Annotated in this window: 80 protein-coding genes and 3 tRNA genes; 51 read left to right on the top strand and 32 right to left on the bottom strand. The window is 56.4% G+C overall.

The window, feature by feature from the left end; all coding sequences use genetic code 11:
- Positions 1 to 183: 183 nt before the first annotated feature.
- The 8 genes from KO499_RS14940 to KO499_RS14975 all read right to left on the bottom strand — a co-directional run bounded on the left by KO499_RS14940 (position 184) and on the right by KO499_RS14975 (position 11,548).
- Positions 184 to 864, bottom strand: a complete 681-nt coding sequence (locus tag KO499_RS14940; protein ID WP_215984571.1) for a sensor histidine kinase — start codon at positions 862 to 864, stop codon at positions 184 to 186.
- Positions 861 to 2,498 (bottom strand): tetratricopeptide repeat-containing response regulator, encoded by a 1,638-nt coding sequence (locus KO499_RS14945; RefSeq protein WP_215984572.1) that lies wholly within the window; start codon positions 2,496 to 2,498, stop codon positions 861 to 863. Before KO499_RS14945 ends, KO499_RS14940 begins: the two co-directional genes overlap by 4 nt.
- Positions 2,498 to 6,013: a PAS domain-containing hybrid sensor histidine kinase/response regulator gene (locus KO499_RS14950; protein WP_215984573.1), complete on the bottom strand. Its 3,516-nt coding sequence runs from the start codon at positions 6,011 to 6,013 to the stop codon at positions 2,498 to 2,500. The genes KO499_RS14945 and KO499_RS14950 overlap by 1 nt, the downstream gene beginning before the upstream one ends.
- 39 nt (positions 6,014 to 6,052) lie before the next feature.
- The gene (locus tag KO499_RS14955; RefSeq protein ID WP_215984574.1) at positions 6,053 to 6,562 is read right to left on the bottom strand and encodes a hypothetical protein; all 510 of its coding nucleotides are present in this window, start codon (positions 6,560 to 6,562) and stop codon (positions 6,053 to 6,055) included.
- A gap of 91 nt (positions 6,563 to 6,653) precedes the next feature.
- The gene (locus KO499_RS14960) at positions 6,654 to 8,420 is read right to left on the bottom strand and encodes a sodium:solute symporter family protein (protein ID WP_215984575.1); all 1,767 of its coding nucleotides are present in this window, start codon (positions 8,418 to 8,420) and stop codon (positions 6,654 to 6,656) included.
- A gap of 6 nt (positions 8,421 to 8,426) precedes the next feature.
- Positions 8,427 to 8,693: a DUF4212 domain-containing protein gene (locus tag KO499_RS14965; protein ID WP_215984576.1), complete on the bottom strand. Its 267-nt coding sequence runs from the start codon at positions 8,691 to 8,693 to the stop codon at positions 8,427 to 8,429.
- A gap of 213 nt (positions 8,694 to 8,906) precedes the next feature.
- The gene (locus KO499_RS14970; protein ID WP_215984577.1) at positions 8,907 to 9,614 is read right to left on the bottom strand and encodes a PolC-type DNA polymerase III; all 708 of its coding nucleotides are present in this window, start codon (positions 9,612 to 9,614) and stop codon (positions 8,907 to 8,909) included.
- Positions 9,615 to 9,631: 17 nt separating this feature from the next.
- Positions 9,632 to 11,548, bottom strand: a complete 1,917-nt coding sequence (locus KO499_RS14975; protein WP_215984578.1) for a putative nucleotidyltransferase substrate binding domain-containing protein — start codon at positions 11,546 to 11,548, stop codon at positions 9,632 to 9,634.
- Between the two features lie 170 nt (positions 11,549 to 11,718).
- Here KO499_RS14975 and smrA point away from each other — a divergent pair, with 170 nt between their 5' ends.
- From smrA to KO499_RS15020, 9 genes are all read left to right on the top strand, one after another.
- Positions 11,719 to 12,300: a DNA endonuclease SmrA gene (gene smrA / locus KO499_RS14980; protein WP_215984579.1), complete on the top strand. Its 582-nt coding sequence runs from the start codon at positions 11,719 to 11,721 to the stop codon at positions 12,298 to 12,300.
- A 53-nt stretch (positions 12,301 to 12,353) separates the two neighbouring features.
- Positions 12,354 to 12,554, top strand: a complete 201-nt coding sequence (locus KO499_RS14985; RefSeq protein ID WP_228340006.1) for a hypothetical protein — start codon at positions 12,354 to 12,356, stop codon at positions 12,552 to 12,554.
- A gap of 76 nt (positions 12,555 to 12,630) precedes the next feature.
- Positions 12,631 to 13,119: a (2Fe-2S)-binding protein gene (locus KO499_RS14990; RefSeq protein ID WP_215984581.1), complete on the top strand. Its 489-nt coding sequence runs from the start codon at positions 12,631 to 12,633 to the stop codon at positions 13,117 to 13,119.
- 1 nt (position 13,120) lies between these two features.
- Positions 13,121 to 15,325, top strand: a complete 2,205-nt coding sequence (locus KO499_RS14995; protein WP_215984582.1) for a xanthine dehydrogenase family protein molybdopterin-binding subunit — start codon at positions 13,121 to 13,123, stop codon at positions 15,323 to 15,325.
- The gene (locus tag KO499_RS15000) at positions 15,318 to 16,313 is read left to right on the top strand and encodes an XdhC family protein (protein ID WP_228340004.1); all 996 of its coding nucleotides are present in this window, start codon (positions 15,318 to 15,320) and stop codon (positions 16,311 to 16,313) included. Before KO499_RS14995 ends, KO499_RS15000 begins: the two co-directional genes overlap by 8 nt.
- Positions 16,314 to 16,362: 49 nt before the next feature.
- Positions 16,363 to 16,989, top strand: coding sequence for a methylthioribulose 1-phosphate dehydratase (locus KO499_RS15005; protein ID WP_215984583.1), 627 nt, complete (start codon positions 16,363 to 16,365; stop codon positions 16,987 to 16,989).
- Entirely contained in the window at positions 16,986 to 17,546 is a 561-nt protein-coding gene (locus KO499_RS15010) for a 1,2-dihydroxy-3-keto-5-methylthiopentene dioxygenase (protein WP_215984584.1), read from the top strand. Before KO499_RS15005 ends, KO499_RS15010 begins: the two co-directional genes overlap by 4 nt.
- Complete coding sequence (mtnC, locus tag KO499_RS15015; protein ID WP_215984585.1) at positions 17,543 to 18,235, top strand: acireductone synthase; 693 nt, start codon at positions 17,543 to 17,545, stop codon at positions 18,233 to 18,235. Before KO499_RS15010 ends, mtnC begins: the two co-directional genes overlap by 4 nt.
- Before the next feature lie 35 nt (positions 18,236 to 18,270).
- Positions 18,271 to 19,326 (top strand): DUF3080 domain-containing protein, encoded by a 1,056-nt coding sequence (locus tag KO499_RS15020; RefSeq protein WP_215984586.1) that lies wholly within the window; start codon positions 18,271 to 18,273, stop codon positions 19,324 to 19,326.
- Between the two features lie 6 nt (positions 19,327 to 19,332).
- Here KO499_RS15020 and KO499_RS15025 read toward each other — a convergent pair whose 3' ends face one another.
- From KO499_RS15025 to arsC, 4 genes are read right to left on the bottom strand one after another with little or no spacing between them, the layout of a single operon-like run.
- Entirely contained in the window at positions 19,333 to 21,150 is a 1,818-nt protein-coding gene (locus KO499_RS15025; RefSeq protein ID WP_215984587.1) for a GspE/PulE family protein, read from the bottom strand.
- Positions 21,151 to 21,171: 21 nt separating this feature from the next.
- Entirely contained in the window at positions 21,172 to 21,543 is a 372-nt protein-coding gene (locus KO499_RS15030; RefSeq protein ID WP_215984588.1) for a DUF2069 domain-containing protein, read from the bottom strand.
- 57 nt (positions 21,544 to 21,600) lie between these two features.
- The gene (wrbA, locus tag KO499_RS15035) at positions 21,601 to 22,206 is read right to left on the bottom strand and encodes an NAD(P)H:quinone oxidoreductase (protein ID WP_215984589.1); all 606 of its coding nucleotides are present in this window, start codon (positions 22,204 to 22,206) and stop codon (positions 21,601 to 21,603) included.
- Positions 22,207 to 22,249: 43 nt separating this feature from the next.
- Positions 22,250 to 22,603 (bottom strand): arsenate reductase (glutaredoxin), encoded by a 354-nt coding sequence (arsC, locus tag KO499_RS15040; protein ID WP_215984590.1) that lies wholly within the window; start codon positions 22,601 to 22,603, stop codon positions 22,250 to 22,252.
- A 68-nt stretch (positions 22,604 to 22,671) separates the two neighbouring features.
- Here arsC and KO499_RS15045 point away from each other — a divergent pair, with 68 nt between their 5' ends.
- The 17 genes from KO499_RS15045 (at position 22,672) to KO499_RS15125 (ending at position 41,362) form a co-directional block, all read left to right on the top strand.
- On the top strand, positions 22,672 to 23,139 hold the full coding sequence (locus tag KO499_RS15045) for a TlpA disulfide reductase family protein (RefSeq protein WP_323133354.1): 468 nt from the start codon (positions 22,672 to 22,674) through the stop codon (positions 23,137 to 23,139).
- A gap of 45 nt (positions 23,140 to 23,184) precedes the next feature.
- Positions 23,185 to 26,667: a DNA polymerase III subunit alpha gene (gene dnaE, locus KO499_RS15050; RefSeq protein ID WP_215984592.1), complete on the top strand. Its 3,483-nt coding sequence runs from the start codon at positions 23,185 to 23,187 to the stop codon at positions 26,665 to 26,667.
- 141 nt (positions 26,668 to 26,808) lie between these two features.
- A complete protein-coding gene (gene accA, locus KO499_RS15055; protein WP_215984593.1) occupies positions 26,809 to 27,762 on the top strand; it encodes an acetyl-CoA carboxylase carboxyl transferase subunit alpha in 954 nt (317 codons plus the stop codon).
- On the top strand, positions 27,746 to 29,101 hold the full coding sequence (tilS, locus tag KO499_RS15060) for a tRNA lysidine(34) synthetase TilS (RefSeq protein ID WP_215984594.1): 1,356 nt from the start codon (positions 27,746 to 27,748) through the stop codon (positions 29,099 to 29,101). The genes accA and tilS overlap by 17 nt, the downstream gene beginning before the upstream one ends.
- Before the next feature lie 87 nt (positions 29,102 to 29,188).
- Positions 29,189 to 30,817: a CTP synthase gene (locus KO499_RS15065; protein WP_215984595.1), complete on the top strand. Its 1,629-nt coding sequence runs from the start codon at positions 29,189 to 29,191 to the stop codon at positions 30,815 to 30,817.
- 2 nt (positions 30,818 to 30,819) lie between these two features.
- On the top strand, positions 30,820 to 31,665 hold the full coding sequence (gene kdsA / locus KO499_RS15070; RefSeq protein ID WP_215984596.1) for a 3-deoxy-8-phosphooctulonate synthase: 846 nt from the start codon (positions 30,820 to 30,822) through the stop codon (positions 31,663 to 31,665).
- A gap of 151 nt (positions 31,666 to 31,816) precedes the next feature.
- Positions 31,817 to 33,112 carry a phosphopyruvate hydratase gene (gene eno / locus KO499_RS15075; protein ID WP_215984597.1) on the top strand — a complete coding sequence of 432 codons (1,296 nt, stop codon included), beginning with the start codon at positions 31,817 to 31,819 and terminating at the stop codon, positions 33,110 to 33,112.
- Between the two features lie 204 nt (positions 33,113 to 33,316).
- Positions 33,317 to 33,589 (top strand): septum formation initiator family protein, encoded by a 273-nt coding sequence (locus KO499_RS15080; RefSeq protein WP_215984598.1) that lies wholly within the window; start codon positions 33,317 to 33,319, stop codon positions 33,587 to 33,589.
- A gap of 6 nt (positions 33,590 to 33,595) precedes the next feature.
- Entirely contained in the window at positions 33,596 to 34,297 is a 702-nt protein-coding gene (gene ispD / locus KO499_RS15085; protein ID WP_215984599.1) for a 2-C-methyl-D-erythritol 4-phosphate cytidylyltransferase, read from the top strand.
- A 26-nt stretch (positions 34,298 to 34,323) separates the two neighbouring features.
- Positions 34,324 to 34,803, top strand: coding sequence for a 2-C-methyl-D-erythritol 2,4-cyclodiphosphate synthase (ispF, locus tag KO499_RS15090; protein ID WP_215984600.1), 480 nt, complete (start codon positions 34,324 to 34,326; stop codon positions 34,801 to 34,803).
- The gene (gene truD, locus KO499_RS15095) at positions 34,800 to 35,849 is read left to right on the top strand and encodes a tRNA pseudouridine(13) synthase TruD (protein ID WP_215984601.1); all 1,050 of its coding nucleotides are present in this window, start codon (positions 34,800 to 34,802) and stop codon (positions 35,847 to 35,849) included. The genes ispF and truD overlap by 4 nt, the downstream gene beginning before the upstream one ends.
- Before the next feature lie 11 nt (positions 35,850 to 35,860).
- Positions 35,861 to 36,631: a 5'/3'-nucleotidase SurE gene (gene surE, locus KO499_RS15100; protein ID WP_215984602.1), complete on the top strand. Its 771-nt coding sequence runs from the start codon at positions 35,861 to 35,863 to the stop codon at positions 36,629 to 36,631.
- Positions 36,628 to 37,284: a protein-L-isoaspartate(D-aspartate) O-methyltransferase gene (locus tag KO499_RS15105; RefSeq protein WP_215984603.1), complete on the top strand. Its 657-nt coding sequence runs from the start codon at positions 36,628 to 36,630 to the stop codon at positions 37,282 to 37,284. The genes surE and KO499_RS15105 overlap by 4 nt, the downstream gene beginning before the upstream one ends.
- A gap of 2 nt (positions 37,285 to 37,286) precedes the next feature.
- The gene (locus tag KO499_RS15110) at positions 37,287 to 38,276 is read left to right on the top strand and encodes a DUF368 domain-containing protein (RefSeq protein WP_215984604.1); all 990 of its coding nucleotides are present in this window, start codon (positions 37,287 to 37,289) and stop codon (positions 38,274 to 38,276) included.
- 210 nt (positions 38,277 to 38,486) lie between these two features.
- Positions 38,487 to 39,377 (top strand): peptidoglycan DD-metalloendopeptidase family protein, encoded by an 891-nt coding sequence (locus KO499_RS15115; protein WP_215984605.1) that lies wholly within the window; start codon positions 38,487 to 38,489, stop codon positions 39,375 to 39,377.
- A 203-nt stretch (positions 39,378 to 39,580) separates the two neighbouring features.
- A complete protein-coding gene (gene rpoS, locus KO499_RS15120) occupies positions 39,581 to 40,579 on the top strand; it encodes an RNA polymerase sigma factor RpoS (RefSeq protein ID WP_215984606.1) in 999 nt (332 codons plus the stop codon).
- 207 nt (positions 40,580 to 40,786) lie between these two features.
- Positions 40,787 to 41,362 carry a chalcone isomerase family protein gene (locus tag KO499_RS15125; RefSeq protein WP_215984607.1) on the top strand — a complete coding sequence of 192 codons (576 nt, stop codon included), beginning with the start codon at positions 40,787 to 40,789 and terminating at the stop codon, positions 41,360 to 41,362.
- A 59-nt stretch (positions 41,363 to 41,421) separates the two neighbouring features.
- Here the strand turns inward: KO499_RS15125 and nth are convergent, their stop codons facing one another.
- Genes nth through metG form a run of 8 tightly spaced genes read right to left on the bottom strand, consistent with a single transcriptional unit; the run spans position 41,422 to position 49,663 of the window.
- The gene (nth, locus tag KO499_RS15130) at positions 41,422 to 42,060 is read right to left on the bottom strand and encodes an endonuclease III (protein WP_215984608.1); all 639 of its coding nucleotides are present in this window, start codon (positions 42,058 to 42,060) and stop codon (positions 41,422 to 41,424) included.
- Between the two features lie 27 nt (positions 42,061 to 42,087).
- Complete coding sequence (locus tag KO499_RS15135) at positions 42,088 to 42,804, bottom strand: electron transport complex subunit E (protein ID WP_215984609.1); 717 nt, start codon at positions 42,802 to 42,804, stop codon at positions 42,088 to 42,090.
- 2 nt (positions 42,805 to 42,806) lie between these two features.
- A complete protein-coding gene (gene rsxG, locus KO499_RS15140) occupies positions 42,807 to 43,508 on the bottom strand; it encodes an electron transport complex subunit RsxG (RefSeq protein ID WP_215984610.1) in 702 nt (233 codons plus the stop codon).
- A 2-nt stretch (positions 43,509 to 43,510) separates the two neighbouring features.
- The gene (gene rsxD / locus KO499_RS15145; protein ID WP_215984611.1) at positions 43,511 to 44,560 is read right to left on the bottom strand and encodes an electron transport complex subunit RsxD; all 1,050 of its coding nucleotides are present in this window, start codon (positions 44,558 to 44,560) and stop codon (positions 43,511 to 43,513) included.
- A gap of 21 nt (positions 44,561 to 44,581) precedes the next feature.
- Positions 44,582 to 46,411, bottom strand: a complete 1,830-nt coding sequence (gene rsxC / locus KO499_RS15150) for an electron transport complex subunit RsxC (protein ID WP_215984612.1) — start codon at positions 46,409 to 46,411, stop codon at positions 44,582 to 44,584.
- The gene (rsxB, locus tag KO499_RS15155; RefSeq protein WP_215984613.1) at positions 46,411 to 46,989 is read right to left on the bottom strand and encodes an electron transport complex subunit RsxB; all 579 of its coding nucleotides are present in this window, start codon (positions 46,987 to 46,989) and stop codon (positions 46,411 to 46,413) included. The genes rsxC and rsxB overlap by 1 nt, the downstream gene beginning before the upstream one ends.
- Positions 46,990 to 47,018: 29 nt before the next feature.
- Complete coding sequence (gene rsxA / locus KO499_RS15160; RefSeq protein ID WP_215984614.1) at positions 47,019 to 47,600, bottom strand: electron transport complex subunit RsxA; 582 nt, start codon at positions 47,598 to 47,600, stop codon at positions 47,019 to 47,021.
- Positions 47,601 to 47,632: 32 nt separating this feature from the next.
- Complete coding sequence (gene metG / locus KO499_RS15165) at positions 47,633 to 49,663, bottom strand: methionine--tRNA ligase (RefSeq protein ID WP_215984615.1); 2,031 nt, start codon at positions 49,661 to 49,663, stop codon at positions 47,633 to 47,635.
- A gap of 198 nt (positions 49,664 to 49,861) precedes the next feature.
- On the opposite strand from metG, the gene apbC reads away from it, so the two are divergent.
- The 4 genes from apbC (at position 49,862) to KO499_RS15185 (ending at position 53,646) form a co-directional block, all read left to right on the top strand.
- Entirely contained in the window at positions 49,862 to 50,962 is a 1,101-nt protein-coding gene (apbC, locus tag KO499_RS15170; protein ID WP_215984616.1) for an iron-sulfur cluster carrier protein ApbC, read from the top strand.
- 163 nt (positions 50,963 to 51,125) lie between these two features.
- The gene (dcd, locus tag KO499_RS15175; protein ID WP_064230566.1) at positions 51,126 to 51,692 is read left to right on the top strand and encodes a dCTP deaminase; all 567 of its coding nucleotides are present in this window, start codon (positions 51,126 to 51,128) and stop codon (positions 51,690 to 51,692) included.
- Complete coding sequence (locus KO499_RS15180) at positions 51,689 to 52,288, top strand: YjaG family protein (RefSeq protein WP_215984617.1); 600 nt, start codon at positions 51,689 to 51,691, stop codon at positions 52,286 to 52,288. Before dcd ends, KO499_RS15180 begins: the two co-directional genes overlap by 4 nt.
- Before the next feature lie 74 nt (positions 52,289 to 52,362).
- On the top strand, positions 52,363 to 53,646 hold the full coding sequence (locus KO499_RS15185; RefSeq protein ID WP_215984618.1) for a valine--pyruvate transaminase: 1,284 nt from the start codon (positions 52,363 to 52,365) through the stop codon (positions 53,644 to 53,646).
- Here KO499_RS15185 and KO499_RS15190 read toward each other — a convergent pair.
- From KO499_RS15190 to purM, 3 genes are all read right to left on the bottom strand, one after another.
- Positions 53,636 to 54,370 (bottom strand): DUF3108 domain-containing protein, encoded by a 735-nt coding sequence (locus KO499_RS15190; protein ID WP_215984619.1) that lies wholly within the window; start codon positions 54,368 to 54,370, stop codon positions 53,636 to 53,638. The genes KO499_RS15185 and KO499_RS15190 overlap by 11 nt on opposite strands.
- Before the next feature lie 90 nt (positions 54,371 to 54,460).
- Entirely contained in the window at positions 54,461 to 55,123 is a 663-nt protein-coding gene (gene purN, locus KO499_RS15195; protein ID WP_215984620.1) for a phosphoribosylglycinamide formyltransferase, read from the bottom strand.
- The gene (gene purM / locus KO499_RS15200; RefSeq protein WP_215984648.1) at positions 55,120 to 56,184 is read right to left on the bottom strand and encodes a phosphoribosylformylglycinamidine cyclo-ligase; all 1,065 of its coding nucleotides are present in this window, start codon (positions 56,182 to 56,184) and stop codon (positions 55,120 to 55,122) included. Before purM ends, purN begins: the two co-directional genes overlap by 4 nt.
- A gap of 159 nt (positions 56,185 to 56,343) precedes the next feature.
- Between purM and KO499_RS15205 the strand changes: the two genes are divergently transcribed.
- From KO499_RS15205 to KO499_RS15225, 5 genes are all read left to right on the top strand, one after another.
- On the top strand, positions 56,344 to 57,681 hold the full coding sequence (locus tag KO499_RS15205) for a DUF2066 domain-containing protein (RefSeq protein WP_215984621.1): 1,338 nt from the start codon (positions 56,344 to 56,346) through the stop codon (positions 57,679 to 57,681).
- 21 nt (positions 57,682 to 57,702) lie between these two features.
- On the top strand, positions 57,703 to 58,263 hold the full coding sequence (locus tag KO499_RS15210; RefSeq protein WP_215984622.1) for a CDP-alcohol phosphatidyltransferase family protein: 561 nt from the start codon (positions 57,703 to 57,705) through the stop codon (positions 58,261 to 58,263).
- A complete protein-coding gene (hda, locus tag KO499_RS15215) occupies positions 58,260 to 58,958 on the top strand; it encodes a DnaA regulatory inactivator Hda (protein ID WP_215984623.1) in 699 nt (232 codons plus the stop codon). The genes KO499_RS15210 and hda overlap by 4 nt, the downstream gene beginning before the upstream one ends.
- An 80-nt stretch (positions 58,959 to 59,038) precedes the next feature.
- A complete protein-coding gene (locus KO499_RS15220; RefSeq protein WP_215984624.1) occupies positions 59,039 to 59,836 on the top strand; it encodes a ParA family protein in 798 nt (265 codons plus the stop codon).
- A 12-nt stretch (positions 59,837 to 59,848) separates the two neighbouring features.
- The gene (locus KO499_RS15225) at positions 59,849 to 60,184 is read left to right on the top strand and encodes a YqcC family protein (protein ID WP_215984625.1); all 336 of its coding nucleotides are present in this window, start codon (positions 59,849 to 59,851) and stop codon (positions 60,182 to 60,184) included.
- On the opposite strand, the gene nadC is transcribed toward KO499_RS15225, so the two are convergent.
- Entirely contained in the window at positions 60,185 to 61,024 is an 840-nt protein-coding gene (gene nadC, locus KO499_RS15230) for a carboxylating nicotinate-nucleotide diphosphorylase (RefSeq protein ID WP_215984626.1), read from the bottom strand.
- Between the two features lie 224 nt (positions 61,025 to 61,248).
- Between nadC and KO499_RS15235 the strand changes: the two genes are divergently transcribed.
- From KO499_RS15235 to KO499_RS15250, 4 genes are all read left to right on the top strand, one after another.
- Positions 61,249 to 63,546: a DUF1631 domain-containing protein gene (locus KO499_RS15235; protein WP_215984627.1), complete on the top strand. Its 2,298-nt coding sequence runs from the start codon at positions 61,249 to 61,251 to the stop codon at positions 63,544 to 63,546.
- A gap of 132 nt (positions 63,547 to 63,678) precedes the next feature.
- Positions 63,679 to 64,242 (top strand): 1,6-anhydro-N-acetylmuramyl-L-alanine amidase AmpD, encoded by a 564-nt coding sequence (gene ampD, locus KO499_RS15240; protein WP_228340010.1) that lies wholly within the window; start codon positions 63,679 to 63,681, stop codon positions 64,240 to 64,242.
- Positions 64,243 to 65,130 (top strand): histidine kinase, encoded by an 888-nt coding sequence (locus tag KO499_RS15245; RefSeq protein ID WP_215984629.1) that lies wholly within the window; start codon positions 64,243 to 64,245, stop codon positions 65,128 to 65,130.
- A gap of 120 nt (positions 65,131 to 65,250) precedes the next feature.
- Positions 65,251 to 67,281, top strand: coding sequence for a methyl-accepting chemotaxis protein (locus KO499_RS15250; RefSeq protein ID WP_215984630.1), 2,031 nt, complete (start codon positions 65,251 to 65,253; stop codon positions 67,279 to 67,281).
- Between the two features lie 42 nt (positions 67,282 to 67,323).
- Here KO499_RS15250 and KO499_RS15255 read toward each other — a convergent pair whose 3' ends face one another.
- The 5 genes from KO499_RS15255 to KO499_RS15275 all read right to left on the bottom strand — a co-directional run bounded on the left by KO499_RS15255 (position 67,324) and on the right by KO499_RS15275 (position 73,722).
- On the bottom strand, positions 67,324 to 67,881 hold the full coding sequence (locus KO499_RS15255; protein WP_215984631.1) for a cob(I)yrinic acid a,c-diamide adenosyltransferase: 558 nt from the start codon (positions 67,879 to 67,881) through the stop codon (positions 67,324 to 67,326).
- 13 nt (positions 67,882 to 67,894) lie between these two features.
- Positions 67,895 to 68,788: a ketopantoate reductase family protein gene (locus KO499_RS15260; protein WP_215984632.1), complete on the bottom strand. Its 894-nt coding sequence runs from the start codon at positions 68,786 to 68,788 to the stop codon at positions 67,895 to 67,897.
- 5 nt (positions 68,789 to 68,793) lie between these two features.
- Positions 68,794 to 71,646 carry a valine--tRNA ligase gene (locus KO499_RS15265; protein ID WP_215984633.1) on the bottom strand — a complete coding sequence of 951 codons (2,853 nt, stop codon included), beginning with the start codon at positions 71,644 to 71,646 and terminating at the stop codon, positions 68,794 to 68,796.
- An 83-nt stretch (positions 71,647 to 71,729) separates the two neighbouring features.
- Entirely contained in the window at positions 71,730 to 72,242 is a 513-nt protein-coding gene (locus tag KO499_RS15270; protein WP_215984634.1) for a DNA polymerase III subunit chi, read from the bottom strand.
- Entirely contained in the window at positions 72,229 to 73,722 is a 1,494-nt protein-coding gene (locus KO499_RS15275) for a leucyl aminopeptidase (RefSeq protein ID WP_215984635.1), read from the bottom strand. The genes KO499_RS15270 and KO499_RS15275 overlap by 14 nt, the downstream gene beginning before the upstream one ends.
- 242 nt (positions 73,723 to 73,964) lie before the next feature.
- On the opposite strand from KO499_RS15275, the gene lptF reads away from it, so the two are divergent.
- Positions 73,965 to 75,074 carry an LPS export ABC transporter permease LptF gene (gene lptF / locus KO499_RS15280; protein ID WP_215984636.1) on the top strand — a complete coding sequence of 370 codons (1,110 nt, stop codon included), beginning with the start codon at positions 73,965 to 73,967 and terminating at the stop codon, positions 75,072 to 75,074.
- On the top strand, positions 75,061 to 76,122 hold the full coding sequence (lptG, locus tag KO499_RS15285; protein ID WP_215984637.1) for an LPS export ABC transporter permease LptG: 1,062 nt from the start codon (positions 75,061 to 75,063) through the stop codon (positions 76,120 to 76,122). Before lptF ends, lptG begins: the two co-directional genes overlap by 14 nt.
- Before the next feature lie 24 nt (positions 76,123 to 76,146).
- Here the strand turns inward: lptG and KO499_RS15290 are convergent, their stop codons facing one another.
- Positions 76,147 to 76,701 carry an RDD family protein gene (locus KO499_RS15290; RefSeq protein ID WP_215984638.1) on the bottom strand — a complete coding sequence of 185 codons (555 nt, stop codon included), beginning with the start codon at positions 76,699 to 76,701 and terminating at the stop codon, positions 76,147 to 76,149.
- Between the two features lie 141 nt (positions 76,702 to 76,842).
- Here KO499_RS15290 and alaS point away from each other — a divergent pair, with 141 nt between their 5' ends.
- The 6 genes from alaS (at position 76,843) to KO499_RS15320 (ending at position 81,661) form a co-directional block, all read left to right on the top strand.
- Complete coding sequence (gene alaS / locus KO499_RS15295; RefSeq protein WP_215984639.1) at positions 76,843 to 79,473, top strand: alanine--tRNA ligase; 2,631 nt, start codon at positions 76,843 to 76,845, stop codon at positions 79,471 to 79,473.
- A 105-nt stretch (positions 79,474 to 79,578) separates the two neighbouring features.
- On the top strand, positions 79,579 to 80,817 hold the full coding sequence (locus tag KO499_RS15300) for an aspartate kinase (RefSeq protein ID WP_215984640.1): 1,239 nt from the start codon (positions 79,579 to 79,581) through the stop codon (positions 80,815 to 80,817).
- Between the two features lie 189 nt (positions 80,818 to 81,006).
- Positions 81,007 to 81,204 (top strand): carbon storage regulator CsrA, encoded by a 198-nt coding sequence (csrA, locus tag KO499_RS15305; protein WP_008172808.1) that lies wholly within the window; start codon positions 81,007 to 81,009, stop codon positions 81,202 to 81,204.
- Positions 81,205 to 81,330: 126 nt separating this feature from the next.
- Positions 81,331 to 81,420: transfer RNA gene (locus KO499_RS15310), tRNA-Ser, on the top strand.
- A 62-nt stretch (positions 81,421 to 81,482) separates the two neighbouring features.
- Positions 81,483 to 81,559, top strand: a tRNA-Arg gene (locus KO499_RS15315).
- Between the two features lie 25 nt (positions 81,560 to 81,584).
- Positions 81,585 to 81,661: transfer RNA gene (locus KO499_RS15320), tRNA-Arg, on the top strand.
- An 86-nt stretch (positions 81,662 to 81,747) separates the two neighbouring features.
- Here the strand turns inward: KO499_RS15320 and KO499_RS15325 are convergent.
- Positions 81,748 to 82,284 carry a DUF2058 domain-containing protein gene (locus KO499_RS15325; RefSeq protein ID WP_215984641.1) on the bottom strand — a complete coding sequence of 179 codons (537 nt, stop codon included), beginning with the start codon at positions 82,282 to 82,284 and terminating at the stop codon, positions 81,748 to 81,750.
- A gap of 106 nt (positions 82,285 to 82,390) precedes the next feature.
- Between KO499_RS15325 and dbpA the strand changes: the two genes are divergently transcribed.
- The 4 genes from dbpA to KO499_RS15345 all read left to right on the top strand — a co-directional run bounded on the left by dbpA (position 82,391) and on the right by KO499_RS15345 (position 87,417).
- Positions 82,391 to 83,764: an ATP-dependent RNA helicase DbpA gene (gene dbpA / locus KO499_RS15330; protein ID WP_215984642.1), complete on the top strand. Its 1,374-nt coding sequence runs from the start codon at positions 82,391 to 82,393 to the stop codon at positions 83,762 to 83,764.
- Positions 83,765 to 83,987: 223 nt separating this feature from the next.
- Positions 83,988 to 84,239, top strand: coding sequence for an OadG family protein (locus KO499_RS15335; protein WP_215984643.1), 252 nt, complete (start codon positions 83,988 to 83,990; stop codon positions 84,237 to 84,239).
- A 41-nt stretch (positions 84,240 to 84,280) separates the two neighbouring features.
- The gene (gene oadA, locus KO499_RS15340) at positions 84,281 to 86,068 is read left to right on the top strand and encodes a sodium-extruding oxaloacetate decarboxylase subunit alpha (protein ID WP_215984644.1); all 1,788 of its coding nucleotides are present in this window, start codon (positions 84,281 to 84,283) and stop codon (positions 86,066 to 86,068) included.
- A gap of 14 nt (positions 86,069 to 86,082) precedes the next feature.
- Entirely contained in the window at positions 86,083 to 87,417 is a 1,335-nt protein-coding gene (locus KO499_RS15345) for a sodium ion-translocating decarboxylase subunit beta (protein WP_416240393.1), read from the top strand.
- A 52-nt stretch (positions 87,418 to 87,469) separates the two neighbouring features.
- Here the strand turns inward: KO499_RS15345 and KO499_RS15350 are convergent.
- The coding region (locus KO499_RS15350) for an error-prone DNA polymerase (RefSeq protein WP_215984646.1) at positions 87,470 to 89,787 on the bottom strand (2,318 nt) is incomplete at its 5' end.

Genomic DNA, 89,787 nt, shown 5'->3' on the forward strand with positions numbered 1-89,787 from the left:
GATGTTGGGGTTTTTTTTTGCCCGGAATTCTCCCCTCAAGCATCGTTTCCGTGGATATATAGGTGCACCGGTTCGATTACGAACTCAAGGTGGGATGAGCAGAACTAAGATAACAACCTAATGCAGTCCCAGTGGCATGCGGTAAACAGGTTTATAGGTTCTGGAAACGGCTCGGGTCCCGGATCAGGGTAACCAGATCTCGAACACTCCACCGCCGAAGGTTCCACCATTGTGGAGCTTGATAGACCCGGTTCGATCTCCTTCACTATGCAGTTTGGCAACGGATGAGGCAAAAAATAGCCCCAGACTGGTACTGCCACTTTTAAAGTCTAGAGAACCGAAATTAAGCGTACCTGTATGCTGCATCGCTTCCGGGTAGCCTTGACCATCATCCTCAACTCCGATGACCAGATACCCGTCTCGTTCACCTGCGGTAAGAAGTATCTTTTTCTGGGTATAGCGGATGGCGTTGTTAATGGTGTTATTGAGCACACCCGTAAGGAGATCTTCGTCGAAAAAACCATTGATGTCTTCCGCTTCTATGGCCACATCAATGCCAAGCCCCTTCAGCAGGGGGGTGTGCCTAGCCAGGTGCTCAGAGAGAAAATCCGGGACAAAGTGTTCCTCAATATGAGCTGAAAGGTTATTTTCCCCGAGCCGATAGATACCGAGAAGCTGCACCAGGTCGTTGTGCATACGTTCTGCTTCATACTGCAGCGTGTTGAAGCGGGAGGATTCTCCGAGACTTGTTTTCTCTTCACAGCGAAGTTCATCGAGGGAATTGAGGAGCATGCCAAGTGAGTTTTTCATATCGTGTACGGCTGAGGCGAGCACCATCGAAAAGTCTATATTCTGGTTGTTCATTCCATCATCCCCTTCAACTTTCGTTGTAAGACACTATAACGCCGATGTTGGCGGTGTTGTTCTGGCAACTCTTCCAGTCGATTTAGGCAGGCCTGGCAGCGTTTAAGGAGGTCAGTGTTACCTGGATTATGGTCATATTCTTTCATGAGGACTTGAACCAGGTTGAGGTTGAGCGCGGGGTGGCCCGGCACAATCGACAATGCCTTTGAGAACGTTTCAGCCGCCTCTTTCAGGTTTCCTGACTCGAATGCTTTGATGCCATCACGGTTCAGTGTTCTGGCCTTGACCTGATGACGGAAGCCCACGGGTTCGTCCAGAAGGCTTTCGATTTTTTGAAGGGTTTCTGGATCGTCGTGGAATCGTTCGGACATTTCTGCCAAACGTTGTTTGGCATCGGTGTCATAGCCAAGGCGAAACAGCGTCCTGGCGTAGTCCAACTCGGTTCTTGAATCGAGGCTTGCGTTATCTTCTAGTACCAATTGGATGGCTTTGAGGAGCTCCTCTGCCTGTTTTTCCTGGCGCTGTCCTGCATAAACGCGGCACTGCACGATACGGCTACGGAGGTTGATGCCTTCCTCTGTTTCAAATCGTTTCTCCATTTTTTTCAAAGTGGCCAGTGCCTCTTTGGCTCTTTCAACACCATCCTCCTGGGTATCGCCTTCACTAAGGTCTGATAATACCTGGCCCAGTGCAAGATAGTGTTCTGAGCGGTCATGAATCGAGTGAGTACCAAGCTCTACTGTCCTGCGCCAAGCATTGGATGACGTCTCGAGGTCCTGATTTGCGCTAGCCAATTCCGCCAGATGTTTCTGCCGAAGCATGGCATTGGGAGAATGCGCTATGGCTTTCTCCAGTACCTGTTGGGCCTGTATCGGACGCCCCTGGCGTTCGAACCCTTCTGCCAGAAGGTCATAGGCTTCCATGTAATCCGGGTGTTTTGCAATGAGCTCTCGCAGGCCTTCAACCGACTGGTCGAAATTTCGATTTGCGAGAAGTACTTTACAGCGACCAAGTCTTGCCCAGGACAGCTCTCGTTGAGCAAGTACGTCATCATAGATCTTGAGAGCATGAGTCAGGTCACCAAGCTGAAAGTAGAGGTCGCCAAGCGTTTTCATCAACCACGTTTTATACCGTGTTTGCCGGGGAAGGGTCTGAAGGCAAAGGGAAATAGCTTCCGGGTAGTTTTCCCGGTCGATTTCCCGATTAATGGGCATGAGAATGTTGCGCTGACTGATCAGAGCGTTTAAACGCTGTTCAAGTACTGCCCGGTTGATGGGCTTTGTAAGGTATGCGTCCGGCTGATACTCTCTTGCACCCATGACCATCTCTTTAGACGTCTCGGCGGTGACCATCAGAAACAGCGAAGAGCGCTTCAGAAGTTTTTTGTATCGGAGATCCTCGAGGACATGCTGGCCGTTCTTGCCTTCGCCAAGGTTAAAATCGCATAAGACCACATCTACATGATTGTAGGTGCAGAACTGAATCGCCTGGGATGCATTGGCAACCAGTTCAATCCTGTCAGCACCACAGCTACGCAGCATTTGGCGCATGGATAGCCGGAAGTTCTCGAAGTCGTCGATGACCAGATAGGTGAGCATTCCGAAAGGATTGAACTCTTTTTTTGGATCGCCCATTAGCGTTTCGGCTTGAGTAGCTTGTTGACAAGGGCCCTCAATGCAGCCGGTTTTACCGGTTTATAGAGAATCTGGTAGCCTCGTTGGATAGCGTCTTCCCGTACCTCGGGAGCCATATAGCCCGTGATGAGTATGCCCGGGATGTCAGCATTCAGAGCTTTACGAATACTGTCCATGGCGTCGAGTCCGTTTCTGTTATCGTCCAACTGATAATCGGCAAGTATAATATCTGGCCTGTTGTCTTCCAGTTTTTCCATGGCATCTTGCAGGCTTTCAGCTGCGGTCACATCACACTTCCAGTTGCCTAGCAGCGCTACCATGCCTTGAAGGATTGACGGATCGTTGTCGATACACAGGAAATGGAGGCCACCGAGATTTGACACTCTTCGAGATCCCGACCTGGGCTTGGACGTAACCGTCTCACTCTGCTGGGGCGCTGCGGTTGGCACTGTGATTCCGAACACACTGCCGCGACCCTGGATGGAATGGACACTGACCGGATGGTTCAGCATGCCGCTGATACGGTCAACGATAGCGAGACCAAGTCCTAACCCGTTCTTGTCCTTGCCATGTTGAAATCGACGGAATTCCTCGAAGATATGAGCAAGTTGATCTTCTGGTATGCCGGGGCCGGTGTCCCAGACTTCTATCCGAATATAGCCTTTCAGGCGTCTGCAACCCAGAAGGATCTTTCCTTTCGGCGTATAGCGTATGGCATTGGATAGGAAATTCTGGATTACGCGACGCAGGAGCTTGGCGTCTGATCGGACCCAGGCGGTACTGGGCACGACGTGAAGTTTCAGGTTCTGGTCCTCGGCAATTGCTGAAAAATCAGTTGCCAGGTGACGCATGATCTCGTTCACGGGGAAGGTCCCAATATCCGGTTCCAGTGCGCCTGCGTCAAGTTTTGAAATGTCCAGAAGGGTGCTGATGATCTCTTCTGCAGCTCCGAGGGAGCTATCGATGTGATCAACCAGATCTTTCATCTCACCGTCATCAGCCTTGCCGGCGAGGGCCGAAGTGAATAGCCTGGCGGCGTTCAGGGGCTGAAGAAGGTCATGGCTCGCTGATGCGAGGAAACGGGTTTTGCTGTGATTCGCTTGTTCGGCAACGGATTTTGCCTTGAGCATCTGCTCGTTGATGACCTGAAGCTCCTGGGTGCGCTCTCTGACGCGCTGTTCCAGATAGATATTGGTTTCCTTCAGAGCCTGCTCAGTTCGGCGCATGGCGGTAATGTCCTGGAAGGTGGTTACATAGCCACCCCCGGGTATCGGGCTGCCATCGATGCGTAACACTGTTCCATCGGGCCTTTGTCGCTCATAGGACATGGGCCGACCCTCACGCATACTGGTGCAGCGGTCTGTGACTATCTCATCAATTTTGCGGGCTGGTAGATTTGCGCTGGTAAGGTTGTAGCGCATAAGGTCCTCGACCGGGCGCCCGACTCTGACAAAGCCTTTTGGATAGGTGAACAATTCAAGGTAGCGATGATTCCAGACCACCAGTTGCTGCTGATGATTGACGACAGAAACTCCCAGACTGATGTTTTCAATAGCCGACTGAAGCAGCTCCCGGCTGAAGGTCATGGCCTGGGATGCCTCATCGACAATGCTCACAACGTCCTCAATTTGCATGTCCCGGCCGGTAAGAGTCGATTCCAGTACCACGCGGGCGGTTGATGCACCGATCACCGAGGCCAGCTGCCGTTCGATGTATTTCATGAGGTGTGAGGAAGCCGGACGGTGTGGGTGAAGGCGAATCGCATTGCGACGTTCATAATTCCGGAAAATGATTTCCGAGCGTTCTTCGCCCATGAACCTGTCGGTAAGTGCCTGCAGGTCGGACGTTAGTACTTCACCTTGCCAACTCTGGTGTTGGGCCGTTTCAGCTTTGGGTTGTGGATCGTGAAAGAAAGATGCGATCTGGATTTTCTCGCGGACACGTTGGCGAGTTAGCATCGAGAGTACGATGTACACCACCGTATTGATTCCCAGGCTCCAGATAATGCCATGACTGGTCTGATCCAGTTCGGAACCGAAGAGTGCGGTTGGCCGTGCCCAATTCAGCCCCCAGAGTCCCTGTTCGATCAGCGTATCGGTGATCCATCCAGTAGTGGCGAGTGCCGGTAGCAAAAGGGTGTAGCACCACATCAGGAACCCGAGACCAAGGCCCCAGACCGCACCGATGTAATTGCCCCGGCGCCAGATAATACCGCCGACCAGGGCTGGACCGAACTGTGCGGCAGCGGCAAAGGAAAGCAGGCCGAAGGCTGTCAGGCTGTAGTCTTCGCCGGCCATCCGGTAGAAACCGTAGGCCGTGAGCAGAACTACAAAAATGGCGACACGACGGATGCTCAATAGCAGGTAACTGAGGTCCGTGCGGCGGTTCATGCCAGGCCGGAAAAATTTGAGCAGAGCCGGCATGATGATCTCGTTACTTACCATGGTTGCAATGGCAACAGAGCAAACAATGACCATGGCGGCGGCGGCGGATCCACCCCCGAGGAATGCCAGGATGGCCAGCCACTCCTTGCCGGCCATGATCGGCAACTGGAGTATGAGTATGTCGGGATTGCCCGATGAGGCTTCAGGTGACAGCAGGCCAGCAGCTGCAATGGGAAGAACGAATGCGCTGGCAACGATCAGGTAGATTGGCATGGCCCAGCGGGCAATCTCGAAATCGCGATGATCGGTATTTTCGACAACCATGACATGAAACTGTCGGGGCAGACAGATGATGGCGAGCATGGCAATAAGTGTCTGGGTAATAAACGCTGGCGCATCAATGCCGTCGGTGGTCAGGGTGTCTATGAGGTCTGCTTCTTTCACTCTCTCATACAGATCGCCGAACCCACCATAAAGGCCATAGCCAACGAACAGACCGACGGCGACGAACGCCACAAGTTTGATGAGTGACTCGAACGCTATGGCCTGAATCATGCCGCGGTGATGCTCGGTGGATTCCAGATGGCGGGTGCCGAAGAGCACAGTGAATACCGCGAGGGCTAGTGTGATATACCAGGCAGAATCATTCCATGCTGCGGAGCTCAGCTCTTCATAGCCGATGCCGGTTTCTGAGAGTACGTTGAACCCCATGGCAATGGCTTTGAGCTGCAGGGCGATGTAGGGGACGCTACCAATGAGGGCGAACGTGGCAATCATCGCAGCCAGCACCTGGGATTTTCCGTACCGGGAGGCTATGAAATCGGCAATGGAGGTACTGTTATTCCGCTTGCTGATATAGATGATTCGGCGCAGCAGGGGCGCGCCGAAGACAAAGACCAGTAGGGGGCCAAGATAGATGGGCAAAAATCCAAGCCCCTCCTGGGTGGCGCGGCCAACGGCGCCATAGAAGGTCCAGGAGGTAAAATAGACTGCCAGGGACAGCGCGTAAACGTGGGTGCGTGCGAGTCGCCTGCGGTACAGCCCCGGGTGTTTATCACCGGCCCATGCGATGACGAACAAGATTGAAATGTAGGCGAAGGAAATGAGTACCAGCAACCACGCACTGATCATAAGACCATTATTCCATTGGTTCTGTTTACAGCTTTAGTCTTACTTTCCGCCACATACTGTGTTGAGCAATTTGTCTGTGGGGACGAGCTTTTTCATGTTATCGACTCTCGGGTTCCCATCGGAATCGAGAGGTACGAGTTCTCGGCTTCGGCAGTTCAGAAGATGAACGCGGTGTGATACTGCATCGGTGACCTTCTGATTGAAGCGATAGAGCGTAAATCTCACAACATTCTCGTTGTCCGTGTCACGGCCAATGCTCTTTGTGTCTACCGTCGAAAATGCTGTCACGTAAGGGGCGATGAACGTCCAGGGACGCCAGAAAATGCCTTCGTATTCTGTATTGACAATGACCGCCTCTTCGGGAAGCAGTGATTTCTTGTGCTCAAACCAGGTGTACTCACCGTGCACCAGATAAGCAAGCATCCCCATGCCTGCAAACACTGGGATGATCCACTTTGGCGCTTTCTTGCGGGTGATTGAGCGTATGCCAAGTGCGATACCTGCTGCTCCCAAACCACAAAATACAGTAGCGACGAATGTCCAGAACATAAAATCTTTTCCTTAAAAAAGAACGGGCTTCCTCAATGAGGAAGCCCGTCCGGTCAACCTGCTGAGTCAGTCTAGCAGGTTTACATACTGCTTAGTGGTCTTGAGCCTGTCCTGAACCGCGCGGGTAACGAACGCTCTCAACCAGCTCCTGAATTTCAACGGGCGGCTCTTCAGTTGCGTTGGAGACAATGAAGGCTACCGCAAAGTTGACGATTGCACCAACTGCGCCGATAGACAGCGGAGAGATGCCCAGCACCCAGTTTTCCGGAGTGTCGGCCAGGTTGTTGGTGCCCGGAATAAACAGCCAGCCCTTGTACACAAAGATGTAAACAAGAGTAAATGTCAGACCGGAGAGCATACCTGCAATAGCGCCAACATTGTTCACCCGCTTGGAGAAGATACCCATCATCAATACCGGGAACAGTGACGCGGCTGCGATGCCGAATGCCAGTGCTACCACCTGTGCCGCGAAGCCTGGAGGATTCGCACCAAGGTAGGTTGCAACTACGATCGCCACAGCCATGGAGATCCGGGCGGCCAGCAGTTCGCCTTTATCTGTGATGCTTGGGTTGATCCGGCCCTTGATCAGGTCGTGACTTACCGCAGATGAGATCGCGAGCAACAGACCGGCTGCAGTAGACAATGCCGCTGCCAGGCCCCCCGCTGCGATCAGACCGATAACCCAGCCGGGCAGGTTTGCAATTTCCGGGTTGGCCAAGACGAGGATGTCCCGGTTTACCACAAGCTCGTTGCCATTCCAGCCGCGAGCTTCGGCTTCCGGTGCAAAGGCCTCGCTGTCGTTATACAGCTGGATACGACCGTCTTCGTTCTTGTCGGTAAACTTGATCAGACCCGTGACTTCCCATTCCTTGATCCAGTTCGGACGCTCATCGTACTGGATCGGTTCTGCTGCAGTACCATCAGGGTAGATGGTCGTCATCAGGTTCAGGCGAGCCATGGAAGCAACAGCCGGCGCTGTCAGGTACAGCAAGGCGATGAATACCAGTGCCCAGCCTCCGGACCAGCGGGCGTCAGCCACCTTGGGTACGGTGAAGAAGCGGATGATAACGTGAGGCAAGCCTGCAGTACCGATCATCAGTGACAGAGTGAACAGAACCATGTTGAGTTTGTTATCCACGTCTGCTGTGTACTGGTTAAAGCCAAGATCAGTGATGACCTGGTTCAGTTTCTGCAGCAGTGGCAGGCCGGACTCAGCGTGGGTGGAAAACATACCCAGTCCCGGAATCGGGTTGCCTGTCAGCTGGAGAGAGATAAATACGGCAGGAATGGTGTAGGCAACGATCAGTACACAATACTGGGCGACCTGGGTGTAAGTGATCCCTTTCATACCACCCAATACCGCGTACATGAATACGACCACTGCCGCGATCATGAGACCCGTGGTTGATTCCACTTCAAGGAAGCGGGAAAAGGCAACACCAGCACCAGCCATCTGGCCGATAACGTAGGTTACAGATGCAACGATCAGGCAGATAACTGCAACCAGCCGCGCATTTTGGCTGTAGTACCGATCACCGATAAACTCGGGTACCGTGAACTTGCCGAATTTCCGCAGGTAAGGTGCGAGCAGCATGGCCAACAGAACGTAGCCGCCTGTCCAGCCCATGAGGAAGGTTGAGTTAGCGTAACCGCCGGCAGCAATCAGGCCTGCCATGGAGATAAACGAAGCTGCGGACATCCAGTCAGCACCGATCGCCGCACCGTTGGTGATCGGGTGAACACCGCCACCGGCAACGTAGAAATCACTGGTGCTTCCGGCCTTGGCCCAGATAGCAATTGCAATGTAGAGGAAGAAAGAGCCCCCTACAAACATGATGTTGATGGCAAATTGGCTCATTCTTGCTTACTCCTCGTGCACGCCGAATTTTTCGTCGATCTTGTTCATGCGCCACGCGTAGTGGAAGATCAGAACGATGAACGTAAGGATGGAACCTTGCTGGGCGAACCAGAAGCCCAGATCAGTACCACCGATCGGAATGCCTGAAAGCATCGGACGGAGTAAAATTGCAAAGCCGTAAGAGGCGAGGGCCCAGATGACCAGGCTCCCGAATATGAGGCGCAGATTGGCCTTCCAGTAAGCTTCAGCATCGTAGCTATGACCTGCTGACATAGGATCACTCCTGTTTTGTTTTTGTGGAGGTTTGGTGGGTTCTTGCTGAGACATTTCGGATAGAGAGTTTATTATTCATATAAGTACTTCTCCGACTAGTTGTCACTACCGACTTTACTGGTCAAGCGATTTATAGGTATTGGCAAAAGGTCTAATTCTCAGTCATTTGGCGTGACGTTGGTCTATTTCAGGGAGATTCCGCCCTCTATTGCTTCAGAAGCGATGCATGTTTTGGAGGCGACGGTGGTAATGGAGTTTGTCGTGCAGTCCTTTCATGGTTTTTACACCTTCACCCCGGGCCTTGTTCAGTGCAATCAGGGTAAGCTCGGCTGTTGCGAGGGCATCGGACGCTGCATGATGGCGTTCGCTGACTTCAAGACCGAAATAATCGGCCCAGTTGTCGAGTCCTTTGCCACCGGTTTTCGTATTGGGGAAAAACGCGGGCATAAGGTCCGCGACGTCCATCCAGGTGTGGGGCTGGCTGTAGCCCAGTTGCGCCTTCAGGGTCTTTTCGAGGAATTTCTGATCGAATGCCGAGTGGTAGGCCAGAATCGGGTCTCCATTCATCCATTCGAGCAAATACAGTAAGGCATCTTCAATTTCATGGCCCTGGGTGAGTGCTTCCGGACCAATTCCGTGAATGAGCACGGTTTCGCTTATATCCAGTTCCGGTCGTCGCAGAATCAGGTCGAACTGGTCACCTAGTGGGATGATACCGCCTTGGATTGCTACGGCGCCGATAGCGATGACCTGGTCCCGGGAAGGGTTCAGCCCCGTGGTCTCAAGGTCCAGGACGATCAGTCGGCAATCGGTAAGCAGCTGTTCACCGGGTATTTTCGGATTTGGGAGATTGCCTGGATCGTGGCTACCAATCTTTCCACTCCGGCGATGCTCTATCCATTGTTTGATCTGGTCCAGCATGTCGTTTTGCCTGAAGGTCAGAGTTGGTAGGTAACTTCGAGTTTCTGTTGCAACCGCTGTGCCTGTCTGAATGACTCCCGCAGAATCCTGCGGTCGAGAGGATTCAGGTCATCGGGATCGATGTAGTTCGTCAACTCCTCCTCATTTGCCAGCATTTCCTGGTGGGCTCGCATCCGGATGGCCTGGATCAGGCTGTATGCTTCTTTCCAGGCGTTGGCATCTTTCGGATCGAAGACCTCTTTGGTCACCAGTTCATCTATACGTCCCAGGGTGTTTGCCGTTTCAACGCCATTCGCAAGGGCAAAGACTCTCACGGCTTCCACAAACGGTGCCAAGCCCTGGCGCTTGAGATCCAGGGAGTGTTTATTGCCTTCTGAAATGTATCGGAAGTTGCGGAACATGGTCAGCGGTGGTTTTCTCTGGAAGGCATTTCCGGCCAGCATTTTCTGGAACAGCGCGTTTTTTCGGATCCGCGTCAGGACCTTGTCCAGAAGACCATTTAAAGGCTCCATTGGTCCGTAGATGGCCCTCATATCCAGGAAAATGGAGGAATACACCAGATTTTGTGGCGTCGATGCGTCAATGAAACGGATAAACCAGTCGTCCCACTCCTTGTCGCTCAGGCAGAGTTTCGGGTTGCTGGCCATAATGTTGCCTTTGCAGAGGGTGAAACCGCATTCTGCAAGTTCGTCGTTCACCTTCCGGGCAAAGGGCAGAAGTTTTTCCCGTACCTGCTCCTCTGTCATACCTTCCGGGGTCTGGAACAGGATGCCATTGTCCTGGTCGGTCAGCAGGGTCTGTTCCTGGCGGCCCTCGCTTCCAAACGTCAACCAGGTAAACGGAATGCCCGGATCATTTTTCTTGATGTTCAATTCAAGAACCCGCCGAACCGTCACGTCGTTGAGTGTGGTGATAATCTTGACCACTTGCCCGGAATCAGCGCCATGGGCAAGCATTGCATCCACAAGGCGCGACACATCCGTGCGCAGGCTCACGAGAGTATGAAGATGGGTGGCAGTACCGATTGTCCGGGCGAGGTTAACCAGATCAACCCGCTGCAATGAAAATAAATCCCGTTCCGACACAACACCAATCAGCTTGTGCTCATCGTCGGTGACGCATAGATGGGCAAAGTGATGCTCTGCCATCAGCATGGCAGCTTCGAAGGCATCGGAGTGCGACGGAAGGCAGCAAGGGTTCCTGGTCATTACCTGCTGTATCGGAGTGTCCAGTGGCGCGGTTCCCTCGGCGATCATGGTTCGCAGATCGCGCAGCGTAAAAATCCCTGTAGGGTATCGGTTTTCGTCGGTAACGATAATGCTGCCGACGTTGTTTTCATGCATGCGGGCCACAGCCTTGCGCACAGGCAGATCCGGTGAACAGACTATCGGATTGCGCAGGGCGTATCGTTCCAGCGGAGTGTCCAGGGACGTACTGGAGCCTATTGAGGCCATGGCACTGGACTGTATGCGCCGGTTTACCTGATCAAGCAGGCTACTGACGCCGCGCAGGCAGAAATCACGGAAGGGTTCGCTTTCGGAAAACAGGGTAACGAAAGCGGACTGACCGATGCTGAGACAGAACGTATCGCCGGATGCCCGATGCAGTGTTCTGGTCGGCCGTTCGCCAATTATGGCAGCCAGAGGAAAGCACTCACCCTTGCTTATTTCAAACGTTGTTTCGGCGCGGTCTTCTTTTTCATTATGTCGTTCGCCACGAATCCGCCCCTGTTTCACTACGTAAAACCGTTTAACAACATCCTGATCGGGAGACAGAACGACATCCCCGTCAGCGTAGAACTGAATGGAGGCATTCTCGGCGAAATGCGCCAGATGCGCGTCATCCATGCTGGAGAATGGGGCGTGTTCCCGCAGAAACGTCATGATTGCACGGATGTTCTGGGGGCGATCATTTTCCTGGTTCGCTGAGGCCATGTCCTTAATCACTCGTTGATTATTGTTGTCCGCCTGAAGTGTAGTGTAGCCAAAGCATTCCTCACCCTACGATTTTGGTCGCAGGAGTTCTGACTTAGATCAGTTTTCTTTAAGGCCAGTGGACCGGGTGGTAAAGTCAGTCCCTGATACAGGTCATCAATTGTAATGCTATGACTACCAAAGAAGAACGCCTCAGCTTCCTTGAGGAAATGAAAGACGTCCGGCGCATACGCAAACCAAATCGTGCCGAGGTGACGACGCCCCGCGAGCTGACACCTGGCCATCTCGAGCGCCAGAGATCTGCCGTTGAGACGCCTGTTCGAGACACCAATCCGCTGACCGCTGATATGGTTGAACCGCTCACGTCGCAGGATGTTCTGAGTTGGCAGCGGCCGGGTATCCAGCATGGCGTGTTTCGCAAGCTGAGGCTCGGTCAGTATCCAATTGAAGCCCGTCTCGACCTGCATCGGATGACGATTGAACAGTCTCGACGGGAAGTCTTCAGGTTCATTGGCGATTGTGTGCGCTATGGTTTGCGCTCGGTGATCATTCTGCATGGCAAGGGTGAGCGCAATCCTGATGGGATTGCCCAGCTTAAAAGCTACATCGCCAAATGGCTGCCCGAACTGGATGATGTGCTGGCGTTTCATTCGGCCCAGAAACACCATGGCGGTACAGGAGCGGTTTATGTAATGGTGCGCAAAAGTGATCGGGATAAGCAGCACAATCGTGAACTCCACGGGGGTCGGTAACGGCTGTGATCCCAGACGTCCTTGACAGGAACTACCACAAAGCTTGAATGGAGATGTTTGTCGTGAAGAACTTTGTATTGATTGTTGTCGCTGTATTTGTCCTGGGGGGGTGCAAAGATCGAGTAATCTGGGACGACAAAGGCAAGGTCGAAGACGCCACAACGGATCGGGAGGTTTGGGATTCCAATGGTCAGATGGATTCCGGTGAACGCAAGATCTGGGTTAACAAGGATGGCAAGGAAGTGATTCGATAAACCTGCCCTCCGCCGCAGGCGCGGTCATAATACTGGAACCTGGCAAAGGGCCGGGAGTTAAAGGGAGAGAGTAGGGATGGCCGTGAACCTGACAGTCAATGGTGACGAGCGGTTGCTGGACATTGATGGGGATACGCCCCTTTTGTGGGTGCTGCGTGATGAGCTGGGACTGAAGGGCACTAAATTCGGTTGTGGCGCTGGTCTGTGTGGTGCCTGCACGGTACACCTGAACGGGCAGCCCGTGCGCTCGTGCTCTACACCGGTTGAATTGGCCTCGGGCGGTCAGGTGGTCACGATCGAAGGGCTGAGTGACGGCGATCGTCTTCATGCTCTGCAGGACGCCTGGATTGAACATGGCGTTCCGCAATGTGGTTATTGCCAGTCCGGTCAGATAATGAGTGCTGTCCACTTGCTGGCCAATAATCCCACTCCGTCGCGGGGAGAGATTGTTGCCGCCATGACAGGCAATCTATGCCGATGCGGCACCTACTCTCGGATCATTGCGGCGGTGGAATCTGTAGTTGTCAGCAACACGTCTGACAGCTCGCAGGGACGGGAGGCTTAGTATGGTGATGAACCGGCGGAGTTTTCTAAAGGTCAGCACCGGGGCTTCCGGCAGCCTGCTGGTTTCAATGGCATTGCCAGGCTGTGCCGGGATCCAAACCGGCTACGAACCTGATACGGGCAAGTGGCGGCCTGATGCCTGGCTGGAATTAACCGCGGACGATGAAGTCTTCTTCACTCTTGCCCGGGTTGAAATGGGGCAGGGTACCTATACCGGATTGACGACCCTGATCGCCGAAGAGCTGGATATCCAGCCCGACCGGATTAACCTCCGCTTCGCGCCGGTGGGAGCCGATTACCAGAATCCTCTGTACAAACTTCAGCTAACCGGAGGCAGTACCAGTATTGCAACCAGCTGGGAGCCCCTTCGAATGGCCGGCGCGAAAACGCGGAAAATGCTGATGAAGGCCGCAGCTCGGGTCTGGAACGTGAACGAAGCCGAGTGCCGGGCCAGTGAAGGGAGGGTGATACACCCGAACGGTATTGATTTCATGGCTTATGGCAAGCTGGTTGAGTTGGCCGCAAAAGAAGACGTGCGTGGCGACGCCGTCCTCAAGCCGATGAGCGATTGGAAATATATCGGTAAGCATCGGGGCAAACTGGATGCTCGGGCCAAATCGACGGGAACCGCGGTTTACGGTATTGATGTGGATCTTCCGGGCATGGTGTACGGGGTGGTATCTCGGTCACCCCGTCGCGGGGGCCGTGTTGAGAAGGTCAACAGTGATCAGGTCCGGGCAATGACGGGTGTGCTTGATGTCTTCGAGATTGAGCGTGGCGTCGTCGTTGTTGCTGACAAGTATTGGCGTGCCCGGAAGGCACAGGATGCGCTTGAGGTAGATTGGGATTTTTCGGATGCAGTGTCTGTCTCTACGGATGATGTGTTTGATTCGTATCGTACCGCCGCTGATGACGATCCCGGAGAGTCCGAGCGTAGTGAGGGTAGTTTTGCCAGCGCCGTGGAGATGGGAGATCGGGTAGTGGACGCAGAGTACGCTCAGCCCTACCTTGCCCACGCTACGTTGGAGCCCATGAACGCCACGGCCTGGTACCGAGAGCATCGGATGGAAGTATGGGCCCCCACTCAGGCGCCGGATCTGGGCCGGATCGCGGCAGCCAGGGCAACCGACCTTGGACCAGACGATATCACCATCAATACTACCTTTCTGGGAGGCGGTTTTGGCCGTCGACTGACCCAGGATTATATTGAGGAAGCGGCGGCGGTTGCCTATCGGATCAGACGGCCGGTCAAAGTCATCTGGTCCCGGGAAGAAGATACCCGGCACGACCTTTATCGACCGGCAATGTTGCACCGGATGAAAGCCAGCCTGTCTGGGAGTGAGCTGACAGGCTGGCATCACCAGATTGTCGGCCCACAGATCCTTGACTGGTATGTGCGCAATGCCGCGCCGGCCCAGTATCCCTGGGCACCGAAATTCATGTACGACACTCTGGGTACGATCGGGCTGATGGCCGAAGGCATTGCCACACCGAAAGATATCTCTGCGATCGAGGGTGCCATCGAGTACCCGTACCGGGTGGCCAACATAGATATTCGCCACACCCACACCGATCCCGGTATTCCCATTACCTGGTGGCGTTCAGTGGGCTATTCCCATAACGGCTTTGCCGTTGAAACCTTTATGGACGAACTGGCCCATGAAACCGGAGAGGACCCTTACCAGTTTCGTCGTCGGCTGATTTCCCATGAGCCAAGGCATTTAGAGGTGCTTGAAAGGGCTGTCCGGCTTGGCGGTTGGCAGTCTCCTGTTCCACAGGGGCGGGCCCGCGGACTCGCGTTGTTCCGGAGTTTCGGAACCTATGTGGCGCAGGTGGTGGAGGCCGGGATCGAGAATGGAGCGGTCCGGGTGTACAAGGTGACTTGTTCGGTGGATTGTGGTCAGGTCGTGAATCCCCGCATTGTGGAAGACCAGATTGAGGGCGGTGTTCTGTTCGGATTGACCGCAGCACTCTATGGAGAGATCACGCTGGAAAATGGTGAAGTGCAACAGAGCAACTTCCATGATTACCCCTTGATGAGACAATACGAGCGTCCTGAGGTGGTGGTGGATATTGTTGAGAGCAACGAGTCACCAACGGGCGTAGGGGAACCGGGCGTGCCTCCGGTTATTCCGGCTCTCGGGAATGCTCTTTTCGCACTCACGGGCAAGCGTCAGCGGAGTCTGCCATTGAAAGCCCATGTCTGATCGTTCCATGGCCCATTCAGTGGTGACAGGTCGCGAGAGGATCCTGGACTGTATCTCTGCCTGGCTGGAGGATGGGCAGCGGGCCTGGTTGTGTACCATTGTAGAAACCTGGGGATCTTCACCGCGCCCGGTTGGTGCCTGGCTGGCGATTTCAGAGTCCGGCCACTGGAGCGGATCGGTTTCCGGTGGCTGTCTGGAAGAAGATCTGTTCAGACGAACGGCGAACGATGGACCAGAGCGCCCGGTGTTGGTCGATTACGGAATCACCGACGATGACAGGGATCAGTTCCAACTGCCGTGCGGTGGTCGGATTCGTCTTCTTGTTGAACCCTTTCAGGGCCAGTCAGGGCTGGATCACATTCAAGCGCTGGCAGTTGGTTTGCGCGCCCGTCAGCCGATTGTCCGCCGCGTTCCACTGAAAGGTACGGCGACCCTGGAGCATTCTCTGATCCGGGGAGGGCGTTCTGTTCGGTTTGATGGCGAGCAGTTACTTCATGCCCTGCAACCTGAATGCCGGCTGCTGTTGATTGGTGCCGGGGAAGTTGCCCGTCATGTTGCTGAGTTTGCAACCGCGGCGGATTTTGTTGTCACTCTCTGTGAACCCAGGGAGGCTTTTGCCGCGGGCTGGAGTGTCGGGCAGATTCCGCTGGAGCGTCGCCTGCCCGATGATCTGATTTCGACGCAGTTCGGTGATGCCTGGTCCGGCGTTCTGGCGTTGGCCCATGACCCTCGAATCGACGATATGGGCCTGCTGGCGGCTCTGAACTCCAGAGCTTTCTACATTGGCGCCATGGGATCCCGAAAAACGTCGGAAGCCAGGCGGGAAAGACTCGCCTCCCTGGGGCTCGATAAGGTTGCCCTGGATCGGCTGCGGGCACCCATTGGTGTTGATATTCCGAGTAAGACTCCGGCAGAAATTGCCATCTCAATTGTTGCTGATCTTATTGCTGCACGGCACCATTTGCGGGGCGCAGTCTCATCCCTATAATGGCGCCCATGGGAGTGTGATCTGCACTCTGAACCCCGGGAGAGAGTTCGTGTTTGATGTAACCCGATATGCGGTCGCCGCAGACTCGATTGTTGAGGCGGGTCGCTTCCTTTACCAGCAGGGCTGGTCACCAGCAACGAGCAGCAACTACTCGGCTCGTATCGATGCCGGACATATTGCCATTACCGTGTCTGGTCGCCACAAAGGGCAGTTGGGGGCTGGCGATGTCATGGTGGTTGATCTCGCCGGTCGTCCGGTACAGAGCGACTGCCGCTCCTCGGCGGAAACACGGTTGCACACGGTATTGTATGAAGTGTTTCCAAACGTGGGTGCGGTGCTTCATACCCACTCGGTCAAAGCGACGGTTATTAGTCGGATGTTGCCCGCCAGTCAGCCCCTGAAGCTGGAAGGTTACGAGCTGCAGAAAGCGTTTTCCGGTGTTGACACCCATGAATCGGTTTTATCGGTTCCGGTATTTGACAACACCCAGGATATCGATGCGCTCGCAGAGCAGACCCGGGAATGGTTTCGGGCTCACCCGGAGCAGCCAGGCTACCTGATTCGAGGCCATGGACTGTACACCTGGGGCAAGACCATGGCCGACTGTCTGCGCCATGTCGAGGCGTTTGAATTCCTGTTTGATTGCGAGCTTGAAACCATGAGGATTCGACCATGACTACCCTGAGAATTTTTGACCAGAGTCAGCCTGAAACGGCGCACACGGTCACGGAAAACCCGGCCGAGATCAGCAAACTTTTGGCTCACCACGGTGTTCGTTTTGAACAGTGGCCAACCAGGGATCTGCCCGCGGATGCAGCCCCGGAAGACATACTGCAAGCCTATGACGACGAAGTGGCAACGCTTAAGGCGGAGTGCGGTTTCATGACCGCGGATGTGGTGAGCCTGAATCCGGACAATCCCCAGAAAGATGCGTTCCGTCAGAAGTTTCTCGATGAGCACATCCACAGTGAAGATGAGGTTCGTTTTTTTGTGCGCGGACAGGGGCTGTTCTACCTGCATTTCGGTAATGAGGTGTTTGCCGTGCTGTGCCAGAAGAACGATCTGATCAGTGTCCCTGATGGCACCCGTCACTGGTTCGACATGGGGCCGGAACCCGAGTTTACCTGTATTCGACTGTTCACCAACCCTGAGGGGTGGGTTGCTGACTTTACAGGCGAGGACATCGCTGGCCGGTTGCCGCGCTACGAGGCGCTGGCAGGAGGAGCGGAATGATCCGTATCGTACTGACGGACATTGAAGGAACCACCAGTTCCATTTCGTTTGTCCATGATGTCCTGTTCCCGTATGCCAGTACGCACCTTCCCGGATTTGTCCGTGATCAGAGCCAGGACAATCCAGCCGTCTCGGAGCAATTGGATGCCGTCGCGGAAGCCTCGGGAATTGCCCGGGAGGATGTTGAAGGGCTGATCGGAGTGCTGGAGTCCTGGATCCATGAAGATCGTAAGGACACGTCCCTCAAGGCGCTTCAGGGTATGGTCTGGGAGCAGGGGTACCAGCAGGGCGAGCTTAAGGGGCATATCTATGCCGATGCGGCTGATTACCTGCAGCGCTGGCATGATCGGGGCCTGCGTTTGTTCGTATATTCCTCGGGATCGGTCAAGGCTCAGAAGTTGATTTTTGGCTTCACGTCGGAGGGCGACTTCACGCCATTTTTCTCCGGTTATTTTGATACTCGTATCGGTGGCAAGAAAGAGGTCGCCTCATACCGCACTATCCTGGCGGAGTTGGGCGTGGAAGCTGGCACGGTATTGTTCCTGTCCGATGTGGAAGCGGAGCTTGAGGCAGCCGAGGAAGCGGGCATGCAGACCGCCTGGCTTGTGCGCGAGGGAGACCTGCCGGAAACCGAACGGTTTGTCGCCCGTGATTTTGCGGAGGTGGATGCCCTGCTGCAAAAGCGTTAGGCCCATCCCTCTGTCACGCCCCGGAGGAGGATCAGATGCCAGGAAACGGAATCTACAGAGCTATTACTCCGGTTCTGGCGCTGATCCTTGCCGGGTGTAACCCGTTCTCTGAAGCCGGCCCCATGATGGATGAATACGTGGAGCGCTTGGCCCGGGTTCTGGAAGCGCCCCCGCAGTTTTCCGAGATTGATTCTGCCAACCAGCTCCCCCGTCGCCGGGACCGTGTTCTGACTGTGCCAGAGCTGGATATGGGGATGCTCGACTTCCTCTCTCTGTATGGTTGTGAGCTGCAATACGTGGTGGGAGAGAAAAACTCGGTGATGGGGCGGGTGATGCAACCCCTGAACCGCCTGCGTTATGAGGTCCGGTTCATAGAGGCTGCGCGGGAATGCCTCCCGGAGATAGAGGATGAGGATTTTTCGGATGAGCTTGAAGAAGCCATCGAGAGCAAACTTGAATCCCTTCCCATCGCCATCTGGAACGCCACCTGGGGTGTTGAAGAGATTGAAAAGCTGTTCACACTTGCCAAAGGTTATTATCCGGTTGCGGCTGAAGGCAATCCTGTCTCTGATCTTGCCGTTGATATCGACAGACTGAATGCCGCCGTTGCCAGGTTGCGCGCGGACGATCTGACGGTTTCCCTTGAGTTTGCCGGAAGTGTTCATCAGCGCTGGCAGGCCGAGTACCGGGCAGGTCAGCTGATCAACAGTGCGCTTTTGCTGACCGCACGTCTGCAGGATGGTACCCGATTACTGATGCAGCGCATCGAAGGCCGGCCACTGTGTCTCAACGGCCAGCCGAACAATCAGTCAGACATTGTGCAGAACATGTTTTTCAGCGTGTACATCGAAAAAATCCAGCCGTATATGAGTTCGGTCAGGCAGGCGCGCACTGCACTTATTGAGCCATTTGAACATTTGGCCAGAATCCAGACAGATGTCATGCCGGAGCGTTTCGCTGACTGGTATCAGCGGCATCTTTCCCAGGACGCGCCGAAAGGTCTCTGGCAAGAACTCGATGCCGCCATGATGGAACACACTCGGGCGTGGCAGGAGTTGCTTGGTCAGTGCGGCATGCGCCCCGGCGACTGAACCATGTCAGCGCTGGCTTTCCGGAGTTACCCTCAGAATTTCTTCCACCGTAGTCTGGCCTGAGGCCACCTTCTGGGCACCGCTCAGGCGCAAGGACTTCATGCCCTCTTTATAGGCGTCCATTCGGAGCTGCTCCAGCTCACAACGATCGGTGATCTGCCGCAGCAATGGGCCTGACAGTGTCATGATTTCGTAAACTCCGGCTCGACCAAGATAACCGGTATTCCGGCATTCCAGGCAGCCCACGGGCTGATGGAACTGTTTGGGAACCGGCGCCTTCCACGGCCGGGTCAGGGTCTGCCAGGCCTGTTCGTCAGCGGGGCCTGGCGCCTTGCAATGAGGGCAAAGGGTACGGGCAAGCCGCTGTGCCATCACTCCCAGTACCGTGGCCCGAATCAAGTAGGGAGGAATGCCCAGTTCCATCAATCGGGTGATCGCGCTCGGAGCATCGTTGGTGTGCAGAGTTGAGAGCACGAGATGGCCGGTGAGTGCCGCCTGAACAGCCATTTCAGCGGTTTCCAGATCGCGGATCTCACCAATCATGATGATATCGGGATCCTGTCGTAGCAACGCCCGCACACCTGCAGCGAATGTAAGGTCGATGTTGGTTTGAACCTGCATCTGGTTGAACGCCGGTTCCACCATTTCAATGGGGTCCTCGATGGTGCAGACGTTCAGTTCAGGCGAGGCGATCTGTTTCAGGGTTGAGTACAGGGTCGTGGTCTTGCCGGATCCGGTCGGTCCGGTTACCAGAACAATCCCGTGGGGGCGGGAGGTGATCTCCTGCCAGCGCTGGCGGTCTTCCTTGCCGAAACCCAATTGCTCATAAGATTTGAGCAGAACATCCGGATCAAAGATCCGCAGAACCATTTTTTCCCCAAAGGCGGTCGGCATGGTGGCCAGGCGAAGCTCAACTTCCCGGTTATCCGGCTTGCGGGTTTTGATGCGTCCGTCCTGGGGGCGGCGTTTCTCCGCCACATTCAGGCGGCCAAGAATTTTGAGGCGACTGGTGACCGCTACGCCCACGTGTTCCGGGAACTCATAAACGTTGTGGAGCACTCCGTCGATCCGGAAGCGGACCTGGGTGACCGAGCGCCTGGGTTCAATATGGATATCCGAGGCGCGCTGGTCGAAGGCGTACTGCAGTAGCCAGTCGACGATCTTGACCACGTGCTGGTCGTTGGCATCCGGATTTTCGCTGGCGCCCAGATCCAGTAATTGTTCGAAGTTCTGGTTACCGGCCACTCCCGGGCCCTGGTTGCCACTGGCCTTGCTGACGGAATTGGCCAGTTGATAGAACTCGACTGTATATCGGCGGATATCTTCAGGATTGGCCACAACGCGACGGATATTTTTGCGGACGGCCTGTTGAAGGTTTTGCACCCAGTCGCTCTTGAAGGGCTCCGCGCTTGCGATCAGCACCTCGTCCGAGCCGATCTCCACCGCCAGAATTCCGTGGCGTTGGGCAAAGGCGTATGACATCACCCGGGCAATGGCGGGCGTGTCGATTTTCAATGGATCAATGTGGTAATAGGTTTGTCCGGCCCAGTCGGCGAGCCAGTGAGTCAGCCGCTCCACATCAAGGGTATAGCCACTTTTCTGGCTGGTAAGCGCGGCAATGGCCACAAGCTCCAACGGGTGGCGTTTGTTTGTCTGTCCTTCGCCGGTGGCTGCACCGAGATTTGCCGAGAGCACTCGCTGGGCATCGTCCTGGCTGATCTCGTTACTGGCCACAAGCGCGGCGCAAACATCTTTCAGGGTCAGGGTGCTTCTGGACGGCGCGGGTGGCCGCGGCACGACCTCAGAGTTGCTCGTTTCAGCCATAGAAAGATGGGTTCCAGCTCTTCAGGGTGTGTTGCCGTCCGCCACCGGCCGGTTCACTTTAAGGTGAATCATTGCCGTAGTGAACAGCAGGAATGTCAGTACGGTCAGAATGACCGGTCCGGGTGCGCCTTCACTGAGCCAGGCGGAAACGACGGCCTGGGTGAAATAGAAAATCACCACGAATGACATCCAGATATAGCCACGATTGTGCCCCCTAAATACCGGAACCGCAAAGGGCAAAAGGGGAATCAGCTTGACAGCCAGTATCAGGGGTATCGAAACGCCTTGCACCGGTGCGGGATAGAAGGTGGTGATCAGAAGTGTTGCAAGCACACCGATGTACAGTGCGGCTGTTGTCCGGACGGTGGTTCGGGCTTTCGGATTGTTCAGCATAGTGTGTTCCGGGATAAATAAGTGTCTGACCGAATACGTTTTGTACCAAAGCCTGTATCAGTCACTGAGTTTCAGTGCGAGTCGTGCCAGGCGCTCACCAAACGCCTGGCACAAGGTTTTTTCGTGAGAGCTTAGCGGCTGTTGTTCGCCAGTGCCTGCCCAGTGTGTCGGGCCATAGGGAGTGCCACCGGTTTCTGTGGTCCCCAGGCTTTTTTCCGAGTATGGCAAGCCGCAGATCACCATGCCGTGGTGAAGCAGCGGCATCATCATGGTCGTCAGCGTCGTTTCCTGCCCGCCATGGAGGCTGCCGGTAGAGGTAAAAGCGCCGGCGGGTTTGCCTTCCAGGGCGCCACCGAGCCAAAGGTCGCCTGTACTGTCCAAAAAATGCTTCAGCGGTGCCGCCATGTTACCAAAGCGTGTTGGACTGCCAATGGCTAACCCGGCACAGTCGGCAAGGTCGGATTTGCTGGCGTAAGGCGCGCCCGAATCCGGCACCGCTGGCAATGAGGCCTTTGTGTCGGGAGAGACCGGTGGTACTGATCGCAGTCTGGCTTCAATGCCGTTAACCCGGGCGACCCCTCGGCCAATCTGGCTGGCCAGCTCCGCGGTCTGCCCGGTACGGCTGTAAAAAAGTACGAGAACATAGGGCATCTGGTCGGACATCTTAAGCGATCCTTGTGGTCTGGCTCGGGGAAGGTAATCCGGCTCAAAGAATGGCAAGCACGGCTTCCGGGGGGCGACCCAGGGCGGCTTTGCCGTTGGCGAGCACGATAGGCCGTTCGATCAGCTTTGGTGTCGCAACCATGGCTGAGATCAGTTGGCTATCGTCCAGATCGGGGTTGTCGAGGCCCTGTTCCTTATATTCTTTTTCCTTGGTGCGCATCAGGTCTCGGGGGCGCAGATTCAGTGCCTCCAGAATATCCTTCAGCTCCTGCTCTGTCGGTGGTGTTTCGAGGTAGCGTATAATCTCTGGCTCAATGCCCCGGTCGGTAAGCAGTTCAAGGGTTTGACGGGATTTCGAGCAACGCGGGTTGTGGAAAATACGGGTCGGTTCTGTCATCTTCGTGCCTGGTTGTCTGAATGGATGCCACGATTTCTGTGGCCGGTAGTCTAACAGGAGGTTTTCCAGTGCAGTACCCTGATTCGTTTCGTGTTCGTTCTGGCTACGGTCTGGTTGGTATTGTGCTTTTTGCTCTGGCCCTGACCAGTTGTGAAAAAACCGAGTTCGAGCGGGCCGGAGGGACAAAACTGAACTGGGATACGCTGCGCGGCCAATGGGTGCTTGTTAATTACTGGGCGGAATGGTGTAAGCCCTGCCTTGAGGAAATTCCGGAACTGAACGAGCTGGACAAAGCGCCCGATATTACGGTGCTCGGCGTCAATTTCGATGATGTTCAGGGCGATGCCCTGGTCGAACTGGGCGAGCGAATGGGGATCGGTTTTACCATGCTGGCGGATGACCCCGGCCCCGGTTTTGGCTGGAGTTTACCGGTTGCATTACCTGCCACGTTCCTTGTTGACCCGGATGGGGACCTGGTTGAAACCCGTTTCGGGCCACAGACTGAAGAAGAACTCCGGGCCTTGATTGGCGGCTGAGGCCGTTGCCCTAACTGAATTTTATTGCAGGAATAACCTGACGTTATGTCGCAGACTTTTGTACACCTCCGTGTCCATTCCGAGTACTCAATGGTGGATGGCCTGGTGCGGGTCAAGCCGCTGATAAAACGCGTTGCCGAATTGGGCATGCCGGCGGTAGGCCTGACCGAACAATCCAATATGTGCTCGCTGGTGCGCTTCTACAAGGCGGCTATGGGTGCGGGTGTGAAACCGATTATCGGGGCAGACCTGTGGCTGGAAAATCCGGATGAACCTGAAAACCCGTTCCGGCTTACACTGCTGGCCCGGGACAACGATGGCTACCTGAACCTCACTGAAATTATTTCACTGGGCTATACCGAGGGACAACGTTTTGGCAAGCCGATCATCCAGCGTAAATGGCTTGAGGCCCGGGCTAGCGGCCTGATTGCGCTCTCAGGCTCCAGGATGGGGGATGTGGGCAAGGCTCTGATGGCGGATAAGCCGGAACTGGCCCGCGAGCGCGCACGTTACTGGATGGATCTGTACCCGGACAGCTACTACCTCGAGTTGCAACGTACCGGTCGCCCCGGTGATGAGGATTGTCTGCACCTGAGCGTTGAACTGGCCGGGGCGCTCGGACTTCCGGTGGTGGCCACCAACGATGTTCACTTCCTGGACGCGGCAGACTTCGAGGCCCACGAGGCCCGTGTTTGCATCGGCGAGAGCCGCACTCTGGACGACCCGCGCCGTGACCGTCGTTTCAGTGACCAGCAGTACCTGCGCAGCGCCGATGAAATGATCGAGCTGTTCAGCGATATTCCGGAAGCGATCGAGAACACCGTTGAAATAGCGCGCCGCTGCTCCGTGAAGGTTCGAATGGGTGAATACTTCCTGCCTAACTATCCGATTCCGGAAGGCATGACCATGGACGACTATTTCCGGAAGGTCTCGGAAGAAGGTCTGGAAGACCGCCTTGCCAAGACCCTGAGTAAAGATGATCCGGAATACGATACCAAGCGCGAGGCGTACTACAAACGCCTGAACTTCGAGCTGGATATCATTATCCAGATGGGGTTCCCAGGCTACTTCCTGATCGTAATGGACTTTATCAAATGGGCCAAGAATAACGGCGTCCCCGTTGGGCCCGGTCGGGGCTCCGGTGCCGGTTCCCTGGTGGCCTATGCCCAGTTGATTACGGATCTGGATCCCCTGGAATACGACCTTCTGTTCGAGCGGTTCCTGAATCCGGAGCGTGTCTCGATGCCTGACTTTGACGTCGACTTCTGTATGGAAGGGCGGGACCGGGTGATTGAGTACACGGCCCAGAAATACGGTCGAGAGGCCGTGTCGCAGATCATTACCTTCGGTACCATGGCTGCAAAGGCGGTAGTGCGGGACGTTGCCCGGGTCCAGGGCAAATCCTACGGTCTCGCCGACAAGCTCTCCAAGATGATCCCCTTCGAGCCGGGTATGACGCTGGAGAAGGCTCTGGAGCAAGAGCCACAGCTGGTCGAATTTCTCGAGAACGACGAGGAAGCCCAGGAAATCTGGGAAATGGCTCTCAAGCTTGAAGGGGTATGCCGGAACGCCGGTAAACACGCCGGTGGTGTTGTAATCGCACCCACCAAGATCACCGACTTCTCGCCTCTTTACTGCGACGACGAGGGCGGTAGCCTTGTTACTCAGTTCGATAAGGGCGATGTGGAAGACGCCGGCCTGGTGAAGTTCGACTTCCTGGGTCTGCGCACGCTCACGATCATCAAGTGGGCGCTGAACATGATCAATCCGCGCCGGGAAAAGAAGGGCATGCATCCGCTCGACATTAACGAGATTCCACTGGATGACGTGCCTTCGTTCGACATGCTGAAGAAAGCTGAAACCACGGCGGTGTTCCAGCTGGAATCCCGGGGCATGAAGGATCTGATACGGCGCCTCCAGCCGGATTCCCTGGAAGACATGATCGCCCTGGTGGCCCTGTTCCGGCCGGGTCCGTTGCAGTCGGGCATGGTGGACGATTTTATCGACCGGAAGCATGGTCGCCAGCCCATGTCCTTCCCGCACCCGGATTATCAATATGAAGGCCTGAAGCCGGTTCTGGAGCCCACCTATGGGGTTATCCTGTACCAGGAGCAGGTCATGCAGATCGCCCAGGTGATGGCCGGTTATACCCTGGGTGGTGCGGACATGCTCCGTCGGGCCATGGGTAAGAAAAAGCCCGAGGAGATGGCCAAGCAGAAGCAGTTTTTCCTGGATGGCTGTGAGCAGAACGGGATCAACACGACCCTGGCCGAAAACATCTTTGATCTGGTGGAAAAGTTTGCCGGTTACGGCTTCAACAAATCCCACTCGGCTGCCTATGCCCTCGTGTCCTACCAGACCCTGTGGCTGAAAGCCCATTATCCGGCGGAGTTCATGGCCGCGGTACTGACCGCCGATATGCAGAACACCGATAAGGTGGTCACGCTGGTTGAAGAGTGCCGGAATATGAAGCTGGATCTGCTGGTGCCGGACGTCAGCCGATCGGAATACACCTTTACCGTCAATGATGAAGGCCAGATTGTTTATGGCCTGGGTGCGATCAAAGGTCTGGGGGAGGGGCCGATCCAGAGCATTGTGGAGGGGCGTGGCGATGGAGAGCCCTACCAGGATATTTTTGATTTCTGCCGGCGCGTGGATCTGAAAAAAGTTAACAAGCGAGCCATGGAAGCGCTGATCCGTTCGGGCGCGATGGACAAGCTCGGTGCTGGTCGGGCGCAGTTGATGGCCAGCATTGACAAGGCGGTGCAACAGGCAGATCAGCAATCCCGCAACGAATCCGTCGGTATGATGGATATGTTTGGAGAAATGCTTGAAGCGAGCGACGGCGGTGATCCCTACGAGGATGTTACCGGGGTGCGCGAGTGGCCTGAGAAACAACGGCTCAAGGGGGAGAAGGATACTCTGGGGCTTTACCTTACGGGCCACCCGTTTGATGAGTATGAGAAAGAAGTGCGGCGATTCGTCCGGTCATCCATCGCCGACCTGAAGCCGAACAAGTCTCCCCAGCGTGTTGCCGGACTGGTTGTTGCACAGCGGACCATGAAAACCCGCACCGGTTCTACCATGTGTTTTATTACGCTGGACGATCGCAGCGCCAGGATAGAGGCGACCCTGTTTTCGGAGGCCTTCTTTGAAAACCGGGAGCTGCTGCAATCTGATCAGGTGATTGTGGTGGAAGGGCAGGTCAGTCACGATGATTACTCGGGCCAGATGAAGATGCGGGTAAGCTCGGTGATGGACGTGGCCAGCGCTCGCCAGCAGTTCAGTCGCGGGCTGAAACTGAACCTGCACGCGGATCAACTCCAGAACGGCCTGTTGGAGAAACTCGACAGTACTTTAAGGCCTTTCCGTTGCGATGGCAGCCCGGTCTGGATCGAGTACAGCAGCGTGGAGGCGTCCACCCGCATTGAGCTGGGAGAGTCATGGCGGGTGCAACCGGACGACAATCTGTTGCTGGAGCTGCGGTACCTCGTAGGCGACCAGTCTGTAGAACTGGTCTATGATTGAGTAAGCTGTAAAATTAAAAGTTTGTCAGATTGCGGACTCATACCAATGTCCGCTTTAGCCACTGACCGGGCGCTGCTATCTTTGTGTCAAATTCTGGTTTGGCGGAGTATTTTCCCGCCTGGCAAAAAATGATGGAACATCATGAACCCTAATTATCTGGATTTCGAACAGCCAATCGCCGACCTGGAAGCCAAGATTGAAGAGCTTCGAATGGTGGGTAACGACACCGACATCAATATCACCGACGAAATCGCCCGGCTGAAGAAGAAGAGCGTCAGCCTGACGGAGAGTATCTTCTCCGATCTCAAGCCGTGGGACGTCGCCCGTCTGGCCCGCCATCCTCGCAGGCCCTATACCTTGGATTACATCGAATCCATGTTCGAGGATTTTGATGAACTACACGGTGACCGCCGTTATGCCGATGATCTGGCGATCGTCGGAGGTACTGCCCGCCTGGATGACAAGCCGGTGATGGTCATTGGTCATCAGAAGGGCCGGGAAATCCGGGACAAGGTCAAGCGTAACTTCGGTATGCCGCGTCCTGAGGGTTATCGAAAAGCCTTGCGCCTGATGGAAATGGCGGAGCGATTCAAAATGCCCATTCTCACGTTCATTGACACACCGGGAGCCTATCCGGGTATCGGTGCGGAAGAACGGGGCCAGAGTGAGGCGATTGCCTTCAATCTGGCCGTGATGTCCCGGCTGAAGACGCCGATTATTTCGACAGTAATTGGTGAAGGTGGTTCCGGTGGTGCATTGGCCATTGGTGTCTGTGATCAGCTGAATATGCTTCAGTACTCTACCTATGCGGTAATCTCTCCGGAAGGCTGTGCGTCAATCCTGTGGAAGAGCGCCGAGTTCGCATCGCAGGCCGCGGAAGCCATGGGTGTGACCGCGGATCGCCTGAAAGATCTTGGTCTCGCCGATAACGTGATTACCGAACCTCTCGGGGGGGCTCATCGTAACCCCGAGCAAATGTCGGAATCTCTCAAGGAAGTGCTGGCAAATGGCGTTGCTGAACTCAGCCGTCTGCCACTGGATGAGCTGGTATCCCGTCGCTATGAGCGGCTGACCCACTATGACACAGGGCGCTGAGCCCGGGTCAGGATTCCAATGGCCGGAGGTGCTTTGCGCCCCGGTCAGAGAACTTTCAGACCACTCCCGTCTTTGGGTTGCCCTCAGTGGTGGCCTTGATTCCACTCTGTTATTGCATCTGGCTGTCCATTGTCATGGTGGCCCCGGAGTTGTCAGGGCGGTTCACGTCAATCACCAGCTTCAACCGAATGCGTCAGAAGCCGAAGCGTTCTGTCGGGACTTGTGCTCGCGGCTCGGTGTTCCCCTGGTTGTTGAGCGGGTAACCGTTGCTGGCGGAGATAATCCGGACAACGTCGGAGGCCTCGAAGAGGCAGCCCGAACGGAAAGATATTCTGTTTTCGAAGCGCTGATGCAGCCACGAGACCTGCTCCTGATGGCCCATCATGGCGATGATCAGTCGGAAACCGTGTTGTTCCGGATGCTCCGTGGGAGTGGGGTGCGTGGGCTGGCGGGTATGCCGTCTCGTCGCGACCTGGGGGCCGGAGTTCTGGTCCGGCCGCTGCTCGGGTTCGGGCGGTTGGAACTTGAGCGCTGGGCCCGATCAGCGGGGCTGTCATGGGTTGATGATCCGAGCAATACCGACGAACGCTTTGACCGCAATTTTCTGCGTCATCAGGTGCTTCCACGTTTGCGGCAGCGTTGGCCAGGGCTTGATCGCAGGCTCCGTCACACCGCTGAGGCCTGTGCGGAGAGCGAAGCCCTGAACCGGAAGCTGGCTGAGTTGCAGTGGCACACGCTTGGCGGCGAGCGCGACCGCCTGCCTGTTTCGGGGCTGAGGGAAATGTCACTGGCGGAACAGAAAAACCTTGTTCGCTGGTGGATTAGGGCGCGTGGTTTTCATGCGCCTTCCATCGGGGACTGGCGTCAGGTTATGCAGGATCTGCTGTTCGCAGGCGAGGATCGCGAGCCGGAGTTCAGGTCCGGGGGGTTCAGTCTGCGTCGATTCCAGGGCGATCTGTACCTGGTTCCCGATAGGGAAGCATTGCCGGATTCTCCGGTTACCCTTAAGCCGGGACTTGTCAGAAGCTGGGGAGAGTGGTCGCTTCGGTTGGAGCCGGCGCATACCCCGAAAGAGTCTCTGCCGCCAATAAGGGTATCTACGAGGCAGGGTGGCGAGCGGGTCCGTTTACGTACCGGCAGTCCATCCCGCCCCCTCAAAAAGTGGCTTCAGGAACAGGGCGTGCCACCCTGGGAAAGGGCCCGTCTGCCGCTGGTTTTTGCCGGGTCAGGCAGCGCTGAAGAGCTCATCGCCATTGGCGATTTATGGTGTTCTGAACAATACTCAGAAGGCGCCCATGCCGCCCGCTGGCGGCTGGTCGTAAGGCGGGAATTTGATTGAGTCAGTCTGGCCTTTCTGGTAGTCTGGCGTCCCATCTTGAGATGACAATCTCCCTTCTTCACCGAACCAGACAATCACGGAATCTGCATGACGCGTTATATTTTCGTCACCGGCGGTGTCGTGTCCTCCTTGGGGAAAGGTATCGCATCAGCCTCGCTGGCTGCGATCCTCGAGGCACGCGGCCTGAAGGTCACTATTCTCAAGCTGGACCCGTACATCAACGTGGACCCCGGCACCATGAGCCCATTCCAGCACGGTGAGGTTTTTGTCACCGAGGATGGCGCGGAAACAGATCTCGATCTGGGTCACTATGAACGCTTCATCCGTTCACGGATGAGTCGCCGGAACAACTTCACGACCGGTCGGGTCTACGAAGAAGTGATCCGGAAGGAACGTCGCGGTGACTACCTCGGCGGTACCGTACAGGTTATTCCCCACATCACTGACGAAATCAAGCGCAGGGTTGTGGAAGGCGCCGCCGGAGCGGATGTGGCGCTGATCGAAATCGGCGGCACCGTTGGTGACATCGAATCCCTGCCGTTTCTGGAAGCCTGTCGCCAGTTGAAAGTGGAAGTCGGTCCCCAGCGTGCCCTGTTCATGCACCTGACTCTGGTTCCCTACATTGCGACCGCGGGTGAAATCAAAACCAAGCCAACTCAGCACTCCGTCAAGGAAATGCGCTCTATTGGCTTGCAACCGGATATCCTGTTGTGCCGTTCAGAACATGAAGTCGACGCGAGTTCCCGTCGCAAGATTGCTCTGTTCACCAATGTGGAAGAGCGGGCTGTTATTCCTCTGCAGGACGCCAAGTCCATCTATGCGATTCCTCGCATGCTGCATGAGCATGGCCTGGATCAACTGGTTATTGAGCGCTTTAACCTGGATGCCCGACCTGCGGATCTGGGTGAGTGGGATGGCGTTGTAGAATCGTTGATGAACCCTGAGCACGAAGTAACCATTGCCATGGTTGGCAAGTACATGGAGCTTCTTGATGCTTACAAATCTCTGATTGAATCCCTGTTGCATGCGGGCATCAAAACCCGCACCAAGGTCAACATCAATTACATCGATTCCGAGGATATTGAGCGCGATGGCACCGAAGTTCTCGCCAGCGCCGATGCTATCCTGGTGCCGGGTGGATTTGGTGAGCGTGGTGTAGAGGGTAAAATCCGTACCGTTCAGTATGCCCGTGAGAACAAGGTTCCCTACCTGGGGATCTGTCTCGGCATGCAGGTGGCGGTTATCGAATATGCCCGGAATGTTGCGGGTCTGAGTGATGCCCACAGTACTGAGTTCCGCGAACACACGCCTGAGCCGGTGGTTGGCCTGATTACTGAGTGGTTGGATTCCACCGGAGAGCGGGAAGAGCGCACGGAAGAATCCGATCTGGGCGGGACCATGCGTCTTGGGGCACAGGACTGTGTCCTCACGGAAGGTTCCACCATTGCCAATTGCTACGGCAGGAAAACCATTCGTGAGCGTCATCGTCACCGCTACGAGGTGAACAACCATTTCCTGCCCAAGCTGGAAGAAGCGGGGCTTCAGATCTCGGGCCGTTCGACGGATGGTCGGTTGGTAGAGGTTGTTGAGGCGCCGAACCACCCCTGGTTTGTGGCCTGTCAGTTCCACCCGGAATTTACCTCGACACCCCGCGACGGGCATCCGTTGTTCAGAGGGTTCGTTGAGGCAGCGCTGGCCGGACAGAAAGGGGCCTGAGTATGGCGCAGAGCATCGTAAATGTTTCTGGCATTGAGGTCGCGAACGAAAAGCCGTTTGTTCTGTTTGGCGGCATGAACGTCCTTGAGTCGCCGGAACTGGCGATGGAGGTGGCGCAGGCTTATGTTGAAGCAACCGGAAAGCTCGGTATCCCGTACGTTTTTAAGGCATCTTTCGACAAGGCCAACCGGTCGTCTGTGAACTCCTTCCGAGGCCCTGGCCTTGAGAAGGGGCTGCAGATACTGGCGGACATAAAGAGCACATTCGGTGTTCCCATTATCTCTGATGTCCACGAACCCGCACAGGCGGCACCGGCGGCAGAAGTTTGCGACATCATACAGCTACCGGCTTTTCTGAGTCGCCAGACTGATCTTGTGGTAGCGATGGCCAAAACCGGCGCCGTGATCAATATCAAGAAAGCGCAGTTTCTGGCTCCGCAAGAGATGAAGCACATCATCACCAAGTGTGAAGAGGCCGGCAACGATAAGGTGATCCTGTGTGAGCGGGGCAGCAGCTTTGGTTACAATAACCTGGTGGTCGATATGCTTGGCTTTGGCATCATGAAAGCCATGAATGTGCCGGTTATGTTTGATGTGACGCATTCCCTGCAAATGCCCGGAGGGCGAGCGGACTCTGCGGGAGGCCGACGTGCTCAGGTTACGGACCTGGCACTGGCCGGGATGTCTCAGGGCCTGGCTGGTTTGTTTCTCGAGGCCCACCCCGATCCGGATCAGGCCAAATGCGATGGTCCCTGCGCCCTTCGTCTCAGCCAGTTGGAGCCTTTCCTGCAGAGGATAAAGGCAGTCGATGATCTGGTGAAAAGCTTTAAACCTATCGACACCGCCTGATTGGCGGTGTTGGCGTTTTATGCGGACCATGGGAGCGAGAGGGAAGGGCCCTGAAGAATTGGAGAGGGCCATGGAAGGCAGCGGTTTCCGCAGCGCCGTTCCCACTTGCTCTGCCCCCCAAATTTGAACACGAACTTGGAGACAGAGAAGAATGACCAAGATTGCCAACATCAAGGGCCGTGAGGTCCTGGACTCCCGCGGTAACCCCACCGTCGAAGCCGACGTTATTCTTGAAGACGGTACCATCGGCAGTGCGTGTGCACCATCCGGGGCATCTACCGGCTCCCGCGAAGCACTGGAACTGCGTGACGGTGATGCTTCCCGTTATCTTGGCAAAGGTGTTCTGAAGGCGGTTGACGCCGTGAACAGCAAAATCCGTGACGCGCTGTTAGGCAAAGATGCCGCTGACCAGCGTGCTCTGGATAACATCATGCTTGAACTGGACGGCACTGAGAACAAGGCCAACCTGGGTGCCAATGCAATCCTGGCAGTTTCTCTGGCTGCGGCCAAAGCGGCGGCGATTTCACTTGGTAAGCCGCTGTATGCCCACATTGCTGACGTCAACGGCACCTCCGGCAAGTTCTCCATGCCGGTGCCGATGATGAATATTCTGAATGGCGGTGAGCACGCGGACAATAACGTTGATATCCAGGAGTTCATGGTTCAACCGGTTTCCGCCAGGAATTTCTCTGAAGCCCTTCGCGTTGGTGCGGAGATTTTCCACAGCCTGAAGAAAGTTCTGAAGGCTCAGGGCCTGAATACTGCGGTTGGTGACGAGGGCGGTTTTGCCCCCAACCTGCCTTCTAACGAAGCCGCACTGGCGGTGATTCAGGAAGCTGTCGAGAAGGCCGGTTACAAGCTGGGCACTGATGTGACCCTGGCTCTGGATTGCGCCTCTTCCGAGTTCTACAAAGATGGCCAATACCAGCTTTCCGGTGAGGGCAAGAGCTTTGATTCCGAGGGCTTTGCGGATTACCTGGCCGGTTTGAGTGAACGTTACCCGATCGTATCTATCGAAGACGGTATGGACGAAAGCGACTGGGATGGCTGGAAAGTGCTGACCGACAAGCTTGGTAGCAAGGTCCAGCTGGTGGGTGATGATCTGTTCGTCACCAACACCAAAATCCTGAAGCAGGGTATTGAGAAGGGCGTTGGTAACTCTATCCTGATCAAGTTCAACCAGATCGGCAGTCTGAGCGAGACCCTGGATGCCATCAAAATGGCCCAGGATGCCGGCTTTACGGCAGTGATTTCGCATCGTTCCGGCGAAACCGAGGACACCACCATTGCAGATCTGGCTGTCGCTACCTGTGCTGGCCAGATCAAGACCGGTTCACTGTGCCGTTCGGACCGCGTTGCCAAGTACAACCAGCTTCTGCGCATAGAAGAAGCTCTGGAAGGGAAGGCACCGTATCGCGGCCTGAGCGAGATCAAAGGGCAGGGTTGATCGACTGACCTGACCGGTTCTGGCATCGTGTCAGACCGGTTGTCAGCAAAAAACTGCCGAGGCCATCGTGTTCCGGACGAAAGTCCGAAGACGATGGCCTTTTTGTACAGGCAGTTAGAAGAATTTGTTGCTAATCTACTCTAAGGTCTATACTCAACGTCCGGCGTTGCAGTTTTGGCTATTTAATATTCAACGGAATCGGCAATGAAGTTGCTCTGGACCATAATGGTAGTGGTAATTCTCCTGCTTCAGGTACGCCTGTGGGTCGGGGAGGGTAGTTTTGCCCAGGTCTGGGCACTCGAGCAGTCTATCGCTGAGCAACGTGAGGAGAATTCTGAGCTGGCTACCCGCAATGAGCGTCTCTATGCCGAGGTCAGGAACCTGCGCAATGAGCAGGGCGCGGTAGAGGAGCGGGCCAGAATGAACCTCGGTCTGATAAGAGAAGACGAAACCTTTTTCCTTGTTGTCGAACACTGATCCTCTATGCCCGATCCAAGGTTTTGGCTGATTGTTCCTGCCGCCGGCATTGGCCAGCGCATGCAGGCAGAGCAACCCAAACAGTATCTCCGGATCGACCAGCGTTTTATTCTCGATATCACACTATCCCGCTTGTTGGATTCCGCACCGTTTTCCGGCTGCATGGTGCCGTTGCATCCTGCGGATCGTTGGTGGCCCGAGACGGAGGCCAGTCGGGATAACCGGATTCAGACCTGCACCGGCGGCGCCGAGAGAGGAGATTCGGTTTTGTCGGCACTGCATGCCATGGCAGAGCAGGTACGGGATGACGATTGGGTTCTGGTTCACGACGCGGCCAGACCCTGCCTTCACACCCGGGATCTGTCCAATCTTATCGATCGTCTCGGGAACCATCCGATCGGTGGGCTCCTCGCCTCGCCAGTAGCCGACACTCTAAAGAAAGCCCGAACCGGCGAATTTCCAGAGGTCGTCGAAACGGTCGATCGCTCCAGCTTATGGCGTGCCCTGACCCCTCAGATGTTTCGCTACCGCTTGCTGGTTGAGTCTCTGGAAGCTGCGTTGGCCGGGGAGCTTCCGATCACTGACGAGTCCTCTGCAGTGGAGTTTTCCGGTAATATGCCGGTTCTGGTTGAGGGACGGCCGGACAATATCAAGATCACCGTACCCGCGGATCTGGCGCTCGCAGGTTTTATCCTGAGCCGGATCTGAGGTTTCCGAATTTCCCGGAGCACATTATGCGTATTGGTCAGGGCTTCGATGTCCATGCTTTCTGTGAAGGCGATTCTGTCACTCTTGGTGGTGTTAGCATTCCGTACTCTCGTGGGCTCAAAGCCCATTCTGATGGCGATGTACTGCTGCATGCGCTGGCGGACGCACTGCTGGGCGCCGTAGCGCTTGGCGACATCGGTCACTTTTTCCCGGACACCAGTGATGAATGGGCCGGAGCCGACAGCCGCGATCTTTTGCGGCGGGTCATGGCCAGGGTCCGGGACGAAGGGTTCAGTGTGGTCAACGTGGATACCACAGTGATCGCCCAGGCCCCGAAAATGGCACCGCACATCGAAGCTATTCGCCTTAATATTGCTGAGGATCTTGGCGTGCCCGCCAGCCGTGTCAGCGTGAAGGCAACCACCACGGAAACACTGGGATTTACGGGGCGCGGTGAAGGCATTGCCTGCCAGGCTATTTGCCTGCTTGAGGCGGTGGGCTCGTGAGTCAGTGGCGCCTTGACTGGCCGACTTCCAGTGGTGGACGTTTAGCCCACGCCCGACTCAAGACAAGCCCCGGCGATTTTGTGGTTGATGAGGTGCTGGAATTTCCGGACCTTCCCACGGACTTGCCGGCAGAGCCGGTCGCAGGACAGGGAGAGCATCTCTGCCTGAAGCTTGAGAAGATTGGCGATAATTCGGAGTATGTTGCTCGTGAGCTGGCCAGAATGGCCGGTTGCCGGAGTTTTGATGTCGGCTTTTGCGGACTCAAGGATCGACATGCGGTAACGCGCCAGTGGTTCAGCCTCTATCGGCCGGGATGTGAGGCCCAGGACGGCGATCTGATTCGGGAAATAGCGGATCGCTGGCCGGTATTGTCTGCTACAAGGCAATTACGGAAACTGCGACGGGGAGATCATCACGGTAATGCATTTGTTATTACTCTGCGGGAAGTGAACGCCGATCGCCAGGACGTTGATGCAGCGCTCCATCGACTGGCAGACCTGGGGGCCCCAAATTATTTCGGTCCCCAGCGGTTTGGCATCGGTGGTGCCAATCTTGATCGGGCAGTCTCCGTTGACCCGACGACCCTTAACCGACGCGGTCGGTCGGGTGGGAAAGGCCGCAGCAGTAAAAAGCGTGGTGGCAGCGAAGACGCTAAAAACGTATTGTATTTTTCGGCGGCTCGCTCCTGGTTATTTAACGAAGTACTTGCAGCGCAGGTAGAAGACGGCAGCTGGGCGAAATCAGGAGCAACAGGGCCTCTGTGGGGGGACGGCGGTACGACCGCTACCGGGGCCCAGGAAACCCTTGAGCGAGGCATTGTGGCGCTGACCCCAGCGTTGGCAGGTCTGTTTTCGGTTACCCGGATGAAACCGGAGCGAAGGCCTCTGGCGGTAAAACCGGAGAAGCTTACCTGGCAGTGGCTGGAGGAAGGCAGTCTGGAACTGGCGTTTTTTCTGTCCCCCGGGCAGTACGCCACTACGATTTTGAGTGATATTTTCGAGCTTGAGGACATGAGCCTCGGCCGACATAACGAAAAACAAGGCTAGCGGAGAACACTGTGCGTATTCTGTTGTCGAATGATGACGGCGTTCATTCACCAGGACTGATTGCCCTGTTCGAGGGATTGCAGGGTCTTGGTGAGCTTGAGGTCGTGGCACCGGACCGTGATCATAGCGGCGCCAGCAATGCCCTGACCCTCAATCGGCCACTGACGGTAGAGGAACATCCCAACGGGTTCCGTTCCGTGGATGGAACACCTACAGACTGTGTCCACCTGGCGGTTGACGGACTGTTCAATGAGCCGTTCGATAGGGTGGTTTCCGGTATTAATACCCATGCGAATCTGGGTGATGACATTATCTATTCGGGTACGGTTGCCGCAGCAACCGAGGGTCGGCACCTCGGCTTGCCAGCGATCGCAGTCTCTCTGGTCAATGATGGCCACTTTCACTACGAGACAGCTGCCCGGGTTGTCCGTATGCTGCTGGAGAGCGAGCAGCCTCTGGTACTCGGGCCGCGCTCCATTCTGAACGTCAATGTCCCGGACGTACCGTGGGAGGCCTTGGCCGGCATCAGGGTGACCCGGCTTGGTCACCGGGAGCGGGCCGAGGGTGCGGTTCCCATGACCTGTCCACGAGGAAAAGAACGTTTCTGGATCGGGGCTGCGGGAGAGGGCGGTGATGCCGGTCCTGGAACAGACTTCCACGCCGTGCGCGAAGGCTTTGTGTCGGTAACGCCGGTGCACATCGACATGACTCGGCATGAGGCGCTGTCCCGGCTCCGGGAATGGGTGGATAACCTCGGTGACTCTGTGGAGGGGCAGATATGACCGCTCTGCTCGAAGGCATCGGGATGACTTCTCGACGCACGCGGATGCGACTGGTCCATCGTCTCAGGGAAGCAGGTATCGAATCGGATCGGGTACTTGAGGTTATGGGAGAGGTGCCAAGGCACATTTTTCTGGATGAAGCGCTTTCCCATCGGGCCTATGAAGATACCTCCTTGCCGATCGGTTATGGTCAGACCCTGTCCCAGCCATACATCGTGGCGCGCATGACGGAGCTAATGCTGGCTCACGGCCCGTCAAGGGTACTGGAACTGGGGACCGGCTCAGGTTACCAGACCTCGGTCCTTTCCCGGCTGTTCGGGGAAATCTACAGTGTGGAACGTATCAAGGCATTGCAGGACCGGGCCAGGGACCGGCTGCGGCAGCTAAATGCCCGGAACGTATTCCTGAAACACGCTGATGGCGGCATGGGATGGCCCGAACGCGGTCCTTTTGACGGCATAATCGTGACTGCGGCTCCCATTGAAGTACCCGGCGAGTTGCTTGCTCAGCTTGCCGAAGGTGGTGTGCTCATTGCGCCCGTTGGCGAAGAAAATCAGGTTCTGGTTGAGGTTATCCGCCGGGGTGATCATTTCGAGCACAAAGAACTGGAACCAGTCCGGTTCGTGCCGCTGCTGGGCGGGGTTGTCCGATAGGTATGGTTGACTCTGCGGCCGCAGGCCCTGACTCCGGGAGCGACAGCGTGCGTGATCATCACCCGGCAGCAGTGTTGCTGCGGGGTATCGCCATGGGCGCTGCGGATATCGTTCCGGGTGTATCCGGTGGCACGATTGCTTTTATTACCGGCATATACTTCCGGCTGCTCGAAGCCATAAATGCTGTCCCGGGGGCGGTCTTCCACCATCTGTGTCGGGGCCGGTTCAGGGTGTTCTGGCGTGCTTGCGATGGGACCTTCCTGGTGTGCCTGCTGGCGGGCATACTGTCCAGTATTGCTACCCTGGCCTCGGTTATCAGTTATGTGCTGGTGACCTATCCGATTCTTATCTGGAGCTTTTTCTTCGGCCTGATCGTGGCCTCGGTATGGCATGTGGGGCGTCAGGTCAGGTATTACAGACCAGCTCTTGTGATACCAGTCTTGTCCGGAATTGTTATCGCCTGGTGGATTACCACCTTGTCGGCAAGCCAGGTCTCGCCGTCTGCGCTGGCGTTTTTTGGAGCCGGTGCGCTTGCTATTTGCGCAATGATCCTCCCGGGCATCTCGGGCAGCTTTATTCTGGTCATCATCGGTATGTATGCACCGGTGCTGGCCGCTATCAAATCGATCGATCTGGTCACTCTGTCCTTGTTTATGGCCGGTTGTGTGGTTGGCCTGTTGTCCATTGCCCGCCTGATCACCTGGGCGTTTCACCATTTTCATGACCTGGTGCTCGCTGTGTTAACTGGCTTTATGATCGGTGCGCTCAACAAGGTCTGGCCCTGGAAAGAAACTCTCAGCTGGCGCGTGAACAGCTCTGGAGAAAATGTACCGCTGAATGAGGCAAGCATTTTGCCCTGGACGTTCGCAGAGCAAACCGGTCAGGATCCTGACATACTTCTGGCCATGTTGATGGCGGTGGTTGGCTTTGGTCTTGTTCTGCTGGTGGAATGGATTGGGACCAGGCGTGGACATGCGCCAAAGGCGGAGTAATTCGCTGGCAATACAGAGCAAGAGTGTTACCTGGCGCACAAAAAGAGTGTTTCGTGAGGTAACAGCAGAGTACAGGCAGTAACTTGGCTTCCTGTTGGAAATGTGCAATATATTAGCAAGTTACTATAAAAAGTTTAGAAATCTCTTCGACAAACACAATGGTTTATACGGATTTTTCATAACTGGGTCATTTTTATTCCTGTGAGACTTTTGCGTGGACTAGTCAGTGCCGTATTTCCGGCGTCCCCGCGGTTCCCTTCCGGTGCCTCTGAACTCTATCGCCCCTCGGAAAAAACTCCGATCCGCTTTCTGACTCTTTTTCTCCTTCTTGTCTCGTTGCTTTTTTCGGGCTGCAATACGCAGTCACTGTACCAGGATGATATATACAATCCGCCGGTCTACTGGGGCCGCCACGTGGTCCAGCCCGGTGAAACCCTCTACAGCATAGCGTGGCGATATGGGCGGGATTATCGAGAGCTGGGCGATGCCAATGGCATTGGTCCGCCATGGAACCTCCAGGCGGGGCAGGTGCTGCGTCTCGATCTTCGCGGAAATGTAACGTCGAGCCGGCAAACTGCAACTGTCAGCAAGCCGGTATCATCCGCGCCCCGAAAGACAAACCGGACCTCGCCGCCAAAGCAGACAGCCGCCACGGCATCAAAACCTGCAGTAACTCGGGCTCCGAGCAAAGGAGCGCCTCTGGCGTCACAGACCCAGACCGTGGCCAAGATCGACTGGCGCTGGCCTCACGTTGGCACTGTAATTGCTGGATATTCAACATCCGGAAAGGTCAATAAAGGTATTGATATTGCCGGGAAAGCCGGAGATGCTGTAAGAGCATCGGCCAACGGGAGTGTGGTCTATGCCGGCAGTGGGTTGCTAGGATACGGTAACCTCATTATCGTAAATCACAACGAGCACTATTTGAGTGCTTACGCTCATAACCGGAAGATTCTGGTGCAGGAAGGGGAGGATGTGAAAGCCGGGCAGGTGATCGCAGAGCTCGGTAGCAGTGGCGCTGAACGACCTATGTTGCACTTTGAGATTCGCAAGAATGGCAACCCGGTTGATCCAGTTCATTTTTTGCCACCGCGCCAGTAAGAAAAGCAAATGACAAGCTGCGCAAACCCTACATACCGGTACTGACAGGAACACCGCGTTCGCAAGAAAAACAAAAAGAGTAACGACCGAGACAGGTCGACCAACAAAATGTCCTGAAGAAAAAAACATGGAGACAGAGACGTTCGCAATAACAAGAAATATCGAACGAACAACCAGGATCATTGAGAGGCGGGGCAAAAACAATGTCAGCAGAGCAAGAAGACATCATCATTGATCGCGTATCGGACACGGACGATGCCGAAGATCAACTGTTAGCAGAAGAAAAAACCGATAAAGGAGCTACTGAAGAAGTAGCCGCTGCAGTCGAAGAAGATTTTCCTACCCAGGGGCGTTATTTCGCCAGTCCGAAGCAGCTGGATGCAACCCAGCTCTATCTTAACGAAATTGGTTTTTCACCGCTTCTGACGCCAGAAGAAGAGGTCTACTTTGCACGCCTGGCGCGCAAGGGAGAAGAGTCCGGGCGCAAGAGGATGATTGAAAGCAACCTGCGTCTGGTCGTGAAGATCGCTCGTCGCTACGTGAATCGGGGGCTGACGCTGCTGGATTTGATTGAGGAGGGTAACCTCGGTCTGATCCGGGCGGTTGAAAAGTTCGATCCGGAGCGAGGATTCCGATTCTCCACCTATGCCACCTGGTGGATTCGCCAGACGATTGAGCGGGCTATCATGAACCAGACCCGTACGATTCGTTTGCCGATCCATGTGGTGAAGGAACTGAACCTGTACCTGCGAGCAGCCCGGGAACTGACCCAGAAACTGGATCATGAGCCTTCGGCGGAAGAGATCGCTCAGATGGTCGACAAGCCGGTGGCTGACGTCAAGCGAATGCTGGGCCTTAATGAACGTGTGGCGTCCATGGATACGCCCATCGGCGCAGGCGGCGAAAAGTCTTTACTGGACACTGTGGCCGACGAGGGCGCGTCTGATCCTGCGGATCTCCTGCAAGACAATAATATGTGTTCATGCCTGGAGAAGTGGATTGATCAGCTTAGTGATAAACAGCAAGAAGTGTTGTCACGTCGTTTTGGTTTGAGGGGTTATCCGGTAAGCACGCTGGAGGAAGTGGGGCAGGAAATCGGTCTGACCCGCGAACGGGTCCGGCAGATTCAGGTAGAGGCGCTGCGTCGCCTCCGGGAAATTCTGGAGAAGGAAGGTTTGTCGGGGAATCTGTTGTTCAAGTAGCCCCACCTGATCGTTCGATTGAGAAAAACCGGCCAGGATATTCCTGGCCGGTTTTTTTGTGTTTCAGGATCGTTGCAAATGAGAACCAGGTTGTGCAATGGCCGGTAGCCTCATTGATAGAATGCCGTGACCGGGCGGGGATAAGGGTGTCGAAACCCGGTGCACGAATGAAACACGTCAATAATAACGATAGAAAAGGAAAGGACTATGAAGAAGGCTCTTACAACCGGTTTTGCCTCTCTGGTTATGACAGCACTGCTGACTGGACCGGCAGCAGCGCTCACGGTGGAAGGTGTTGATGTGCCGGATACCTACTCCGCAATGGATACGGAACTGAAACTCAATGGCGCCGGTACCCGTTCCAAGTGGTTTATGGATCTGTATATCGGAGGCCTCTATGTACCGGAGGCCGTTGACGATAGCGACCTGGTGATCAATGCGGATGAGCCCCAGGCGATCACTCTGCATATCATTTCCGGCATGATTACCAGTGAGCGAATGACCGAGGCCACGCTGGAGGGTTTTGAAGCTTCCACTGACGGTGAGATGGCCTCTATTCAGGAGGATGTGGACCAGTTCATGGCGGTGTTCGAGGAAGAGATTACCGAAGGTGATGTATTTGATCTGGTGTATCTGCCAGGTGAAGGCGTCCGGGTTCTGAAAAACGGTGAGCATAAAGACACCGTAGGCGGCCTGGCATTCAAAAAGGCCCTGTTCGGGATCTGGTTATCCGACAAGCCGGCCCAGAAGGACCTGAAAGAAAAAATGCTGGGACAACGGTAAGCTCCGTTCCCTGTTGGAAGGAAAAGCCGGCTCGATGCCGGCTTTTTCATGTCATGGCCTCAGAGATAATCCCTTTTCTCCTTGAATTCGCAGAGGTCTTCGATGATGCAGGCGCCACATTTGGGTTTTCTGGCGGTGCAGGTGTAGCGACCGTGAAGGATCAGCCAGTGATGAGCGTCCAGCAGAAACTCTTTTGGCACCAGGCGCATCAGGCGGTTCTCTACCTCGAGAACATTTTTGCCCGGAGCGATTCCGGTTCGATTCGACACCCGGAAGATATGGGTATCCACCGCCATTGCCATATGTCCGAAGGCAGTATTCAGCACCACGTTCGCGGTCTTTCTGCCAACTCCCGGTAAAGCCTCGAGATCCTCCCGGCGTTCGGGTACCTGGCTGCTGTGCTTCTCGACCAGAATGCGGCAGGTCTTGATTACGTTCTCGGCCTTGCTGTTAAACAAGCCAATGGTTTTGATGTATTCCTTGAGTCCGTCCACCCCGAGGGCGAAGATGGCCTCGGGCGTGTTGGCTACCGGAAACAGCTTGTCGGTGGCTTTGTTTACACCCACGTCCGTGGCCTGGGCCGACAGGATGACGGCAATCAGTAATTCGAACGGGCTGGAGTAATTCAGCTCGGTGGTTGGATTGGGATTGGCATCCCTCAGTCGGGTAAAGATCTCAATGCGTTTCTGTTTGTTCATCAGCTCTCAGTCATCGAAACTCTGCAATCAGGAAACGTTACCGGTAACCCGGACCCGCTTGCTGCCCGCCGCCACGGTTGCCGGCTCACGGGCTTTTCGGCGCTCTTCAAGGTGTTTGTCGATCCCGTTTTTAAGGGCGATCAGCAAGCCCAGCCCGATGAAGGCGCCGGGAGGAAGAATCATGAACAGCATATCCGGATAATTATCGAACGGGCGAATTACCCAGTCCGCCGCTACGGGGCCAAGGAGCAGGTGCATGTCGACAAACAGAGTGCCTTGTCCGATGAGTTCCCGCAAACCGCCCAGAACGACCAGAACAATCAGGAAGCCGAGCCCCATCATGGCGCCGTCCAGAAGGGCTGGACCGGGTGGGTTTCGTGAAGCGAAAGCATCGGCCCGGCCAAGAATCGCGCAGTTGGTTACGATCAGGGGAATGAAAATTCCAAGGATCTGGTACAGCTCGTAGGTAAAGGCCTGCATCAGGAGTTCCGCGCAGGTTACAAACGACGCGATGATCATGACAAACGCAGGCAGGCGCACGGACTCGCCAACGAAATTACGGATCAGCGATACCGCCAGATTGGAGCCCATTAACACCATCAATGTGGCCAGTCCCAGACCGATGGCGTTAACAACGGTGCTGGTCACCGCCAGAAGAGGGCAAAGCCCCAGTACCTGGACAAGGGCGGGGTTGTTGTCCCAGAGCCCGTCCCGGATGATTTCGCTGGAGGTTTTGGTTGCCATGATCAGGAATGCTCCGTGTTGGACGATTCACCGGCAATCACTTCCGGGTTCAGAATTTTGTCTCTTAGCGATGGCGTCTCGTTGAGCTGTTCGCGGATAACCTGGCGATGCTCCCGGAAATAGATCAGGGCTTTCTGCACAGCCTTGACCACAGCTCTCGGTGTGATGGTGGCTCCGGTAAACTGGTCAAATTCACCGCCGTTCTTTTTGACGTTCCACGCCCGGTGCGGTGGCTCGCCCAGAGAACGACCATCAAAACTTTTGATCCAGTCCGATTTCCGGGTTTCGATACGATCTCCCAGCCCGGGTGTTTCTTTATGGCTGGTTACCCGGACGCCGAGAACGGTGCCTTGCATGTCCACACCGATCAGCAGGCTAATCCTTCCGGAGTAACCATCAGGCGCCACGATCGGCATAATCATGCCAACGGGGCGCTCGTTCCGCCGGGCAACCCAGACCGTAAGCGGGCCGGGTTGGGCAAGGCGTTCGCTGGCGGGCAATTGCACGGTGTCCCTGAGCAAATCGTTGTCGTGTCGGCTTTGGGGGATAATCTCATACAGTGCCTGGGCTTCTGCGCGAGCCGCTTGCTCTTGTATGCGTTCCTCGGTAGCTACCTGGGTTATAGCGATGGTGCCACCGGTGATCACGGCGAACAAGCCAAGCCCGATGGCACTGCGACGGATGGACGTTGCAACTGCAGTCATGATTAGCCCTGACTCCCCGGGACACCGCGACGGGCCTTGTGATGACCGTATGTCCGCGGGGGAGTGTAGTGGTCGATAAAGGGTACGGCAAAGTTCATCAGCAGAACGCTGAATGCCACGGCATCGGGATAATTGCCCCAGGTGCGGATCAGGTAGATCAGGATGCCAATCCCCGCGCCATAAATCAGTTTACCCTGATGGCTCGTAGCGGCAGAAACCGGATCGGTCGCAATAAAAAACGCTCCGAGCATGGTGCCGCCTGCGAGTATATGCAATGAGAGCGGCGTGTAGAGGTCGGCATTGCTGCCAAAGGCCAGGCTCATCACGATCAGGCCGCCGAGAAAGCCCGCCGGAATATGCCAGCTGATAATGCGCAGACCGATCAGCAACAGGCCGCCGGCCAGGAATGCCGCGTTGACCCACTCCCAGCCTCTGGCAACGTTGTTGCCAAACGTCGGGTGATTAAGCACCTCAGCAGCCGTATGTATGGTGATCTTGTGCTTGTACTCGTCAAGCGGCGTTGCCATGGTCCAGCCGTCAAACGCCGTTTGCTGGCCGGAGGCAATGGTTGCCAGTGTCTCACTGAAGCCCGGTGCGCTATTCCAGAGCATGGCTGGTTCCGCCCAGTTGGTGGTCATGGCTACCGGAAACGACACCAGTACCAGTGCATAACCGACCATAGCCGGGTTGAACGGGTTTGAACCCAGCCCACCATACAGTTGCTTGGCAACAACGATGGCGGAAATAACCGCCACTGCTGAGACCCACCAGGGCGCAAACTGTGGCAACGACAGGCCCAGAAGCAGGCCGGTAACGGCGGCGGTATTGTCCCTGATGAAAAACAAAACGGGTTTCTTCCTCAGCCTGAGCAAGGCGGCCTCGGAGAGGATGGCCAGGGCCACGCAGAAGACGACGTTGATCAGGTTGCCCCAGCCGAAAAACAAGGTCTGTGCAAACAGGCCCGGCAAGGCAGCAATCAATACCCACAACATCACACGGGATGTTGGCCGGGCATTGCGGGCGTGAGGGGATGACTGCTGAACAAATGCCATGGGTGTTGTGCCTGATGTCGTTTAGTGGGTGGACCGGGATTCCGATGGTCGAGCGGCCGCCTTGTCCCTGGCTTCTGCCAGCAACGCCTCCGCCCGTTTTACCCGATCGTGGTTCTTGGCGACGGCCCGCTCCAGTTTTTCTACGTTGTCTGCCTGCTGGGCTTTGGCGTCATCGAGCATGCCCTGCATGGTGTCGAGTTTGGCCTGAGCCTGGCTTAGCTGTTTCTCCAGAGCCCCAATGTCCGGTGTTTCCTCCGCCGGTGGTGCACTGGTGGCCGGTGACTGAGAGGCTTCGGCCTTTGCCTTTTTGCGGGCCAGAGCCTGCTCAACCAGTGCCGACTTTGCGGCACGCTCGTCAACGGCCTCACCCTTGACTGCGGCTTTCTCTGCGTCAGCTTTTTTCTTGGCCTGGGCTTCCGCTGCGGCCTTCGCCCGCTCCTTGCGTCTCAGTTCTTTCTCTTGCTGTTCCCTCTCCAGGCGTGCCTGACGGGCTTCGAAACGTTCCCGGGCCCGGTCTGCCTTTAGCTGCTCTGCCTGTTGAGCGCGAATCTCCCCTTTGGCAAATCGATAGTACTGAACCAGGGGAATTGAGCTCGGGCAAACATAGGAACAGGCTCCGCACTCGATACAGTCAAACAGGTTCAGATGCTCCGCCTTTTCGAACTCGGCGGCCTTGGCATGCCAGAACAGTTGTTGCGGCAGCAGTTCCATAGGGCAGGCTTCAGCGCACTGGCCGCAGCGGATGCAGGGCTGTTCCGGTGGCGGTGCCGGTAATTCGGCGGCTGTTGCGGCAATAACACAGTTGGTGGTTTTAATGACAGGGACTGATTCTGTGGTCAGCGTATAGCCCATCATTGGTCCGCCAAGGACCAGGCGGCTGACCGCGTTCTGATCGACGCCGGCGTGTTCCAGCATATACTCAATCGGCGTGCCGATCAGTGTCTCAAAATTACCTGGATCCTGGAGGGCTTCACCCGTCATGGTAACCACCCGGGAAATCAGCGGTTTGCCTTCAAATACCGACTTTGCCACGGCGACGGCGGTTCCGATATTCTGGCACATAACCCCGATATCGGCTGGAATGCCCCCGCTAGGAACCTCCATGCCTGTGAGGATCTGGATCAACTGTTTTTCGCCGCCAGACGGGTACTTGGTAGGAATAACGACAATCTCGGTCTGCGTGCCCTCGGTTGCTCTTCGAAGGGCTGCAATCGCTTCGGGTTTATTGTCCTCAATGCCGATCACGCAGCGTTCGGGCCGAAGAATCCAGGCCATGATTTTAAGGCCGGCAATGACATCGTCCGCCTTCTCCCGCATGGTCATGTCATCGGCCGTGATATAGGGCTCGCATTCAGCGCCGTTGAGGATGAGGGTGCTTACCTTGCGATCCCGGGGCGGCTGGAGTTTGATGTTGGTGGGGAAACCGGCGCCACCCATACCGGAAATACCCGCATCGCGGATTATCCGAAGGATCTGATCACGCTCCAGGGAGCGATAGTCCTTGACTGGATTGAGCGCGCACCACTGATCCTGACCATCCGGCTTGAGAGTAATACACCGGTCGGCCATGCCTGAGGGGTGGGGGACCGGGTAGTCGGCAATACTCTCGATCACACCGGAGGTTGGTGCGTGAACCGGCACCCCCATACCTGCTTTGATATCGGCAATCTTCTGTCCTTTCAAAACCCGTTCGCCGACTTCGACAAGAGGCTCTGCGGGCACGCCAATGTGCTGCTGCAAGGGCAGAATCAGAAGTTCCGGTATGCCGGCGTTGCGAACTGGCCGCGTCGTGGAGACCTCTTTGTGTCCCGGGGGATGGACGCCGCCGGAAAAATCCCAGAGTTGAGTCATCAGGCGCTGGCTCCCTGGCGATCGGTGGCAATGAGTCCGGATTTGGGCGGTGTCCAGGTCCAGGTTCGAATATCCGGTTCCACCGTCACCATGTCGATGCAATCCACCGGGCAGGGATCAACACACAGATCGCAACCTGTGCATTCGCTTTCAATCACGGTGTGCATGTGTTTAGCGGCGCCAAGAATCGCGTCCACAGGGCAGGCCTGGATGCACTTGGTGCAACCAATACACTCGTCTTCGCGAATCACCGCAACCCGTTTGACTTGCTCAACTCCGTGTTCAGCGTCCAGCGGCTCCGGTTCGACGTCCAGCAGGTCTGCCAGAGCTTTGATGGTGGACTCTCCGCCAGGCGGACATTTGTTGATGGGGCCGCCTTCGGCGATCGAGTCGGCGTAGGGGCGACAGCCGGGATAGCCACACTGGCCGCATTGGGTCTGGGGCAGAAGGGCGTCTATCTGATCGACCAGCGGGTTGCCCTCTACTTTGAATCGTTCGGCGGCAAAACCGAGCAGGCCGCCGAAGACAACGGCAAGGGCCAGAAGAACCACAACGGCAACAAGAACGCTTGTCCACATAACCTGTTACTCCTAATTCCGTCAGCCCGTTAAACGCTGACCAGGCCGCTAAAGCCCAGGAAAGCCAGAGCCATCAGCCCGGCTGTTACCAGGCCAATGGCAGCACCGCGAAAGGCAACCGGAACGTCGGCGACAGCGATGCGCTCGCGCATGGCGGCAAACAGCACCAGAACCATGGAGAAACCAGCAGCAGCGCCAAAACCGTATAAAACAGACTCAACGAAGTTGTTGTTCCTGTTGATGTTGAGAAGAGCAACCCCGAGCACCGCGCAGTTGGTGGTGATCAGTGGCAGGAAAATACCCAACACCCGATAGAGAAGCGGGCTGGTCTTGCGTACCACCATCTCAGTGAACTGAACGACCACAGCTATCACAAGGATAAAGGTGATGGTCCTGAGAAAGGCCAGATCCAGCGGCTCGAGGAGATAGGTATAGGCAAGGTAACTGCAGACCGATGCCAGGGTCAGCACGAAGGTTGTTGCCAGGGACATGCCCATGGCCGTCTCCAGCTTGCCGGAGACCCCCATGAACGGGCACAGGCCCAGGAACTGAACCAGTACAAAATTGTTCACCAGAATGGTGCTGACCAGAATCAGCAGATATTCGGTCATTTACCTTGCTCCATCGTACCGGCGAACGCGCCTTACATGACTCGCATGCCAGGCGTCGCGCCAGAGTCCGGGGACAGGATGAAGATATCCTCGCCGCCGGGGCCCGCTGCCAGAACCATGCCCTCGGACAGCCCGAACTTCATTTTACGGGGCTTGAGGTTGGCGACCATGACGGTCAGACGACCTTCAAGATCTTCCGGCTTGTAGGCTGACTTGATACCAGCAAACACGTTGCGCTCGCCATGCCCTACGTCAAGGGTGAGGCGAAGAAGTTTGTCGGCGCCTTCCACGTGTTCGGCTTTGACAATTTTAACGACACGAAGATCTACTTTCGCAAAATCGCCAAATTCTATTTCATCCGCGACAGGTTCAAGATTGGCCGCAGGTGCTGGCTTGCCGGTCGCCGCAGGCAGTTCTTCCTTGGAGGCGTCCAGCATTTTCTCGATCTGGGCCATATCGACCCGGCTCATCAGCGGCTTGAATTTGTTGATGGCGTGGTTTTCCAGGCGCTCGCTGCGATTGTTCCAGTCCAGCGTCGCATTCAGGAACGCCTCGGAGGCCTTGGCGGTTTCCGGAAGTACCGGCGCCAGGTAAGTCATCAGCAGATGGAACATGTTGATGGCGTTGGTACAGATGGCCTGAAGGTTCTCATCCTGGCCTTCCTGTTTGGCGATGACCCAGGGCTGCTCGTCGTTGACATACTGGTTGGCTATGTCTGCCAACTCCATGATCCGGCGCATTGCGCGGCCAAACTCACGGGCCTCGTAGAAGTCCTCGATCTGCTTCCCGGCTTCGATGAATTCTTTCAGTTTGCCATGCTCGGTAACCTGACCGAGCTGACCATCGAAGCGCTTGGTGATGAAACCGGCACTGCGGCTGGCAATGTTGACCACCTTGCCCACCAGATCCGAATTCACCCGGGCGGAAAAGTCTTCCAGGTTCAGGTCCATGTCATCCACGCTACCGGTCAGCTTGGCAGCAAAGTAATAGCGCAGGTATTCCGGGTTCAGATGATCCAGATAGGTCCGGGCCATGATAAAGGTGCCACGGGACTTGGACATTTTCTTGCCGTTGACGGTCACAAATCCGTGCGCCCAGACGGCCGTTGGTGTGCGGAAACCGGCATCGTGCAGCATGGACGGCCAGAACAGCGCGTGGAAGTTGATGATGTCCTTGCCGATGAAGTGGTACACCTCAGCGGTGGAGTCGGCCTTCCAGAAATGCTCGAAATCGATGCCTTCCCGATTGCACAGGTTCTTGAAGCTGGCCAGGTAGCCAATAGGGGCATCCAGCCAGACGTAGAAGTATTTGCCCGGTGCGTCTGGAATCTCAAAACCGAAGTAAGGGGCATCACGACTGATATCCCACTCCTGCAGCCCGGCATCGAGCCACTCGGCCAGTTTGTTGGCTACCTGGGGCTGGAGTGTGCCGCTGCGAGTCCACTTGGTGAGGAAATCGGAAAAGTCGGGCAGTTTGAAGAAATAGTGCTCGGACTCTTTCTCGACAGGGGTGGCCCCGGAAACCGCAGACCGCGGATTGATCAGCTCGGCTGGCGTGTAGGTAGCGCCACAGGCTTCGCAGTTATCACCGTACTGATCCTCGGTTTTGCATTTCGGACAGGTGCCCTTGATAAACCGGTCCGCCAGGAACATGTTTTTTTCCGGGTCGTAGAACTGGGTAATCTTGCGCGTGGCAATGTGCCCGTTTTCCTGCAACTGGCGGTAGATGTATTCCGAGAACTGCTGGTTTTCTTCGGAGTGAGTGGTGTAGTAGTTGTCGAAGCGGATATGGAACCCGGCGAAGTCTTCCTGGTGCTCTTCCCGGATCCGGTCAATAAGCTGCTCCGAGGTTATACCTTCCCTCTCGGCCCGAAGCATAATTGCGGTACCGTGGGCATCATCGGCGCAAACGTAGTAACAGTTCTGGCCACGCATTTTCTGGTAGCGCACCCAGATATCGGTCTGAATGTATTCCAGCAGATGTCCCAGATGGATAGGGCCGTTGGCGTATGGCAGGGCGCTGGTAACCAGAATATCGCGCTGTTGCTTACTCGCTTGCGTCATGGTGATGTCCGAACCTTATGTTGATACGGGTTGGAAAGACTGAACGGGGTTCTGGCTGCCTTCGGAATTGAATGCGCCAGGTAATGACCCCATATGGTCAGAAACGGGCACAGATGATACCTTCCGAGCAGATAATTTTCACCCGAATCACCTGCTTCCGTGCTTAAAATCGAGCATGAGCTTATTCCGGAGAACCCGATGACACAGATTTCAGAGCAGGCCTTGCGGGCGGCAGTTCGCGAGTACCGCGATCCGTACCTCAACAAGGACCTCTACGAGCTGGGTGCTGTAAAATCCCTGAATGCCGACGACAATGGAAACGTAACCCTTATGGTTGAGCTTCCGTATCCCTCGAAAGGCATTGCGGGCGCCCTGAAACAGTTGGTGGGCAACGCTTTGGAGAATGTCGAGGGTGTGGCGCGCGTCGACGTCCATGTCGGCCAGAAGGTTCACTCCTACAAGGTCCAGAAAGACCTGCCTTCGGTGCCTGGCGTGAAAAACATCATTGCCGTCGCGTCCGGCAAGGGTGGCGTTGGCAAATCCACCACCGCCGTCAACCTTGCCCTGGCGCTCCAGGCTGAGGGCGCCCGGGTCGGTATCCTTGACGCCGATATTTACGGCCCGAGTATCGGCATGATGCTTGGTGTGCCCGAGGGCAAGCGCCCGGACACCCGTGAGAACAAATACTTTGTTCCCATGGATGCCCACGGCCTGCAGGCCAATTCCATGGCCTTCGTTGTTACAGAGAAAACCCCCATGGTTTGGCGCGGCCCCATGGTCAGCGGCGCCGTGATGCAATTGCTGCAACAGACCCTCTGGAACGAGCTCGATTACCTCATCGTCGACATGCCTCCGGGTACCGGCGATATCCAGCTCACCCTGGCCCAGAAAGTCCCGGTCACGGGTGCCGTTATCGTCACGACACCCCAGGACATTGCGTTGCTGGACGGTAAAAAGGGCATAGAAATGTTCCGGAAGGTCGACATCCCTGTACTGGGTGTGGTCGAAAATATGAGTGTCCACATCTGCAGCAACTGCGGCCATGAAGAACCGCTTTTCGGCCATGGCGGCGGCGAAAGAATTGCCGAGGAATACGACACCACACTTCTCGGGCAATTACCGTTGCACATGACCATCCGCGAACAGACCGATGGCGGCACACCCTCGGTGATCGCTGAGCCGGACTCTGAAGTGGCCCGCCGTTATCGAGATATCGCCAGAAGGGTAGGGGCTGAACTCTCGACCCGCGAGCGGAACCTTTCCGGTTCTATCTCAAGTGTTTCGGTGACGGAGCACTGAAAACGGATTAAGGAGGCGAAGTCCCGGGTGGTCGATTCGCGGCTTTTCCTGTGACTGTAGCCTCCGCGCTAAACGAGATAAGTAAGCGGCTGAAGCTTCGACAGACCCTCAGCGAACAGGTAAACTACGCCCCAATTTTCCCAGTGAATACGAGACTTCGCCAATGAGCATCAAATCCGACAAGTGGATTCGCCGGATGTCCGAACAACACGGCATGATCGAACCCTACGAAAGCGGGCAGGTTCGTGAAACCGAAAAAGGCCGCGTGATCTCCTACGGCACCTCCAGCTATGGCTACGACGTACGCTGCAGCAACGAATTCAAAATCTTCACCAACGTCCACTCCGCAACCGTGGATCCGAAGAATTTCGACGAAAACAGCTTCGTTAACTATACCGGCGACGTTTGTATCATTCCGCCGAACTCCTTTGCGCTGGCCCGCACGGTCGAGTATTTCCGTATCCCGCGAAGCGTCCTGACTATCTGCTTGGGCAAATCCACCTATGCCCGCTGTGGCATTATTGTCAACGTCACACCGCTTGAGCCGGAATGGGAAGGTCAGGTCACTCTGGAATTCTCCAATACCACCAACCTTCCGGCTAAAATCTACGCGAATGAAGGCGTTGCCCAGATGCTGTTTTTCGAATCCGATGAGATCTGCGAGACCAGCTACAAAGACCGGGGTGGCAAATATCTCGGCCAGACCGGCGTGACTCTGCCCAGAACATGAACGCCAATCAATTTCTGAAGGCCGTTTCACAACTGCAGGGCTGGCGCGAGTGCGCCTTTCTGCTTGCACTGGCTGAGCGCTCCTTTCCTAACTATGCTCTGTTTGCGGACGCCATGGGGCTGAAAACCGGCGCGAAGATGCGCCAGCTTCTGGATCTGGGCTGGGAGTTGCTGCAGAAAGACGTTTCTGAATCCGCAATTCCGCAGCTGCTGGCAAAACTGGAGAGTCTGTCCCCCGACGTCGAAGCCTACGACGCCTACGGCGTTTATCCGGCGTTCGACTTCTGTCAGCTTCTGGAACAGGCCTTGTTGAATCGCCTGAATCCGGCCAAACACAGGGCCACGGACGCTTCACAGATGGCGACAGCGACGGTCATGAATTTTATAGAGCTGTCCGAGGGCGAGGAGCTTGATGAAGACGAGCTGGTTCGCCTGCTTGATCAGCATCCATTGATGAAAGAAGAAAAGACCTTCCAGCGGGATCTGGTCCTGGCCCTCAAGCGGCAACGCACGCCAACCGGCCAGTTTGTTGTTCGGTTGCAAGAGGATGCGGCCAATGAAGGCGTCAGCAACCTTGGTATTTCGCTCAACGAGTAAAGCCAGGCGCCCGAACAGGTTACACTTTCGCCACTACCCGTTTCCATTACACCAGGTTAGATGGATTTTACCCCATGAAACTCTCTGCTTTTGGCCGCAAGTTCACCGCTGATGCCGGTATCACATCGCTCATGGATGATCTGGGAAATGCCATGGCATCCGGGGATGACATGATCATGATGGGGGGCGGGAATCCCGGCCATATTCCAGAAATCCAGCAGCGGGTGCAGGAAATTCTGGGTGATATGAGCCGCAGTGAAGGTGATGTTCGCCGGCTGGTGGGGGTATACGATCCGCCCCAGGGTGAAAAACAGTTCATTGCCTCGCTGGCTGAACTGCTTAACCGGGAGTACGGCTGGGGGCTGAAGCCCGAGAACATCGCCCTCACCAATGGCAGTCAGGCGGCATTTTTCATGCTGTTTAACATGTTTGGCGGCGATTACGGCGAGGGCCACCGAAAGCACATCCTGTTGCCGTTGGCTCCGGAGTATATCGGTTACGCCGACGCAGGCATCGAGCCGGGCCTGTTCCGTGCAGTTCAGCCAGATATCTCGTTCACCGACGCTCATGAATTCAAATATCGGGTCGACTTTGATGCGGTCGAGGTGACAGGCGAGACGGGTGCTATTTGCGTGTCCCGGCCCACCAATCCGACGGGCAATGTCGTTACCGATGAGGAGCTGGCCCGACTGGAAGGGCTGGCCCGTGATCATGATGTGCCTCTGATTGTCGATGGTGCCTACGGCACGCCGTTCCCAAGCCTGCTGTTTGTAGAGGCAACGCCAACCTGGAACGAACAGATTATCCTTTGCCTGAGCCTCTCCAAACTGGGGTTGCCGGCGGCGCGCACTGGTATCGTGATTGCATCAGAGCCGATCATCAAGGCGCTCTCTGGAATCAACGCAATCATGAATCTGGCAACGGGCAGTTTTGGGGCCATGCTCGCGGAGCCGCTGGTTCGTTCTGGCGAAATTCTGTCATTGAGCAGGGATGTGGTGTGCCCCTTCTATAAAGCCAAGATGCAGCGGGCGGTGGCCGCTTTCCGGGAGGCTATGGGAGAAGACAGTTGCCGCTGGTATGTCCATAAGCCTGAGGGTGCGATGTTCCTTTGGCTGTGGTTTCCGGATCTGCCGATTTCCAGCCTGGAATTGTATCAACGGCTGAAAAACCGGGGCGTTCTGGTGGTGTCCGGGCACTATTTCTTCCCCGGATTGCCCGAGGACGACTGGAGGCATCGGCAGGAGTGTCTGCGTGTCACCTATTCCCAGGACGATGACCGTGTTGCGGAAGGTCTTCGGATCATCGCTGATGAGGTCAAAGTGGTCTGGCGTGAGGCGGGACTAGCAATCAGCGATTGATTTCCGCTTCCTCGAGCTTCAGTTCATAGGTGCTGCCATCCGGTTCTACCTGTTTGAGGCGGACAAGCAGGTAATCCTGCTCCGGTGAGAACCACATCAGGGTCTGACGTTTCGCATCTTCCCGAATCTTTTCGGCCTTGAGGGTGGCGGTCTGTTTGCTGCCGGTGTTCATGTTTTCACCATCAATAACCGCAAAGCGATCGGTATCAATGGATCGTCCGTCGAGGACTCTGTAGGTCATCTCGCGTTTACCGCGCTTGATGTCCTGGTGCAGCTGAAGCTGATACCCCAGCGGGTCCAGTAATCCTTCCTCTATTTCCAGCTCAAAGGGTTGGCCTTTGTACTCACCGGTTGCGATGCCGGCGGACCAGTCAAAGTCGATGGCGCTATTGCGATCGGTCACCAGAAAGCCGGACAGACGATACCTGTACCTCATCGGTATTACCTGACCGTCTTCCCAGCGAAAGATCAGCGATTCGTCGATATCGACAATAAAGGAATCGACATCCGTGCGGTATAACCAGATGTCGTTTCCCTGAGCGGTGAGGATGCGTTTCGCCGAGCCATTGAGGGAAATGCCCTTTTCCATGGCAGCGGTATAGCTGGCCTCAAAAGGGATAAGCTCTGCGCCGGGCTGAGCATGCACGGTGACCGGCGCGGCAAGGGTGCCGACACCGATCAGCAAAGCTGCGAAGCCACTTTTGGACATCAGTTGTGAGAGCATTGTGTTAAGTCCAAACAATTACCGTCATCAATAGCGACAGTGTAGCTGCCGGGACAAGACGCCGGGATGACATTTCGTTCAGGCGAGCACTCAGCTTTCGGGGAGATGCATTGGCGCGTTCAGGGGCTGGCCGTCGAACATCACGTAATCACTGCCCAGCTGAATCCTGCCTTCACAACACCAGCGCACAACGATTGGATAAAGGATGTGCTCCTTAGCCTGAACTTTTTCAGCGAGGCTTTCGGGGGTGTCGTCTGGTGCAACAGACACCTGTGCCTGTGCAATGACCGGCCCGCCATCCAGCTCCTCGGTAACGAAGTGAATGGATACGCCATGGACGGTATCGCCGGCCTCCAGTGCCCGGCGGTGCGTGTTCAATCCGGTATATTTCGGCAGCAGCGACGGGTGAATGTTCAGCATCTTGCCCCGGAAGGCCCGGACAAAATCGGTGGTCAGGATTCGCATGAACCCTGCCAGCACGATCAGGTCGGGGTTATAGCGGAGGATGTCCGCCATCAGGGAAGCATCAAACTCTTCCCGGGACTGGAAGTTCTTGTGATTGACCACAAAGGTTTCGATGTTGGCCTGTGCTGCACGCTCCAGGGCGAAGGCGTTGGGCTGGTTGCAGCCGACAGCAACAATCTGACCGGGATAATCGCGCTCCCGGCTGGCATCGATTAACGCCTGCAGATTGGTGCCGCTTCCGGAGGCGAGCACCAGTATTTTGGGTAAAGGGGCCTGATCTGCCTTCATACTGACAGAAGCCCCGGTGCGTAACGAACGCTGGCATCAGCTTCTTCGCTGTCGGCGCGTTCAATCAGCCCAACCTGCCAGGCCTCTTCGCCCAGCGCCGCGAGGGTGTCCAGGGCCAGCTCTTTCTGGTTGGCCGGTACGCAGACAATCATGCCGATTCCGCAGTTGAACGTCCGGTACATCTCTTCACTGGCAACACCGCCGTTGTCCTTGAGCCACTGGAAGACCGGGGACAGGGTCCAGCTGGCGGTATCAATGGCGGCAACGGTTCCTTTCGGCAGCACCCTGGGAATATTCTCTGGCAGACCGCCACCGGTGATGTGGGAGAGAGCGCGAACGTCAACCTCACGAATCAGCTGAAGCAGATTCTTTACATAGATTCGCGTGGGCGCCATCAGGGCATTGGCCAGAGTGGTATCACCCACCGGCTGGTTCAGGTCGGCGTTGCTCACCTCAAGAATCTTGCGAATCAGGGAATAACCGTTGGAGTGGGGGCCGGAGGATCCGAGTGCGATCAGCACATCACCGGCCTGTGTCCGGCTGCCGTCGATGATTTCACTGCGTTCGGCAACGCCGACACAGAAACCTGCCAGATCGTAGTCGTCGCCTTCATACATTCCGGGCATTTCGGCGGTTTCTCCGCCCACCAGTGCGCATCCGGCTTGTTCGCAACCTGCTCCGATTCCGGTGACAACCTGAGCCGCAACGTCAACGTTGAGCTTGCCGGTGGCGTAGTAGTCCAGGAAAAAGAGTGGTTCAGCGCCGCCAACGACCAGGTCGTTCACGCACATGGCAACCAGATCAATCCCGATGCTGTCATGTTTGTCCAGTTGCATGGCCAGCCTGAGCTTGGTGCCCACGCCATCGGTGCCGGAAACCAGCACCGGCTCATTATACCCGGCGGGAATCGAGACCATGGCGCCGAAGCCCCCGAGACCTCCAAGTACCTCGGGGCGGCGGGTGCGCGCAGCGGTGTTCTTGATTCGGCTGACAAGTTCATTGCCTGCATCGATATCGACGCCAGCATCGCGGTAGGTCAGGGAGGGCTTCTGTTCGCTCATGGTGTACTTAACCGTTGGCCAGTGGGTCAGGCCGCGGATTTTAACAGGTGCGGTGTGGTGCTCCAACTGTATATTGCTTTTCCGAAATTCGGGGCCGCTACTCACGCCCTGGGGCATGGTGTATCCTATGCGCCATTAATGCGAACTCCAGGGTGTTTCATGTCAGTATCAGGACAAAAGCCGGCGCGCAGGTCCGTATCCGTAACGTGGGTCCTTGCGTTATTTTCCTTTCTGCTGGTCGGGTTCTCCGCTCAGGTAACTGCGGTCACAGTCTCTGGTCTGTATACGGCAAGAGTTCCGGTTGAAGGATCCTCATCGCGTCAGCTTACCCAGGGTTATGCGAGTGGTCTTAGCCAGGTGCTTGTCCGGGTTTCCGGCACCCGCGATGTGCTTGCCATGGACGGTGTTGATGCGCTGTTGTCCGATGCCGAGTCGCTACTGCTTTCCTATCAGGTTGCCCGGTCAGCCTCCGGACAGAGTGTTCTTGATATGTCCTTCGGGGCGGTGGGTGTGAATCGTGCTCTGGCCTCGATCGACGCACCTGTATGGGGAGCCAACAGACCGCTTACACTGGCCTGGATTGCTGCCGAGGACAGAGGGGCGAGAACGCTTGTCACCAGATCTGCATCAGGGAGCGAATTGAATGCCTCTGGTCGTTGGCAGGCTGCGTTTGATGAGGCCGCCCGCAAGCGGGGTTTGCCTGTGGCGCTCCCGCCGTCCGGTCTTGCTTCGGATCGGGAGTTGCTCTCGGATATCTGGGGCCAGTTTATTGATCGGGTGAAATCTGCCTCTGATGATCTGGATCATGATGTCCTGGCGTTGGTACGGGTTAGTCGCTCCGGTGGGCAATGGCGTGCCGGGTGGGTATTTGATGGTATGGCCATGGATGCCGGGGAAGAGTCGGTAACCGCCCAGAGTCCGGAGGCGTTGGCGGAGGCGATGATCAATCGCTGGGCCGAAATGTACGCCAGCAGATACGCTGTTGCCGCCTCGGAGGTAGGTGAATCCCCCCAGGTGGATATCGTCTTGAGTGGTGTCACGTCACTGGAAGACTATGCCGGGGCGAATAAAGTTCTGGAGGGACTGATCCCCGTTGTTAGTGTAGGTGCCCACCGGGTGCGTGATGAACAGCTTACTCTGCGGGTCGCTTTTTCCGGCGAGCTGGATCAGCTTCGTGAGTATATTGCACTTGATCCGCGCTTTGTGCCCATGGAATCCGGCGTTTCGGCCGAGCCCGCAAGTACTGCTGGCCTGGCAACGGATCAGAGTGGGGCGTCTGCCACCAATACGGATGCCGGGCCTGAGGGTAATGAGACCCGAGCACAGGAGCCGGGCGAGCAAACCGCCTCTGGCGTGTCCGGAGATGGGTCCGTTCTGACCTATCAGCCGGTGCCTGTCGATGAGGAGGAGGCGAGGGAAGCGTTCGAATCCCTCTACCAGGTCCTGTATTATCGTTGGCAACCGTCTTCTGTCATCGGGAGCGATGGCGGCGAATAAGGTGTAATCGGAGGGAGCCTGTTGAATTTGCACCGCTGGCGCTGGATTCCCAATGCCCTGACGTTCGTACGTATTCTCCTGATTGCTCCCTTTGCCGGAGCGCTGCTGACGGGGGATTATCGCCGGGCGTTGCTGATCTTTTTTCTGGCGGCGGGCACAGATGCCATTGACGGGTTCCTGGCCAGGCATTTCAACTGGCGTTCCCGGCTTGGGGCAATTGCGGACCCGCTGGCCGACAAGGCTCTGCTCATTACGGCCTACCTGATGCTGACCATCACTGCCATTTTGCCGTTTTGGCTATTTTTACTGGTTCTCGGGCGAGATCTGCTGATAGTGGTGGGCGCATTGGCGTATCACTACATGATTGGTCGCTACGACATGGCGCCAAGTATTCCCGGAAAGCTCAACACACTTATTCAGATACTTGTCGTCCTGGCTATTATCGTGTTTCTCGCAGATTTACCGATGCAACCGTGGGTGGTGGAGGCCGGAACCGTATTGGTTGCTGTCTCGACTGTTTTCAGTGGTGCCCACTATCTGTGTGTTTGGGGGCTGCGTGCCTGGAGGACGACCCGGTCATGACGGCTTCCCAATTGGTACTCGGGGTTAAATTACGGGACGATGCCCGCTTCGACAATTTTCACGGTGACCGGAACACAAATGCCGCCAAGCGTGTTGAAACCGTCTGTCATCAGCCAAATGGTGTTCCGGTGGTTGTTTTATGCGGCGTTGCCGATACTGGCAAGAGTCATCTGCTACAAGCCGCCTGCCACCTGGGCGAAAAGCAGGGCAGGGCTGCGGTCTGTGTCAGCATTGCAGAGCTTGAGCCGTTTGGGCCTGATGCCCTGTCGGGGCTGGAGGCTTATGACATTGTCTGTCTGGACGATGTCGACCGTATTGCGGGCCAGGGCGTGTGGGAAGAGGCTATCTTCCATCTTTACAATCGGATTCAGGACCGGGGCGGTCTGTTGCTGATAAGTCTGGCTGATTTGCCTGGCAGCCTGCCCTTCAGGTTGCCGGATCTGGTCTCGCGATTCAGTCACGGTCTGATCATTCAGCTGGGTATCTACCGCGATGAGGATCGTCTAAAGATTTTGAGGGCGCGTGCCGAGAAGCGCGGTCTGGTGATGGCGGATGATGTGGCAAGCTACATTATGCGTCGGGCACCTCGACGCCTCGGTGATTTGCTGGGAATTCTGGATATACTGGATGAAAATTCACTACAGGCACAGAGAAGACTTACGATCCCGTTTGTGAAAACAGTGATGGAGTGGTGAGCGTCGCGAGCGTGGTGAGTGAGCCTCTGGTTCAGAGTGATGCAAACGGGCGATAACGGGTTCATCAAGGGAGAGACGAAATGAGACGGGTGGTATTCAACCAGAAAGGTGGTGTCGGTAAGTCCAGCATCACGTGCAATCTTGCTGCTATCAGTGCCGCTCGTGGAAAACGAACGTTGGTTGTGGATCTCGATCCCCAGGGAAACTCCACCCACTATTTACTGGGAAAGCCCGCCAGCGAACTGAAGGACACTGTTGCCGATATGCTTGAACAGACGGTTGCGTTTACCGTGTTCAATCGCCGGCCCGACGAATTTGTCCACGCCTCACCGTTCAAGAACCTGTTTGTGATGCCGTCCAGCCCTGAGTTGGATTTCCTGGAGCGTAAGCTCGAGGCCAAGCACAAGATCTACAAGCTGAGGGAGGCTCTGAAAAAGCTCGGTGAATCCTTCGATGCGATATATATTGATACTGCCCCTGCGCTTAATTTCTATACCCGGTCTGCACTGATTGCGGCCGAGCGCTGCCTGATACCGTTCGACTGTGACGACTTTTCCCGCCAGGCCTTGTACAACATTCTCCATGAGATTCGCGATCTCCAGGAAGATCATAACGAAGACCTTGTGGTAGAGGGGATTGTTGCCAATCAGTTCCAGCCCCGCGCCAGTTTGCCCAAGCAACTGGTCAGGGAGCTTACCGAGGAAGGCTTGCCGGTTCTTCCTGTGCGGCTTTCAAGTTCCGTTAAAATGAAAGAGTCCCATCAGAGCCGGCAGCCCCTGATTCATATGGCGCCCAAGCACCCGTTGACACGTCAGTACGAGGACCTCTTCCGGGTCCTGCACGGTGAAACAGTAGAGCTTGAGCCGCTCACCGATTGAAGCGAGATTGATATGACCGAATCCGGTAACCTGATCGGGCAGGTTGCAGACTGCCTTCTGGGCATTGAGATGGAGTTGCGCAATTTGGGGCTTTGGGAGTCTGAGGCACCTCCGGAAGAGGCTTTCCAGAGCGCTCAGCCATTCTGCCTGGATACTCTGGAATTCACCCAGTGGCTACAGTTTGTCTTTGTGGCCCGGATGAAGGTGATCATTGAAAATGACCACGCGTTGCCCTCGGCTTCCGGCATCGCACCCATGGCCGAGGAGCATTTTCGTGGACGTCGCGAGTCTGGCGACCGGTTGGTTCGTGAGCTTGAAGCAATCGACCGTTTGCTCAGTGGCGAATGATCAATCCAGGCGCATGGACAAGTCCACGGCTTTCACGTCTTTGGTCAGCGCCCCGATCGAGATGAAGTCGACGCCGGTCTCTGCAATTGGAACCAGAGTGTCTGCATTGATCCCTCCGGAGGCCTCGAGTTTTGCGCGACCCCTGGTGGTAGCAACCGCTGTTCGCATGTCCTCCAGTGAAAATTCATCCAGCATGATGATGTCTGCGCCGGCGGTCAGCGCTTGCGCGAGTTCGTCAAGGTTCTCGGTTTCCACCTCAACGGGCTTGCCGGGGGCAATCTGATGTGCGGCCTGAATGGCTTCGGCAATAGAACCGCAGGCAGCAATGTGATTTTCCTTGATCAGAAAGGCATCCCAGAGCCCGATACGATGGTTGAAACAACCTCCGCAGGTAACCGCGTATTTCTGGGCCAGGCGCAGGCCTGGCAAGGTTTTCCGGGTGTCCAGCAGGCGAACGTTGGTGTGGGCAACCCGGGTGGCATAGCCGGCGCACGCCGTGGCGACCCCGGAAAGGGTTTGCAGCCAGTTCAGTGCGGCACGTTCAGAGCTCAACAGACTTCTGGCAGGCCCCTCCATGGTAAACAATACCTGGTCTGGTGAAACGGCTTCACCGTCGGAGACCTGCCAGGTGAGTTCAACAGCCGGATCAACCTGCCGGAAAACCTCGTCGACCCATTCCGTGCCTGCAATGGTTGCGGTTTCCCGGGTAATAACGCGGCCTTGCGAATGCTTGTCGGCGGGTATCAGTTTGGCCGTGACATCACCATCACCGATATCTTCTCGCAGGCTTTGAGCAACATTTTCGATTCTGGCCTGACGAAGGAGTTCAGGGGGGATCATAGGGCAAAGTGTCCGATGCAGTGGGTTGTGGTCTTTCAGGGTTGCCAATTCTAAAGCGCAGCCTCTGAATCGCCAAATTCGTCAGTTTGCACTGCTAAACTGTGACGCAGTTCAGGTGTACACAAAAGGTGACAAATTCTGACACAAACTGACGTGAGCAGACCGTATGATCTAAAGTTAAGAAATTCTCGGGTATTCATTGGAACACAGGGCAAATAAGCGACATGGTGCACTACAACAAGGTTGTCAGCTTTTCAGGCAAAAAGCCGCCAGCCCGGTTCTCGTTGCCGGCTGAACTCGTTCGACTGCGTGACGCATCGGGTCAGTCTCTGAAGACTGTGCTTGCCAAGTTTTTTGACCGCGCAGATGACGCCCTGTTCGAGCTTGCCGACAGGGCTGGCTCAAACCTCGATCAGACCGCCTACTTTGACGCCATGCGCGAGCTCAGGCTCCGCCGCAAACCCATGGTTGTATCCATTCTCCAGTATGTCAGCCAGGCATTTAATGAAATCGGGAAATTTCAGCCCCAGCCATCGGGCAACTCTCTCGACGATGTTGATGGCGAATCACTGAGTCTCCTCGATCACTCCCAGCTTGAGCAGCAGGTGGCTGTCGACAATCTGATCAACAAACTCAGAAATCGTCACACGGAGCAGATTCGTCTGTTGACGGTGCGGGTTGGTCATATGGTGCCGGATATCGAGCTGAAGGATGCTCAGATGCCTCTGAGTCCTGAGATCATCTGTGGTGGTGTTGCCGAGGCCTGTTCCGATCTGGATATTGATATCCGGGCCAAGCTGGTGGTTCTGAAGTTGTTCGACCGTCTGCTGGTTGACACGCTGGGTGAGTTCTACAAAGAAGCAAACCGCACCCTGATTAACGAGGGGGTAATGCCTGATATGAAGCGGCCTCCTGCCGGCAAGGTGTCCACACGGGTGAGTCAAAGCCCGTCGGGCGAAGGTCACACGGTAACGGCCTCCGAGACTTTAGACAGTTCAGACTATGATGGCGAGGGCGTTTCTCAGTCCCAGGCCACCTTCTCAGAGCTCAGTGCGCTATTGCACCGCAGTGATGCCGGATCAACCAGCGAAGGGGTTTCTCCGGGCGAAGGTTACATTGATACCGACCGCCTCATGGCCCGTCTTACCGAGGCTCAGTCCAATAGCCGGCAATGGAACGATGGGACTGTTGTACCCCTGACTGAGCAGCTTCAACCCATTCTGCGCTCTGGCGAAGGGCATGGCCTCAACGTGGGACAGGTGGACAGCGATGTCATTAATCTGGTTTCCATGCTGTTCGATTTCATCCTTGAGGATCGGCACCTGCATCCGGTGATGAAGGCATTGATCGGGCGCCTGCAGATTCCGGTGCTGAAAGTGGCGTTAAGCGACAAGAATTTTTTCAATCGCGGTGGTCATCCGGTCCGCAAGTTGCTCAACGAACTGGCCCTCTCTGCCATCGGCTGGACCGAGAAGAAGGCCGGTCAGAAAGACCCGCTGAGGGAGAAAATTGAATCAGTGGTGGATCGGGTGCTCAGTGAGTTCACCACGAACGTCAAGCTGTTCGAGACGCTGCTGGAAGACTTCAGTCACTTCATGGATCTTGATCGCAGGCGTCGTGAGCTGGTGGAGCAGAGGCTTCGTGATGCCGAAGAAGGTCGGGCTCGTCAGGAACGGGCGTCAGAGGTGGCGGAAGCCTTGGTGCAGGACCTGACCGAGCAACGTGACCTTCCCGAGCCGGTGACCCGGTTGCTCAACGAGGCGTGGGTCAAGTATTTGCAATGGGTGGTTCTCAGAGAAGGTGAGGACAGTGATCGCTGGCAATACGCTGAAAACCTGACCGGACAACTGGTGTGGAGCGTGGACCCTCGTCCGGTCAATGAGTCCACCCGTGGCGAGTTATTGCGGGCGATTCCTGCCATCGTGGATGACCTCCGAAAAGCACTGCAGGAAATCTCCTGGGATCCGTTTGCCACCGATGCGGCGATTCGTGATCTTGAACTTGCGCATGTGGATGTTTTTCAGCGTCTGGTAACGGCGCCGTCCCGTCCCGAATTCGCTGAGGAACCGGCGGATGTGCTCCAGCCTCAAAAGCCTGTGGATACGGTCGAGGCAACTCCGGCACCTGCTGAAGTGGTCAATGAAGTTGTGGTGCCAGGTGCGTCTGTTGCGACAGCGGTTGAAGCCGTCACCGAGGCTTCAACCGAGGATAGCGGAATAACCGGGACAGCCGATCCGGTGTCGTCTCAGTGGCTGCAAAAGGCCGAAAGCCTCCGTGTAGGCTCCTGGATTGAACTCACTCGTGACGAAACCAGGATTCGCTGCAAGCTTGCGGCTTTTATCAAGGCTACCGGGAAGTACATTTTCGTGAACCGCAGTGGTGCCAAAGTGGCCGAGTATTTCCGTCAGGAACTGGCTGAAGACATGGAAGCCGGGAACATCGGGATGCTGGATGATGGCCTGATTTTTGACCGGGCACTGGAATCGATCATAGACAATCTCCGCAGCAGCCGTAAGGACTGATTCATAGCAACCGTGGCAACTTTGTGATTCAATCAGGGCGTGTAATACTCTGAAACTTTTGGAATTACTGTGCCCGATTCAGACGTTTTCTCCGAACGCCTCTCAACCCCCGGTACCGATGGAACGTCGCTTCTGAAAACCGGGCGTGTGCCTTCCGCACACTGGTGTCCATCACCGAACTTCGGGCCCCGCCCCGATGGTGCCAACATCTCGTTACTGGTTGTCCACAACATCAGCCTTCCCCCAGGCCAGTTTGGCGGGCCGGAAATAGAAGAGTTTTTCTGCAACCGGCTTGATCACTCGGCGCATCCTTATTTCCAGACGATTGCTGGCATTCAGGTATCGGCGCATCTGCTGATTCGTCGCGATGGCAGCCTTGTTCAGTTTGTCAGCCTGCTTGACCGGGCCTGGCACGCCGGCCGCTCGTGTTTTGCAGGGCAGGAGGAATGCAACGACTTTTCCATCGGGATTGAACTTGAGGGCACCGACGAGATTCCGTATACCCCGGAGCAGTACCGGGCGCTCGCAGAAGTGACGGAATTGATCATGTTTGCCTGGCCGGACATCACCAGCGATCGTATCACCGGCCATTGCGATATCGCCCCTGGCCGCAAGAGTGATCCGGGTCCGTCTTTTGACTGGGCGTATTTCCGGGAAGTACTGCGAACTGCCCGATCATCCCGGAGGAGTGTCTGAATGGAATTCATCGTGTTTCTGTTTGCATACATGGTGCGCCGGCGTCTGGATTCCCTGGATCTGATCTCGGGTGAGGAGCTTTGGCGAAACTGGTTCCGAAATGGCCGCCGTGCCCGGGCGGGTCATGAAGCCGGAATCATGGCCGGACTGGTATTGGTTTTGCTCCCGGCCCTTCTCCTCGGGTTGGCAGAGTATCTGTTGGTGTCATCAGGCTGGCGGATGGCAGCGTATCCCCTGGAGTTCCTGGTGCTGGTTGTTCTTATGGGCACGCCAGGCTGGTCGAAGTTGCTCGGAGTTTACGCACAGGCGTGGCAGCGGGGTGACATGCAGTCGGCCTGGCATCATGTGAAAGATCGTTTGCCTGCAGACGAGCGTGGCGCGGCACTGTCGCCGGAGGCCATGCACCTGTCTTTGTCCAAAACACTTATGGTCTCTGTGTTTGAGCGCTTTTTTCTTGTGGCGTTCTGGTACGTGGTCGGCGGTATCGGTCTCGCGGTACTGGCTCGCGGGTTGGTCGCGCTGGCTGAACAATGGCCCCAGGCGCCAGCCAGGCCACGTTTTGCACGACTGTCAAACCTGATGGGCTGGATTCCCGCAAGGCTTCTCTCGCTGACCTTTGGGATTGCCGGAGATCTTGCTGGGTGGCTTAGGGAAACTCGTCGAACCCTTACCGGCGTTACCAGAGGCGTCGGAGAGGTGCTTATGATTTCGGCCAATGGGGCATTAACCGGATACGCACTGGACCCTGCGCGTTTTTCCCGAATTCACCCGGACGAGTGGACAGCGTTCGGAGGGCGAAGCCTGAAAGCCGTCAGGGATCTGCTGAACAGGAGCATGCTGGTATGGATATGTACGCTTGCTCTACTGGTTATTTCCGGAGTCGTCTGAGGTCTACTCTCAGAAGAGTTACAGTTCAACAACAAAAAAAGCTCAAGTTTCTACGACTTTAGGCGACAATATAAAAAAAGAAATAACGTTCAGTCTTTACTCGCCAACGTGAGGGACCCTGTGAAGCGACTCATCTATCCTGCTATAGCCTTGATGAACAGGCTGCCGATGGTTTACAAATTCAGCCTCATCAGCATTCTGTTCCTGTTGCCGATTGGGGGCCTTTCGTGGCTTACCGTTTCCGAGCTGAATCGTTCGGTCCAGACTATGACCGGCGGCGTTGAGGGACTTGAACAGCTCCGTCAGGTGGATCGGCTGGTAGATGCTGCCATGGATTATCGTGATTACCGGTCGCCGGCGATCATGAAGGATGAGGCCACTATTGCGGCCTTGTCGGGGAAGGCGGCCAGCGAGATTGACGAGATCCTGTCGCTTCTTAATGCCGAGGAGCGTTCTTTTGATACGTCCGGCTCGTGGGCCGAGCGGGTCGAGGCTCTTCGTCAGGAATGGGAGCGTCTGCAGGCAGATGATAGCTACCAGGGCAGCTTCGATCCGCAGTTCAAGTATTATCAGGAGTTTGTCCTGAAAGCACAGGCTCTGCTCTCCGCGACGATCGAAATATCAGGGCTCGGGGAGGGGGTGTCGGGGGAGAATCAGCTGATTCTCGGTCTGGTGCATGACTCACTGCCCGCTGCACGCACAGTTATCGGGCGTGCAAAGTCCTACGGAACCTTCGCGCTGGTTGAAAGCCAGGTGGGATATGCCCTGAGCGAAACCCTGAACGAAATCTATGATCAGTTGACCAATCGTAGCTCATTACTCTCACCGGCCTTGGCGCTTGCCTCGGAGGCTTCTCCGGCTTTTTCGCAGCAGGCTGGCAACGCTATTCAACGGGTTGATGAGAGTCTGATGGTGGTACGGGACCAGCTTGACCATAACGTGATTACGCCCATGCGCCTGGAAATGCCATGGGCCGAGTACGATGATCTGATGTCTGCGCAGCTGGCATATTATGACCAGCTCAAGATGGTCGCTTTTGGAGTGCTTGATGCCAATTTGAGGACGCGGCTTGAGAGTGAGAAAAGCCAGCGCCTGTTGATTGTTGTTGCCCTGGTTGTTGTGCTCCTGGTGGTTGTCTATCTCTATATCGGTTTCTTTATGTCAGTGCGCACAGCCATTAACCGCTTTAGCAAAGCTGCGCGAAGCGTTGCTGCTGGTGATATGACGACGCGTATCAGTTTGCCGAATCGTGACGAGCTGGGAGAACTGACCACCGAATTCAACAACATGACCGACCGGATCGCAGAGCTGATCCGGTCGGTCAGTCGAACCACAGCCGAAGTGGATCAGCAGGCGGTTCGGGTGAACGACACGGCTGCAGCCAATAGCGAGGCGGTGGCGCGGCAGATGGAAGAAAGTGGCCAGATCAATGAAGCCATGAACCAGATGGTTGAGGCGGTCCATGAAGTGACCGAAAGTGCTCACCGGGTTGCTGACAGCGCCAGTAACGCAGAGCATGATACTGAAACCGGGCGGGAAGTGGTTGCTGATACAGTTGTAACCATCAACACGCTTGCCGGGGAGATATCCGGTTCTGTAGAGGTGATCAACCGGGTCAGCAAGGACAGTGACAACATCAGCCAGGTGCTTGTCGAGATCAAGGCGATTGCAGAGCAGACAAACCTGCTGGCCCTGAATGCCGCTATTGAGGCAGCCAGAGCTGGTGAGCAGGGGCGAGGCTTTGCCGTGGTCGCCGATGAAGTGCGTTCGTTGTCCCAGCGCACCCACAAATCGACCGAAGAGATTGAGGGCATGATCTCACGGCTGCAGAGCGACGTGAAAGATGCGGTGCTGTCCATGACCAGCAGTCGCGATGCTACTGAGGCAACGGTGCAGAAGTCTGGTGAGGTGACGGAAGCTCTGGACGGCATCGCCAGGGGTATCTCGGTGATTGTCGATATGAGTCATCAGATTGCCCAGGCGGCCGAGGAGCAGTCTGCCGTTGCCAAGACCGTGAATTCGAACGTCGAGCAGATTGGTGAGCTGGGACAGAAGACGGCCGCCAATGCAGACGAGACACTGGATTCCTCAAGAGAAATGTCGCAATTGACAGCCTCACTTCAGCGATTGGTGGAGGCCTTCAAAGTCTGATTACCGCCAGTCCTGGCATGGGCGAAAAGAAAAATCCGGCCATCAGAGGCCGGATTTTTTTTGTTCCCAGAGAATTTCTTCACCGCCTTCGCGGCGGGCAAGCACCCGGGCAATCACGAACAACAGGTCCGAAAGCCGGTTCAGATAGTGCCGGGAGGCGGTGTTGATGGAATCTTCATGGCCGAGGGCGACGACCACACGTTCTGCCCGACGGCAAACGGCGCGGGCAAGATGACATTGGGCGGCACCAGGGCTGCCGCCGGGCAGTACGAAGTTCTTCAGGGGCGGCAGGTCGTCATTGTGTTGATCCAGGGTCGCTTCCAGCCAGCCGATATGCTCGTCGCCGATCACACGACTGCCAGGGATGGCAAACTCACCCCCAAGGTCAAAGAGGTGATGCTGGATGCGGCGAAGGCTGTCGACCAGTTCGTCGTCGCTGTCCAGGGTTTCAATCAACAGTCCGATATGGCAGTTCAGCTCGTCAGCGGTGCCCATGGCTTCAACCCGCTGTGCATTCTTGGCAATACGATTGCCATCGGCCAGTCCCGTGGAGCCATCATCTCCGGTGCGGGTATAAATCTTGGAAAGGCGATTGCCCATCAGTCTGCTCCTGTTAATGTGCCGACAATTGTTGTACCCGTTCTGTCAGCATTTGGTTCACCGGTGTCTCTATACCAAGGTCATTTCCCAGTTTCATCAGATATCCGTTGATAAAGTCTATCTCGGTCCGGCGCCCCTGGAGAACATCGGCGCGCATGGATGAGGTGTTGCCGGCGGTGCTGAGAGCAACGCCCTCGATTTTCTGTCTCAGGGCTGCCGGTGACTCCCTGTCCTGACCTGCGGCTTCCATCAGTACCGATAATTCCTGACACAGGTCTTCGATGGTGTCCTGGTAGAGCGGCGCGTTCAGGATCCCGCCGTTGGGGCAGTCCAGAATGGCCGTATAGGGATTGATGCCGGCATTGATAATGAGTTTCTGCCAGAGACGCCTGAGGATGTTCTGCTCCGGATGAATGGCCAGGCCGCTGGCTTGCAGCAAGGCTACCGCCCCCTGGAGACAGGGTCGGGCGGGCTCGGTCATCGGTCCCACCCAGGTATCACCGGTGCCGGCGTGGACCAGCAGGTCCGGCTGCGGCCGGTTGGCGCCTTCGGTGGTGCTGGCCGCCAGGATGGGGCGCTCCGGCCATTGGCCAGCTACGGCTTGCTGGCTGCCGAGGCCGTTCTGGAAAAGAAGGATCGGAGTGCTTTCGGGTAACCGGTCAACTATCCCGGCAATGGCGTCCAGGGTGTCACCAGCCTTGGTAGTGACCAGAATCAATTCGGGCTCGTCGATGGCTCTGAGGAAGGGAGTCCGAACTGTCGATTCCGGCCCGTTGAAGGGCCGGAACCGGTAACTGAGATTATCCCGGAGCGGCTGACCGGGCCTGGCCAGGTACCCAGCACTGCCGGCTGGCAGTGATGCGCCCCAAAGCCTGCCCAGTGAGCCTGCACCGAGAATCCCGATCATGCAGGTTACATGGCCTCGATTTCGGCCCTTTGCTGGCTCAGGCGGGCCTGGCTGCTCTGGGCATCACGGAGTTTCTCCTGTTCTTTCTCAACCACTTCGGCTGGCGCCTTGGCGGTAAACTTCTCGTTACCCAGCTTGCCTTCGAGGCGGCCAATTTCCTTCTGCAGGCGCTCCAGTTCCTTATCCAGGCGCTTGAGCTCTGCATCCTTGTCGATCAGGCCAGCCATGGGAACCAGTACTTCCATGTCACCGACGAGCTGCGTGGCCGACATCGGTGCTTTGTCGCCGTCAAACCAGTCGAGGCTTTCCAGCTTGGCAAGAGAACCCAGGAACTGGCGATTGTCGTTCATGCGACGCTGGTCTTCGGCTTCCTGGCCCCGCAGCAGGACGGGAATCTTTTTCGCCGGGGAGATGTTCATCTCGCCACGGATGTTCCGTACCGCCACAATGACGCCTTTGAGCCACTCAATGTCAGCGGTAACGGCTGCATCCTGCTTGCTGGCATCAGGCTGGGGGTAGGGCTGCAGCATGATGCTGTCGCCACTCTTGCCGGCAAGAGGCGCAATCCGCTGCCAGATTTCCTCGGTAATGAACGGCATCATGGGGTGAGCCAGGCGCAGGACGGCTTCCAGCACGCGCACGAGGGTGCGACGGGTGCCACGCTTGGCCTCGGCACTGGCGTTTTCGTCGTTGAGTACCGGCTTGGACAGCTCCAGGTACCAGTCGCAGTATTCGTTCCAGATGAACTCGTACAACGCATAGGCGGCCAGATCGAAGCGGTACTGATCCAGGTGACGAATAACCTCCTGTTCGCAGCTCTGCAGTTCACTGACGATCCAGCGGTCGGCCAGGGACAGCTCCACCGGCTCATCGTTGATGCCGCAGTCCTCGCCCTCGGTGTTCATCAATACGTAGCGAGCAGCGTTCCAGAGCTTGTTGCAGAAGTTGCGGTAGCCTTCCAGGCGCTTCATGTCCCAGTTAATGTCACGGCCGGTGGTGGCCATGGCTGCCAGGGTGAAGCGAAGGGCATCGGTGCCATGAGCCGCAATGCCCTCGGGGAATTCCTTCTGGGTGCGTTTGCCGATTTTCTCGGCCAGCTTGGGCTGCATCAGGTTGCCGGTGCGCTTCTCCATCAGGTCATCGAGGCTGATGCCATCGATCATATCCAGTGGATCAATCACATTACCCTTGGACTTGGACATCTTGTCACCGTGCTCGTCCCGGATAAGGCCGGTGACATACACGGTATGGAAGGGAACCTGCGGCGTGCCATCTTCGTCTTTCATGAAGTGCATGGTCATCATGATCATCCGGGCAACCCAGAAGAAGATGATGTCGAAGCCGGTCACCAGCACATCGGTCGGATGGAAGGTTTTCAGGCGTTCGGTAATCTCCGGCCAGCCCAGGGTGCCGAACGTCCACAGGGCAGAGCTGAACCAGGTATCGAGAACGTCGTCATCCTGGCTGAGTTCAACATCGGCGGGCAGGTTGTGCTTTTTGCGAACCTCGTCTTCGCTGCGGCCCACGTAGATATTGCCCTGTGCGTCGTACCAGGCCGGAATCCGGTGACCCCACCACAGCTGACGGGAAATGCACCAGTCCTGAATGTCGCGCATCCAGGCAAAATACATGTTCTCGTACTGTTTGGGCACGAACTGGATACGGCCGTCTTCCACCGCTTCAATAGCTGGCTTGGCCAGGGTCTTGGCATCGGCAAACCACTGATCGGTGAGCATGGGTTCGATGATCAGGCCAGAGCGGTCGCCCCGGGGAACGCTCAGCACATGATCTTCGATGTTTTCGACAAGCCCCTGAGCTTCCATGTCGGCAACGATCTGTTTGCGGGCGGCCTCTCGGGTCAGACCTGCGTATGCGCCCGGCATGGTGCCGTCGAGTTCGGTGTTTTCGGTGCCGTCAGCATTGAAGACCTCGGCCAGCTCCCGGATATTGGCATCCTGGGTCATGACATTGATCATCGGCAGGTTGTTGCGCTTGCCGACAGCGTAGTCGTTGAAGTCGTGCGCGGGGGTAATCTTCACGCAGCCGGACCCTTTTTCCGGGTCGGCGTGGTGATCGGCTACGATGGGGATGCGACGATTTACCAAAGGCAGCATGACGTGCTTGCCAATCATATGCTGGTAGCGCTCGTCTTCCGGATGTACGGCAACGGCGGTGTCGCCCAGCATGGTTTCCGGTCGCGTGGTCGCGACAATCAGATAGTCCTTGCCGTCCTGGGTTTTGACACCGTCGGCCAGGGGGTAACGCAGGTGCCAGAAGAAGCCCTTCTCTTCCTTGTTCTCCACTTCCAGATCGGAAATTGCGGTATGCAGTTTCGGATCCCAGTTCACCAGCCGTTTGCCGCGATACACCAGGCCTTCGTCGTACAGGCGGATGAACACTTCCTGAACGGCCTTGTAGAAACCGTCGTCCATGGTGAAACGTTCGTTGTCCCAGTCCACGGAATTGCCGAGGCGGCGAATCTGGCGGGTGATAGTGCCGCCGGAGTGTTCTTTCCAGTCCCAGATGCGCTTGATGAACTCGTCGCGGCCCAGGTCGTGGCGGGTTTGGTCTTCTTCCGCGGCCAGCTTGCGTTCAACCACCATCTGGGTGGCGATGCCGGCATGGTCGGTGCCAACAGTCCATAAGGCGTTGCGGCCCTGCATACGCTTGAAGCGTGTGAGGGTATCCATGATGGTGTGCTGGAACGCGTGGCCCATGTGCAGGCTGCCGGTAACGTTGGGTGGCGGGATGGCGATGCTGTAGGAATCGCCTTCGCCGCTGGGGCGGAAGTACCCTTTGGATTCCCAGTTTTCGTACCACTGGCGCTCGATGTTTTCTGGCTGGTAGGTTTTTTCCATGGGGTTCTGCAGTGACCGTTGGTTGATTCACAAGGGAAATTTCAGACGCCCGATTATACATGGTCGCCCTGTTTGCGGCGAACCTAACGGTTCCTCTGATCATGAACCCGGGGTTCTATCCCGAGCGTCCGCAATTGCCTGAAATGTGAGCGGGCCTGATTCAGAACATCCGGATCGTTTTGGGCAACCAGAGCAAGCCGTTTAAACCGGTCTGCATTCGCCGGCAAGGTTGCCGAGAGAATGATGACGGTATCCCAGTCCTCGGGAACAGGAGGGCATAGCAGGATGCCGACAGGATCGGGGCAGGTCGTCTCAGAATCCGGTACAAGGCTGTGGGGGATAAAGGCGTCGGGGCGGAAGCTCCAGAGCAGGTCGTCCAGTTCTTCGGCGTGTTGCATGGTATCGCAGACGACGCACACGCGGTCACCCTGCTGCCAGGCTTTGTCCACAAGTTTGGCGGCGTGGAGGTTGCGGGCGGCGGAGGTGTTCTGGGCAAGTATGTGGAACCAGTAGCGTTGGTTCCTGTCTTCCTGTCCGGAGTGCCCGGCAGCAGGGCTGCCGGGCTCCGGGGAGCTGGTGGAATTACTTTCCTGCATGGGACATCAGGTAGTCGACCAGCAGAGGCACCGGACGGCCTGAGGAGCCTTTGGCTTTGCCGGAGTGCCAGGCAGTACCGGCGATGTCCAGGTGGGCCCAGCGGTAATCCTTGGCGAATCGGGACAGGAAACAGGCGGCGGTGATGGTGCCGGCCGGGCGGCCGCCGATGTTGGCCATGTCGGCGAAGTTGCTGTCCAGCTGACTCTGGTATTCGTCCCACAGGGGCAGGCGCCAGGCACGATCACCAGCGCGCTCACCGGCGGCCAGCAGTTCGTTGGCCAGCCCGTCGTTATTGGCAAGCAGGCCGGTGGCGTGGTTGCCCAGGGCAATGATGCAGGCACCGGTCAGGGTTGCCAGATCAATAACGGCGGCGGGGTCGAATTTCTTCACATAGGTGAGGGCGTCACACAGTACCAGGCGGCCTTCTGCGTCGGTGTTGAGAATCTCAACGGTCATGCCGGAGAGGGTGGTGACGATGTCGCCCGGGCGAGAAGCGCTGCCATCCGGCATGTTTTCGGCAGCGGCAATGACGGCCACCACGTTGATCCTGGGCTGGGTTTCAGCCAGTACTTTCATGGCGCCGAAGACACTGGCTGAGCCGCCCATGTCGTATTTCATTTCGTCCATGCCTTCGCCGGGCTTGAGGCTGATGCCGCCGGTGTCGAAGGTAATACCTTTACCAACCAGCACATGGGGCTTGTCCTTGGCCTTACCGCCACGGTATTCCATGACGATCAGCCTGGGAGGTTGGGCGCTGCCTTTACCCACGGCCAGAATGGTGTTCATGCCCATTTTTGCCATCTGCTTTTCATCCAGCACTTCGGTCTGGATGCAGTCGTAGTCCTTGGCCATCTTCCGGGCTTGCTGAGCCAGCCACTCGGGGTGACAGATGTTGGGCGGAGTATTGCCCAGATCCCGGGTAAGGTTCATGCCACGCCCGGTGGCGAGGCCCAGGTTGAAGGCGTCTTTCAGGGCTTTGCCGGCACCGGAGGCAAGTACCACCACTTTGTTCAGCTTGCGGGCTGCGGGCTTTTCGCTCTTGAAGTCGCTGAAGGTATAGAGCTGGTCTTCCAGGGTACGCCCGATCAGGCTGAGACGGGCCACTTCGGAGCTGACGGCCTCTTCGCCCGTCACGCTGGTATCGGTCAGGGCGACCGCGATGCTTTTTGACGGACCGTCTTTAAGGGCGGTCATCATCGCGATCAGAGCCTTGCGGTAGTTTGTCGGGCTGCGATCGGTATCTTTACCGGTGCCGACAACCAGCAGACGGCTCCAGGGCTGGTCTGTCAGGGGGACAGTGGCGGTACTGGCGTTTTTGCCGGTAATGTCGCCGGCCTTCTGGAGTGTCTTGATCAGCCCGCCCAGTGCTTCATCGACCTGACTCGTCGAATCCGGCCAGGTGCCCTTTTCAGGCAGGCCGATAACGAGGCAGTCCGCTTTGGTGCTGGCGATGGCTTTACTGCTCAGGCTGAAATTCATGGCAACTCCTGTTGATTGTTCGCGAGACATCCGCCGGCGGCGGGAATCGTTCTTGATGGTGATCTAGTCTAGCATTGGGGCAGGCAGTGAAATTATCAAGCGATTGCTATAGCTACCGGGCCCGGCCAGACATTCATGTCGGTGTAATACTGCTGCTCTGTCATTCGGCACCAAGGTTACATAGAATACGCGCTGTTCCCAGCATCCTCCACGTTTCAGCGGATACGGCCAGAGAGACCGATTTGAGCATTATTTTCCGTTACCTCATTCGTCAGATCATGATCAGCATGATTGCCGTTTCGGGCATCCTGCTGATGGTGTTCATGAGTGGCCGGTTCCTGAAATATCTCGACAGTGCCGCCCAGGGAAGTATTTCGGCCGGCGTGTTGTTTGAGATCATGGCATACCGTTTTCCGGGGTTCCTTGAGCTGATACTGCCGCTGGGTCTCTTTATCGGCATCCTGCTCGCCTACGGGCGCATGTATCTTGAGAGCGAGATGACCGTGTTGTTTGCCTGCGGCGTCAGTGACAAGGCGTTGTTGGCTAAAACCCTTCTGGGCAGTCTCCCGGTCATGGTGATTGTCGGTGTTATGAGTCTCTATGTGTCTCCCTGGGGTATGAATCAGGTTGAGGAGATTTTCAATGAGCAGCGAAAAGCCACGGAATTCGAGATGCTGGCCCCGGGCCGCTTCCAGGATTTCTCCTCGGGCGGGCGGGTTACCTATACCGAAGGCCTGAGTGAAGACAAACGGCAGTTGCAGGGCGTTTTTATTGCGGAATACGCAGCAGACGGCCAGGGGCTGACAATCATCACCGCAGAGTCTGGTTCCCAGCTCGTGGATCCGGAGACCGGAAGCCGGTTTCTTATCCTGGAGAGAGGAGGCCGGTTTGACGGTACTGCAGGTCAGCTTGATTACAACGTCATAGATTTCGAGGCCTATGGTCTGAAAATCGAAAGCGGTAATGCGGGAACCCGGGAATTGGAGGAGGGCGCCAGTACTTTGAGCCTGATGCAGTCAGACCAGCTGGAAGATCGGGCCTTGCTGCACTGGCGTTTATCTTTGCCCCTGATTGTTCCCGTCGTGACGCTGTTGGCTGTGCCGCTCAGCCGGGTTAATCCTCGCCAGGGGCGGTTTTTCCACCTGCTCCCGGCGATGCTGGTTTATATCACCTATCTGGGATTGCTGATTGTTGCCCGGGATTGGCTGGCCGAGGGGCAGGTTCCGGAGTGGATAGGTATGCTCTGGGTTCATGCCCTGTTTCTGGGGCTCGGTCTCTGGCTGCAGTTTGGCCCTGCCTGGTTGCATCGCAGGCGCCTGATGCGGGAAGGAGGTGCCCATGCGCAGGATTGACGGCTACGTCATGAGAACCGTGGGCGGCGCCATGTTTCTGGTCATGGTGGTGGTACTGTCGCTTGATCTCATCTTCGCCTTTATTGCCGAGCTTGAGGATACCCGGAACAATTACCAGACACTTGAAGCTCTCTGGTATGTCTTTCTGACCCTGCCGCGCCGCATCTATGACTATCTGCCACTGGGCGCCTTCATGGGGTGTCTTGTGGGGCTGGGGTCCATGGCCAGTTCATCGGAGCTGACCGTTATCCGGGCTGCCGGTGTCTCGCTCAAGCGCATTGTCTGGTCGGCCATGAAGCCTGCTCTCGTTGTGGTCATTCTCGGTGTACTCATTGGCGAATACGTGGCCCCGCCGGCAGAGCGTGTGGCGCAGAGTGACAAGGCGGTAGCCCTGGGCGCCGGGACCAACGTGGCTTCGGCCTCCGGGGTATGGCACAAGGAGGGGAACGTCTACATTCATCTGAACGCGGTTCAGCCCAGCGGTGTGCTTCACGGGGTTTCGCGTTTCAGGTTTGACGAAGACAGGCAGCTGCGTTCAGCCAGCTTTGCGGAGCGGGCAATATACCAGGGCGATTACTGGCTTCTGGAGAAGGTCCACACCACGGAATTCGAAGACGACAGAGCCACCCGTTCCGAGAACCAGACACTGAAATGGGAAACGGGTCTGTCCCCGGATGTTCTGAGTGTCCTGATTGTAAAACCGGAAAATCTCTCCATGACCGGTTTGTTTACCTACGCCCGTTACCTGGGCGAGCAAAACCTCAATGCCTCGCGCTACTGGCTGGCATTCTGGAAGAAAGCCTTGATGCCACTCGGCACGGCTGTGATGGTACTGGTCGCGATATCCTTTATATTCGGGCCATTGCGTTCGGTGACCATGGGCTTCCGGGTGTTTACCGGCTTGCTGGTAGGGCTACTCTTTAAGTACATGCAGGACCTGCTGGGGCCCATGAGTCTTGTTTACGGCTTCAACCCGATGCTGGCGGTATTGGTGCCCATTGCAGTGAATGCCATGGTCGGGGCGGTCTTGATGCGACGGGCCGGTTGAAAGGCCCGTCGGGATCCCGGGCAGTTACTTTGCGGTGCGCTTTTTCGTACCGGCTTCCTTGGGAATCGAGACAACGACGCTGTCAGACAGGCGGTCAGTCACCGATAGACCGTTGATCGGATAGAACAGTGCGATCATAGCCGGAATACTCAGAAACAGAGTGGCTTCCCCGAGGTAGTAGCTGGCAAGCAGTGTCAGGAAGATGACTGCAGCCGCTGTTACGTAACGTCTGAGTGCTTTGGTCCAGCTCACAGAGGTCCCGTCAATGTTTTCTATGCGGATTCGCCACACCTGCATGCCAAGAGTCTGGCCAATGCGGGTCCAGAAGTAGCCGAAGAACAGGTAAAGGACCAGGAACAGGGTAAATGTCAGCCCCGGATCTCCGGAGAGCTGGCCTGTCTCGGCCATGTGTTCATAGTGATCCCAGCCGGTCATCCAGCCGGCGACCATGGTGTACGCCCAGGTTGCGACAAGCAGCACGGCAATGCTGATCAAGCCGTCGTAAATAATGGCGAGGGCGCGCTTCAGTGCAGTGGCTGGCGGGAATAGTTCCTCGGCGTCATGGAAGCGTCGGGGCATGGAATCTCCTGTGATGTTTCACGTTTTTCCTGTTCTCGGCGTGTGCTAGAGTAGCGGATTTGCACAAGCATGTAAGTACTCGTATTCAATCGCGGACCCGGGGGCATTTCCTCCGGGTTTCTGGAAAGGTATCAAAGGGCTATGAAAACCGCAGAGTTGCGACAGGCATTCCTCGATTATTTCAAGCAACAAGGTCACACCATTGTTCCAAGCAGTTCGCTGGTACCTGCGGACGACCCCACATTGCTGTTTACGAATGCGGGCATGAACCAGTTCAAGGATCTGTTTCTCGGTCGTGAAGAACGTGACTATACCCGGGCAACCTCCACCCAGAAATGTGTCCGCGCCGGTGGAAAACACAACGACCTTGAAAACGTTGGCTACACCGCCCGTCACCACACCTTCTTTGAAATGCTGGGTAACTTCAGCTTTGGTGACTACTTCAAGCGTGAGGCGATCAACTTCGCCTGGACGTTCCTCGCCGGTGAGCAATGGTTGAACCTGCCCCAGGAAAAACTCTGGGTGACCGTTTACGCGGAAGACGACGAAGCCTTCGATATCTGGAACAAGGAAATCGGGGTGCCGGCCGAGCGCATCATTCGCATCGGCGATAACAAGGGTGCCCGTTACGCGTCCGACAATTTCTGGCAGATGGGCGATACCGGTCCCTGCGGACCATGTACCGAGATTTTTTACGATCACGGCCCGGATGTGGCTGGAGGTCCTCCGGGGTCGCCAGAAGAAGACGGTGACCGTTATATCGAGATCTGGAACGTGGTGTTCATGCAGTACAACCGGACCGCTGACGGTGAGATGCTGAAGTTGCCCAAGCCCTCGGTTGACACCGGCATGGGCCTGGAGCGAATCACGGCGGTTCTGCAGGGTGTGCATAGCAACTACGAGATTGATCTTTTTCAGGACCTTCTGGCGCAGGCTTCCGTGATTCTTGGTGGTGCGGCCACCACCGAGGCGTCACTGCGGGTCGTTGCCGATCACATCCGCTCCTGTGCGTTCCTGATTGCGGACGGTGTGATGCCCTCCAATGAGGGCCGTGGTTTCGTGCTGCGCCGGATCATTCGCCGGGCGGCTCGCCATGGTAACAAGCTGGGCGCAACCGGACCTTTCTTCCACAAGCTCACCGGTGCCCTGTGTGAGTTGATGGGTGAAGCCTTCCCGCAGCTGGTAAGCAGTCGCAAGCAGATAGAAAAAGTGCTGTTGCAGGAAGAAGAGCAGTTTGTGAAGACCCTGGACAAGGGGCTGCGCCTGCTCGAGCAGGATATTGCCGAACTCAAAGGTACCGAGATTCCGGGCGAAACCATCTTCACGCTCTACGACACTTACGGTTTCCCGGTAGACCTGACCAACGACATTGCTCGTGAACGTGGCCTGACGCTGGACTATGACGGCTACGAGAAAGCCATGGAAGAGCAGAGGGAGCGTGCTCGTGCTGCCAGCAAATTTGGCATCGACTACAACGCTGCCGGACTGCAGATTGAAGGCAAGACCGAATTTACCGGCTATGACCATATTGATGGCCAGGAAAAAATCCGTGCGGTGATCGTTAACGGAGAGGAGAAAACCGCAGAGGCGGGTGATGAAGCGGTTGTGGTTCTCGAACGCACGCCGTTTTACGCTGAATCCGGCGGCCAGGTGGGTGACACCGGCCTGCTGACCTGGAGTGGTGGCCGTTTCAAGGTGACGGACACACGTAAGGAAGGAGACAACCATCTGCATCTGGGTACCCTGATTGAAGGGGAGCTGTTCCCGGGCCTGGAGGTGGATGCGCGGATTGACCACGCCCGCCGTGATCGCACCAAACGCAATCATTCCGCCACGCACCTGCTGCACGCTGCTCTGCGAAAAGTGCTGGGAGAGCATGTGAGCCAGAAAGGATCACTGGTGGATCCGGACAAGCTGCGCTTTGATTTCTCCCATTTCGAGGCGGTTACTCCCGAACAGCTGAGGGAGATTGAGCGTCAGGTGAATGAGCAGATTCTGGAAAACAGCCTCGTGCACACTGAAATTACCGACATGGAAAACGCCCAGGAAAAGGGCGCCATGGCACTGTTCGGTGAAAAGTACGGTGATGTGGTGCGGGTACTCAGCATGGGCACCGACAGCTATTCTGTCGAACTGTGCGGGGGTACCCACGTGTCCCGGACGGGTGACATTGGCCTGTTCCGGATTACGTCAGAAAGTGGCATTTCCTCCGGTGTTCGCCGTATTGAGGCGGTCACTGGTATGGGCGCGCTGGACTGGATTGATGGCACCGAGCGAACCCTGAGAGAGGCAGCCCGTCTGGTGAAAGGCGCCCGTGACACGGTGATCGAAAAGGTTCAGCAGACCGTTGACCGTAATCGGCAGCTCGAAAAGGAAGTGGACGCCCTGAAGGCAAAACTTGCCTCTTCGGCCGGGACGGACCTGGCGAGCACCGCGATCGATGTGGCTGGCCTCAAAGTGGTGGCTGCGGAACTTGAAGGCGCAGATCGCAAGGCTTTGATGGAGACCGCTGATCAACTCAAGAACAAACTCGGCGAAGGCGTCGTTGTTCTTGCCAGCGTTGAGGACGGAAAAGTGACACTGGTTGCCGGTGTAACCAAGTCCGCCACTGGCCGGGTCAAGGCCGGGGATCTGATGAAGCATCTGGCAGCTCAGGTTGATGGCAAGGGTGGAGGACGCCCGGATATGGCCCAGGGAGGCGGGAACGATCCGTCAAAGCTTGAGGGTGCGTTGGCGGGCGTCGCCGGCTGGGTCGAAAAAAATAGCGCTTAAGCAACTGTTTTTGTGAGCGGGCAGGGGTTTATAATCCCGCCCGCTTTTTTTGATTGGCGGAGCTGTGCTTCGCTGTTGGTCCCCGTTTCGGATATTGGGAAAACAATGGCTCTGTTGGTTCAGAAATATGGTGGCACGTCGGTTGGAACAACCGAACGTATTGAAGCGGTAGCCGACAAAGTGAGTCGGTTCCGGAAAGACGGTCACAGTGTGGTTGTCGTGGTTTCCGCCATGAGCGGTGAGACCAATCGACTGATCGGCCTCGCGAGCGATATCATGGAAGAGCCGACGCCCCGTGAGATGGACGTGCTCGTTTCCACTGGTGAGCAGGTAACGATTGCGCTCTTGTCCATGGCCCTGCAAAAGCGTGGGTGTGATGCGCGTTCCTATACCGGGTCTCAGGTGCGAATTCTGACTGACAGCAGTCATACCAAGGCGCGGATAAAACAGATCGACGAGCAGCGGATGCGCGAGGATCTTGATGCCGGTCGGGTCGTTGTTGTCGCTGGATTTCAGGGTATGGACGACAATGGAAATATCACCACCCTGGGACGGGGCGGCTCTGATACCACGGCAGTGGCATTGGCGGCAGCGCTCAAGGCAGACGAGTGTCAGATCTATACAGACGTAGACGGTGTGTACACAACCGATCCCAGAGTTGTTGACACCGCTCGCCGGCTGGACAGGATTACATTTGAAGAAATGCTCGAGATGGCGAGTCTTGGCTCGAAAGTACTCCAGATCCGGGCGGTCGAATTTGCAGGTAAATACAACGTTCCGTTAAGGGTTCTCTCCAGCTTCCAGGAAGGTGGAGGTACCCTGATCACTCTTGAGGATGAAAACGCCATGGAACAACCGGTTGTTTCCGGCATCGCTTTTAACCGTGATGAAGCCAAACTGACAATTGCCGGCGTCCCGGATACCCCGGGCAGCGCATTGCGTATTCTGAAGCCAGTGAGCGATGCCAATATCGAAGTGGATATGATCGTTCAGAACGTTGGTGAGGATAACCGGACCGCCTTCACGTTCACTGTGCATCGCAATGATTTCAAGCGTGCCAAAGAGGTTCTTCAGCGGGTTGCAGACGAGCTCGGCGCCCGTGAAGTCGCCGGTGACGGTAAAATTGCCAAAGTCAGCATTGTTGGCGTGGGCATGCGCTCCCATGCGGGGGTAGCTACCCAGATGTTTGAGTCACTGTCCAATGAAGGCATCAACATCCAGATGATTTCCACATCGGAAATCAAGATTTCTGTGGTGATCGATGAAAAATACCTGGAGCTGGCGGTTCGTGCGCTTCATAGTACCTTTGAGCTGGATAAGGCTGCAGTATCTGAAGAGGCCTGACACCCGCAAGTAACGGGTCGATTTGCGGGGGCCCCGGAAATAAGGGATTCATATACTGAACCTATGACAAACGTGAACCGTATAAGTGAATGTGCGTCTTCCGGTCAGTAAGTGTTCCCACTATAAAAGCAACAAGTAGTTTAAAAACCATTAGTCGGAACAGGTAGCTCTGGATAGGGAGTAAGGGATATGTTGATATTAACTCGCCGTGTAGGCGAAACTCTGATGGTCGGCGACGATATCACCGTCACCGTCCTCGGGGTGAAGGGCAATCAGGTACGGATTGGCGTTAATGCCCCGAAAGAAGTTGCGGTGCATCGCGAAGAAATCTATCAGCGAATTCAGTCGGAAAAGGGCTCTGAAGAGCCTGAACCCGGCAATAGCTGAGAGACAGAAAGCCGTTCATGGGAAACCTGAACGGCTTTTTTGATGGCGGGGAAAATCGGGGTCGAAAAAACTTGTGTCAACCCTATGAAAACAGAAAAATTATGGTAGTATACGCCCCGTTCTCAAGGAGAGGTGGGTGAGTGGCTGAAACCAGTTCCCTGCTAAGGAACCGTACGAGAAATCGTACCGAGGGTTCGAATCCCTCCCTCTCCGCCATTTCCCTTCGGGGAAAGTGAGACAGGTTGAAGTAGCACGCAACCACAGCAAGTGATCAATGTGCGGCTGTAGCTCAGCTGGATAGAGTACCTGGCTACGAACCAGGCGGTCGGAGGTTCGAATCCTCCCAGCCGCGCCATCGATCAACCTGCCAAAAGTTTCAAGCGGCTGTAGCTCAGCTGGATAGAGTACCTGGCTACGAACCAGGCGGTCGGAGGTTCGAATCCTCCCAGCCGCGCCAAATTAAATAAAAAACCCCGCCATGTGCGGGGTTTTTTATTGGTCCTCAGGCAATGTCTGACAGACCGCTTTTTGTGCGAATCTCTCCTACCACATCAAATCATCAGGGATCTCATAACCCGCATAAGGGTCGTCCTCTCCCACGTCATCTGTTTTGCGGTCATGAAGAACCACTACGGCGCTCTCATCCCGCTCCATGATCTTCCGGGCAACGCCTTCCGCGACAATCTCGTAGCTGTCGTTTACGAAGACGATGGCAAGGCGTCCTCGGGAAAGCTGATCAACCATGGTGTCGTCGACAAAGAGCTTTTTGATCTTTTTATCGTGAACGAACTGGTAGGAGGTTTCGCCCCGGCTGCGGTCCAGCCGGTTAGTTTCCACCAGCTGACGAATCTGCGCCTGGATCGCTTTTTTCTCGGCAGCTCGCTGGCGCTCAAGATTCAGCTGGCGGTCTCTCTCCGCTTTTTCTTCCCGGGCCTGGCGCGCTCTGATCTCGGCCTCGTTCACCTCAACAGCACCTTTGGGTTGCTGTTTTCTTTTCTTGCGCTTTTCGCTGCGAATGGCCTTGGCCTTCTTCTCGTCGGCGAGGCCGGCCTTCAGCAATTGGTCCTGCAGGGATGCCATCAGTAACTCCGTTCTTTCGTTGCAGATTCTGGTATCATTTCCGCCTAGTATACGCCCTCATTATTGCCTTCATAACCAGCTTCCGCTGATTCCGGGATTTTCTTCTATGCCTTCTTTTAATGACTTTGGTTTGTCCTCCGCCATGTGCTCGAATCTTGATCAACTGGGGTTTACCGAACCCACCGAGATTCAGGCGAAAGCGATTGCCCCGGGGCTGGCCGGTAAAGACATCATTGCGATGGCAAAAACCGGCAGCGGCAAAACGGCCGCGTTCGGTATCAGCCTGATTGAAAAGCTGAATCCCCGGCTTTTTGCGGTTCAGGCACTGGTACTGTGCCCGACGCGGGAGCTGGCGGACCAGGTGGCCAAAGCGTTGCGAGAGCTGGCGCGAGCCCGGGAGAACATCAAGGTTCTGACGTTGTGTGGTGGTGTTCCGATAGGGCCTCAGATAGGTTCGCTCAGCCACGGGGCGCATATAGTTGTAGGAACTCCGGGCAGGATCCAGGATCACCTCCGCAAAGAGACCCTTTCGCTGGCCCGGCTCAAAGCCGTCGTGCTTGATGAGGCAGACCGAATGCTGGATATGGGGTTTGAGGACGCAATGGAGGATATTCTTTCCCGGACGCCGCCCTCCCGACAGACCCTGATGTTCTCGGCGACCTGGCCCGGCCCCATCCGAGAACTCAGCAAGCAGTACCAGAAAAACCCGGTAGATGTTCGGGCGGAAGATACCGGAGACAATCCGGATATCGAGGAGCTGTTCTACGAGGTGTCGCCCCAGTCCAAATCGGACGCCATTGTGGCGCTGCTGTCAGAGCGGCAACCCGATTCCTGCATTATTTTCTGTACCACCAAACAGCAGTGTGACGAAATGGCGGCAGAATTGGGCGAGCGAGGGTTTTCCGCACTGCCACTGCACGGGGATCTGGAGCAGAGGGAGCGTGACAGTGTCCTGGTGCGCTTTGGAAATCAGAGCTGCGCAACTCTGGTGGCCACCGATGTGGCCGCGCGCGGTCTTGATATCAAATCTCTGCCGCTGGTGATCAATGCCGAGCCGGCAAGAGATCCGGAAGTGCATACCCATCGCATCGGTCGCACCGGCCGGGCGGGGGAGCAGGGCCATGCAGTCACGTTTTGTACACCTGCTCAAGGACACAAGATCAGTCGTATTGAATCCGAGCGTGGCCGCAGTGTGCAGTGGGGTGATACGGAAACCCTTCTGGCAACGCCGGCAAGGCCGGTAGTTCCTTCCATGAAAACCCTTTGTATTGCTGGTGGCCGAAAGGACAAGATTCGCCCGGGGGATGTTCTGGGTGCCTTGACGGGCGAAGCCGGCCTGCCCGGGAAAGCCGTTGGCAAAATTGATCTGTTTGATCACCAGTGTTTTGTTGCCGTGGAAAAGTCACAGGCCGGTAAGGCATTGTCCAGACTCGAAAGCGGCAAGGTCAAAGGCCGGAAGATTCGCGTCAGATATGCCTGAATGCGAATGTATCCGGTTGCGGTGGTGTATGTCTCACGGGGTACAGGCACTCGGAAACCCCGTATAGATTTTTGCAATCAGGTTGCCCGGAACCACTGAAAACGGTAAATTACGCAGGATTTTGCCACCCGAATTGTGGCGGAATGCTGTTAGACCTTAGTCTAACTGGTCAGTCCGCGCAGAGCTCGGGAGAAATATAAATCAATACAGGTAGCTGTTCGATATGAATGACCTGATGTCACAAGCCGTCGATCTGATGATTGCCGGAATGGGATTTGTGTTCGTGTTCCTGATTGTTCTGGTGTTCGCGACACTTCTCATGTCCAAACTCATAGTACGGTTTGCGCCGCCAGAGCCGGCGACTCCGGCCAGAACGCCACGTGCCAAGCCGAAGGCGCCCGCGTCGGTTGATCCTGACACCGCTGAGGCCATCAAGAAGGCGATTGCACAATTCCGGTCTCACCACAAGAAGTGAGCCGGCAAAAGACTAGAACCTTTAAATAGAAGGCTGACACGATGACTGACACAAAGAAACCGCTGGGGATTACGGACGTTATTTTGCGTGACGCCCACCAATCCCTGCTTGCCACCCGTATGCGGCTGGATGACATGCTGCCTATTGCCGAGAAACTCGACAAGGTCGGTTTCTGGTCTCTGGAATCCTGGGGTGGAGCTACCTTTGATTCGTGCATCCGCTACCTGGGCGAAGACCCCTGGGAGCGCATTCGAGAGCTCAAGAAAGCCATGCCCAACACCCCGCAGCAGATGCTCCTGCGCGGCCAGAACCTGTTGGGTTACCGCCACTACGCGGACGATGTGGTAGACCGTTTCTGCGAGCGTGCCGCCGAGAACGGCGTTGATGTGTTCCGTATTTTTGATGCGATGAACGACCCCCGTAACCTGGATCGTGCCATCAAGGCCGTTCGTAAAACGGGCAAGCACGCGCAGGGCACCATCGCCTATACCACCAGCCCGGTGCACACCATTGAAATGTGGGTAGAGCTGGCGAAGGAAGTCGCTGACATGGGCGCTGATTCCATCGCCATCAAGGACATGGCGGGTATCCTGAAGCCGTACGTGGCCTTTGATCTGGTCAGCCGCCTGAAGAAAGAGCTCGACATCCCGATTCACATGCAGTGCCACGCCACTACTGGCATGTCTACCGCCACGGCCATCAAGGCCGCCGAAGCCGGTATCGATAACGTGGACACCGCAATTTCCTCCATGAGCATGACCTATGGCCATTCGCCCACCGAAGCGGTGGTAGCCATTCTTGAGGGGACTGACCGTGACACAGGCCTGGACCTCAACCTGCTCGAAGAGATCGCCAGCTACTTCCGCCAGGTACGCAAGAAGTACGCGAAGTTTGAAGGCAGCCTGCGCGGTACGGATTCCCGGATCCTGATTGCCCAGGTACCGGGTGGCATGCTCACCAACATGGAAAATCAGCTGCGTGAACAGAACGCCAGCGACAAGTTCGACCAGGTGCTGGACGAGATTCCCAAGGTTCGCGAAGACCTGGGCTTCATCCCGCTGGTAACGCCTACCTCCCAGATTGTGGGTACCCAGGCGGTACTGAACGTTCTGACTGGTGAGCGCTACAAGTCCATCTCCAAAGAAACCTCTGCAATCCTCAAAGGCGAGTACGGTGCTGCACCGTCTTCGATGAACAAGGAACTGCAGGATCGTGTTCTGGACGGAAACGAGCCGGTTACCTGTCGTCCGGCAGATCTGCTTGAGCCGGAAATGGACAAGCTGACCGACGAACTCAAACAGCTGGCCGACGAGAAAGGCATCAAGCTGTCGGAAAACACCGTAGATGATGTTCTGACCTACGCGCTGTTCCCGCAGATTGGCCTGAAGTTCCTCGAAAACCGTAATAATCCGGATGCCTTCGAGCCGGTTCCGACCGCGGAAAGCGCGGCTCCGGCCAAGAAGTCTGAAGGCCCCGAGACCTACACCGTTGATGTGAATGGCAAGAAGTTTGTTGTTGCCGTTTCCGAAGGTGGCGAGATCACCCAGATCCAGGGCGAGGGCGGTGCTGCCTCTGCTCCGGCAGCCTCCTCGGCTCCGGCACCTGCGGCGGGTGAAGGTGAGCCTGTGGTTGCGCCGCTGGGCGGCAACATCTTCAAGGTTCTGGTTTCACCGGGTGACACCGTGGAAGAGGGCGATGTGATGATTATCCTCGAAGCCATGAAAATGGAAACCGAGGTTCGCGCGCCGAAAGCCGGTACCATCGGCGAAGTCTTCATCAAGGTCGGTGATGCCGTCTCTCCTGATGATGAAATGCTGACAATCGCATAAAGGGCCAGCATTCCATGGATAAATTAATGACGCTCTGGACAGGCAGTGGCCTGTTCAACATCGAGATCGGCCAGGTGATCATGATCGCCATCGGCCTGCTCCTTCTGTTCCTTGCGATTCGCAAGGGGTTTGAGCCTTTGCTGCTGGTACCCATCGGGTTTGGCGGTATTCTGGCGAATATTCCGGAGGCAGGCCTGGCCCTGACTGCGGCGGAAAACGCAATCCACTTTGCTCTGAAGAGCGAAGCGACCCAGATCCTCGCTGCGCTGGCAGCACCGTTGGACGTGGCTTATCAGGCCGGGCAAGCTGTTACGCCTGAGCTTAAAGAAGCGTTCAAGGTTGCGGTCAAGGAAGCCAGCTACTCGGAAATGGCGATGGCCAATTCCCTGGCCCAGGATTTCGGCTATGGCAACGGCATGCTGTATAACTTCTACTCGGTGGTTATCGGCAGTACCGTCGGCCCTCTGCTGATCTTCATGGGTGTGGGTGCGATGACCGATTTTGGTCCTCTGCTTGCCAACCCCAAGACCATGCTCCTGGGTGCTGCGGCACAGTTCGGTATCTTCGGTACCGTCATCGGTGCGGCTCTGCTGGACTGGACTGGTGTTCTGGACTTCAACATTCTGGAAGCGGCCGCGATCGGTATCATCGGTGGTGCGGACGGTCCGACTTCCATCTATGTGGCCAGCGTACTGGCACCGCATCTGCTGGGCGCCATCGCCGTTTCTGCCTACGCTTACATGGCGATGGTTCCGATGATTCAGCCGCCGATCATGAAGGCCCTGACCTCGGCCGAGGAGCGGAAGATCAAAATGACCCAGCTGCGTCCGGTCAGCAAGAAAGAGAAGATCGTCTTTCCGCTGGTGGTCCTGATCGCTGTGGTGCTGTTCCTGCCGGATGCCGCGCCGCTGCTGGGTATGTTCTGCTTTGGTAACCTGATGCGTGAGTGTGGCGTGGTTGAGCGCCTGAGCGACACGGCCCAGAACGCACTGATCAATATCGTGACCATTTTCCTGGGTTTGTCGGTTGGCTCCAAGCTGATGGCGGACAAGTTCCTTGATGCCCAGACCTTGGGTATTCTGGGCCTGGGTATTGTGGCCTTCGGTGTTGGTACAGCCTCCGGTGTTCTGATGGCGAAGCTCATGAACAAGCTGACCAAAGAGCAGATCAACCCGTTGATCGGTTCTGCCGGTGTGTCTGCGGTGCCAATGGCGGCGCGGGTGTCCAACAAGGTTGGCCTGGAAGCCAATCCGCAGAACTTCCTGCTGATGCACGCCATGGGTCCGAATGTGGCGGGTGTTATCGGCTCTGCAGTTGCTGCGGGTGTGATGATCAAGCTCCTGAGCTGATCTTCTCTGCGCGGTTCAGAAAACCCCGCCCTGGAGCGGGGTTTTTTCGTTTCTAGTGGAAGTCCCGGGAACCGACGGGAAGTGTTTTGATCAAGTGGCTGAGATCGGAAAGCTTTCCCGCCATCACATGCACGATATCCCCGTGCCGCTCCAGAACCCCTTTCACATGCAACAACCGGGCGGTCAATAACGGTTTCCGCTGCCGGCGTGCGGTTTCCAGCCAGACCACGACGTTTACATTGCCGGTTTCGTCTTCCAGGGTGACAAAGGTAACGCCGGAGGCGGAGCCAGGGCGCTGGCGCCCGGTGACGAGGCCGGCAACCTGCACGGGAATACCGGCTTTGGTAGTTTTCAGCTGTTCGGCACTCAGACACGGCTTCAGGTGACCCTGTTCCCGGAGCAGGGCAAGCGGGTGGCGTTGCAGGGTGAGACCCTGGCTGGCGTAGTCGGCGAGGACGTTCTGGCCCTCCGAGGGCTCCGGCAGTTGCTGGCAGTAGTCTGTCTGATAGTCCTCAGCGGATTCTTCGGCGAACAGCTTGGCGGGTGGTTCATGATCCAGCAGTTGCCAGTAGGCCTGATGGCGGTTGGCGGTGAAGGCCGGCATGGCGTTGGCGCCGGCGAGCAGCTCCATATCCCGCTGGTTCAGGCCGGCCAGGCGACGAAGCTCGCTGGTTGAGCGGTAGCCATTGGCGGGCCGGTTCTGCCGGATGCGTTCGGCGCCATTCACGGACAGACCCTGAATAATCCTCAGACCCAGTCGGAGATGACGTTCTTCGCCTTCCAGAACGTGATCCCACTGGCCGGCGTTCACATCCGGTGGCAGCACGGTGACATTGTGGCGGCGGGCGTCCTGCACCAGCTGCGACGGCGAATAGAATCCCATGGGCTGGCTGTTGAGCAGGGCACAGTAAAACGCGGCCGGGTAATGACGTTTTATCCAGGCGGAGACATAGACCAGCAGGGCAAAGCTGGCAGCGTGTGACTCCGGGAAACCGTAGCCGCCGAAGCCGCAGATCTGTTGGTAAAGCCGTTCGGCGAAATCAGCGCTGTGGCCACGCTCGAGCATGCCTGTGATCAGTTTTTCCCGGAACGGGGTCAGATCGCCGTGAGATTTCCAGGCCGCCATGGCCCGGCGAAGCTGATCGGCTTCGCCAGCAGAGAAACCGGCCGCTACCATGGCCAGTTTGATGACCTGTTCCTGGAAAATCGGCACGCCCAGCGTGCGTTCCAGCACCTTGCGCACGGCATCATTGGGGTAATCCACGGGCTCCAGGCCATGCTTGCGGCGCAAGTACGGATGCACCATATCGCCCTGGATCGGGCCGGGCCGAACGATGGCTACTTCGATCACCAGATCGTAGTAGGTTTCCGGCTTCAGGCGCGGCAGCATGTTGATCTGGGCCCGGGATTCCACCTGGAACACGCCGATGCTGTCGCCTGTCTGAAGCATGGCATAGGTGTCACGGTCTTCCTGGGGAACATCCTGCATCCGGAAAGGCTGGCCTTTTTCATCACTGATGAGTGCCAGCGCCTTTCGAATGGCTGACAGCATACCAAGGGCCAGCACATCCACTTTCATCAGCCCCAGGCTTTCCAGATCGTCCTTGTCCCACTGGATGACGGTTCGGTCGGCCATGGCGGCGTTCTCCACCGGTACCAACTCGGCCAGCGGGCCGGCGCTGATCACAAAGCCGCCCACATGCTGGGACAGGTGCCGGGGAAAGCCGAGCAGGGTGTTGACCAGGGTAAAGAACTGGTCTGCCACCTGCGGGTTGCGGGTGAGTTTCTTGTCCAGGATCTGCTGGCGCCAGTTGGTGGCCTTGTCGCGCCAGTCGATGCCTTCGAGTAACTGCTCCACCAGGGCCGGATCAAACCCCAGAGCCTTGCCGACATCCCGAATGGCGCTCTTGGGCCGGTAACGGATCACCGTGGCAGCCAGGGCCGCCCGCTCACGGGAATAGCGCCGGTAGATGTACTGGATTACCTCTTCCCGCCGCTCGTGCTCGAAATCCACGTCGATATCCGGCGGCTCGTTCCGGTCTTTGGAAATAAAACGCTCGAACAGCAGTTCCACCCGGGCGGGATTCACCTCGGTGATACCCAGGCAGTAGCAGACCGCAGAGTTGGCGGCAGACCCCCGGCCCTGGCAGAGAATCTCCCGGCTGCGGGCAAAGGCTACGATATCGTGGATGGTGAGGAAGTAATGCTCGTACTTCATCTCCGAGATCAGCCCCAGTTCCTTGCGGATCAGGTTCTGGACCTGCAGCGGCGTGCCCTCCGGATAACGCCGACGCTCGCCTTCGCGGGTCAGCCGTTTCAGGTAGCCGGCGGGAGAGTCGCCCGGGGGGACCAGGTCTGGTGGGTATTCAT

The organism is Marinobacter sp. F3R08, from assembly GCF_018860425.1.
Classification (GTDB): domain Bacteria; phylum Pseudomonadota; class Gammaproteobacteria; order Pseudomonadales; family Oleiphilaceae; genus Marinobacter.

Coding starts and splice junctions, on each gene's coding strand:
- KO499_RS14940 (WP_215984571.1), bottom strand. CDS start 864: ATGAACAACCAGAATATAGACTTTTCGATGGTGCTCGCCTCAGCCGTA.
- KO499_RS14945 (WP_215984572.1), bottom strand. CDS start 2,498: ATGGGCGATCCAAAAAAAGAGTTCAATCCTTTCGGAATGCTCACCTAT.
- KO499_RS14950 (WP_215984573.1), bottom strand. CDS start 6,013: ATGATCAGTGCGTGGTTGCTGGTACTCATTTCCTTCGCCTACATTTCA.
- KO499_RS14955 (WP_215984574.1), bottom strand. CDS start 6,562: ATGTTCTGGACATTCGTCGCTACTGTATTTTGTGGTTTGGGAGCAGCA.
- KO499_RS14960 (WP_215984575.1), bottom strand. CDS start 8,420: ATGAGCCAATTTGCCATCAACATCATGTTTGTAGGGGGCTCTTTCTTC.
- KO499_RS14965 (WP_215984576.1), bottom strand. CDS start 8,693: ATGTCAGCAGGTCATAGCTACGATGCTGAAGCTTACTGGAAGGCCAAT.
- KO499_RS14970 (WP_215984577.1), bottom strand. CDS start 9,614: ATGCTGGACCAGATCAAACAATGGATAGAGCATCGCCGGAGTGGAAAG.
- KO499_RS14975 (WP_215984578.1), bottom strand. CDS start 11,548: ATGGCCTCAGCGAACCAGGAAAATGATCGCCCCCAGAACATCCGTGCA.
- smrA (WP_215984579.1), top strand. CDS start 11,719: ATGACTACCAAAGAAGAACGCCTCAGCTTCCTTGAGGAAATGAAAGAC.
- KO499_RS14985 (WP_228340006.1), top strand. CDS start 12,354: ATGTTTGTCGTGAAGAACTTTGTATTGATTGTTGTCGCTGTATTTGTC.
- KO499_RS14990 (WP_215984581.1), top strand. CDS start 12,631: ATGGCCGTGAACCTGACAGTCAATGGTGACGAGCGGTTGCTGGACATT.
- KO499_RS14995 (WP_215984582.1), top strand. CDS start 13,121: ATGGTGATGAACCGGCGGAGTTTTCTAAAGGTCAGCACCGGGGCTTCC.
- KO499_RS15000 (WP_228340004.1), top strand. CDS start 15,318: ATGTCTGATCGTTCCATGGCCCATTCAGTGGTGACAGGTCGCGAGAGG.
- KO499_RS15010 (WP_215984584.1), top strand. CDS start 16,986: ATGACTACCCTGAGAATTTTTGACCAGAGTCAGCCTGAAACGGCGCAC.
- mtnC (WP_215984585.1), top strand. CDS start 17,543: ATGATCCGTATCGTACTGACGGACATTGAAGGAACCACCAGTTCCATT.
- KO499_RS15020 (WP_215984586.1), top strand. CDS start 18,271: ATGCCAGGAAACGGAATCTACAGAGCTATTACTCCGGTTCTGGCGCTG.
- KO499_RS15025 (WP_215984587.1), bottom strand. CDS start 21,150: ATGGCTGAAACGAGCAACTCTGAGGTCGTGCCGCGGCCACCCGCGCCG.
- KO499_RS15030 (WP_215984588.1), bottom strand. CDS start 21,543: ATGCTGAACAATCCGAAAGCCCGAACCACCGTCCGGACAACAGCCGCA.
- wrbA (WP_215984589.1), bottom strand. CDS start 22,206: ATGTCCGACCAGATGCCCTATGTTCTCGTACTTTTTTACAGCCGTACC.
- arsC (WP_215984590.1), bottom strand. CDS start 22,603: ATGACAGAACCGACCCGTATTTTCCACAACCCGCGTTGCTCGAAATCC.
- dnaE (WP_215984592.1), top strand. CDS start 23,185: ATGTCGCAGACTTTTGTACACCTCCGTGTCCATTCCGAGTACTCAATG.
- accA (WP_215984593.1), top strand. CDS start 26,809: ATGAACCCTAATTATCTGGATTTCGAACAGCCAATCGCCGACCTGGAA.
- tilS (WP_215984594.1), top strand. CDS start 27,746: ATGACACAGGGCGCTGAGCCCGGGTCAGGATTCCAATGGCCGGAGGTG.
- KO499_RS15065 (WP_215984595.1), top strand. CDS start 29,189: ATGACGCGTTATATTTTCGTCACCGGCGGTGTCGTGTCCTCCTTGGGG.
- kdsA (WP_215984596.1), top strand. CDS start 30,820: ATGGCGCAGAGCATCGTAAATGTTTCTGGCATTGAGGTCGCGAACGAA.
- eno (WP_215984597.1), top strand. CDS start 31,817: ATGACCAAGATTGCCAACATCAAGGGCCGTGAGGTCCTGGACTCCCGC.
- KO499_RS15080 (WP_215984598.1), top strand. CDS start 33,317: ATGAAGTTGCTCTGGACCATAATGGTAGTGGTAATTCTCCTGCTTCAG.
- ispD (WP_215984599.1), top strand. CDS start 33,596: ATGCCCGATCCAAGGTTTTGGCTGATTGTTCCTGCCGCCGGCATTGGC.
- ispF (WP_215984600.1), top strand. CDS start 34,324: ATGCGTATTGGTCAGGGCTTCGATGTCCATGCTTTCTGTGAAGGCGAT.
- KO499_RS15105 (WP_215984603.1), top strand. CDS start 36,628: ATGACCGCTCTGCTCGAAGGCATCGGGATGACTTCTCGACGCACGCGG.
- KO499_RS15110 (WP_215984604.1), top strand. CDS start 37,287: ATGGTTGACTCTGCGGCCGCAGGCCCTGACTCCGGGAGCGACAGCGTG.
- rpoS (WP_215984606.1), top strand. CDS start 39,581: ATGTCAGCAGAGCAAGAAGACATCATCATTGATCGCGTATCGGACACG.
- KO499_RS15125 (WP_215984607.1), top strand. CDS start 40,787: ATGAAGAAGGCTCTTACAACCGGTTTTGCCTCTCTGGTTATGACAGCA.
- nth (WP_215984608.1), bottom strand. CDS start 42,060: ATGAACAAACAGAAACGCATTGAGATCTTTACCCGACTGAGGGATGCC.
- KO499_RS15135 (WP_215984609.1), bottom strand. CDS start 42,804: ATGGCAACCAAAACCTCCAGCGAAATCATCCGGGACGGGCTCTGGGAC.
- rsxG (WP_215984610.1), bottom strand. CDS start 43,508: ATGACTGCAGTTGCAACGTCCATCCGTCGCAGTGCCATCGGGCTTGGC.
- rsxD (WP_215984611.1), bottom strand. CDS start 44,560: ATGGCATTTGTTCAGCAGTCATCCCCTCACGCCCGCAATGCCCGGCCA.
- rsxC (WP_215984612.1), bottom strand. CDS start 46,411: ATGACTCAACTCTGGGATTTTTCCGGCGGCGTCCATCCCCCGGGACAC.
- rsxB (WP_215984613.1), bottom strand. CDS start 46,989: ATGTGGACAAGCGTTCTTGTTGCCGTTGTGGTTCTTCTGGCCCTTGCC.
- rsxA (WP_215984614.1), bottom strand. CDS start 47,600: ATGACCGAATATCTGCTGATTCTGGTCAGCACCATTCTGGTGAACAAT.
- metG (WP_215984615.1), bottom strand. CDS start 49,663: ATGACGCAAGCGAGTAAGCAACAGCGCGATATTCTGGTTACCAGCGCC.
- apbC (WP_215984616.1), top strand. CDS start 49,862: ATGACACAGATTTCAGAGCAGGCCTTGCGGGCGGCAGTTCGCGAGTAC.
- dcd (WP_064230566.1), top strand. CDS start 51,126: ATGAGCATCAAATCCGACAAGTGGATTCGCCGGATGTCCGAACAACAC.
- KO499_RS15180 (WP_215984617.1), top strand. CDS start 51,689: ATGAACGCCAATCAATTTCTGAAGGCCGTTTCACAACTGCAGGGCTGG.
- KO499_RS15185 (WP_215984618.1), top strand. CDS start 52,363: ATGAAACTCTCTGCTTTTGGCCGCAAGTTCACCGCTGATGCCGGTATC.
- KO499_RS15190 (WP_215984619.1), bottom strand. CDS start 54,370: ATGCTCTCACAACTGATGTCCAAAAGTGGCTTCGCAGCTTTGCTGATC.
- purN (WP_215984620.1), bottom strand. CDS start 55,123: ATGAAGGCAGATCAGGCCCCTTTACCCAAAATACTGGTGCTCGCCTCC.
- purM (WP_215984648.1), bottom strand. CDS start 56,184: ATGAGCGAACAGAAGCCCTCCCTGACCTACCGCGATGCTGGCGTCGAT.
- KO499_RS15205 (WP_215984621.1), top strand. CDS start 56,344: ATGTCAGTATCAGGACAAAAGCCGGCGCGCAGGTCCGTATCCGTAACG.
- hda (WP_215984623.1), top strand. CDS start 58,260: ATGACGGCTTCCCAATTGGTACTCGGGGTTAAATTACGGGACGATGCC.
- KO499_RS15220 (WP_215984624.1), top strand. CDS start 59,039: ATGAGACGGGTGGTATTCAACCAGAAAGGTGGTGTCGGTAAGTCCAGC.
- KO499_RS15225 (WP_215984625.1), top strand. CDS start 59,849: ATGACCGAATCCGGTAACCTGATCGGGCAGGTTGCAGACTGCCTTCTG.
- nadC (WP_215984626.1), bottom strand. CDS start 61,024: ATGATCCCCCCTGAACTCCTTCGTCAGGCCAGAATCGAAAATGTTGCT.
- KO499_RS15235 (WP_215984627.1), top strand. CDS start 61,249: ATGGTGCACTACAACAAGGTTGTCAGCTTTTCAGGCAAAAAGCCGCCA.
- KO499_RS15245 (WP_215984629.1), top strand. CDS start 64,243: ATGGAATTCATCGTGTTTCTGTTTGCATACATGGTGCGCCGGCGTCTG.
- KO499_RS15255 (WP_215984631.1), bottom strand. CDS start 67,881: ATGGGCAATCGCCTTTCCAAGATTTATACCCGCACCGGAGATGATGGC.
- KO499_RS15260 (WP_215984632.1), bottom strand. CDS start 68,788: ATGATCGGGATTCTCGGTGCAGGCTCACTGGGCAGGCTTTGGGGCGCA.
- KO499_RS15265 (WP_215984633.1), bottom strand. CDS start 71,646: ATGGAAAAAACCTACCAGCCAGAAAACATCGAGCGCCAGTGGTACGAA.
- KO499_RS15270 (WP_215984634.1), bottom strand. CDS start 72,242: ATGCAGGAAAGTAATTCCACCAGCTCCCCGGAGCCCGGCAGCCCTGCT.
- KO499_RS15275 (WP_215984635.1), bottom strand. CDS start 73,722: ATGAATTTCAGCCTGAGCAGTAAAGCCATCGCCAGCACCAAAGCGGAC.
- lptG (WP_215984637.1), top strand. CDS start 75,061: ATGCGCAGGATTGACGGCTACGTCATGAGAACCGTGGGCGGCGCCATG.
- KO499_RS15290 (WP_215984638.1), bottom strand. CDS start 76,701: ATGCCCCGACGCTTCCATGACGCCGAGGAACTATTCCCGCCAGCCACT.
- alaS (WP_215984639.1), top strand. CDS start 76,843: ATGAAAACCGCAGAGTTGCGACAGGCATTCCTCGATTATTTCAAGCAA.
- KO499_RS15300 (WP_215984640.1), top strand. CDS start 79,579: ATGGCTCTGTTGGTTCAGAAATATGGTGGCACGTCGGTTGGAACAACC.
- csrA (WP_008172808.1), top strand. CDS start 81,007: ATGTTGATATTAACTCGCCGTGTAGGCGAAACTCTGATGGTCGGCGAC.
- KO499_RS15325 (WP_215984641.1), bottom strand. CDS start 82,284: ATGGCATCCCTGCAGGACCAATTGCTGAAGGCCGGCCTCGCCGACGAG.
- dbpA (WP_215984642.1), top strand. CDS start 82,391: ATGCCTTCTTTTAATGACTTTGGTTTGTCCTCCGCCATGTGCTCGAAT.
- KO499_RS15335 (WP_215984643.1), top strand. CDS start 83,988: ATGAATGACCTGATGTCACAAGCCGTCGATCTGATGATTGCCGGAATG.
- oadA (WP_215984644.1), top strand. CDS start 84,281: ATGACTGACACAAAGAAACCGCTGGGGATTACGGACGTTATTTTGCGT.
- KO499_RS15345 (WP_416240393.1), top strand. CDS start 86,083: ATGGATAAATTAATGACGCTCTGGACAGGCAGTGGCCTGTTCAACATC.